This window comes from Streptomyces sp. NBC_00154 (assembly GCF_026342835.1).
Classification (GTDB): domain Bacteria; phylum Actinomycetota; class Actinomycetes; order Streptomycetales; family Streptomycetaceae; genus Streptomyces.
In genome coordinates, this window is record NZ_JAPEMI010000001.1 from 5,534,865 (window position 1) to 5,650,207 (window position 115,343).

Annotated in this window: 90 protein-coding genes, 1 tRNA gene and 6 pseudogenes (1 of these 97 only partly in view); 56 read left to right on the forward strand and 41 right to left on the reverse strand. The window is 70.3% G+C overall.

The window, feature by feature from the left end:
• A protein-coding gene (locus tag OHA03_RS24810; protein WP_267004641.1) for an IS1182 family transposase crosses the window boundary here: on the reverse strand, positions 1-1,487 show its 5' portion. Its footprint begins 82 nt before the window's first position; 1,487 of the gene's 1,569 nt are visible here — the first part of the coding sequence; it begins with the start codon at positions 1,485-1,487; the stop codon falls past the left edge of the window.
• A gap of 7 nt (positions 1,488-1,494) precedes the next feature.
• Here OHA03_RS24810 and OHA03_RS24815 point away from each other — a divergent pair, with 7 nt between their 5' ends.
• Positions 1,495-1,683 (forward strand): hypothetical protein, encoded by a 189-nt coding sequence (locus tag OHA03_RS24815; protein ID WP_267004640.1) that lies wholly within the window; start codon positions 1,495-1,497, stop codon positions 1,681-1,683.
• Positions 1,684-1,700: 17 nt separating this feature from the next.
• Here OHA03_RS24815 and OHA03_RS24820 read toward each other — a convergent pair whose 3' ends face one another.
• Together OHA03_RS24820 and OHA03_RS24825 are read right to left on the reverse strand one after the other, a co-directional pair.
• Complete coding sequence (locus OHA03_RS24820) at positions 1,701-3,053, reverse strand: IS4 family transposase (RefSeq protein WP_267005989.1); 1,353 nt, start codon at positions 3,051-3,053, stop codon at positions 1,701-1,703.
• Between the two features lie 97 nt (positions 3,054-3,150).
• Positions 3,151-3,339 (reverse strand): hypothetical protein, encoded by a 189-nt coding sequence (locus OHA03_RS24825; protein WP_267004640.1) that lies wholly within the window; start codon positions 3,337-3,339, stop codon positions 3,151-3,153.
• A 7-nt stretch (positions 3,340-3,346) separates the two neighbouring features.
• On the opposite strand from OHA03_RS24825, the gene OHA03_RS24830 reads away from it, so the two are divergent.
• Together OHA03_RS24830 and OHA03_RS24835 are read left to right on the forward strand one after the other, a co-directional pair.
• A complete protein-coding gene (locus OHA03_RS24830; RefSeq protein WP_267004641.1) occupies positions 3,347-4,915 on the forward strand; it encodes an IS1182 family transposase in 1,569 nt (522 codons plus the stop codon).
• A gap of 192 nt (positions 4,916-5,107) precedes the next feature.
• The gene (locus OHA03_RS24835; protein WP_267005990.1) at positions 5,108-6,994 is read left to right on the forward strand and encodes an ABC transporter ATP-binding protein; all 1,887 of its coding nucleotides are present in this window, start codon (positions 5,108-5,110) and stop codon (positions 6,992-6,994) included.
• Between the two features lie 32 nt (positions 6,995-7,026).
• On the opposite strand, the gene OHA03_RS24840 is transcribed toward OHA03_RS24835, so the two are convergent.
• The 3 genes from OHA03_RS24840 to OHA03_RS24850 form a co-directional block, all read right to left on the reverse strand.
• A complete protein-coding gene (locus tag OHA03_RS24840) occupies positions 7,027-10,389 on the reverse strand; it encodes an AAA family ATPase (protein WP_267005991.1) in 3,363 nt (1,120 codons plus the stop codon).
• Positions 10,390-10,473: 84 nt separating this feature from the next.
• Positions 10,474-13,419, reverse strand: a complete 2,946-nt coding sequence (locus tag OHA03_RS24845; RefSeq protein WP_267005992.1) for a VCBS repeat-containing protein — start codon at positions 13,417-13,419, stop codon at positions 10,474-10,476.
• Positions 13,419-15,968, reverse strand: a complete 2,550-nt coding sequence (locus OHA03_RS24850) for a S8 family serine peptidase (RefSeq protein ID WP_267005993.1) — start codon at positions 15,966-15,968, stop codon at positions 13,419-13,421. The genes OHA03_RS24845 and OHA03_RS24850 overlap by 1 nt, the downstream gene beginning before the upstream one ends.
• 250 nt (positions 15,969-16,218) lie before the next feature.
• Here OHA03_RS24850 and OHA03_RS24855 point away from each other — a divergent pair, with 250 nt between their 5' ends.
• The 3 genes from OHA03_RS24855 (at position 16,219) to OHA03_RS24865 (ending at position 20,288) form a co-directional block, all read left to right on the forward strand.
• Positions 16,219-17,613 carry an aldehyde dehydrogenase family protein gene (locus tag OHA03_RS24855; RefSeq protein WP_267005994.1) on the forward strand — a complete coding sequence of 465 codons (1,395 nt, stop codon included), beginning with the start codon at positions 16,219-16,221 and terminating at the stop codon, positions 17,611-17,613.
• A gap of 40 nt (positions 17,614-17,653) precedes the next feature.
• Positions 17,654-18,733: a Zn-dependent alcohol dehydrogenase gene (locus tag OHA03_RS24860; RefSeq protein ID WP_267005995.1), complete on the forward strand. Its 1,080-nt coding sequence runs from the start codon at positions 17,654-17,656 to the stop codon at positions 18,731-18,733.
• A gap of 217 nt (positions 18,734-18,950) precedes the next feature.
• Positions 18,951-20,288, forward strand: coding sequence for an MFS transporter (locus OHA03_RS24865; RefSeq protein ID WP_267005996.1), 1,338 nt, complete (start codon positions 18,951-18,953; stop codon positions 20,286-20,288).
• A 123-nt stretch (positions 20,289-20,411) separates the two neighbouring features.
• On the opposite strand, the pseudogene ppk2 reads toward OHA03_RS24865, so the two are convergent.
• From ppk2 to OHA03_RS24885, 4 genes and pseudogenes are all read right to left on the reverse strand, one after another.
• Positions 20,412-21,441 (reverse strand): annotated as a pseudogene (gene ppk2 / locus OHA03_RS24870) (polyphosphate kinase 2).
• On the reverse strand, positions 21,368-22,399 hold the full coding sequence (locus OHA03_RS24875; RefSeq protein ID WP_267005997.1) for a DMT family transporter: 1,032 nt from the start codon (positions 22,397-22,399) through the stop codon (positions 21,368-21,370). The pseudogene ppk2 and the gene OHA03_RS24875 overlap by 74 nt, the downstream one beginning before the upstream one ends.
• A gap of 33 nt (positions 22,400-22,432) precedes the next feature.
• Positions 22,433-23,152: a helix-turn-helix transcriptional regulator gene (locus OHA03_RS24880; RefSeq protein ID WP_267005998.1), complete on the reverse strand. Its 720-nt coding sequence runs from the start codon at positions 23,150-23,152 to the stop codon at positions 22,433-22,435.
• 14 nt (positions 23,153-23,166) lie between these two features.
• On the reverse strand, positions 23,167-23,841 hold the full coding sequence (locus tag OHA03_RS24885) for a TetR/AcrR family transcriptional regulator (protein WP_267005999.1): 675 nt from the start codon (positions 23,839-23,841) through the stop codon (positions 23,167-23,169).
• Between the two features lie 66 nt (positions 23,842-23,907).
• On the opposite strand from OHA03_RS24885, the gene OHA03_RS24890 reads away from it, so the two are divergent.
• The 3 genes from OHA03_RS24890 (at position 23,908) to OHA03_RS24900 (ending at position 26,144) form a co-directional block, all read left to right on the forward strand.
• On the forward strand, positions 23,908-25,059 hold the full coding sequence (locus OHA03_RS24890; protein WP_267006000.1) for an acyl-CoA dehydrogenase family protein: 1,152 nt from the start codon (positions 23,908-23,910) through the stop codon (positions 25,057-25,059).
• Between the two features lie 86 nt (positions 25,060-25,145).
• Entirely contained in the window at positions 25,146-25,436 is a 291-nt protein-coding gene (locus OHA03_RS24895) for a YiaA/YiaB family inner membrane protein (protein ID WP_267006001.1), read from the forward strand.
• Positions 25,437-25,520: 84 nt separating this feature from the next.
• Complete coding sequence (locus OHA03_RS24900; protein ID WP_267006002.1) at positions 25,521-26,144, forward strand: TetR/AcrR family transcriptional regulator; 624 nt, start codon at positions 25,521-25,523, stop codon at positions 26,142-26,144.
• Between the two features lie 25 nt (positions 26,145-26,169).
• Here the strand turns inward: OHA03_RS24900 and OHA03_RS24905 are convergent, their stop codons facing one another.
• Complete coding sequence (locus OHA03_RS24905; RefSeq protein WP_267006003.1) at positions 26,170-26,631, reverse strand: MaoC family dehydratase; 462 nt, start codon at positions 26,629-26,631, stop codon at positions 26,170-26,172.
• A 149-nt stretch (positions 26,632-26,780) separates the two neighbouring features.
• Between OHA03_RS24905 and soxR the strand changes: the two genes are divergently transcribed.
• Entirely contained in the window at positions 26,781-27,254 is a 474-nt protein-coding gene (gene soxR, locus OHA03_RS24910; RefSeq protein ID WP_267006004.1) for a redox-sensitive transcriptional activator SoxR, read from the forward strand.
• Positions 27,255-27,287: 33 nt separating this feature from the next.
• On the opposite strand, the gene OHA03_RS24915 is transcribed toward soxR, so the two are convergent.
• Entirely contained in the window at positions 27,288-27,899 is a 612-nt protein-coding gene (locus tag OHA03_RS24915; protein ID WP_267006005.1) for a hypothetical protein, read from the reverse strand.
• A gap of 260 nt (positions 27,900-28,159) precedes the next feature.
• Between OHA03_RS24915 and OHA03_RS24920 the strand changes: the two genes are divergently transcribed.
• Positions 28,160-30,988, forward strand: a complete 2,829-nt coding sequence (locus OHA03_RS24920) for a penicillin acylase family protein (RefSeq protein WP_267006006.1) — start codon at positions 28,160-28,162, stop codon at positions 30,986-30,988.
• An 82-nt stretch (positions 30,989-31,070) separates the two neighbouring features.
• Here OHA03_RS24920 and OHA03_RS24925 read toward each other — a convergent pair whose 3' ends face one another.
• Positions 31,071-32,348 (reverse strand): DUF1343 domain-containing protein, encoded by a 1,278-nt coding sequence (locus OHA03_RS24925; RefSeq protein ID WP_267006007.1) that lies wholly within the window; start codon positions 32,346-32,348, stop codon positions 31,071-31,073.
• A gap of 185 nt (positions 32,349-32,533) precedes the next feature.
• Here OHA03_RS24925 and OHA03_RS24930 point away from each other — a divergent pair, with 185 nt between their 5' ends.
• The 4 genes from OHA03_RS24930 to OHA03_RS24945 all read left to right on the forward strand — a co-directional run bounded on the left by OHA03_RS24930 (position 32,534) and on the right by OHA03_RS24945 (position 36,932).
• Complete coding sequence (locus tag OHA03_RS24930) at positions 32,534-33,298, forward strand: SDR family oxidoreductase (RefSeq protein WP_267006008.1); 765 nt, start codon at positions 32,534-32,536, stop codon at positions 33,296-33,298.
• The gene (locus tag OHA03_RS24935; protein WP_267006009.1) at positions 33,295-34,977 is read left to right on the forward strand and encodes an AMP-binding protein; all 1,683 of its coding nucleotides are present in this window, start codon (positions 33,295-33,297) and stop codon (positions 34,975-34,977) included. Before OHA03_RS24930 ends, OHA03_RS24935 begins: the two co-directional genes overlap by 4 nt.
• 37 nt (positions 34,978-35,014) lie before the next feature.
• Entirely contained in the window at positions 35,015-35,608 is a 594-nt protein-coding gene (locus OHA03_RS24940; RefSeq protein WP_267006010.1) for a TetR/AcrR family transcriptional regulator, read from the forward strand.
• A 196-nt stretch (positions 35,609-35,804) separates the two neighbouring features.
• Positions 35,805-36,932 (forward strand): hypothetical protein, encoded by a 1,128-nt coding sequence (locus OHA03_RS24945; protein WP_267006011.1) that lies wholly within the window; start codon positions 35,805-35,807, stop codon positions 36,930-36,932.
• Between the two features lie 85 nt (positions 36,933-37,017).
• Here OHA03_RS24945 and OHA03_RS24950 read toward each other — a convergent pair whose 3' ends face one another.
• Positions 37,018-38,232, reverse strand: coding sequence for an acyl-CoA dehydrogenase family protein (locus OHA03_RS24950; RefSeq protein ID WP_267006012.1), 1,215 nt, complete (start codon positions 38,230-38,232; stop codon positions 37,018-37,020).
• A gap of 7 nt (positions 38,233-38,239) precedes the next feature.
• Entirely contained in the window at positions 38,240-39,262 is a 1,023-nt protein-coding gene (locus OHA03_RS24955) for a phosphotransferase family protein (RefSeq protein WP_267006013.1), read from the reverse strand.
• A gap of 152 nt (positions 39,263-39,414) precedes the next feature.
• Between OHA03_RS24955 and OHA03_RS24960 the strand changes: the two genes are divergently transcribed.
• Both OHA03_RS24960 and OHA03_RS24965 read left to right on the forward strand, forming a co-directional pair.
• A complete protein-coding gene (locus OHA03_RS24960) occupies positions 39,415-40,704 on the forward strand; it encodes a glucarate dehydratase family protein (protein ID WP_267006014.1) in 1,290 nt (429 codons plus the stop codon).
• A 159-nt stretch (positions 40,705-40,863) separates the two neighbouring features.
• Positions 40,864-41,799, forward strand: coding sequence for an NADP-dependent oxidoreductase (locus OHA03_RS24965; RefSeq protein ID WP_267006015.1), 936 nt, complete (start codon positions 40,864-40,866; stop codon positions 41,797-41,799).
• Positions 41,800-41,817: 18 nt separating this feature from the next.
• Here OHA03_RS24965 and OHA03_RS24970 read toward each other — a convergent pair whose 3' ends face one another.
• The 4 genes from OHA03_RS24970 to OHA03_RS24985 all read right to left on the reverse strand — a co-directional run bounded on the left by OHA03_RS24970 (position 41,818) and on the right by OHA03_RS24985 (position 44,063).
• Positions 41,818-42,129: a DUF202 domain-containing protein gene (locus OHA03_RS24970; RefSeq protein ID WP_267006016.1), complete on the reverse strand. Its 312-nt coding sequence runs from the start codon at positions 42,127-42,129 to the stop codon at positions 41,818-41,820.
• On the reverse strand, positions 42,126-42,521 hold the full coding sequence (locus OHA03_RS24975; protein WP_267006017.1) for a YidH family protein: 396 nt from the start codon (positions 42,519-42,521) through the stop codon (positions 42,126-42,128). Before OHA03_RS24975 ends, OHA03_RS24970 begins: the two co-directional genes overlap by 4 nt.
• Before the next feature lie 9 nt (positions 42,522-42,530).
• A complete protein-coding gene (locus OHA03_RS24980; protein ID WP_267006018.1) occupies positions 42,531-43,073 on the reverse strand; it encodes an NUDIX domain-containing protein in 543 nt (180 codons plus the stop codon).
• Positions 43,074-43,169: 96 nt separating this feature from the next.
• Positions 43,170-44,063 carry a DMT family transporter gene (locus OHA03_RS24985; protein ID WP_267006019.1) on the reverse strand — a complete coding sequence of 298 codons (894 nt, stop codon included), beginning with the start codon at positions 44,061-44,063 and terminating at the stop codon, positions 43,170-43,172.
• A gap of 210 nt (positions 44,064-44,273) precedes the next feature.
• Here OHA03_RS24985 and OHA03_RS24990 point away from each other — a divergent pair, with 210 nt between their 5' ends.
• Together OHA03_RS24990 and OHA03_RS24995 are read left to right on the forward strand one after the other, a co-directional pair.
• Positions 44,274-45,929 carry an FAD-binding dehydrogenase gene (locus tag OHA03_RS24990; RefSeq protein WP_267006020.1) on the forward strand — a complete coding sequence of 552 codons (1,656 nt, stop codon included), beginning with the start codon at positions 44,274-44,276 and terminating at the stop codon, positions 45,927-45,929.
• Between the two features lie 269 nt (positions 45,930-46,198).
• The gene (locus tag OHA03_RS24995; protein WP_267006021.1) at positions 46,199-46,339 is read left to right on the forward strand and encodes a hypothetical protein; all 141 of its coding nucleotides are present in this window, start codon (positions 46,199-46,201) and stop codon (positions 46,337-46,339) included.
• A 159-nt stretch (positions 46,340-46,498) separates the two neighbouring features.
• Here the strand turns inward: OHA03_RS24995 and OHA03_RS25000 are convergent, their stop codons facing one another.
• On the reverse strand, positions 46,499-46,966 hold the full coding sequence (locus OHA03_RS25000) for an ASCH domain-containing protein (protein ID WP_267006022.1): 468 nt from the start codon (positions 46,964-46,966) through the stop codon (positions 46,499-46,501).
• Positions 46,967-47,193: 227 nt separating this feature from the next.
• Here OHA03_RS25000 and OHA03_RS25005 point away from each other — a divergent pair, with 227 nt between their 5' ends.
• The 4 genes from OHA03_RS25005 (at position 47,194) to OHA03_RS25020 (ending at position 51,270) form a co-directional block, all read left to right on the forward strand.
• Positions 47,194-48,153, forward strand: coding sequence for a hypothetical protein (locus tag OHA03_RS25005; RefSeq protein WP_267006023.1), 960 nt, complete (start codon positions 47,194-47,196; stop codon positions 48,151-48,153).
• Between the two features lie 102 nt (positions 48,154-48,255).
• Entirely contained in the window at positions 48,256-49,818 is a 1,563-nt protein-coding gene (locus OHA03_RS25010) for an APC family permease (RefSeq protein WP_267006024.1), read from the forward strand.
• Positions 49,819-49,955: 137 nt separating this feature from the next.
• Positions 49,956-50,621, forward strand: coding sequence for a molybdopterin-dependent oxidoreductase (locus tag OHA03_RS25015; RefSeq protein ID WP_267008148.1), 666 nt, complete (start codon positions 49,956-49,958; stop codon positions 50,619-50,621).
• 13 nt (positions 50,622-50,634) lie between these two features.
• Positions 50,635-51,270 carry a cytochrome b/b6 domain-containing protein gene (locus OHA03_RS25020; RefSeq protein WP_267006025.1) on the forward strand — a complete coding sequence of 212 codons (636 nt, stop codon included), beginning with the start codon at positions 50,635-50,637 and terminating at the stop codon, positions 51,268-51,270.
• Here OHA03_RS25020 and OHA03_RS25025 read toward each other — a convergent pair.
• Both OHA03_RS25025 and OHA03_RS25030 read right to left on the reverse strand, forming a co-directional pair.
• Positions 51,267-52,664 carry a gluconate:H+ symporter gene (locus OHA03_RS25025; RefSeq protein ID WP_267006026.1) on the reverse strand — a complete coding sequence of 466 codons (1,398 nt, stop codon included), beginning with the start codon at positions 52,662-52,664 and terminating at the stop codon, positions 51,267-51,269. The two genes, OHA03_RS25020 and OHA03_RS25025, sit on opposite strands and share 4 nt — an antisense overlap.
• Positions 52,665-52,675: 11 nt before the next feature.
• Complete coding sequence (locus OHA03_RS25030) at positions 52,676-53,185, reverse strand: gluconokinase (protein WP_267006027.1); 510 nt, start codon at positions 53,183-53,185, stop codon at positions 52,676-52,678.
• 144 nt (positions 53,186-53,329) lie between these two features.
• Here OHA03_RS25030 and OHA03_RS25035 point away from each other — a divergent pair, with 144 nt between their 5' ends.
• On the forward strand, positions 53,330-54,031 hold the full coding sequence (locus OHA03_RS25035) for a FadR/GntR family transcriptional regulator (RefSeq protein WP_267006028.1): 702 nt from the start codon (positions 53,330-53,332) through the stop codon (positions 54,029-54,031).
• 59 nt (positions 54,032-54,090) lie between these two features.
• Here OHA03_RS25035 and OHA03_RS25040 read toward each other — a convergent pair whose 3' ends face one another.
• Positions 54,091-54,819, reverse strand: coding sequence for a TetR/AcrR family transcriptional regulator (locus tag OHA03_RS25040; protein ID WP_267006029.1), 729 nt, complete (start codon positions 54,817-54,819; stop codon positions 54,091-54,093).
• A gap of 100 nt (positions 54,820-54,919) precedes the next feature.
• Between OHA03_RS25040 and OHA03_RS25045 the strand changes: the two genes are divergently transcribed.
• The 4 genes from OHA03_RS25045 to OHA03_RS25060 all read left to right on the forward strand — a co-directional run bounded on the left by OHA03_RS25045 (position 54,920) and on the right by OHA03_RS25060 (position 60,012).
• Positions 54,920-56,425 carry an APC family permease gene (locus tag OHA03_RS25045; protein WP_267006030.1) on the forward strand — a complete coding sequence of 502 codons (1,506 nt, stop codon included), beginning with the start codon at positions 54,920-54,922 and terminating at the stop codon, positions 56,423-56,425.
• A gap of 57 nt (positions 56,426-56,482) precedes the next feature.
• On the forward strand, positions 56,483-58,126 hold the full coding sequence (locus OHA03_RS25050; protein WP_267006031.1) for an amidohydrolase: 1,644 nt from the start codon (positions 56,483-56,485) through the stop codon (positions 58,124-58,126).
• Between the two features lie 171 nt (positions 58,127-58,297).
• Entirely contained in the window at positions 58,298-59,383 is a 1,086-nt protein-coding gene (locus OHA03_RS25055; RefSeq protein ID WP_267006032.1) for an S-(hydroxymethyl)mycothiol dehydrogenase, read from the forward strand.
• Entirely contained in the window at positions 59,383-60,012 is a 630-nt protein-coding gene (locus OHA03_RS25060) for an MBL fold metallo-hydrolase (RefSeq protein ID WP_267006033.1), read from the forward strand. Before OHA03_RS25055 ends, OHA03_RS25060 begins: the two co-directional genes overlap by 1 nt.
• A gap of 12 nt (positions 60,013-60,024) precedes the next feature.
• Here the strand turns inward: OHA03_RS25060 and OHA03_RS25065 are convergent, their stop codons facing one another.
• Both OHA03_RS25065 and OHA03_RS25070 read right to left on the reverse strand, forming a co-directional pair.
• A complete protein-coding gene (locus OHA03_RS25065; RefSeq protein WP_267006034.1) occupies positions 60,025-60,960 on the reverse strand; it encodes a pseudouridine synthase in 936 nt (311 codons plus the stop codon).
• 222 nt (positions 60,961-61,182) lie between these two features.
• Positions 61,183-64,068 carry a glycoside hydrolase family 2 TIM barrel-domain containing protein gene (locus tag OHA03_RS25070; RefSeq protein ID WP_267006035.1) on the reverse strand — a complete coding sequence of 962 codons (2,886 nt, stop codon included), beginning with the start codon at positions 64,066-64,068 and terminating at the stop codon, positions 61,183-61,185.
• Positions 64,069-64,532: 464 nt separating this feature from the next.
• Between OHA03_RS25070 and OHA03_RS25075 the strand changes: the two genes are divergently transcribed.
• Complete coding sequence (locus OHA03_RS25075) at positions 64,533-65,339, forward strand: SDR family oxidoreductase (protein WP_267008149.1); 807 nt, start codon at positions 64,533-64,535, stop codon at positions 65,337-65,339.
• 153 nt (positions 65,340-65,492) lie between these two features.
• A pseudogene (locus tag OHA03_RS25080) lies at positions 65,493-65,885 on the forward strand (cytochrome d ubiquinol oxidase subunit II); the annotation flags it as partial.
• A gap of 146 nt (positions 65,886-66,031) precedes the next feature.
• Here OHA03_RS25080 and OHA03_RS25085 read toward each other — a convergent pair.
• Positions 66,032-66,235: pseudogene (locus tag OHA03_RS25085) on the reverse strand (trehalase-like domain-containing protein); the annotation flags it as partial.
• Between the two features lie 342 nt (positions 66,236-66,577).
• Between OHA03_RS25085 and OHA03_RS25090 the strand changes: the two are divergent.
• Positions 66,578-67,498, forward strand: coding sequence for an aldose 1-epimerase family protein (locus OHA03_RS25090; RefSeq protein WP_267006036.1), 921 nt, complete (start codon positions 66,578-66,580; stop codon positions 67,496-67,498).
• Positions 67,499-67,597: 99 nt separating this feature from the next.
• Positions 67,598-68,443: pseudogene (locus OHA03_RS25095) on the forward strand (cation:proton antiporter); the annotation flags it as partial.
• 18 nt (positions 68,444-68,461) lie between these two features.
• On the opposite strand, the gene OHA03_RS25100 reads toward OHA03_RS25095, so the two are convergent.
• Positions 68,462-69,736, reverse strand: coding sequence for an ISL3 family transposase (locus tag OHA03_RS25100; protein WP_267005943.1), 1,275 nt, complete (start codon positions 69,734-69,736; stop codon positions 68,462-68,464).
• 112 nt (positions 69,737-69,848) lie between these two features.
• On the opposite strand from OHA03_RS25100, the pseudogene OHA03_RS25105 reads away from it, so the two are divergent.
• A pseudogene (locus OHA03_RS25105) lies at positions 69,849-70,808 on the forward strand (sodium:proton exchanger); the annotation flags it as partial.
• A gap of 93 nt (positions 70,809-70,901) precedes the next feature.
• On the opposite strand, the gene OHA03_RS25110 reads toward OHA03_RS25105, so the two are convergent.
• Positions 70,902-70,989: transfer RNA gene (locus OHA03_RS25110), tRNA-Leu, on the reverse strand.
• 183 nt (positions 70,990-71,172) lie between these two features.
• Here OHA03_RS25110 and OHA03_RS25115 point away from each other — a divergent pair.
• From OHA03_RS25115 to OHA03_RS47845, 3 genes are all read left to right on the forward strand, one after another.
• Positions 71,173-72,498, forward strand: a complete 1,326-nt coding sequence (locus OHA03_RS25115) for a M20/M25/M40 family metallo-hydrolase (RefSeq protein ID WP_267006037.1) — start codon at positions 71,173-71,175, stop codon at positions 72,496-72,498.
• 142 nt (positions 72,499-72,640) lie between these two features.
• On the forward strand, positions 72,641-72,874 hold the full coding sequence (gene chpH / locus OHA03_RS25120) for a chaplin ChpH (RefSeq protein WP_030918339.1): 234 nt from the start codon (positions 72,641-72,643) through the stop codon (positions 72,872-72,874).
• A 140-nt stretch (positions 72,875-73,014) separates the two neighbouring features.
• Positions 73,015-73,779 (forward strand): chaplin, encoded by a 765-nt coding sequence (locus OHA03_RS47845; RefSeq protein ID WP_323181247.1) that lies wholly within the window; start codon positions 73,015-73,017, stop codon positions 73,777-73,779.
• Positions 73,780-73,853: 74 nt separating this feature from the next.
• Here OHA03_RS47845 and OHA03_RS25135 read toward each other — a convergent pair whose 3' ends face one another.
• Complete coding sequence (locus OHA03_RS25135; protein WP_030918345.1) at positions 73,854-74,042, reverse strand: DUF5703 family protein; 189 nt, start codon at positions 74,040-74,042, stop codon at positions 73,854-73,856.
• Between the two features lie 47 nt (positions 74,043-74,089).
• Here OHA03_RS25135 and OHA03_RS25140 point away from each other — a divergent pair, with 47 nt between their 5' ends.
• A complete protein-coding gene (locus OHA03_RS25140; RefSeq protein WP_267006038.1) occupies positions 74,090-74,749 on the forward strand; it encodes a hypothetical protein in 660 nt (219 codons plus the stop codon).
• 57 nt (positions 74,750-74,806) lie between these two features.
• Here the strand turns inward: OHA03_RS25140 and OHA03_RS25145 are convergent, their stop codons facing one another.
• Positions 74,807-77,044, reverse strand: coding sequence for an ATP-dependent RecD-like DNA helicase (locus OHA03_RS25145; RefSeq protein WP_267006039.1), 2,238 nt, complete (start codon positions 77,042-77,044; stop codon positions 74,807-74,809).
• The gene (locus OHA03_RS25150; RefSeq protein WP_267006040.1) at positions 77,041-78,024 is read right to left on the reverse strand and encodes an aldo/keto reductase; all 984 of its coding nucleotides are present in this window, start codon (positions 78,022-78,024) and stop codon (positions 77,041-77,043) included. Before OHA03_RS25150 ends, OHA03_RS25145 begins: the two co-directional genes overlap by 4 nt.
• A 139-nt stretch (positions 78,025-78,163) precedes the next feature.
• Between OHA03_RS25150 and OHA03_RS25155 the strand changes: the two genes are divergently transcribed.
• Both OHA03_RS25155 and OHA03_RS25160 read left to right on the forward strand, forming a co-directional pair.
• Positions 78,164-79,213: an LLM class F420-dependent oxidoreductase gene (locus OHA03_RS25155; RefSeq protein ID WP_267006041.1), complete on the forward strand. Its 1,050-nt coding sequence runs from the start codon at positions 78,164-78,166 to the stop codon at positions 79,211-79,213.
• A 196-nt stretch (positions 79,214-79,409) separates the two neighbouring features.
• Positions 79,410-80,198 (forward strand): ferritin-like domain-containing protein, encoded by a 789-nt coding sequence (locus OHA03_RS25160; protein ID WP_267006042.1) that lies wholly within the window; start codon positions 79,410-79,412, stop codon positions 80,196-80,198.
• 49 nt (positions 80,199-80,247) lie between these two features.
• Here the strand turns inward: OHA03_RS25160 and corA are convergent, their stop codons facing one another.
• A complete protein-coding gene (gene corA, locus OHA03_RS25165; RefSeq protein WP_267006043.1) occupies positions 80,248-81,243 on the reverse strand; it encodes a magnesium/cobalt transporter CorA in 996 nt (331 codons plus the stop codon).
• 59 nt (positions 81,244-81,302) lie between these two features.
• On the opposite strand from corA, the gene OHA03_RS25170 reads away from it, so the two are divergent.
• From OHA03_RS25170 to OHA03_RS25190, 5 genes are all read left to right on the forward strand, one after another.
• A complete protein-coding gene (locus OHA03_RS25170) occupies positions 81,303-82,001 on the forward strand; it encodes a histidine phosphatase family protein (RefSeq protein ID WP_267006044.1) in 699 nt (232 codons plus the stop codon).
• Between the two features lie 103 nt (positions 82,002-82,104).
• Complete coding sequence (locus OHA03_RS25175) at positions 82,105-82,695, forward strand: DUF3090 domain-containing protein (RefSeq protein WP_267006045.1); 591 nt, start codon at positions 82,105-82,107, stop codon at positions 82,693-82,695.
• Positions 82,659-83,504 carry an SCO1664 family protein gene (locus OHA03_RS25180; RefSeq protein ID WP_267006046.1) on the forward strand — a complete coding sequence of 282 codons (846 nt, stop codon included), beginning with the start codon at positions 82,659-82,661 and terminating at the stop codon, positions 83,502-83,504. The genes OHA03_RS25175 and OHA03_RS25180 overlap by 37 nt, the downstream gene beginning before the upstream one ends.
• Before the next feature lie 388 nt (positions 83,505-83,892).
• Positions 83,893-85,122: a cysteine--1-D-myo-inosityl 2-amino-2-deoxy-alpha-D-glucopyranoside ligase gene (gene mshC, locus OHA03_RS25185; RefSeq protein WP_267006047.1), complete on the forward strand. Its 1,230-nt coding sequence runs from the start codon at positions 83,893-83,895 to the stop codon at positions 85,120-85,122.
• A 119-nt stretch (positions 85,123-85,241) separates the two neighbouring features.
• On the forward strand, positions 85,242-88,289 hold the full coding sequence (locus OHA03_RS25190; RefSeq protein ID WP_267006048.1) for an NPCBM/NEW2 domain-containing protein: 3,048 nt from the start codon (positions 85,242-85,244) through the stop codon (positions 88,287-88,289).
• Between the two features lie 69 nt (positions 88,290-88,358).
• Here OHA03_RS25190 and OHA03_RS25195 read toward each other — a convergent pair whose 3' ends face one another.
• Positions 88,359-89,420 (reverse strand): PAC2 family protein, encoded by a 1,062-nt coding sequence (locus OHA03_RS25195; protein WP_267006049.1) that lies wholly within the window; start codon positions 89,418-89,420, stop codon positions 88,359-88,361.
• Between the two features lie 256 nt (positions 89,421-89,676).
• Between OHA03_RS25195 and OHA03_RS25200 the strand changes: the two genes are divergently transcribed.
• From OHA03_RS25200 to OHA03_RS25220, 5 genes are all read left to right on the forward strand, one after another.
• Positions 89,677-91,023: an L-fuconate dehydratase gene (locus OHA03_RS25200; RefSeq protein WP_267006050.1), complete on the forward strand. Its 1,347-nt coding sequence runs from the start codon at positions 89,677-89,679 to the stop codon at positions 91,021-91,023.
• On the forward strand, positions 91,020-91,799 hold the full coding sequence (locus OHA03_RS25205; RefSeq protein WP_267006051.1) for an SDR family NAD(P)-dependent oxidoreductase: 780 nt from the start codon (positions 91,020-91,022) through the stop codon (positions 91,797-91,799). Before OHA03_RS25200 ends, OHA03_RS25205 begins: the two co-directional genes overlap by 4 nt.
• Before the next feature lie 88 nt (positions 91,800-91,887).
• A complete protein-coding gene (locus OHA03_RS25210) occupies positions 91,888-92,928 on the forward strand; it encodes a sugar ABC transporter substrate-binding protein (RefSeq protein WP_267006052.1) in 1,041 nt (346 codons plus the stop codon).
• A 2-nt stretch (positions 92,929-92,930) separates the two neighbouring features.
• The gene (locus tag OHA03_RS25215) at positions 92,931-94,451 is read left to right on the forward strand and encodes a sugar ABC transporter ATP-binding protein (protein WP_267006053.1); all 1,521 of its coding nucleotides are present in this window, start codon (positions 92,931-92,933) and stop codon (positions 94,449-94,451) included.
• The gene (locus OHA03_RS25220; RefSeq protein WP_093775138.1) at positions 94,448-95,500 is read left to right on the forward strand and encodes an ABC transporter permease; all 1,053 of its coding nucleotides are present in this window, start codon (positions 94,448-94,450) and stop codon (positions 95,498-95,500) included. The genes OHA03_RS25215 and OHA03_RS25220 overlap by 4 nt, the downstream gene beginning before the upstream one ends.
• Positions 95,501-95,641: 141 nt before the next feature.
• Here the strand turns inward: OHA03_RS25220 and OHA03_RS25225 are convergent, their stop codons facing one another.
• Positions 95,642-96,313: a FadR/GntR family transcriptional regulator gene (locus tag OHA03_RS25225; protein ID WP_267006054.1), complete on the reverse strand. Its 672-nt coding sequence runs from the start codon at positions 96,311-96,313 to the stop codon at positions 95,642-95,644.
• A gap of 244 nt (positions 96,314-96,557) precedes the next feature.
• On the opposite strand from OHA03_RS25225, the pseudogene OHA03_RS25230 reads away from it, so the two are divergent.
• Positions 96,558-98,185 (forward strand): annotated as a pseudogene (locus OHA03_RS25230) (IS200/IS605 family accessory protein TnpB-related protein).
• Between the two features lie 302 nt (positions 98,186-98,487).
• On the opposite strand, the gene OHA03_RS25235 reads toward OHA03_RS25230, so the two are convergent.
• The 4 genes from OHA03_RS25235 to OHA03_RS25250 all read right to left on the reverse strand — a co-directional run bounded on the left by OHA03_RS25235 (position 98,488) and on the right by OHA03_RS25250 (position 103,473).
• On the reverse strand, positions 98,488-100,098 hold the full coding sequence (locus tag OHA03_RS25235; RefSeq protein WP_267006055.1) for a glycerol-3-phosphate dehydrogenase/oxidase: 1,611 nt from the start codon (positions 100,096-100,098) through the stop codon (positions 98,488-98,490).
• A gap of 5 nt (positions 100,099-100,103) precedes the next feature.
• Positions 100,104-101,630, reverse strand: a complete 1,527-nt coding sequence (gene glpK, locus OHA03_RS25240; protein WP_267006056.1) for a glycerol kinase GlpK — start codon at positions 101,628-101,630, stop codon at positions 100,104-100,106.
• 55 nt (positions 101,631-101,685) lie between these two features.
• Positions 101,686-102,477 (reverse strand): MIP/aquaporin family protein, encoded by a 792-nt coding sequence (locus tag OHA03_RS25245; protein ID WP_267006057.1) that lies wholly within the window; start codon positions 102,475-102,477, stop codon positions 101,686-101,688.
• A gap of 231 nt (positions 102,478-102,708) precedes the next feature.
• Entirely contained in the window at positions 102,709-103,473 is a 765-nt protein-coding gene (locus tag OHA03_RS25250) for an IclR family transcriptional regulator (protein WP_267006058.1), read from the reverse strand.
• 239 nt (positions 103,474-103,712) lie between these two features.
• Between OHA03_RS25250 and metH the strand changes: the two genes are divergently transcribed.
• From metH to OHA03_RS25265, 3 genes are all read left to right on the forward strand, one after another.
• Positions 103,713-107,225, forward strand: coding sequence for a methionine synthase (gene metH, locus OHA03_RS25255; protein WP_267006059.1), 3,513 nt, complete (start codon positions 103,713-103,715; stop codon positions 107,223-107,225).
• A 119-nt stretch (positions 107,226-107,344) separates the two neighbouring features.
• Entirely contained in the window at positions 107,345-108,046 is a 702-nt protein-coding gene (locus tag OHA03_RS25260) for an HAD family phosphatase (protein WP_267006060.1), read from the forward strand.
• A 363-nt stretch (positions 108,047-108,409) separates the two neighbouring features.
• Positions 108,410-110,011: an ABC transporter substrate-binding protein gene (locus OHA03_RS25265; protein WP_267006061.1), complete on the forward strand. Its 1,602-nt coding sequence runs from the start codon at positions 108,410-108,412 to the stop codon at positions 110,009-110,011.
• Positions 110,012-110,056: 45 nt separating this feature from the next.
• On the opposite strand, the gene OHA03_RS25270 is transcribed toward OHA03_RS25265, so the two are convergent.
• Positions 110,057-110,728 carry a response regulator transcription factor gene (locus OHA03_RS25270; protein WP_030918413.1) on the reverse strand — a complete coding sequence of 224 codons (672 nt, stop codon included), beginning with the start codon at positions 110,726-110,728 and terminating at the stop codon, positions 110,057-110,059.
• 9 nt (positions 110,729-110,737) lie between these two features.
• On the reverse strand, positions 110,738-111,583 hold the full coding sequence (locus OHA03_RS25275) for a PD-(D/E)XK nuclease family protein (protein WP_267008150.1): 846 nt from the start codon (positions 111,581-111,583) through the stop codon (positions 110,738-110,740).
• Positions 111,584-111,754: 171 nt separating this feature from the next.
• On the opposite strand from OHA03_RS25275, the gene OHA03_RS25280 reads away from it, so the two are divergent.
• The 3 genes from OHA03_RS25280 to OHA03_RS25290 all read left to right on the forward strand — a co-directional run bounded on the left by OHA03_RS25280 (position 111,755) and on the right by OHA03_RS25290 (position 114,798).
• Positions 111,755-113,002, forward strand: coding sequence for a site-2 protease family protein (locus tag OHA03_RS25280; protein ID WP_267008151.1), 1,248 nt, complete (start codon positions 111,755-111,757; stop codon positions 113,000-113,002).
• Between the two features lie 52 nt (positions 113,003-113,054).
• On the forward strand, positions 113,055-113,960 hold the full coding sequence (locus OHA03_RS25285; protein WP_030918422.1) for a tRNA (adenine-N1)-methyltransferase: 906 nt from the start codon (positions 113,055-113,057) through the stop codon (positions 113,958-113,960).
• 256 nt (positions 113,961-114,216) lie between these two features.
• A complete protein-coding gene (locus tag OHA03_RS25290; protein ID WP_267008152.1) occupies positions 114,217-114,798 on the forward strand; it encodes a hypothetical protein in 582 nt (193 codons plus the stop codon).
• 39 nt (positions 114,799-114,837) lie between these two features.
• Here the strand turns inward: OHA03_RS25290 and OHA03_RS25295 are convergent, their stop codons facing one another.
• Positions 114,838-115,149 (reverse strand): ferredoxin, encoded by a 312-nt coding sequence (locus OHA03_RS25295; protein WP_267006062.1) that lies wholly within the window; start codon positions 115,147-115,149, stop codon positions 114,838-114,840.
• Between the last annotated feature and the right edge of the window lie 194 nt (positions 115,150-115,343).

Sequence of the window (115,343 nt, forward strand, 5' to 3'; positions counted from 1 at the left end):
CGGGTGACGTTGCAGGCCAGGCCGGTCAGTACGTGCTGGACGTGCGTCTTGGGCAGGCCTCGGTAGCGTGTCCGGCGCAGGCCGCAGGTGCGGACGTTCTGGGAGAGGGTGGCTTCGATGCCGGCGCGGATCGCGTAGCGGCGCTGCCAGTCTTCGGTGCGCTGGTCGAGGCGGTTGCGCTGCTGGATCTCGTGCAGTTCGCGGGTGGGCAGCAGTGCGAGCGAGCGCGGACCACTGACCGCCTTGGTGCACTGGGGTCGGACGGGGCAGGCCAGGCAGGTGGCCTTGTCGAACTTGACCTGGATGTAGTTGTGGCCGCTGATGTGCAGGGGACGCCACTCGCGGCTGACGGTGCCCTGGGGGCAGGTGGCCTGGCAGCGGTCCCAGTCGATGGCGAAGGCGGCCTTGTCGAAGCCGGCCCCGCTTTTGGCCTGGTGGCTGTGGTCGGGCACGACCGGGCCGAGCAGGGTGATGCTGTGTACCCGGTGAGCGCGTTCAATCTGCGCGGGGCTGATGTAGGCGGCGTCGACGGCGTGCTCGGCCGGGATGAGGCCGACCTGGGCCAGATCGTCGTGGATCTGGGCGGTGAGTTCGCCGTCCTGGACCGGGGCGATCGTGGTGGCCACATGCACGACCACCTCCGGCAGGTCTGACGTGCACGTCTCGGTGAAGTGAGTGCGGTAGCCGGACCAGGCGGTGTCACGTTTGACGCAGTAGTGCGCGTCGGTGTCGTACGGGGAGTCGAACCGCAGCGATGCCGGAGGCAGCGCGTGTCCGTCGCGCCAGCGCAGCCGCCCGCGGGTATCCCAGACGTAGTGGTGCACCCAGACCTGGCGCAGGATTTCCACCTGCGCCAACGCCCGGAGCTGGGGAGGGGCGTCGGCCGCCCACGCGGCGGCCAGGACCTTGTGTCCGTCCCGGCCGAAGGTCTCGGCCAGCGCGGTGACCCCGGCCTTCCCGCCGGGCACCTTGCCGATCTCGATCTTGCGCCCGTAGCGCTTGTCCCACTCCGGCTCGACCAGCGGCAGCAGCCAGTCCGGGTCCGCCTGGGCGAGCTGCTCGAGGGCGGCCCGCAGGCTCTCGCCGACCAGCTCCAGCCGGCTGAGCGTGCGCACCGCCGCAAGCACATGGGTCGCATCCGTGCGTTGCCGACCGCCGGATTTAAGCAGCCCGGCCTCGGTCAGCCGATGCAGCATCACTCGCAGCAGCCGGTCGGCCGCGTCGTCCTGGGCCAGCCTGGCCCGGAACTCGCACAGCACCGAGTGGTCGAAGCCGGGATCGTTCAACTCCAGGCCCAGGGCGTACTTCCAGTCGATCCTGGTGCGGACCGCGTTCGCGGCCGCGCGGTCCGAGAGGTTCTCCGCGAACTGCAGCACCGACACCAGCGCCAACTGCCCAGGTGACAGTCCCGGACGACCGTCCTTCGGATACAGGTCAGCGAACTCGCCGTCCTCGAACACCACATCCAGCCGGTCCCGTATCAGCATCGCCGGCGTGCCCTTCGGACACGCCGCCCACGCCGTCACCATTGTCCGCGTCGGTATGCGCTGGAAACTCCTGGCCCGCAAGGACATCTCCGCCCCTCTCCCCGAAACCACCCCGCTCCACTCCAGCGAACCGCCGAACGGACGACCTGTCAGCACCCCACACAAGATCGCCAACAGAGTCACGCCGTTCAGTTAGGGCGGGGGTGGGTGGCGTCAAGGGTCCGTGGTGAGCATGTTGATGCTGATGGTGGCCTTGTAGGTGGTCCGGTCGATGGCGGGTCCGCGGGCGTTGTACTTGGAGATCGCTCGTTTGACGATGCGGTCTTTCGTGCGGACCCGCCGCTGGGGCAGGAGTTGGGCCAGCACGTGGCGGCCGATGACTCCGACCAGGTCGATGATGGTGTCCGCGATGATGCCCGCGGCCAGGATGAGCTGGTCGCGGGCGGCGGACAGCGCGACGGTGAAGCCGGCCCGGTCCGGGTCGGTGCCCGGGACGCTGTCGGTGGCATCCGTCATCGCTGTCCGCAGCGCCTGGTAGGCGACCAGTAGCGCCCAGACCTCCTGCTCGACCCCGGCCGGGGTGCGGGCGCGCAGGACCCGCCCGCCCAGGATCGTGGATTTCAGCTCCGCGTAGGCCGTCTCGATCTCCCAGCGTTCGTGGTAGAGCCGGATGAGTTCGCAGGCTGGGTGCGCCGACGGGTCGGTGAGAGTGGTCAGCAGCCGGTAGTGGCCGATACGGACGCCTTGGGAGGTGGCGATGCTGATCTCGGCGTCGATCACCCGGACGGTCAGCGCGCCGAGCCGGGCAAGGAAGGTTCCGTCGCCGCAGCGGGCCACCGGCGGCAGTTTCCGACCGGACTTGCACCGAACCAGTAGATGCGCGCCTGTGGCGGCGAAGCGGTTCAGCAGGTCTGCGGCGGCAAAGTTCCGGTCGCCCAGGAGCAGCATCCCGGGGCGCAGATCGCCGGTCAGACGGCTGGCGTATTCCAGCTCGCCGGTGGTGGCCGGGCCGAACGCCGCCCCGATCACCGCCCGGGTCCCGCAGGCCACCAGTGCAGTCAGCCGGATCTGCGGATAGCCCCCAGCCCCGCTGTTGCACCGCTGTTTGGAGAACACGGCGAGATTCGCCGGGGCGTCCGGCACCGACAGCAGCGTGCCGTCGACCGCCACCACCAGCAGCCCGCGCCACCTCGTCGCCGCCGCCGTCGTGGCCACCGGGCCGCGGACCAGATTGAACAGTGCCTTCAACGGCGCGGCCCCCAGACGCTGGCGGGCCTGTCGTAACGCGCTGCCGCTCGGTCTGGCGGGCGCCAGGCCCGCCAGACCGGCGCACAACCGGTCGAAAACCTGCCGATAGCCCAGCTCAGCGAACAACGCCCCGGCCAGCAGCAGATACACCGTGACTCGCGCCGGTACCAGCCGGACCCGCCGCTGAAAGGTCCCGGTCGCCGCCAGCACGTCATCGACCATCTCGAACGGCACGATCCGGGTCAGCTCGCCGATATGGCCAGGCGCGAACACCCCGGCCGCTACCTTGACCGTCCTTGTTATGGCAGCCTGTTCCAACAGCGGAGCTCCTGTGGTGAGGATGTCTTGGAGGACAAACCTCTTCTACAGCAGCTCCGCTGCCTCGTTCACCGGCCTTGACACACAGCCCCCACGCCTAACTGAACGGCGTGACTCTGTTGGCGATCTTGTGTGGGGTGCTGACAGGTCGTCCGTTCGGCGGTTCGCTGGAGTGGAGCGGGGTGGTTTCGGGGAGAGGGGCGGAGATGTCCTTGCGGGCCAGGAGTTTCCAGCGCATACCGACGCGGACAATGGTGACGGCGTGGGCGGCGTGTCCGAAGGGCACGCCGGCGATGCTGATACGGGACCGGCTGGATGTGGTGTTCGAGGACGGCGAGTTCGCTGACCTGTATCCGAAGGACGGTCGTCCGGGACTGTCACCTGGGCAGTTGGCGCTGGTGTCGGTGCTGCAGTTCGCGGAGAACCTCTCGGACCGCGCGGCCGCGAACGCGGTCCGCACCAGGATCGACTGGAAGTACGCCCTGGGCCTGGAGTTGAACGATCCCGGCTTCGACCACTCGGTGCTGTGCGAGTTCCGGGCCAGGCTGGCCCAGGACGACGCGGCCGACCGGCTGCTGCGAGTGATGCTGCATCGGCTGACCGAGGCCGGGCTGCTTAAATCCGGCGGTCGGCAACGCACGGATGCGACCCATGTGCTTGCGGCGGTGCGCACGCTCAGCCGGCTGGAGCTGGTCGGCGAGAGCCTGCGGGCCGCCCTCGAGCAGCTCGCCCAGGCGGACCCGGACTGGCTGCTGCCGCTGGTCGAGCCGGAGTGGGACAAGCGCTACGGGCGCAAGATCGAGATCGGCAAGGTGCCCGGCGGGAAGGCCGGGGTCACCGCGCTGGCCGAGACCTTCGGCCGGGACGGACACAAGGTCCTGGCCGCCGCGTGGGCGGCCGACGCCCCTCCCCAGCTCCGGGCGTTGGCGCAGGTGGAAATCCTGCGCCAGGTCTGGGTGCACCACTACGTCTGGGATACCCGCGGGCGGCTGCGCTGGCGCGACGGACACGCGCTGCCTCCGGCATCGCTGCGGTTCGACTCCCCGTACGACACCGACGCGCACTACTGCGTCAAACGTGACACCGCCTGGTCCGGCTACCGCACTCACTTCACCGAGACGTGCACGTCAGACCTGCCGGAGGTGGTCGTGCATGTGGCCACCACGATCGCCCCGGTCCAGGACGGCGAACTCACCGCCCAGATCCACGACGATCTGGCCCAGGTCGGCCTCATCCCGGCCGAGCACGCCGTCGACGCCGCCTACATCAGCCCCGCGCAGATTGAACGCGCTCACCGGGTACACAGCATCACCCTGCTCGGCCCGGTCGTGCCCGACCACAGCCACCAGGCCAAAAGCGGGGCCGGCTTCGACAAGGCCGCCTTCGCCATCGACTGGGACCGCTGCCAGGCCACCTGCCCCCAGGGCACCGTCAGCCGCGAGTGGCGTCCCCTGCACATCAGCGGCCACAACTACATCCAGGTCAAGTTCGACAAGGCCACCTGCCTGGCCTGCCCCGTCCGACCCCAGTGCACCAAGGCGGTCAGTGGTCCGCGCTCGCTCGCACTGCTGCCCACCCGCGAACTGCACGAGATCCAGCAGCGCAACCGCCTCGACCAGCGCACCGAAGACTGGCAGCGCCGCTACGCGATCCGCGCCGGCATCGAAGCCACCCTCTCCCAGAACGTCCGCACCTGCGGCCTGCGCCGGACACGCTACCGAGGCCTGCCCAAGACGCACGTCCAGCACGTACTGACCGGCCTGGCCTGCAACGTCACCCGCATCACCGACTGGATCGCCGACCCTACGCGCCCCCGGCGAGCACCCAGCCACTTCCACGCCCTCTGCACCGCCGTCACCTGACCCCCACAAGATCACCAACAGAGTCACGGCGTTGCGTCTAGAAGATGCCGGCGGAGTCCCGCCGTAGGCCCGGGAGTGTGTCGCGGGCCGGGCGGGACTGTGCGGGCAGTGCGGGCACCCTCCAGGGGTGCCGGGGCAGCGGTCGAACCCGGGCGTTGACCTCAAGTCCGGTGGAGGTCGTACGGTCTTCCCATGAGCATGGAAGCCACCGCGTGGACGCAGCTCCACAACGTCATGAACGCGCAGCAGGACCGACGCCCCTTCGACCGGAACACCCTGCGGCGCATCGCCGCGTTCGCCCGTCCGCACCGGCGCCGGGTCGCCCTGTTCCTGGTACTGAGCGTGGCGACGGCGCTGCTCGCCGTCGCCACCCCCGTGCTCGCCGGAGGCGTCGTGAACGCGATCGTGACCGGCAAGGAGGCGGGCACCGTCACGCGGCTGGCCGTGCTGATCGCCGTGATCGCCGTCGCGGAGGCCGGACTCGGGCTGGTCGGCCGCTGGCTCTCGGCCAACCTCGGTGAGGGACTCATCCTCGATCTGCGCACCGCGGTCTTCGACCATGTGCAGCGCATGCCGATCGCGTTCTTCACCCGCACCCGCACCGGCGCGCTCGTCAGCCGCCTCAACAACGACGTGATCGGCGCCCAGCGCGCCTTCAGCAACACCCTGTCGGGCGTCGTCAGCAACGTCGTCACCCTCCTTCTCACCCTCGGCGTGATGCTCAGCATCTCCTGGCAGATCACCGCACTGGCGCTGGTCCTGCTGCCGGTGTTCGTGCTGCCCGCACGCCGGATGGGCGTGCGGATGGCGAGACTCCAGCGGGAGGCCGCCGCCCACAACGCGGCGATGGGAACCCGGATGACCGAGCGCTTCTCCGCGCCCGGCGCCACCTTGATCAAGCTCTTCGGCAGGCCCGCCGACGAATCCGCGGAATTCGCCGCCAGGGCGGGCAGAGTGCGTGACATCGGCGTCCGTACGGCCATGGCCCAGTCCGCGTTCATCACGGCGCTCACCCTCGTATCGGCGCTGGCGCTGGCCCTCGTCTACGGGCTCGGCGGGTACTACACCCTGCGCGGCCAACTGGATGCCGGAGCGGTGGTCGCTCTCGCCCTGCTGCTGACCCGGCTGTACGCGCCGCTGACCGCCCTCGCCGGGGCACGCGTCGAGGTGATGAGCGCGCTCGTCAGTTTCGAGCGGGTCTTCGAGGTCCTCGACCTCAAGCCGCTCATCGAGGAGAAGCCGGACGCACGGGCGGTCCCGGAGGGGCCGGTGTCCGTGGAATTCGACGACGTACGCTTCGGCTACCCGTCCGCCGACAAGGTCTCCCTCGCCTCGCTCGAAGACGTCGCCACTCTGGACACCCGCGGCGGCACCGAAGTGCTGCGCGGCGTCTCCTTCCGCGCCGAACCCGGCCAGACGGTGGCTCTCGTCGGATCGTCCGGCGCGGGCAAATCGACGATCGCGCAGCTGCTGCCCCGGCTGTACGACACGGACGAGGGTGCCGTACGCATCGGCGGCATCGACGTACGCGACCTGTCCGCCGACACGCTGCGCGACACGCTCGGCATGGTCACCCAGGACGGTCACCTCTTCCACGAGTCGGTCCGCGCCAACCTCCTCCTCGCCCGCCCCGAAGCCACCGAGGAGGACCTCTGGGACGCTCTGCGCCGCTCACGCCTGGACGGCCTGGTCGCCTCACTCCCCGACGGGCTCGACACCGTCGTCGGTGAACGCGGATACCGACTCTCCGGTGGCGAACGCCAGCGGCTGACCATCGCCCGGCTGCTGCTGGCCCGCCAGCGCGTCGTCATCCTCGACGAGGCCACCGCCCATCTGGACAACACCTCCGAAGCGGCCGTCCAGGAGGCACTGGCCGAAGCCCTCCAGGGACGCACCGCGGTGGTGATCGCCCACCGGCTCTCCACCGTGCGGACGGCGGATCTCATCCTTGTCGTGGAGAACGGGCAGGTCTTGGAGCGGGGCACCCACGAGGAACTTCTCGCGTCCGGCGGCCGGTACGAGGAGCTGTACCGCACCCAGTTCGAGCGTCCGGGCGCGGAGCCCGCGGAGCTCGCCTGACGGCAGTCGTCACCGCGGCAGCGGACCGCTGGTCAGCCGGGGGGTGCGGAGCGGGCGGTCCAGTCCGTCCCGGCGGCCTCGTCCACCGTGAACGCACCCGCCGGATAGGGGAGTCCCCTGGCCAGGGTCGCCGCCCGCTCGAACTCCTCGTGAGCCGCCCGCTCGCGGCCCAGCGCCGCGAGCGCGGCGGCATGCACCGTGCGGGACCCGGTCTCCGACAGCCGCTCGCCGACCCGCGCCGCCCGCAGCGTCTCCGCCGCCGCCCGCCGCGCCGCCCGCTCCGGGTGACCCGACAGCAGTTCCGCCCAGGCGAGCAGAGGCGCCGCCGACGGGTCGCTGTCGTCGGCCAGCAGAGCGAGGGCTTCCTGCGGGCGGCCCTCGCGCACCAGGCGTTCGGCGTCCGCCGTCCGCACCTCGTGCACGGCCTGCCGGTCGCGCTGCGCCTCGGCGGTCCGCCCCGCCTGCGCCAGCAGTTCCGCCGCACCGGGCTCACCGGTTCTGATCCGGACGCGGGCCAGAGCGGCCAGAGCGTACGGGGTGCACCAGGCGGGACTCGGTTCGCCATCCCGGACGGCTGCCTCGGCCTGTTCCCGTGCCTCGGCGAACTCACGGAGCAGCAGATGCAGTTCGGCCAGATTGGCGCGCTCGAAGGCCACCGTTGTCGGATCGCCGGTGTGCTCGGCCAGGCTCAGTGCCTGCCGGCCGATGGAGACCGCTTCGCCGAGCCGGCCGGACCGGCGCGCGTGTTCCCGCAGCACCGAGAGGATGGTGACCAGCAGTTCCTGGTCCCCGTACGCCTCGGCATGCGGCAGCGCCAGATCGGCCGCGGCGCGGGCTTGCGCGAACCGGCCCGCGAGGCCGAGCGCGGTCGCCTGGCTCCCCAGGGACCTGGCCAGCAGCCCCCGGCGTTCGCCGCCCCGCACCGCCTCGGCGGCCTCCTGCGCCCTCTGGGCAGAGGCGTGCGCGGCCTCGTACCGGCCGCCCACGAACCGCACGACCGCCGCTGCCAGATGGTGCGTCGCGGTGGTGGGCGCAGGGGTGTGCGGGCCCGGGGGGTACGTACGCAGCAGCTCCTCGCCCTCGTCGGTGCCGCGATGCTTCGCCAGCACCTCGGTCAGCCGGGCCGCGGCCAGCACCTGGCCGTCCTCGTCGCCGCGCCGGACCATGTCCGCCAGCGCCTCGCGCAGTACGGTGGCCGCCTCCTGGTACCGGGCCATCCGGCGCAGGACGGCCCCCCGGTCGATCCGGGCCTGCGCCGCATCGGCGGCCATCGCGTCGAGCCGGGCGGTCAGTTGGGCGTAGTAGCGGTCGGCGGTGTCATTGGCGCAGAGGGCCGCGGCGCGTTCGGCGGCCTGCCGCAGGTACTGGGTGGCACGTGGGTCGTCGGCCCGGGTCAGATGCGAGGCCAGCGTGTCGACGGCGTCGGGGCGCCGCCTCAGCACTGCCTCCGCGTACGCCGAGTGCAGCTGTCGGCGGCGCGCGGCGGACAGCCCGTCGTAACAGGTCAGTCGCACCAGCGGGTGGCGGAAGGCGAGGCCGGGCAGCGGCCGGCCACCGACCACCACCGGCCGTTCCGCCACCACCGAGGCGGCGACCGCCGCATCCACGGCGTCGGTCGCCTCGGCGGACGAGAGCGGCGGATGCAGGCCGTGCTCCGCCACATCCAGGATCTCGCCCAGCGCGGCACCGCCGCCGGCCACGGAGATGGCCTCGACGACCCGGCGTGCCGCGGGCCCGAGCCGCGCAAGGCGAGCGGTCACCAGCTGACGGACGCCCTCCGGGGCGCTCAGCCCCGCGGTGTCCGCGCCGTCCTGAGCGGAGCGGGCGAGTTCCAGGGCGAACAGCGGATTGCCGAGCGAGAGCTCCCAGACCCGGTCGAGACCGGTCCTGGCACCCGCGTCCTCCGCGACGGCCAGACACTCCTCGCGTCCCAGTCGTCCCAACTCCATTGAGTGGGCGAGCCCTTGTCGGGACAGAGCTTCCAGTGAGGCACGGCGCGGGTCCGTCCCGTCGAACTCCTCCGCGCGGTACGTGACGACGAAACGCCACGCGGCTCCTGTGGCCGACGCCCGCCGGGCCAGATGGCTCAGCAGCTGGTACGACCCCGTGTCGGCGGCATGCAGATCGTCCAGCACCAGCAGGACGGGTCCGGCCGCCGCCAGATCGCCGAGCAGCCCGGCCGTGGCCCGGAACAACCGGTCGCGCTGCTCTTCGGGACTGCGCTCCGCACCCGCCCCGATCTGCCCCAACGTGGGCAGGAGCGAGGCGAGTTCGGGGTATTCGCCGCCGATCCTGGCCCGTTCGGCGGACGGCCGGTCGGCCAGCCAGGCATCCAGCGCCTCGACGAAGACGCCGTACGGGGTGTGCCCCTCCGCGTCGTGGCCCGCGCCCCACAGCACGGCCGTCCCGGCCTCGGCAGCCCGGCGGGCCGCCTCTGCCGTCAGCCGCGTCTTGCCCACCCCGGCCTCGCCGCCGACGAGCCGCACCGGAGGACCGTCGGCGGCCAGCAGCACGCCGAGTTCGTCGGACCGGCCCCGCAGCGGCGGGCCGGGCGAGGTGCGTATCGCAGCCGGAAGAACGGGCACGGAGGCGGCGGGAATCACGGCCGTGGACGCGTCCAGCGCCAGCAGATACAGCTGCTCGGTCGCCGGGCCGGGCCGTACGCCGAGTTCGGCGTCGAGCGCCTCCCGGCACAGGTGGTACTGGCGCACGGCCTGCCGGCGAAGGCCCTGGCGCAAGTAGGCGTCGATCAGCACCCGGTGGGCACGCTCCTCGGCCGGCGCGGCGGCCACGGCACGCAGCGCCACCTCGGTGGCCAGTTCGGTCTCGCCGTCCGCGAGATGGGCCTCGGCGAGCGCCAGCCGTACCCGGTCGCACATCGCGGAGAGCTCCTCGCGCCGGGCCTCGGCCCAGGGCGCGTACCGGTCCTCGGGCAGCAGCTCGCCGGTGAACGCGGCGAGTGCGGCGGTCAGCGCCTCCGTCGAACCCCCGGTCAGGGCTTGTTCGGCGAGGTTCGCGGCCTGATCGGCGTCGATCACCACGGTGTGCGGATCGAGCCGCAGCAGGGTGCCTTCGCCGGTCAGATAGGACGAGGAGGCGCGGGGGGCCAGCTCCGGCTCGATGGCGCGGCGGGCCGCGTGCAGCGCGACCCGCAGACTGCCGAGCGCGGCCTGGGCGTCGGAGTCCGGCCAGCAGATCTCCATGGCCTGCTCACGGTGGAGGCTGTGGCCGGGGGAGACGGCGAGGAGTTTCACGAGGGCGCGGGCGCTGGGGCGGGGCCATTTGTCGGCGAGCGGGGGCCCGCCGTCGCGAGTCACCCGGAACCCGCCGAAAAGGTGCAGTCGCAGGAGCGGAGGAGTGGGCTCCGTGCTGTGGTTCGTGTCTTCCGCACCCATAGGGGCGCACTTTAACTCCCCTCTTCGGACACACCACAGGCCCCCCGAACGGACGTCCGGGAGGCCTGCGGGGCGAGGTGTCCGTCAGGAGAGCGTGGACACCGTCAGCCGGGAGATGGCGGTGAACTGCTGCAGATACCGGCCGCCCAGCAGTTCGGTCATGCGGTCGAAGCCCGTTTCGTCGAAGCCGAGATTGACGACCTCGTCGACGCCGTCACCGTCCAGGTCGCCGGAGAAGTACTCTCTGGCGCCGAGGTAGGTGTTGTGACCCACGTCGTCCGGGTAGTCGTCCTCCGCGGTCAGAACGGACGGGTCGTACAGGTAAGCGCCGGACTGGGCGCCGCCGACGAGCAGGCGGCGTCCGCCCGGCCCGGTGAGGAACCCGCCGGTCTCCACCGAAGGCAGAGTGAATAGCCGGTAGTCCCGGCCGCCCGCCGCGTACGTGCGGAACGACGCGGTCCCCGTGAGGACCAGCCCCTCGGGCCCGGTGAAGTAGCTGCCTACGTTCCAGGGGCCTCCGGCGACGCCGTGGTGGAGGACCTCACCGGTGCGGCTGTCGCGGATCTCGACCACGGCGCGCAGGCTTGAGCCGTCCGGCGCGCCCTCGGCCGTCGTCGAGGTGGCGGAGAACCAGGTGTAGACGACCGCGTGCCCGTCGGCGTACGGGATCTCCGGCGAGGTGAAGACGCCGTGGTTCAGGCCGGCGCCGTACAGCTTGCCGTCCACGCTCTCGGCCGGGGCCTTGGGTGCGGCGGTCCAGCGTACGGTGCCCTTCTTGGCGTCGAGCGCGACACCGTCGACCGCGGGCGAGTCCTTCTGGAAGGAGTCGGTGCTCGAGTACTGCGCGTACACCCGGCCCTCGCCCACGGCGGGGTCGCCGAACACGACGCCGCCCGCGCTCGCGGGCGCCGCGTACGTCCACAGTGCCGAGCCGCTGCCGCGGTAGGCGCGCAGCTTGTCGGTCGGCACGACGATGTCGGCGCGCTGGTCGCCGTCGAGGTCGGCGACCGTCACGGAGCGGACGAACTGCCCGTTCCCGTCGATGCGTTCGATGACTTTGCCGTTGCGTCCGTCGATGACCGCGACGGCCGTGTCCGCGGCCACCACGAAGTCGTCGTGGCCGTCGCCGTTGACATCGCCCTTCTCGATCCGGTGCACCTGCCCCGGGACGGTGGCCTTCCACAGCAGCTCGGGCTTGCCTGCTGTCAGCGACGGACCCGAGTACGCCCACACGCCGTCGGACTTGCCACCGACGACCAGGTCGTTCTTCTTGTCGCCGTCGATGTCGGCCGACTGCGCGGACCACAGGTCGCCCTGGAGCGGCAGGAGGCTCTGCTGCTTGCCGTTGCCGAAGCCGTAGGTGCGGATGTTCTGGTTCTGGTCGACGGTGCGGACGTGCCGGCCGGCCCCGTCGCGGTAGACCTGGCTGAACATCGGCGAGGCGCCGATGCCCTTCTCCTGCCAGCGCATGTCGCCGCTGCCGGAGAACACGGTGAGCGAGGCGTACTGTCCGCCCCCGGGGTTCTCGGCGGTGTTCATTCCGGTGTCGTCCTGGGCGGCTGTCACGAGGTTGCCGTCGACGACGTCGAGGCTCCAGGTGCTCGGCCCGTCATGGCTGTTGTCGGCGTCGCGTTTGACGGTGGAGGACCACAGCAGGGTGCCGGGGTCCGTGCCGTCCACGACCCGGACCGTGTTGGCGTTGATGTACAACGTCGGGCTGAGCGTGGACTCGCTGACCACGTACTCGGGCTTCCGGTCGTCCCGCAGGTCACCGATCGCCATGTCGGTGGGCACCGCGTTGATCCGGGTGTCGAGCGTGGTGCGCTTGCCGTCGGCCAGGGAGTACGAGTCCAGCTCGTACTTCACGCCGTCGGTGGGGTCGGACTGCTCCAGGGCCACGAGCCGTCCGCGCGTGGTGTCCAGGTGCAGCTGACGCGAGTAGAGGGCGCTGTCCGTCTGCCACTTGACGGCGCCGTCCTCGGTGTCGAGCACCAGGGTGCGGCCGCGCCCTGCGGCGGTCGCGGTTCTGCGCTGGTTGTACGACGCGGCGACCAGTCCGCCGCCGAGGTCCTCCAGGGCTCCCCACGCCGTCCCGGAGCGCACGCCCGTGTCGTACGTCCAGGTGCCGGACGGGGTCAGGGCCCCGTCGGCGTACGAGAAGCGGATGCCCGACACCGTGGCGGTGGCGGCGGCAGGGGAGTTGAGGTTGTAGTACGGCGCGTCCGTGACGACGAGCGTCCTGCCGACGAGCTTCACGTTGTAGGCGTACGCGTACAGCTTCGACCACAGAGTCCTGCCGGTCCTGCCGTCGAGGACCGTGACGAAGGTGCCGTTGGCCAGCGAGGAGCCGGGAGAGGTGAACGGGCGGTACGGGGACACACCCACGCTCGCCGAGAACACCACGTCGTCCACGCCGTCACCGGTCAGGTCGCCGGTCACGTACCCCTGGTCGGACGCGGGCGTGAACGGGCTCACCGCGTTGTAGCCCATGACGATGCGTGCGGGGTAGGGCTCGGTCTGCCAGGGCCGGGAGTTCTTGACCCCCCAGTCCGCGTACAGCGAGGCGTTGTCGCGCCGCCACAGGGGCGTGCCGTCGGCCTTGCTGCGCTGGACGCTGCCGAGACTGTGGAGGGTGAAGTAGTCGCCGTTCCCGCCACCGGCGGGGACGGTGGCGGCCAGACCGCGCACGCCTTCCACCGTCGACTTCGGGGAGACGGTCACGGCACCGTCGCCACCGGCGTCCGTGCCGGTGCCTTCGTCGAGGTGGGAGCCCGCGCCCTGGTCCGTGTCCTGGCCGGCTCCGGAGGTGCCGGAACCTTCGGTCGCGCCCTGCGGGTCGACGCTCTCGCGGTCGGCGTCCGCGTAGGCGTTCAGCCGGGCGTGGTCCGCCAGCCGCTCGGCCTGGCTGTCCGTGAGGGTGAGCAGGCTGCTGCCGTCGTCGGCCAGTGCGGGCGGCGCGGCGCTCAGCGCCAGACCGGCCGCGACCAGCGCGGAGGCGAGCCGCAGCGCTCGTCGGGAGTTGGTTCTCATCACTTGGTCCCCTGCGCGATGCGGATGGCGGACCGGTCCTTGAGGACCGGCTGGTCGAAGGAGTACTGCAGGGCGTCGGTGCCGGCCTGGTTCTCGATGCCGACGGTCGCGCTCGCGCCGTTCTCGGGCGAGGCGGTGGACAGGCCCTGGTACTGGAGGGTGACGGCGCCGGTGACCTCGTCGAAGACGGCCTCGAAGGAGACACGGGCCGAGGTGTTGCCGGCGAAGGCGGCGTTGTTCCAGACGACCGCGAACCTGCGGCTGCCCGCGCTGCCCGTGGTCGCCGTCTGCACGCTGGACTTCTTGTCCAGGGTCAGGTCGTCCCAGAAGGCGGCCACAGTGCCGTTGGGCTTGTCGGCCGACGGCAGCGCGACGTTGTCGTAGTCACCGAGCCGCGGTTCCAGGAAGTTGATCAGACCGTTGGTGGTGACGCTTGCGCTGGAGTAGGAGACGCCGTACAGCTTCACCGGGAAGGGCAGCGAGACGGTCTTCGCGTCCTCGTCACCGCTCAGCGCGACCTTGCTGCTGCCGCTGATCCAGGAGTACGTCGCCGGGGTGCAGCTGTTGCCTGCGGTGTCGCTGCGGGCGGGCGCCCGGGCGGTCAGTGACTCGTCACCGTCCACGGTCAGCTTGCCGCTGTAGATGCCGTTGCACAGCACGGGCGCTGCGGGCGCGGCGGTCAGGGTGTAGGAACCCTCGGCCACCTTCGGCAGGTCGAAGTGTCCGCCGGCGTCCGTGGTGACCGAGGCGACCGGAGTGCCGGCGACCTGGACGGTTGCCTTGGCGAGGGGTTTTCCGGTGACGTCGAGGACGGTGCCGGACACGGCGTGCGAGGCGACCGCGTCCAACGTGAAGTCCTTGGTGACCTGTTCGCCGGTGACGACCGTGACACCGGACTCGGTGCCGTTCGCGTAGCCGTACCCGCTGAGGGCGAAGTCGTACGAGCCCGCCGGCAGGGTAAGCCGGTAGGAGCCGTCCGCCGACGTCGTCACGGAGCGGGTCGAGGTGGATCCGGAGGCCTTCACGGTGACGCCGTAGAGCGCGGAGCCGTTCGCTCTGTCCGTGATCCTGCCGGTGACGACGGCCGCCGTGTGCGGGGCGGCGTCGACGGAGGCGTAGATGTCGAGCTTGCCCTCGCCCCAGACGTTGTTCATGCCGGCGGTGCCGCCGCAGTGCGTGTCGTCGACATCGCGCGCAGCCTCGTCGAGCAGGGCGCGGGTCGCGTCGATGTCGCCGATGAGGGAGGGGGCGGACGACCACAGCAGAGCGACGGCGCCCGCGACGTGCGGCGTGGCCATCGACGTACCGGATATCGACCTGTACGTGTTGCCGGGCCACGTGGAGCGGACGTCGACACCCGGCGCCGAGATGTTCGGCTTGGCCGATCCGTCGAGCCTGGACGGGCCGAAGCCGGAGAAACTTGCTATCTTCCCGGCCGAGTCATAGGCGCCGACGCCGTACGCGGGCGCCTGCGAGCCCGGCGCGTGGCCGGTCGAGCAGGTCACGCCGTCGCCGTCGTTGCCGGAGGCGAACGCCTCGAAGATCCCGGCCGCGTTCCACGCCTCGACGATGTCCTGGTAGAAGGTCGTGTCACCGCCGCCCCAGGAGTTGTTGACGATGTCGGGGGCGAGGTCGGGACGCGGGTTCTGACCGGTGTGGTCGGTCGGCGCGAGGATCCACTGGCCTGCCGCGAGCAGTGAGGAGTCCGAACAGGAGCTGGACTCACACCCCTTGGCGGCGATCCACTTGGCGCCGGGCGCGACACCGACACCGCCGGCGCCCACCATGGTGCCCATGGTGTGCGTGCCGTGGCCGTTGTTGTCGCAGGGCGCCGACGTCGTGCACTGGCCCGTCGGGTCGTACCAGTTGTAGTCGTGCGTGAAGGAGCCGTCGCCGTTGTTGCCACGGTAGTTGCCGACGAGCGCCGGGTGGTCGTACTGGACCCCCGAGTCGACGTTGGCGATGACGATGCCCTCACCACGGTCGTCGTACTGGTCCCAGACCTGGTCGGCCTTGATGTCCTGGACGCCCCACTCGGCGGCGGTGGTGTCGGCGTCGGTGGCGGCGTCGGTCGACTTCGACTCGGTCCGGTCGAGCTTGTAGGTGTGCTCCTTGACGATGCTCGCCACATCAGGGCGCTTCGCCAGGGCGTCGACGAGGTTCTCACCGCCGGTCACCTTGAGCGCATTGGCGATCCAGTACGACCGGTAACCGATCTTCTCCTTGTCGAGGAAGGACTGCAGCGGCTTCTGGCTGTTCTTCGCCTCACTGCGCAGCGAGGCGAACGCCGACTTCGCCTTTGCCGCGTGGGACTTCTTGCCCTTGGCCGCGGACAGGTCCGCCTGGCTCTTGAGGACGACGAAAAAGGTCGACTCCTTGCCCTTCGCGACAGTGTCGAGAACGGCGGAGTCGACCTTGGCGGTGACGGGGCTCGGGTCCGCCGCAGACTGTGCGAACGCGGGTGCGGGGCCGGACAGTGCGGCTGTGGCCGTGATCGCGGCCGCAGCCCACGCGGCGGTTCTGCGCCGCGGGGATCGGGGCAGATGCATCGGAGTGCTCCTCCATGGCTGGTACGGGGGAGCCCGCCGCGGTTCCGGGACCAGTGGGTGAGTACGGGAGGAGGCGGGCTGATCCGGGACGCTAGGAGGAGGCCGTTACTGGTGAATTACTGAACTGCGCGGCGAAGCCCGGGTGAACGGCCCGGGCGCACGTGACCGGCGTCTCTGGCGCCCAAAAACTAACGCCGCTAGTTTGGGGTGCTGACGACATCGGCCGTATCCATGTCCGGGAGGAAATGCCATGAAGGCCCACGACGGTATGTACATCGGCGGGAAGTGGCGCCCCGCATCGGGCGCGGACACGATCGCGGTCGTGAACCCGGCGGACGAGCAGGTCATCGCCCATGTACCGGCCGGAACCGCCGAGGACGTCGACGCCGCGGTACGGGCCGCCCGAGCCGCGTTCCCCGGCTGGTCCGCCACACCGCCCGCCGAGCGGGCCGCGCGGATCGCCGCCCTGCGCGATGTCCTGGTGGCCCGCCAGGACGAGATCGCCGCCACCGTCACAGCCGAGCTCGGCGCACCGCTCCCGCTGTCGCAGGCGGTGCACGCGGGTGTGCCGATCCTGGTCGCCGGTTCGTACGCCGAACTTGCCGCGTCGTACCCGTTCGAGGAGAAGCACGGCAACTCCACCGTCCTGCTGGAGCCCGTCGGTGTCGTCGGGGCGATCACCCCGTGGAACTACCCGCTGCACCAGATCGTGGCCAAGGTGGCTCCCGCACTCGCGGCAGGCTGCACGATCGTCCTCAAGCCCGCCGAGGACACCCCGCTGACCGCGCAGCTCTTCGCCGAGGCGACCGCGGAGGCGGGCCTGCCCGCCGGTGTCTTCAACCTGGTCACCGGCCTCGGCCCGGTCGCCGGACAGGCTCTGGCCGCGCACGAGGACGTCGACCTGGTCTCGTTCACCGGATCCACCGCCGTCGGGAAGCAGATCGGCGCCACCGCGGGCGGCGCGGTCAAGCGCGTCGCGCTGGAGCTCGGCGGCAAGTCCGCCAACGTCATCCTGCCCTCGGCCGATCTGGCCAAGGCCGTCAACGTCGGCGTCGCCAACGTGATGTCCAACTCCGGCCAGACGTGCAGCGCCTGGACCCGGATGCTCGTCGACGCCGAGCGGTACGAGGAAGCCGTCGCCCTCGCCGCCGCGGCCGTCGCCAAGTACGTACCGGGGGAGCGGGTCGGCCCCGTCGTCAACGCCAAGCAGCAGGCCCGGGTGCGCGGTTACATCGAGAAGGGCATCGAGGAGGGCGCCCGGCTCGTCGCCGGTGGCCCCGAGGCCCCGCACCCGACCGGTTACTACGTCAGCCCCACCGTGTTCGCCGATGTCACCCCGGAGATGACGATCGCCCAGGAGGAGATCTTCGGCCCGGTCATCTCGATCCTGAAGTACGAGGACGAGGCCGACGCGCTCCGTATCGCCAACGGCACGGTGTACGGGCTCGCGGGCGCCGTCTGGGCCGCCGACGATGCGGAAGCCGTCGCCTTCGCCCGTCGGATGAACACCGGACAGGTCGACATCAACGGCGGCCGGTTCAACCCGATCGCCCCGTTCGGTGGCTACAAGCAGTCCGGCGTCGGCCGTGAGCTCGGTCCGCACGGCCTCGGCGAATACCTCCAGACCAAGTCCCTCCAGTTCTGAACCACCCCCGATGCACCCCCGATCAGCAAGGAGCCGGTCCGTGGTCCGCGCCGCCGTACTGCCCGCCGTCGGAGCTCCCCTGGAGGTCACCGACATCGAACTCCCGGAGCCCGGACCCGGCCAGGTGAGGATCCGTCTCGCCGCCGCCGGGGTCTGCCACTCCGACCTGTCCCTGTCCGACGGCACCATGCGGGTGCCCGTCCCCGCCGTCCTCGGCCATGAGGGAGCGGGCACCGTCCTCTCCGTCGGCGAGGGCGTCACCCATGTGGCGCCGGGCGACGGCGTCGTGCTCAACTGGGCGCCTTCCTGCGGCAGCTGTCACCACTGCGGGATCGGTGAGGTCTGGCTGTGCGCCGACGCACTGACGGGTGCGGGCAACATCCACGCCCGTACCGCCGACGGCACCGAACTCCACCCCGGCCTGAACGTCGCGGCGTTCGCCCAGGAGACGGTCGTCGCCGCGAACTGTGCACTGCCCGCCCCGGCCGGCATCCCGCTGACCGACGCCGCCCTGCTCGGCTGCGCGGTTCTCACCGGATACGGCGCCGTCCACCACAGTGCGCGGGTCCGGACCGGCGAGACGGTCGTCGTCTTCGGTATCGGCGGCGTCGGGCTGGCCGTGCTCCAGTCCGCCCGCATCGCCGGAGCCTCGAAGATCATCGCCGTCGATGTCTCCCCGGAGAAGGAGGAGCTCGCCCGCCGGGCCGGTGCCACCGAGTACGTCATCGCCTCCGACACCACGCCGCGCGCGATCCGCAGGCTCACCGGCGGACAGGGCGCGGACGTCGCCGTGGAGTGCGTCGGCCGGCCCGCAACCATCCGCGGCGCCTGGGACTCCACCCGGCGCGGCGGCCGCACCACCGTCGTCGGCATCGGCGGCAAGGACCAGCAGGTGACCTTCAATGCCCTGGAGATCTTCCACTGGGGCCGCTCGCTGACCGGCTGCGTCTACGGGAACAGCGACCCCGCCCGCGATCTGCCCGTGCTCGCCGAGCACATCCGGGCCGGCAGGTTCGACCTCTCCATGATGGTCACCGAACGGATCGCGCTGGACGGCATCCCGGCGGCCTTCGACAACATGATCGCGGGCAAGGGCGGTCGCGCCCTGGTGATCTTCTAGCCGACGCCCGGAAGAGACCCCGGCCGCCCTCGGTGGCGGCCGGGGACTTCGGCATGCCCAACCCCTCCTCGTCGCGGCCGTCCGAGTGTCATATGCAGGTAAAAACTGCTGCTGCGCGACCCGTTGACCCGCATACCGTCCGGTCAGTACGTTCCCCGGACCGGCGGATCAGCCCCGCCGGGCACCCCGTCCCCCGCACCCACCGGAGTGTGCACGCATGGACACGTCACCATCCGCCACCCCACGCACCACCGATACCGTCCCGACCCCCACCGAGACGCGGGCCCGCCGCAAGGTGGCCACCGCCGCAGCGCTCGCATCCGCGGTGGAGTGGTACGACTACTTCGTTTTCGGCATCGCCGCAGCCCTGGTCCTGGGAGACCTCTACTTCCCCGCAGGCAGCGGCTCCGCCGGTGTCCTCGCCGCGTTCGCGACCTTCGCCGTGGGCTTCCTGGCCCGTCCGCTCGGCGGCATCATCGCGGGCCAGCTCGGCGACAGGCGTGGTCGCAAACCCATGCTGGTCCTCGCGCTCACCCTGATGGGCGTGGCCACCACGGGCATCGGCCTGCTTCCCACGTACGAGACGATCGGCATCGCCGCTCCGGTGCTGCTCGTCACCCTGCGCGTCGCCCAGGGCATCGCGGTCGGCGCCCAGTGGGGCGGAGCCATGCTGATGGCCACCGAATACGCCCCCGAGGGCAAGCGCGGCGTCTACGGAAGCCTCGTCCAACTCGGCGTTCCCATCGGTGTGGTGACCGCCAACACCGTCTTCCTCGCCGCAGGAGCCTTCACCAGCGACAGCGAGTTCGCCGCCTGGGGCTGGCGGCTGCCGTTCCTGGTCGGCCTGCTGGTGCTGGTCCTCGCCTGGTACATCCACACGCGCGTCGAGGAGACCCCCGAGTTCCGCGAGGCCGAGAAGGAACTGGCCGAGCAGGAGGCGAGCCGCTCCGCGCGCTCCCCGCTGCGCACCATCGTGCGGGAGCACCTCGGCACGGTCTTCCTCGCGGGCGGCTCGTTCGCCGTGAACACCGCGACCTTCTACATCATCATCACCGGCGTCCTGGACTACACGACCCGTGAGCTCGGCATGAAGCGCGAGGCCGTCCTCATGGTCTCGCTCTGCATCAGCCTCACCCAGCTCGTCCTGATACCGGCGTCGGCGGCGCTGTCCGACCGCATAGGGCGGCTGCGGATCTACGCGCTCGGGGCGGCCGGCCTCGCCGTGTGGGCGGTGCCGATGTTCCTGCTCATCGACACCAAGTCGCTGCTCTGGATGGCCGTCGGCACTTTCGTCACCAGCTGTTTCCTCAGCATCATGTACGGGCCGCAGGCGGCGTTGTTCGCCGAGCTGTTCACGGCCGAGATGCGCTACACCGGCGCCTCGCTCGGCTACCAGATCGCGGCCGTGTTCGGTGGCGGCCTCGCCCCGTTCGTGATGGTGCTGCTGCTGGAGGCGACGGGCACGTCGATGGCGGTGGCGGCCTACATCATCGGCCTGGCTGTCATCGCCCTGGTCTCCATCAAGGTCCTTGCAGGACGGGCGAGTTCGCGCTGATCACGGTTCCCGGACCAGCTCCGGCTCCGGCACCGGTGCCTCCCCGACCGGTGCCGGAGCCGGAGCGCGCCGGACGGGAGAGTGATAGGGGCGGCCGCGCACTCGTGGTGCTCCGACCCGGGCTCACGCCGTCGGCCCGGCCTCCGACCGGTGCGTGGTGAGCAGCCGGGCATCCATCTCGCCCTGCTCGAAGAGCCGGGAGGCCCGACCCACGATCAGCGGGTCCGGCTCGCGGACCATCGTCGTGTCCTTGTCCGGGTAGTCGAAGCGGTGCAGCACATGCCGGATCGCCTCCAGCCTGGCCCGCTTCTTGTCGTTGCTCTTCACCACGGTCCAGGGCGCGTCCGCCGTGTCTGTGTGGAACAGCATCACCTCCTTGGCCTCCGTGTATGCGTCCCACTTGTCCAGCGAGGCGAGGTCGACCGGGCTCAGCTTCCACTGCCGTACCGGGTCGATCTGGCGGATCATGAACCGGTTGCGCTGCTCGTTGCGGGAGACGGAGAACCAGAACTTCACCAGGTGGATGCCGTCCCGGGCGAGCATCCGCTCGAAGCCCGGTGCCTGGTGCATGAATTCGAGGTACTCACGGGTCGTGCAGAACCCCATCACCCGCTCCACACCTGCCCGGTTGTACCAGGAACGATCGAAGAGCACGATCTCCCCGGCGCTCGGCAGATGTGCCGTGTACCGCTGGAAGTACCACTGGGTGCGTTCGCGTTCGGTGGGCTTCTCCAGCGCCACGACCCGTGCGCCACGGGGGTTGAGGTACTCGGTGAAGCGGTTGATCGTGCCGCCCTTGCCGGCCGCGTCGCGCCCTTCGAAGAGAATGACGAGCCGTTCGTTGCGCTCCTTCACCCAGTGCTGGAACTTGAGCAGCTCGATCTGCAGCGCGCTTGTCCTTCTCGTATGCCTTCCGGCCGAGCTTGTAGGTGTACGGATAGTCCTCGCGCCAGGCGTCGCGCGCCCGCCCGTCGGGCATCACCAGGACCAGATCGTCGTCCCCGCTGTCGGTCACGCCGAAGGCTTCGAGCTCGGCGCCGCCGTGCCGTGCCGCCCAGGCGAGGGCGGCTTCCCTGCGGTCAGCGTCGTCGGCAGCCTTGCTCCTCTTCTTCCGTTTCCTGCGGCTGCTCGGATCCTTGGCGCTCCGGGTCATGACGGCGTCCCTCCACCGGCTGTACCCGACTCTTTCGGGTGCGTCCAGTCTGCGGACGCTTCCGGGAGACCGCCACCCCGGCCAGACAGAGCAGGCCGCCGCCGACCGTGAGCAGTGCGGGCACCTCGCCGAGCAGCAGCCACGACATCAGTACCACCAGCGCGGGGACGGCATATGTGGTGGCGCCCATCCGTCCCGCAGTGGTGCGGGCGAGCGCATAGGCCCAGGTGGTGAAGGCCAGGGCGGTCGGGAAGACGCCCAGATAGACCATGTTCAGCGTCGCGGACACCGGGGCTTCGGCCGCCTCGGAGACCAGCACACCGGAGAACGGCAGACAGGCGACCGTACCGACCATGCAGCCGAACGCGGTGATCTGCAGCGCCGAGCCGTGCCGCAGCGCCGGCTTCTGGGCGACCACCCCGCCCGCGTACGCCATCGCCGCCAGCAGGCAGAGGACCACCCCGAGCACCGACGAACTCCCGTGTCCCGACATGGAGAGACCGACCACCGCGGCGCCCGCGAACGACACGGCCATCCCTGTCAGCAGTCTGCGCGGCAGCCCCTCGCCCAGCAGCCGGGCGCCGAGCAGTGCGATCAGGATCGGGCCGATGTTCACGACCATGGCGGCCGTGCCCGCGTCGACCTCCTGCTCGCCCCAGTTGAGCACCACCATGTAGAGCCCGAACCAGAGCACCCCGGACGTGATGATGCCCGGCCACGCCGCCCTGGACGGCAGCCCCTCGCGGCGTACGAGAAGGATCGCTCCGAGCGTCAGCGAACCCGCGAGCAGCCGGCCGAGCGCGAGCGCACCGGGCGAGTAGGACTCACCGGCACTGCGGATGGAGACAAAGGCGGAGGCCCACAGCACCACGGTGGTGCCGGCCGCAGCGATCGCCCGCCGGTCGCGGCCCGCGGGTGCGGTGGCGGGCGCGGCGGAGGCGGGTATGGGTGTCGTCATGAGCCCGACTCTAAACGGGGAACGGTTCGGCCCTCACCGAATTGTTTCCGGCTCGATTCCGAGCAGTTCGCGCAGCGCCCGCTCCCCGTCCCCGGTCGCCTTCACCGCTCGCCCGGACCCGATCCTCACGCACCAGCCGGCGTCCAGGGCGTGCCTGCACAGTGCGGCGCCCGCGACCCCTGCCAGATGCGGCCTGCGCTCCGTCCAGTCCAGACAGCTGCGCACGAGGGGACGCCGCGTCCCGGTGTCCAGCCCGATGCCCAGCTCCGCGAACCAGCCGAGACCCGTGTCGGTGAGCGCGAAGCCGGTGTCCTGCCGCAGCAGCCCTCGCACGGTCATCGCGTCCGCGATCGCGATGCCGATCCGGCCCGCGAGATGGTCGTAACAGGTGCGCCCGCGGGCCAGTGCACTGCTCGTGCTTGCCGCCCGCAGGGTCTGTGGCCGCTCCCCGTCACCGGGTGCGGCCCGGGCGGCGAGATCCTCGACGAGATGGGCGGTCCGTTCGTCGGCGAGCCGCACATAGCGGTGGCGGCCCTGCCGCTCCTCGGTCAGCAGGCCCCCGGCGATCAGCTTCCCCAGATGTTCGCTGGCGGTCGACGGAGCCACCGACGCGTACCGCGCCAGCTCCCCTGCCGTCCAGGCGCGGCCGTCGAGCAGGGCCAGACAGAAGGAGGCGCGGGTCTCGTCGGCGAGGAGGACGGCCAGGGCGGCGAGGCGGGGTGCGGCCGGGTCGTGGGGTGCCATGCGTGCCATGTACCCAGGATGCGTCAGGAATGCTTCGGCGCCGGCCGAACCGTGTCCGCGGCAGGCCCCTGCTCGTACTGCAGGGCGAGGCCGTCGAGCAACGCCCGCAGCCCGGTCTCGAACGCGCCCTCGTCGACCTGCTGACGACGGTCGGCCAGCAGATGGGCCTGGCCGAGGTGCGGATAGTCGGCGGGGTCGTACGCCGTCTCGTCGTCGACGAAGCCGCGCGCGAACGAGCCCAGTGCCGAGCCGGTGATGAAGTAACGCATCAGTGCGCCGATGTACGTGGCCTGGGCGGGCGGCCAGCCGGCGCGGACCATCGCACCGAACGCCGCGTCGGCGACCCGCAGCCCGGCCGGACGGCGGCCGGGGCCCTGGGCCAGCACCGGGACGATGTGCGGGTGCTCGGTGAGCGCCGCACGATAGGAGACCGCCCAGTCGTGCAGGGCGGCTCGCCAGTCGCGGTCGTCGGACTCGTCGAACATCGACAGATCGACCTGAGCGGACACGGCGTCCGCGACCGCGTCCAGGATCTCGTCCTTGTTGCGGAAGTGGTTGTAGAGCGAGGGTCCGCTCACCCCGAGTTCGGCCGCGAGCCGGCGGGTGGAGACGGCGTCGAGCCCCTCGGCGTCCACGAGCGCGCTCGCCGCCTCGACGATGCGGTCTCTGCTGAGGAGGGGCTTGCGCGGTCGGGCCATGCGGCACATAGTAGGGCCTGCGAACGAAAAACTAGCAGTGCTAATTAAAAGTGGGAGAACCGAAGGATGAACCTGGAGCTCAGCAAGGAGCAGGAAGCCGTCCGGCAGCTCGCCAAGGACTTCGTCGCCCGCGAGATCACCCCGCATGTCGTCGCGTGGGACCGCGCCGAGAATGTCGATAAGTCGATTGTCAAGAAGCTGGGCTCCCTCGGCTTCCTCGGGCTGACCGTCCCCGAGGAGTACGGCGGCTCGGGCGGCGACCACCTGGCGTACTGCCTGGTCACCGAGGAACTCGGCCGTGGCGACTCCTCGGTCCGCGGCATCGTCTCGGTCTCCCTGGGCCTGGTCGCCAAGACCATCGCCACCTGGGGCGACGAGGAGCAGAAGCGGCAGTGGCTGCCCCGGCTCACCGCGGGCGAGGCGATCGGCTGCTTCGGCCTCACCGAGCCCGGCACCGGCTCGGACGCCGGGAACCTGACGACGAAGGCCGTCCGCGACGGCGACTCGTACGTCATCAACGGCACCAAGATGTTCATCACCAACGGCACCTGGGCCGACGTCGTACTGCTCTTCGCCCGCACCGACGACACCCCCGGCCACAAGGGCATATCCGCCTTCCTGGTGCCCACCGACACCCCAGGCCTCACCCGCCGCACCATCCACGGCAAGCTCGGTCTGCGCGGCCAGGCCACTGCCGAAGTGGTCCTGGAGGACGTCCGCGTCCCCGCCGCCACGCTCCTGGGCCCCGAGGGCAAGGGCTTCTCCGTCGCCATGTCCGCGCTCGCCAAGGGCCGGATGTCGGTCGCGGCCGGCTGCGTCGGCATCGCGCAGGCCGCCCTCGACGCCGCCGTGGGCTACGCGGGCGAACGCGAGCAGTTCGGCAAGTCCATCGCGAGCTACCAGCTCGTCCAGGAACTCATCAGCGACATCGCCGTGGACGTGGACGCCGCCCGGCTGCTGACCTGGCGGGTCGCCGACCTGATCGACCGCGGCGAGGACTTCGCCACCGCGGCGTCCAAGGCGAAGCTCTTCGCCTCCGAGGCCGCCGTCCGCGCAGCCAACAACGCCCTCCAGGTCTTCGGCGGCTACGGCTACATCGACGAGTACCCGGTCGGCAAGCTGCTGCGCGACGCCCGTGTGATGACGCTCTACGAAGGCACCAGCCAGATCCAGAAGCTGATCATCGGTCGTGCGCTGACGGGTGTCTCCGCCTTCTGAGCCGTTCGACCCGAACGGGCGTCTGAGTACGGGACTGAGTACGGGGCCGGATGTGCCGGGCGCCGCAGCGGTCGATGCTGTCCGTCATGAGTGAGACGACATCGGTCAAGCAGCAGAGCACCGCGGCCTTCTACGGACAGGCCGTCGCATCCTTCGGGGTGGCGATGGGCGCGGTGACCCTCGGCATCTACTTCCTCGACGCGAACGCCTGGGTGCGGGGCTTCCTCGCCGTCGGCGTCCTCTATCTCGTCACGTCCTGCTTCACCCTCGCCAAGGTCATCCGGGACCGTCAGGAGGCCGGGCAGCTCATCAGCCGGGTCGACCAGGCTCGGCTGGAGAAGATCCTCGCCGAGCACGACCCCTTCCAGAAGCTCTGACGCCCTCGGCCGCCGGGACCCCTAAGCGCTTGCTCAGGTTCGGGGTATGGTGTGCGTCCTGGTGAACGGAAGGGGTCGGTGACGATGAGCACGGCGGAGGATACCGGCGGCGACAGTACGCCGTGGGGTGAGGTGACGCCCGAGGCGGCCAGACGGCTCCTCGTCGCGGCCGTCGACGCCTTCGCCGAGCGTGGGTACCACGCGACCACCACCCGTGACATCGCGGGCCGCGCCGGCATGAGCCCTGCCGCGCTCTACATCCACTACAAGACGAAGGAAGAGCTGCTCCACCGGATCAGCAGGATCGGTCACGACCGGGCCCTGCTGCTCCTGGAGACGGCCGCGGACAGCGAAGGCACGGCGTCCGAGCGGCTCGCCCACGCTGTGCGGTCCTTCGTCCGCTGGCACGCGGAAGGGCACACCACCGCCCGCGTGGTCCAGTACGAACTCGACGCCCTCGGCCCGGAGCACCGCACCGAGATCGTCGCGCTGCGGCGCAAGAGCGACGCGGTGATCCGCCGGATCATCAGTGAAGGCGTGGAGGCGGGGGAGTTCGACGTCCCCGACATCCCGGGCACCACGCTGGCCGTGCTCTCGCTCTGCATCGATGTGGCGCGCTGGTTCAGCGCGCAGGGGAGCCGGACGCCCGACGAGGTCGGCGCGCTCTACGCCGACCTCGTCCTGCGGATGGTCGCGGCCCAGCGGTAGCGCGACCGGGCACGGTTCCGCGGGCTCAGAAGTAGTAGCGCGACACCGACTCGGCGACGCAGACCGGCTTGTCGCCACCCTCGCGCTCGACCGTGACGACGGCGGTGACCTGGACGCCGCCGCCCGCCTCCTCGACGCTCTTGAGGGCGGCCGTCGCCCGCAGCCGCGAGCCCACCGGAACGGTGGCCGGGAAACGGACCTTGTTGGTGCCGTAGTTGATGCCCATCTTCATGCCTTCGACCCGCATGATCTGCGGGACCAGCGCCGGAAGCAGCGAGAGCGTGAGATAGCCGTGCGCGATCGTCGTGCCGAACGGGCCGGCCGCGGCCCGCTCCGGGTCCACATGGATCCACTGGTGGTCCCCGGTGGCATCGGCGAAGAGATCGACCCGCTTCTGGTCGATCCCCAGCCAGTCGCTGTGCCCCAGCTGCTCGCCCACCCCGTCGCGCAGCTCCTGCGCGGACGTGAAGATCCTCGGCTCTGCCATGTCCCTGGTCCTGCCTTCCCGCTCTCGACCGTGCATCGTCATGCATCCGTCATTCATCGCTACTGTCTAAGCGCTTGCTCAGCATGGTTGGGCGTGGCGTTCCTGTCAACGACGGACCGGCTCGGAGGAGTGCACGTAGGGTTCGAGGGGTGCCCCAGATCCCACAGACACTCCATGAACTCACGGTCGGCCAGCTCTCCACGCGCAGCGGCGCCGCCGTTTCGGCCCTGCACTTCTACGAGGCCAAGGGCCTGATCAGCAGCCGCCGCACCAGTGGCAACCAGCGCCGCTACAGCAGGGATGCGTTGCGCCGGGTCGCTTTCGTCCGTGCGGCGCAACGGGTCGGCATACCGCTGGCCACGATCCGCGACGCGCTGGCCGAGCTCCCCGAGGAGCGCACCCCGAACCGCGACGACTGGGCGCGCCTGTCCGAGGCGTGGCGCTCCGAACTCGACGAGCGGATCAAGCAGCTGGGCCGGCTGCGCGACCATCTCACCGACTGCATCGGCTGCGGCTGTCTGTCGTTGGAGACATGTGTGCTCTCCAACCCGAACGACATCTCCGGGGACACGATCAGCGGGTCCCGGCTGATGCCGGAGCGCCGCTCGGCGGACTGCCAGTAGGCGAGTCGCGGGCCGGGGCGGAGCGGGCGCTCCTCATGCCGCGGACGTCAGGTTCCTGGTCCGTATGCGCCGCGCCCTCGCCAGCGCCCCCGGCGTGAGCACAGGCTGCGGCACGACGATCCCGCAGCCCGTGCAGACCGGCCCCGACCACGGCTCGTGGCTGAGCTCTTGGCGCCAGACGATCCCGGTCCCCGCGCACACCGGGCAGGTCGTGCCCGGCTCGGACTCCAGCGCGGCGATCAGCCGGCCCAGCACCTCGCCCAGCGGTGCGGACGGATGGACCGCCGGATCGTCGCAGCGCGCCACCCCGTTCCCGCCCCAGGTGCGCCGGTGCCAGTCGTCGAACGCGCCCGGCCGGCGCAGCCCATCGTGCTTCTCCCGCCTGCGGCGCTCGGCGAACCCCGCCTCGTACCCGAGCCAGACGGCCCGGGCCTCCTCCAACTCCTCCAGTGCGTGCACCAGTCGCACCGGGTCGGGGGCCCGGTCCTCGGGCTCGATCCAGTGCCGGGCGCACAGATGGTGCCAGGTCGCCCGGTGACCGTAGGGGGCGAACCTCTCCAGGCACTTGCGCAGCGAGTACCGACGCAGCGCCAGGTCACTCCGCGGATCGCGGACCTGTCTCGCAAGACTGCGGAAACCGGCCATCGCACTGCCACCTCCGTCGCTCGTACTTCGGCGTCAAGGGATGGACGTACGACTGCCCGATTCGGCTCCATCGAAAGGCGATTCGCGTCCATTGGCCGAGACGGCCTCGTCGGATGCACCTCGAACGGGCCCGGACGCGGCGCGAATCCGGCTCGGGCGCGGCGTCATGTGGCGATTCGGAAAAGGTGACCGATGCTCACCTTACCGACGGGTCATACCGCCAGTAACCTCCGGCGCATCGGCCTCCCGGAGGAGCACGCATGCCCCCACGCACCGTCAAGTTCAGAGCCGCCACCGTTGCGGCGGTTCTCACCCTCGGCACCACCCTCCTTGCAGCCTCGCCGCAGTCCGGCACCGTGGCGGCGGAACCCGTCCCCGTCGCCGACCACTGCCAGGGGCAGTGCGACGACATCCTGCCGCCCGGCGAGAACGGCAACGCCACGCTCGTCGAGATTCTCGGCAACCAGGCGTTCGGTACGCACCCCGCGCACAGCGACGACCAACTCGACCGCTACAACAGCCTGGTGGCCGGGTACACCGGACTCACCGACCAGAAGCTGACCGACTTCTTCAACGACGCCTCGTTCGGCGTGCCGAAGGACCAGGTCGAGTCCGTCACCTCGCCGCGCGACGACGTCACCATCACCCGCGACAGGAAGTCAGGCGTCCCGCACATCAAGGGCACCACCCGCTACGGCACCGAGTTCGGCGCCGGCTATGCGGCCGGGCAGGACCGGCTCTGGCTGATGGACCTTTTCCGGCACATCGGGCGCGGCGAACTGACCTCGTTCGCCGGTGGCGCACTCGCCAACCAGGGGCTTGAGCAGCAGTTCTGGCCGCAGGCCCCGTACACCGAGGCAGATCTCGAAGCCCAGGTCGCGTACATCAGGACCCATGAGGGCGCCCGCGGTGAGCAGGCCATGGCCGACGCGCAGGCATACGTCGACGGCATCAACGCGTACCGCGACAAGTCCAAGAAGGGCCGCTACTTCCCCGGCGAGTACGTCCTCACCGGAAAGATCGACGCGATCACCAACATCGGTGAGATCCAGCCGTTCAAGCTGACCGACCTGATCTCGATCGCCTCGGTCGTCGGCGGTCAGTTCGGTGGCGGCGGTGGCGGCGAGGTGCAGGCGGCGCTCTCGCTGCTGTCCGCCCAGCAGAAGTACGGGGTCGCCGAAGGCACCGAGGTCTGGGAGTCGTTCCGGCAACGGAACGACCCCGAGGCCGTGCTGACCATCCACGACGGCACCTCCTTCCCCTACGCCGGCAAGCCCGCCCAGGCGCGCGGCACCGCCCTTCCCGATCCGGGCTCGGTCAGCCCCGAGCCGCTCGTCCACGACCGCACCGGCTCCGCGGGCACCGACAGGAAGGCCCCGGTCAAGGCCCCGGCCGCGCTGAGGAAGGCCCAGGGCATCTACGACGACGGCGTGATCCCGGAGGGCTCGCTGCCCGGCTCCGGTTCCGGCGCCCAGAAGCGCGGAATGTCCAACGCCCTGCTGGTCTCCGGCAAGCACACCGCGAGCGGAAACCCGATCGCCGTCTTCGGCCCGCAGACAGGCTACTTCGCACCGCAGCTGATGATGCTCCAGGAGCTCCAGGGCCCAGGCATCAGCGCCCGCGGGGTCGCCTTCGCCGGTGTCGGCATGTACGTCCAGATGGGCCGCGGCCAGGACTACGCGTGGAGCGCCACCTCGGCCGGCCAGGACATCACCGACACGTACGCCATCGAGCTGTGCGAGCCGGACGGTTCCGCGCCCACCAAGAACTCGACGCATTACCTCCACCACGGCACCTGCACCGCGATGGAGAAGCTGGAGCGCACCAACTCCTGGGCGCCGACCGTCGCCGACTCCACGGCGAAGGGCTCCTACCGGATGCAGGTGTGGCGGACCGCGTACGGCATCGTCACCCATTGCGCCACAGTGGGCGGCAAGCCCGTCGCGTACACCTCGCTGCGCACCACCTACCGCCACGAGGCCGACTCGATCATCGGCTTCCAGATGCTCAACGACCCTGAGTACGTGAAGGACGCCGCCTCCTTCCAGCAGGCGGCGAGCAACATCGACTATGCCTTCAACTGGTTCTACGCCGACTCCCGCACCGCCGCCTACTACAACAGCGGCATGAACCCGGTGCGCGCGGCGGGCGTGGACCCGGCCCTGCCCGTCATGGCCGAGAAAGCGTACGAATGGCAGGGCTACGACCCGGTCGCCAATACCGCCGCCTACACCCCGTTCGCCGCGCACCCGCACTCCAGTGGCCAGGACTACTACGTCTCCTGGAACAACAAGCAGGCCGAGGGGTACGCCTCCGCGGGCTTCGGCCTCGGCGCGGTGCACCGGGCGGATCTGCTCGACGACCGGGTGGCGAAGCTGGTGGAGCAGGGCGGCGTCACCCGCGCCTCGCTCACCCGGGCCATGGCGGAAGCCGCGCTCACCGACCTGCGCGGCGAGCAGGTGCTGCCCGAACTGCTGCAGGTGCTCCGTTCCGGGCCGGTCACCGACCCGGAACTGAACGCGGTCATCCAGCAGTTGGAGTCCTGGCGGGCTTCGGGGGCGCAGCGCAGGGAAAGCAGCCCCGGCTCGCACACGTACACCGACGCGGACGCGGTACGGATCATGGACGCGTGGTGGCCGAAGCTGGTCGAGGCCGAGTTCGAGCCGGGTCTGGGCGACAGCCTGTACGGGACGCTGACCGCCGCTCTCGCCACCGACGAGTCACCGGCGGCCAGCCACGGCCCGAGCGGGGCGCACAGCGGATCGGCGTTCCAGTACGGCTGGTGGGGCTTTGTGGACAAGGATCTGCGCCAGGTCCTCGGCCGGCCGGTCAAGGGGCCGCTCGCCAGGACGTACTGCGGAAACGGAGACCTGGGCAGCTGCCGGGACACCCTGCTCGCCTCCCTGAAGCAGGCGGCGTCCGAACCGGCCACCGAGGTCTACCCCGGTGACGACAGCTGCGGGGCCGGCGAGCAGTGGTGCACGGACTCGATCATCCACCGTGCGCTGGGCGGAATCAGCCAGAAGGCGATCCACTGGCAGAACCGCCCGACGTACCAGCAGGTGGTGGAGTTCCCCAGCCACCGGTAGGCATTGATTCCACTCCGTCCGGTGCTCGGGGACGGAACGGTTCGCCGGGCGGGTCCGAACCCTCGGACCCGCCCGGTCCGCCTCACCGGTACTGCAAGTACTTCTTGCGTACCGCCCGGAAGGCGGCGAGATCCGCCGCCCAGGCGTCCACCACCTCATCCGTGTCCGCACCCGCATCGATCATCGTGCGGACCCGCGTGTTGCCGGTGAGCTTGTCGATCCAGTTGTCCGAGCGCCACGCGAACCCGCTCCACGTCTGCTTCGCCGTCACCAGGAGAGCGATCCCCGTGCGTACCGGGTCGAAGACCTCCCGGTCCTGCACATGCAGCTGCACGCCGCCGACCGTCTTCCCCTGGAACTTGGAGAACGTCGGCGCGAAGTACGCCTCGCGGAAAGCGACTCCGGGCAGGTCGAGCGCGTTCGCGGCAGCCGCCCACCGGTGGTCGATGCCCTCCGCGCCGAGCAGTTCGAACGGTCGCGTGGTGCCGCGTCCCTCGGAGAGGTTCGTGCCCTCGAAGAGGCAGGTCCCGGAGTACACCAGAGCGGTGTCCGGCGTCGGCATGTTGGGGCTCGGCGGCACCCACGGCAGTCCGGTCTCGTCGAAGAAGTCCGAGCGCCGCCATCCCGACATCTTCACGATGTCCAGCTCGACCGGCCGATCGGCCAGGAACTCCGCGTTGAAGAGCAGCGCAAGCTCCGTGACCGTCATGCCGTGCGCCTGCGCGATCTCCCGGCGCCCCACGAAGGTCGAGAACGCCGGGTCGAGGACCGGCCCGAGCGCCGCCCGCCCGGTCACCGGGTTCGGCCGGTCCAGCACGACGAACCGCTTGCCCGCGAGCGCCGCCGCCTGCATGCAGTCGTAGAGCGTCCAGATGTACGTGTAGAAGCGTGCGCCCGCGTCCTGGATGTCGAAGACGATCGTGTCCACGCCGGACGCGGTGAAGACATCGGCGAGCGGCTGCCCGCTCTTCAAGTACGTGTCGTAGACAGGGAGTCCGGTCGCCGGATCGTCGTAGCGCCCCTCGGAGCCGCCCGCCTGCGCGGTGCCGCGGAAGCCGTGCTCGGGTCCGAAGACCGCGACCAGGTTCACCCGCTCGTCCGGGTGCATCACATCGACGATGTGGCGCACATCGGAGGTGATCCCGGTCGGGTTGGTGACGACCCCGACCTTCTGCCCCTTCAGCAGTGCGTAGCCGTCCGCGGCCAGCCGGTCGAAGCCGGTGAGGAGCCGGTTGCGCCCGGCGCCCTGCCCCTTCCCGGGCACGGGTCCCGCTGCCGCGGTCCCGGTTCCTGCAGTGGTCGCCGCGAGGGCTCCCACCGCACTGCCGGCGGCCAGCAAACCACGTCTGGACAGGCTCATTCGGCTACCTCCATGATCGCTCCGACTGTCATGGTCACGCACGCTAGCGCGCGCAAGCGCTCCGCGGAACGAGCCGGACGCGACTGCTGTGACAGGAGTGGCGACAACCCGGGCCAGCCCCCTTCCCCGACGACATACCGACTGGTTAGTCTGCTGTGGAAGTCGGCTGAGAGAGGCGGGACCCGATGAGTACGGTGCAGGGCGCGGGCGTAGTGGTCACCGGAGCCGGAGGCGGCATCGGCGCCGCTCTGGCCCGCAGATTCGCCGCGGAAGGCGCCAGGGTCGTCGTCAACGACCTCGACGAGGCCCGGATCAAGACGCTTGCCGAGGAGATCGGCGGCACTGCCGTCGCCGGTGACGCCTCACGGATCGTGGACGCCGCCCGGGAAGCCCTGGACGGCACCGTCGACATCTACTGCGCCAACGCGGGCCTTGCCTCGCCCGGCGACGTCTTCGCCGACGAGGAGGTCTGGGCGGCGGCCTGGGACGTCAATGTGATGGCCCACGTCCGCGCGGCCAGGGCGCTGCTGCCGGACTGGCTGGAGCGCGGCAGCGGCCGGTTCGTCTCCACCGCGTCCGCCGCCGGGCTGCTGACGATGATCGGCGCGGCGCCGTACAGCGTCACCAAGCACGGGGTCGTCGCCTTCGCCGAATGGCTCTCGCTCACCTACCGCCACCGCGGCGTCAAGGTCCACGCGATCTGCCCCCAGGGCGTACGTACGGACATGCTCACCGCCGCGGGTTCGGCCGGTGAGCTCGTGCTCGCCCCCAGCGCCATCGAGCCGGAGGCCGTCGCCGACGCGCTCTTCGACGCCATGGCCGAGGACCGTTTCCTCGTCCTGCCGCACCCCGAGGTCGCCGGCTACTACCGGGCGCGCACCAAGGACACCGACCACTGGCTCGCCAATATGAACCACCTTCAGCAGAAGTGGGAGGAGACCGGCGCATGACCGAGTCCAACACCGACGCCGACACCGGGTCCGGCTACGCGGCAAAACCCTGGATCTCCCTGCTCAGCGAGGCCCAGCGGGCCCCCGTCAGCCCCGCCGAGACTTTGGTGCACGCCTTTCGCGCCTCCGTCGCCCGCACCCCCGAGCACCCGGCGCTCGCCTACTTCGACGGGCGCCTCAGCTACCGCGAGACCGATGCGCTCTCCGACTCGGTGGCCGGTCATCTCGCCGCGAAGGGCCTGGAGCGCGGCGACCGGGTCGCGATCATGCTGCAGAACTCCCCGCAGTTCGTACTCGCACTGCTCGGCGCCTGGAAGGCGGGGGCGACCGTCGTCCCGCTCAACCCGATGTACAAGTCCGACGAGGTCGGCCACGTACTGAAGGACGCCGAGGTCACCGCGCTGATCTGCGCGGACCGGGCGTGGGAGTCGTATCTGCGGGACACCGCGGCCGCCGCCCCGACCGTACGGATCGCCGTCACCGCCTGCGAGCTCGACCTCCAGAGCCAGAACGACGAACGGGTCCTGAACTTCGAGCGGCTGCCGGCCCCCGAGGACGCCGACGACCTGGTGGCCGTCGCCCGCCGCGGGCTCGCCGCCCCCGAAGGCCGCGAACTCACCGCCGCCGACGTGGCGCTGATCAGCTACACCTCCGGGACCAGCGGTGCCCCCAAGGGCGCCATGAACTCCCACGGCAACATCATGGTCAACGCCGAGCGCCAGCGGACCGGACACCCGGTCGCCGAGGGCTCCTCGTACTTCGCGCTCGCCCCGCTCTTCCACATCACCGGCATGGTGTGCCAGCTGGCCGCCTGTCTCACCAACGCGGGCACCCTCGTCCTCGCGTACCGCTTCCATCCCGGTGTCGTCCTCGACGCGTTCGCCGAGCACCGCCCCGCGTACACCGTCGGCCCGTCGACCGCCTTCATGGCGCTCGCCGCCCATCCCGACGTGACCCGTGAGCACTTCGCCTCGTTCCAGGTGATCTCCTCCGGCGGTGCACCGTTGCCGCCCGCGCTCGTGGAGAAGTTCCGTGCGGGCTTCGGCCCGTACATCCGCAACGGCTACGGTCTCACCGAGTGCACGGCGCCCTGCGCCTCCGTACCGCCCGAGCGGGAAGCCCCCGTCGACCCGGTCTCCGGGACGCTCTCCGTCGGCGTTCCCGGCCCGGACACGATCGTCCGGATCCTCGACGAGAACGGCGAGGAGGTGCCGTTCGGCGAACAGGGTGAGATCGCCGTCCGCGGTCCCCAGGTCGTCTCCGGCTACTGGCGGCTGCCCGACGCCTCCGCCGCCGCCTTCCCGGACGGTGAGCTGCGGACGGGCGACATCGGCTTCATGGACCGCGACGGCTGGCTGTACGTCGTCGACCGCAAGAAGGACATGATCAACGCTTCCGGCTTCAAGGTCTGGCCGCGCGAGGTCGAAGATGTCCTGTACACCCACCCGGCGGTACGGGAGGCGGCGGTCGTCGGCGTCCCCGACGCCTACCGCGGCGAGACCGTCCGGGCGTACGTCAGCCTGCGGCCCGGTGCGGTGGTCGAGCCCGGAGAGCTGGGCGCGTACTGCAAGGAGCGGCTCGCCGCCTACAAGTACCCGCGCGAGGTCGAGATCCTGGCTGAACTCCCGAAGACGGCAAGTGGGAAGATCCTCAGGCGGGAACTGCGTTCAGCGCAGTAGAGCAGCGGACACATCGTACGGAAGGCAGGTGGCGGCAATGGCCAGAACGACGGACGGGAACGATGCCCCGGTCCCGCAGCGGCTGCTGGCCGCCGCCACCCGGCTCTTCGCCGAGCAGGGTTACGACCGCACGTCGGTCCAGGAGATCGTCGAGGCGGCAGGCGTCACCAAGGGGGCGCTGTACCACTACTTCGGGTCCAAGGAGGATCTCCTCCAGGAGGTCTACGCCCGGGTGCTGCGGCTCCAGCAGGAGCGGCTCGACGCCTTCGCCGATGCCGAGGCGCCGGTCGAGCAGCGGCTGCGGGACGCGGCGGCGGATGTCGTCGTCACGACGATCGAGAACCTCGACGACGCGTCGATCTTCTTCCGGTCCATGCACCATCTGAGCCCGGAGAAGAACAAGCAGGTGCGGGTGGAGCGGCGCCGCTATCACGAGCGGTTCCGGGCGCTGGTCGAAGAGGGGCAGCGGAGCGGGGTGTTCTCGACGGCGACGCCGGCGGATCTGGTGGTGGACTACCACTTCGGCTCGGTGCACCACCTGTCGACGTGGTACCGCCCGGACGGCCCGCTCAGCCAGCAGGAGGTCGCCGACCATCTGGCCGACCTGCTGCTGCGCGCGCTGCGCCCCTGACGTCGGATCAGAGGCACGGGAGCGGCGTCCGTCCGGCCGGCTCCGGGTTCTCGGGCGGACGACGTGATCTTGACGGGGCCGGGCGCTGCCCTGCACGCGCGCCGGCGGTACGCCCTCTTGCTGGATTGGTCTGTACCTGCCACGCTGCCAGCGCCGCCCCCGCGTCCCGTCGGCCGCTCCCTCCCCGGAGGTCCGTATGCGCCCCAACGTGCCCCGCTTCAGCAGACTCCGCCGCAGGCCGCTCAGCCGGCCCCTGCTCGCCGTCCTCGGCCTGCTCCTCGCCCTACTGGTTCCACAAGCCCCCACGGCCTCGGCCGCCGCCGTTACACCGCCGCAGATCTACGGCGCCTGGCACTGCAGCGACGACGCCTGTACCTGGGGCACTGTGCGCAGCGTCGCGGACTTCGACTCCAAGAACCACTGGCTGATCGACCGCGGCGACGGGCGTCCGTCCGTCAACCTGGTGGTGCTCAGCTTTGTGGAGCCGCAGCGACTGCTCCACCGTACGGACGACGCGACCACCGTGGGCGGCGTGCCCAAGGGCATGACCCGCGAGATCGTGCAGTACTTCACCTCGCACGGTATCCGCGTGATGCTCTCCATCGGCGGCATCACCTACACCGACGCATGGGACGCGGCGCTCGCCGAGAACGCCACCCAACTCGGCCTGAACGCCGCCGCCGTCGCGAGCGACCTCGGTGTCGGCATCGAGATCGACTACGAGCAGAACACCGACCCGGATCTCACCGGACTCCAGTCCTTCATCGACGCCTACCGCTCCGTCCATCCCTACGACGCATCGGGCGGCGACCCGGCCGCCCGGCTCACCATTGACACAGCCGCCGGCGACCGCTGGCTGATCGGCATCAACCGGAAGGCGACCGCCGACTGGCTGCGCACCGACACCCCGGTCCTCGACTACGCCAACGCGATGGTGCCCGCGCGCCAGCCCTCGGCGAGCACGGCGATCGCGAACTGGCAGGAGCACGTGGACGGCAAGCCCACCTATGCGCCGCCCGTGCCGCCGCTCGCTCCCGCAAAGTTCACCGGCGCCTTCTACATCAGCGACCAGACCAAGTCGCTGCCGGAGTGCACTGACTTCGCGAACTCGTTGCAGAAGTCGACGGGAACGTTCGAGCAGAGCGTCGCGCCGAACGGGGCCGGGGCCACCTCCGGGATGCTCGGCTACATGTTCTGGGCCGCCGAGCGGCCCTCCACGCGCGGCACCGGCACCCAGCCGCCCAACACCTGCGAGGGCGGCGTGGGCGTCGGCGCCACCACATACGGCATTGCGCTGCCGATGCCCGCGCTGCGCCAGAACTGAACGACTCCATCCACGGGCCGGACGGGCAGAAGCTAAGCCCGTCCGGCTTCGAGGACACGGCGTGGCTGCAGCCCGCGCCGCGCTGCTACAGGTACCGCTTGATCTCGCGTCGCGCCAGCGACCTCTGGTGCACCTCGTCGGGCCCGTCGGCCAGCCGCAGCGTCCGCGCCGCCGCCCACAGTTCCGCCAGCGGGAAGTCCTGGCTGACGCCGCCCGCGCCGTGCAGTTGCACCGCCTGGTCGAGGATGTCGACCACCGCGCGCGGGGTGGCGATCTTGATGGCCTGGATCTCCGTGTGCGCACCCCGGTTGCCGACGGTGTCCATCAGCCACGTCGTCTTCAGCACCAGCAGCCGCAGCTGCTCCACCGTGACCCGCGCGTCCGCGATCCAGTTCTGCACGACGCCCTGCTGGGCGAGCGGCTTGCCGAATGCCGTACGGGACACCGCCCGCCTGCACATCAGCTCGATGGCCCGCTCGGCCATCCCGATCAGCCGCATGCAGTGGTGGATCCGGCCCGGGCCGAGACGCGCCTGGGCGATGGCGAAGCCGCCGCCCTCCTCGCCGATCAGGTTCGTGGCGGGCACCCGCACATCGGTGAACACGACTTCCGCGTGACCGCCGTGGTAGTGGTCCTCGTACCCGTACACCTGCATCGCGCGACGCACTTCGAGGCCGGGCGTGTCACGCGGGACCAGGATCATCGACTGCTGGCGGCGGATGTCGGGGCCGTCCGGGTCGGTCTTGCCCATCACGATGAAGATCCGGCAGTCCGGGTTCATCGCCCCGGAGATGTACCACTTGCGGCCGTTGATGACGTAGTCGTCGCCGTCCCGCACGATCCGGGTCTCGATGTTCGTCGCGTCCGACGAGGCCACCTCGGGCTCCGTCATGGCGAACGCCGACCGGATCTCACCGGCGAGCAGCGGCTCCAGCCACTGCTTCTTCTGCTCGTCCGTGCCGAACTGGAAGAGCACCTCCATGTTCCCGGTGTCCGGCGCCGCGCAGTTCAGCGCGGTCGGTGCCAACTGCGGGGACCGGCCGGTGATTTCGGCGAGCGGAGCGTACTGGAGGTTGGTCAGCCCGGCGCCGTACTCCGCGTCGGGCAGGAAGAGGTTCCACAGGCCCTGCTTGCGCGCCTCCGCCTTCAGGTCCTCGACGACCTGCGGGGTGTCCCACGGGGAGGCGAGCAGTGCGCGCTGCTCGTCCGCGATCTTCTCGGCCGGGAGGACATGCTCGTCCATGAAGGTGAGCAGCTTGGTGCGCAGCTCTTCCGTGCGGGCGTCGAATGCGAAATCCATGGGCTGATCAGCCTTCCTGAAGAGTGGTGAGGCCGTGCTCGATGAAGACAGGGACGAGATCGCCGATCCGGTCGAAGCCGGCGCCGACCGTCTGGCCGAGGGTGTAGCGGTAGTGGATGCCCTCCAGGATCACGGCGAGCTTGAACCACGCGAACGCCGTGTACCAGGAGATGGCGGAGGTGTCCCGGCCGGAGCGGGCGGCGTAGCGCTCGATCAGTTCGGCGGGGGTGGGGTGGCCGGCCGCGCCGCTGGTGGTGGAGACCGGGGACCTGGGCAGACCGAGATCGGAGCTGTACATCACCAGGAGGCCGAGGTCGGTCAGCGGGTCGCCGAGTGTCGACATCTCCCAGTCGAGGACGGCCTTGATCTCGTCGTCCGAGCCGATCAGGACGTTGTCCAGGCGGTAGTCGCCGTGGATGACGGTGGGCGCGGGGGAGACGGGCAGTTCGCGCCCGAGCGCGGCGTGCAGCTCGTCGATGCCGGGCAGTTCGCGGTTGCGGGAGGCGTCCAGCTGCTTGCCCCAGCGGCGCAGCTGCCGGTCGAGGAAACCCTCGGGGCGTCCGAAGTCGCCGAGCCCCACGGACTCGGCGTCCACCGCGTGCAGTTCCACCAGTGTGTCGACCAGTCCGAGGACGGCCGCCCGGGTGCGCTCGGGGCCGAGCGGGGCGAGCTGCTCGGCGGTGCGGTACGGGGTCCCCTCGACGTACTCCATGAGGTAGAACGGCGACCCGATGACGGAATCGTCCTCGCAGAGCAGCACCGGCTCGGGCACCGGCACGGCTGTCGGATGCAGTGCGCTGATCACCCGGTGCTCGCGCTTCATGTCGTGCGCGGTGGCGAGGACATGACCGAGCGGCGGCCGGCGGACGACCCAGTGGCCGGTGCCGTCCGTGACGATGTACGTCAGGTTGGAGCGACCGCCCTCGATGAGGCGGGCTTCGAGCGGTCCGTTCACCAGACCCGGCCGCTCGCGGTCGAGATATCCGCGGAGCCGGTCCAGGTCGAGACCTGGCGGGTGGACTGAGCTCATCGTGCGCACCTCCGGGGTGAAAAGACGTCGAAGCTCATGATGCCGACCAGTCGGTATGTCGTCCAGTGAACTCCCGGATTCCCCGGTGCGGACTCCGGTTCCAGTGGTCCCGGAGTCTGGCGTCCGGTCTTGTCTCTGAATATGGTTCACGTATGGATACTGCGTTGCTGATCGACGAAGTCCGGCTGACCCCGATCCTCATAGCCGACCCGCCGCTGCTCAACACCCAGGGCGTCCACCAGCCGTACACCCCACGGCTCATCGTGGAGGTGATCACGCGCGGTGGGACGACCGGCATCGGGGAGACCTACGGGGACGGCAAGTACCTCGAACTCGCCGAGCCGCTCGCCCGGGCCCTGGTCGGCCGCTCGGTCAGCGATCTGAACGGCCTCTTCGCCCTCGCCGAGGAGGTGTGCGGTGATTCACGCGCCGCCGACGAGCGCGTGGAAGCCGGCGGCCTGCGCGGCGTCCAGACCTCAGACAAGCTCCGGCTCTCCGTCATCTCCGGCTTCGAGGTCGCTTGCCTGGACGCCCTGGGCAAGTCCCTCGGCCTGCCCGTGCACGCGCTGCTCGGCGGCAGGGTCCGCGACAGCGTCGAGTACAGCGCGTACCTCTTCTACCGCTGGGCCGCCCATCCCGAGGGCGGCGAACAGGACGACTGGGGTGCGGCCGTCGACCCGGCCGGAGTCGTCGCCCAGGCGCGTCGGTTCGCCCGCGAGTACGGCTTCTCCTCCTTCAAGCTCAAGGGCGGCGTCTTCGAACCCGACCAGGAGATCGCCGCGATCCGCGCCCTCGCCGAGGCGTTTCCCGGGCAGCCGCTGCGGCTGGACCCGAACGGCGCCTGGTCCGTCAAGACCTCGCTGCACGTCGCCGAGCAGCTGAAGGACGTACTCGAATATCTGGAGGATCCGGCGACCGGCACGGACCTGATGGCCGCCGTCGCCGCGGGCACCGACGTACCGCTCGCCACGAACATGTGCGTCACGACCCTCGCCGAGGTCCCGGAGGCCTTCGCCCGCGGCGCCGTCCAGGTCGTGCTCTCCGACCACCACTACTGGGGCGGCCTGCACCGCACCCGTGAGCTGGCCGGGATCTGCCGCACCTTCGGAGTCGGACTCTCCATGCACTCCAACACCCATCTGGGGATCAGCCTCGCCGCGATGACCCACGTGGCGGCCACCGTCCCCAACCTCGACTACGCCTGCGACAGCCACTACCCCTGGCAGACCGAGGACGTCATCACCACCCGTCATGTGTTCAAGGACGGTCGGCTGACCGTCTCCGACGCCCCGGGGCTCGGCGTCGAACTCGACCGGGAACGGCTGGCCGTACTGCACCGGCGGTGGCTCGCCGACGACGGCACGATGCGCGAGCGCGACGACGCGGCGGCCATGCGCAAGGCCGAGCCGGAGTGGGTGACGCCGGCCATCCCACGCTGGTGAGCCCGGGGCGGCCCGGGGGCGGACCGCGTGTCGGGAGGCCGCCGACGCGGTCCTGATCCGGGGCGGGCGTCCGGCCACGGACCGCCCACGCCGAGGCCACCGTCCGAGGCCGTCACCGTCTGAGTTGCGTCCGGCCTGAGCAGCCCGGATGGTCGGAAGATGAAGGCGATCAGCTACAGCAGGTACGGCGGGGCCGAGGTCCTGGAGTACGGCGAGCGACCCGACCCCAAGGTCGGCCCGGACAGTGTGCTGGTGAAAGTGCGGGCAGCGGCCGTCAACCCGGTCGACTGGAAGGCCAGGGAGGGCCATCTCCAGTCAGGACTGGAGGCCGTCTTTCCGGTGATCCCCGGCTGGGACGTCTCCGGAGTCGTCGTACAGCCCGGTATCGCCGTCGACGAATTCGCTGTCGGCGACGAGGTCATCGGCTATGTGCGGGAGGACTTCCTGTCCCGCGGCACCTTTGCCGAGTACGTCGCCGCCCCCGTGCGCACCCTCGCCCGCAAGCCGCTCAGCCTGAGCTTCGAGGCGGCGGCGGGCCTGCCGCTGGCCGGTCTCACCGCGTACCAGGTGCTGCACCGCTCACTGCGGATCCAGGACGGCGACACCGTGCTGGTCCACGCGGCCGCGGGCGGGGTGGGCTCACTGGCCGTCCAGCTCGCCCGGCACGCGGGCGCCCGCGTCATCGGCACCGCCAGCGACCACAACCACGACCATGTGCGAAAGCTCGGCGGCGAGCCGGTGGCGTACGGCGAAGGGCTCGCCGACCGGATCAGGGCCCTGGCCCCCGACGGGGTCGACGCCGCCTTCGACACCGTCGGCGGCGAGGCGCTGCGTGCCTCCGCGGAAGTGCTGAAGCCCGGGGGCCGGCTGGTGTCCATCGCGGACGGCGAGGTCTTCTCGTACGGCGGCCGCTATGCCTTCGTACGGCCCGACGCCGACGACCTCGCCCAGCTGAGCGCCCTGGCCGAGCAGGGCGTCATCTCGGTCCATGTCGACCGCACCTTCCCGCTGGAACAGGCCGCGGACGCCTACCGGCTGAACGAGGAGGGGCGCACCCGCGGGAAGATCGTCGTCACCGTCCCCTGGGACAGCTGACGGCCCCGACACGTCCCCTCAGAAGATCATCGCCGCCGCGAACACCGCGAGCGCCACCGTGCACACCGCCGCTGTCAGCGCGCCGCGCGGCGACAGGGGGCGCGGCCGCGCGGTCCCCATCCCGCGCACCCGCCGGTGCGCCACCTGCAGAAAGCCCAGCCAGGCCAGCACGCTCAGCGACAGGGCGACGAATCCGGCCGGGGTCGCACCGTTGTGCAGGGCCTGCTTGCCGGCCAGCAGAGCCACCACCGTGCAGGACAGGGTGGTACGCCGCCACGCCAGCCTGGTCCGCTCGGGCTGCAGCCCGGGGTCCCGGACGGCGGCCGTCAACGGCTCTCCCAGCCGAAGACGACCACCACCACCATGGAGACGGCGACGACGGCGACCGCAAGTCCGAGCAGCGCCGGGAAGCGGGAGACCGGCAGGTCCTCGCCGCGCCGCATCGCCCGCTCGCACCGCACCCAGTGGTTGACCGCCCGCAGCGCACACAGCACACCGGCCGCCAGCAGCGCGAGCGCCAGCCCCGTCCGGACCCCCCAGGCCAGCTCCGGCAGGAACTGGTCGACGGCGAAGCCGCCGCCGATGAGCGCCAGAGCCGTCCGGATCCAGGCGAGGAAGGTGCGCTCGTTGGCGAGCGAGAAGCGGTAGTCGGGGGTGTCGCCCTCGTCACGGATCCGCTCCGGCGCGAACCACAGCCTCAGACCTTGTACGAAGTCGTTCACGTCCGAACCCTAACCAGCGCTCTGCCGGTCTCCTGCCGGGGCCCGGCCTGCCCGGTACTCCCGCAGCCGGCGATACGTCTCCAGGCCGTCCGGCACCCACTGCCAGTCGCCGAGCCGCTCCGTCAGCTCGTCATCGGTGAGGAAGGTGTGCCAGGCGACCTCCTCCACCTGCGGGTTCACCGGCAGCTCGCACCGTACCTGGTACACGTGCGACCACCAGGTGTGCTCCGCGCTCTCGTAGAGGAACTTGAAGAGCGGCTCAGGGCGGGGGAGTCCCGTGACACCGAGTTCCTCCTCGGCCTCGCGCAGCGCCGCCTCGGCGTACGACTCGCCCGCGCCGACCACCCCGCCGACGAACATGTCGTAGTGCGAGGGAAAGACCAGCTTGGTCGGGGTCCTGCGGTGCACGAAGAGCCGGCCCTCGGCGTCCCTGGCCTCGATGAAGACACAGCGATGGCGCAGGCCCCGCACGGTCGCCTCACCGCGCGGGGCCTGACCGACGACCTCGTCGTTCTCGTCGACGATGTCCAGAATTTCGTCAGCAGCAGTCATGCAGCCCATCCAACCTCAGCTCCGGAACCGGGGATCACCGACCGGCACCGGGCGGGTTGGACGCATGAACCGCCCGCGCGCCCGGCGAGGCGCCCGTCAGTGCGGCTGCAGGCTGCGCTTCCGGCGGTGGTGGTCGTGACCCGTCGGCATCGCCGGATGCAGCCCCAGCAGCACGATCCCGACGACGATCGCCACCAGCCCGGCCGCCTGCCAGGCCAGCGCACCCGCATCGGTGCGCACCTGGTCGCCCAGGAAACCGATCCCGCAGGCGATCCCGGCCAGCGGCTGGGCGGCGGTCAGCGCGGGCAGCGACATCCGCAGCGGCGCCGTCTCGAACGCGCTCTGCACCAGGATCAGCCCCGTCACGCCCAGCACCACCACCGCGTACGGCTGCCAGCTCGTCACCAGTGCCGTCCACCCCGCGTCCGACAGCACCTCCCCGCTCATCCGGGTGAGTGCGTCCTGGAGGCCGTACAGCAGCCCGGCCGCCACCGCGAGCAGCGCCGGGGCCGCTCCGTGCTGCGAGCGTTTGGCGAAGGTGGTGAGCAGCAGGGCTATGCCCACGACCACGCCGACCACCAGCCAGTGCCGCAGTGCGTTCGTGATCGTCTCGCCGCCCTGCGGCCGGCCCCCCAGCAGGAAGGCGGTGACACCGCCTGCCAGCAGCCAGAGTCCGGCCCAGCCCTGCCGGCCGAGCCGCTGGCCGGTGCGATGGCGCGACAGGGCCATGGCGAAGAGCAGATTGGTCGCCAGGAGAGGCTCGACCACGGATACCTCGCCCTTGCCCAGGGCCAGCGCCCCCAGCGCCATGCCGCTGACCATCAGGCCGACCCCGGCCAGCCAGCTCCGCACCTGCATCAGGTCGAGCAGCAGCCGGGGGGAGAGATAATCCCTCCTCGGGGCGTGCCGGGCGGCGGCCTGCTGCAGGACAAAGCCGAATCCCAGACAGCAGGCGGCGCTCACGGCGAGTACGAGCACCAGCACCGACACGCTTCTCTACCTCAAGTCCGGCCAGGAGAGGGTGATTTGTTTCGACGATAGCGCCTCCGGGGGGAGGATGCGGCCGGAGCGCGTCCGACCGGGCGGTTGACGCCGCAGCGGCCGGTGCCGAAGATCTGACGCACGAGTAACTTCCGGCGCTCCCTCGCGGACCCCGACTCGCCCCGCTCGCCCCGACTCGCCCCGACAAGGATGGAACCCATGGCGTACGACGCTGATGTGATCGTGATCGGGGCAGGACTCGCGGGTCTTGTGGCCACCGCCGAGCTCGTCGACGCGGGCCGCACGGTGATCCTGCTCGACCAGGAGCCCGAGCAGTCGATCGGCGGCCAGGCGCACTGGTCCTTCGGCGGCCTCTTCCTCGTCGACTCGCCCGAGCAGCGCCGCATGCGGATCAAGGACAGCCGCGAACTGGCCCTCCAGGACTGGCTCGGTACGGCCGGCTTCGACCGCAAGGAGGACCACTGGCCACGGAAGTGGGCCGAGGCGTACGTCGACTTCGCGGCCGGTGAGAAGCGGTCCTGGCTGCACGCCCAGGGACTGCGGATCTTCCCCGTGGTCGGCTGGGCCGAACGTGGCGGCTACGACGCGAACGGCCACGGCAACTCCGTACCCCGCTTCCACATCACCTGGGGCACCGGCCCCGGTGTCGTGGCCCCCTTCGAGCGCCGGGTCCGCGAGGGTGTCGCCAAGGGGCTCGTCCAGCTGAGGTTCCGCCACCGGGTCACCGGCCTCGGCCGCAGCGCGGGCGCGATCGACACCGTGACCGGTGAACTCCTCGAACCGAGCGGCGCCCAGCGCGGCACCGCGAGCAGCCGCGAGGCGACCGGCGCCTTCGAGCTGAAGGCCCAGGCGGTGATCGTCACCTCCGGCGGCATCGGCGGCAACCACGACCTCGTGCGCAAGCAGTGGCCCGAACGGCTCGGCACCCCGCCCGCGAAGATGCTCTCCGGGGTTCCCGCCCACGTCGACGGGCTGATGCTCGGCATCACCGAGGAGGCGGGCGCCCACCACATCAACCGCGACCGGATGTGGCACTACACCGAGGGCATCGAGAACTGGAACCCGATCTGGGCCAAGCACGGCATCCGGATCCTGCCGGGACCGTCCTCGCTCTGGCTGGACGCCCGCGGCAAGCGGCTGCCGGTGCCGCTCTTCCCCGGCTTCGACACGCTCGGCACCCTCGAGCACATCATGAAGTCGGGCTACGACTACACCTGGTTCGTTCTCGACCAGAAGATCATCGGCAAGGAGTTCGCGCTCTCCGGCTCGGAGCAGAATCCCGACCTGACCGGCAAGTCGATCCGCGGTGTGATCGGCCGGGCGCGCGCGGACGTGCCGGGACCGGTGAAGGCGTTCATGGACAACGGCGTGGACTTCGTCGTCGAGAAGGACCTCGAATCACTGGTCCGCGGCATGAACGCGCTCACCGACGAACCGCTGATCGACGCGGCGGAGCTGCGCCGCGAGATCACCGCGCGGGACCGCGAGACAGCCAACCCGTTCACCAAGGACCTCCAGATCACGGCGATCCGGGGCGCCCGCACGTACCTCGGCGACAAGCTGATCCGTACGGCGGCCCCGCACCGCATCCTGGACCCCGGGGCCGGTCCGCTGATCGCCGTACGACTCAACATCCTTACCCGGAAGTCGCTCGGCGGCCTGGAGACGGACCTGTCGTCACGGGTGCTCGGGGAGGACGGCACGCCCCTGCCCGGTGTGTACGCGGCGGGGGAGGCGGCAGGCTTCGGCGGCGGCGGGATGCACGGCTACCGCTCACTCGAAGGAACGTTCCTCGGTGGCTGCATCTTCTCCGGGCGGGCGGCGGGCCGGGCCGCGGCGGAGGCGGTCGGCTGAGGACTCCGATCCGTGGGCCGTCCGGAGAGGTTCCGGCCGGCCCACGGGGTCGCCGTTCTCGACGCCGGCGCGGCGATGGCTGAAATGTCATGTGCATGTAAATTTCTCCGTCCTGGGGTCTACCCGCATAGACCACGGGCGCCATCCTGGTCGCGTACCTCGACCGGCGCCCCCTCGTATGAGGGTCGCGCGCCACGCGCCACCTTCCACGCACGGAACGAAGCCCCGCTCGCAGACCGGATCTCCCGCGTGACCGGAGAGGATGAGCAATGAGGATCGTGACCAAGGCGCTGGTCGCCATGGCTTCCGCCGCCGTGCTGGCCATGGGGGCGCCCGCGCAGGCGGTGGTGCCGCCCGAGCACGCGGTGATCGTGTGTCAGAGCGCGAGCTTCTACGCCAACTACGACTAGACCTTCACGGTGGAGAGCGAACAGAGTGGCTGGGTGTACGGGTTCGCCTACGGCGACATCAACCGTCACGGCTGGGTGCAGGACGGCTGGTTCTGCTGACCCACGGCACAGCGGCGCGCCAGGGCGCTGCGGAGTGTCTCGACGGCGGCTGGGCGGAGGTCAGTCCTGCGTACCGCGGGTCGGCCGGTCCTCCGCCCCGACCGGAACGAGCAGCTCGACGACCCGGAACCGTTCGGCGACGACCAGTGTCTCGTCGTCGACCGTGAACTCCGGGTCGCCGAGCGCCTCCCGCATCTCCTCGCCCTGCCAGAACCGCTCATGGCTCGCGCGCCATGCGGCCACCGAGGTGTCGCCCTCGCCCTCGTCGATCGCGTGCTGGAGATCGATGTCGCCGAGCCGCAGGATCCGTACCTCGGTCACCTCCACCACCGCGACCTCCCGGCCGGCCGAGTCGATCACCGCCGACCGCTCGCCCACCGGAGGCAGCTCCTCCTTCTCCGCCTCGTACTCCGCCAGCAGCCCCGTCGTCGACACCTTCGCGCCCGAGAGGACCGCCCTCACCAGCTGATCGCGCAGCGGCCCGGGAAAGGCGAGAAGGAAGGGCTTGAGAGGCTCACGGTTCGACATGGCGCAAGTCTGGCATGCCCCGTCACGTAGGTGATGAGGGCTCATGAATGCCGGGTTCCGGCCAACTCTTCTGTAAATGAATGCAGTTGATCAAGGTCAACTCTTGACGCGGAGCCTTGCCTACCGCTTGGCTGTGCGCGATCAGTAATGCCCACGCACCACCGCTCCCACCGCCGTCCTCTTCCAGCCCGTACCTGCGCGTACCCGTTTCGCAAAGGAAGCCAGCGGTGTCCCCGCCCCCGCCTCCCCTGGGCCGCTCCCGAAGACGGGGCGGACGCTCCGGCCACCCGTTCGACCCGGCGCTCGACGACACCGAACTCAGCGAGGTTCGAGGGCAGTTCACCCAAGGACGGTGGACCAGAGCCCGCTCGCTCCTGGTCGAGACCGGCAGCGACTGGGACCGCCGCAGCCATCGCGTCCTCGCCCTCGCCGAGACTCCGTCCGCCGCCGGCTGGGCCCGCGACTGGCTGCTCGCCGAACCCGACAGCGCCGACGCCGCCACCCTGCTGGCCTGCGCCACCGTGGTCCGCGCCCTGCACGGCAAGGACACGCCCGAGGCGGCCCGCGAGGCCTGTCTGCGCGCCGCGCGACTGGCCCCCGACGACCCCACGCCCTGGCTGGGACAGCTGATGCTGGCCCGTGTGCACGGCACGCAGGAGGAGGCCGGGAAGCTCTTCGACGCGGTACGCATCCGCCACCCCGACCACCACCACGCGCATCATCTGATGACGGCCCGGCTCGCCGAGAACCACCCCGACAGCGGCCAGGACCCGCTGCACGAGGTCTACGACTTCGCCGCCTGGGCCGCCGAACAGGCCCCCGCCGATTCGCCGCTCGCCGTCCTCCCCGTCGTCGCGCACGCCGAGCGCTACCGCGTCCTGGTCGCCGCGGGCAGCGAGTCCGACGACCCGGTGCGCTCCGGGCACTGGTCGGGGCGGCGGGCCCGGCAGGTGATGAAGGCCGCGTTCGACTGGTGGCTGGAATGGGAGCGCGAGGACCACCCGCGCAACCGCGCCGACCTCAACTTCCTGGCCCACGCCAAGGTCTGCGAGGGCAGGCCGGCCGAGGCAGCCGCCCTCTTCCTCCGTATCGGGCCCCATGTGACGGCCGCCCCCTGGTCGTACTCGGGCCGGGACCCGTACCAGGCCTTCCTCACGGCGCGCGGTACCGCGCTCGGTACGCCTTGAGGAGCCACCCGCCGCAGGTCCACCTGCCGCAGATCCACCCGCTGCTGTGCAACTCCCAGTGTTTCTCCCCTGATTCTCCTCAACGAAGGGACCACCCCCGCCATGTCGACGGGCAGTTCGAGAACGAGTGAGACCGGCGTGACCGGCGATACGGGCGGCATCAGCACCTACAAGGGTGAGGAGCGGGCCCTGCGTGCGGACCGGCTCGGCACCGCGGGGCTGCTGCTCTCGGTGCTCGCCGCAAGCGCTCCCCTGATGGTCGTCGCCGGGGTGATGCCCACCGTCTTCGGCGTGATGGGCATCGTGGGCCAGCCCCTGCTGTACGTCATCCTCGGCATCGTCCTGATGCTGTTCAGCGTCGGCTACGCGGAGATGAGCCGGCACGTCCACAACGCCGGTGCCTTCTACGCGTACATCGCCCGTGGGCTCGGCCCGACCGCGGGCGCCGGGGCCTCGCTCGTCGCCCTCGTCGCGTACAGCGCCATGCAGGTCGGCATCTACGGCATCCTCGGCTTCGAGGTCTCCGGGCTCTTCTCCACGTACCTGGAGATGGACGTTGCCTGGTGGATACCGGCTGTCGTCGCCGTACTGGTCGTCGGTGTCCTCGGCTGGCTGAAGATCGACCTCAACGCCAAGGTCCTCGGCGTGCTGCTGGTCGTCGAATGCGCCCTCGTCGTGATCTTCGACATCGCAGCCGTCTCCAAGCCGGGACCTGAGGGCCTTTCCATGCACGCCTTCAACCCCGACACCCTCACCGGCGCCGGACTCGGCACCGCGCTCTGCTTCTGCATCGCCGCGTTCGTCGGCTTCGAGCAGGCCCCGGTGTACGCGGAGGAGACCAGCCGCCCGCAGATCGTCGTCTCCCGGGTGATGTTCCTCGCCGTCGGCTACGCCGCGCTGTTCCTCGCGCTCAGCTCCTGGGCGCTGACCGTCGCCGCGGGCCCCGGGTTCATCGCGGACAGCTCCCTCAAGGAGGGTCCCGCGCTGCTGTTCGGTCTCACCGACGACCGGCTCGGCACGACCTTCACCGATGTACTGCACGTGCTCTTCGTCACCGGCATGTTCGCCGCGCTGCTCAGCTTCCACAACGTCGTCGCCCGCTACGCGTTCGCGATGGGACGCGAGAGCCTGCTGCCCGCCGCCTTCGGCCGTACCAACAAGTCCAGCGGCGCACCCGCCACCGGCTCGCTTCTCCAGACCGTCGTATCCCTGGTCATCGTGCTGGCCTTCGCGTTCACCGACGACAACCCGGTCGGTGACCCGACCGCCCCCGTGCTGCACCTGTTCACCTGGATGGGCAACGTCGGCGCGCTCGGCGTCATCCTGCTGATGGCCGCGGCGTCCTTCGCCGTGATCGCGTTCTTCGTGAAGCGCGGCGCGGGCCGGGCGCAGCTGCCGCGGCTGATCGCCTCCGGCCTGGCCGGGGTGGCGATGCTGGCGATCGCCGTCTTCACGGTCCGGGACTTCGACGTGCTGGTCGGCTCGGGCCCGGGCTCGGTGCTCAACTGGGTGCTGCCCGGCGTTGTCGTCGCCGCGCTCGTCATCGGCCTGGTGTACGGCGCGGTCCTGCGATCCGCGAAGCCGGAGGTGCACGCCAGGATCGGCCTGGGCAACGAGGCGTTCCAGTTGGAGAAGGCGGCCGAGAGCGGTTCGGTCCACCACTGAGCCCGGTCGTCTTACCGAAGTGTGACGGACACCCGCAGCCCCTGGTGACGGGCGGCTGCGGGTGCTCGAATGGTCGGGTGAACAGTCGCCCTCCCGATGCCGAAGGCACACCCGTCGGCCGCCGCCTGGTCCTGACCATGCTCGGGGCCGGCGCCGCCGCAGTCGTGGCGGCGCCCGTCCTCCAGCGGGTGATGGAATCCGGGCTCGGCGCGGTCGCCGACAAGGACCCCACCGGCCTGACCGGGCTGCTGCCCAACGGCGGCGGCTTCCGCTACTACTCCGTCGCCTCGTCCGTACCGAGGAAGAGCGCCGCCGACTACCGGCTGACGGTCGACGGCCTCGTCGACCGGCCCGCCACGTACACCCTGGACCGGCTCCGCGCCCTGCCACAGACCAGGCTGGTCCGCGACGTCCAGTGCGTCACCGGCTGGCGGGTCCCCGAGACCCCGTTCGAGGGCGTCCGGCTCTCCGCGCTGCTGGACGCGGCCGGGGTGCGGCCCGGAGCGAAGGCGATCCGTTTCACCTGCTTCGACGGTACGTACAGCGAGAGCCTCACCCTCGACCAGGCACGGCGCCCCGATGTGCTGGTCGCCCTGCGCATGCAGGACAAGCCGGTGGCCCACTCGCACGGCGGTCCGGTCCGCCTCTATGTCGCCCCGATGTACTTCTACAAGTCGGCGAAATGGCTCTCCGGGATCACCGTCACCGACTCCGTGAAGCCCGGCTACTGGGAGGAACTCGGATATGACGTCGATGCCTGGGTCGGGCGGTCCAACGGCCGCGACGACGACCCCACCGGCTGAGCCCGCCGGGCGGATGCACCGCTTCAGCAGTGCGGAGCGCTGGGTGCACCGCACCACGGCCTGGCTGATGCTGGTGTGCGTGGCGACCGCGGCCTGCCTGTACGTACCCCAGCTCGCCGAACTGGTCGGCCGCCGCCATCTCGTGGTGACCGTGCACCAATGGTCCGGGCTGCTGATCCCCGTACCGCTGCTGGCCGGTCTCATCTCCCGGGCGCTGCGCGCCGACCTGTCCCGGCTCAACCGGTTCGGGCCGCACGACCGGCTGTGGCTACGGGCGGTACGCCGCCGTGACCACCGGCCCGGGTCCCGCCCGGCCGGGAAGTTCAACGCGGGTCAGAAGCTGTACGCGGCCTGGATCGCCGGCGCCGTGCTGGTCATGATCGGCACCGGGGTGCTGATGTGGTTCACCGGTCTCGCCCCGCTGATGTGGCGTACCGGCGCCACCTTCGTGCACGACTGGCTGGCGCTCGCGATCGGGATCGTGCTGGCCGGGCACATGGCAATGGCGCTCGCCGACCCGGAGGCACGCCGTGGCATGCGCACCGGGTCGGTCGAGCGCCATTGGGCGCGGACCGAACACCCGCTGTGGGGGGAATCCGACGACGGGCCGGACGATGATCCGGCGCGTCGCCAGGGGCTGTCCGGCTAGAGGATCAGCGACAGCAGCAGGATGAAGGCCAGCGAGACCACGGAGATGATGGTCTCCATCACCGACCAGGTCTTCACCGTCTGGCCGACGCTCATCCCGAAGTACTCCTTCACCAGCCAGAAACCGGCGTCGTTGACGTGGCTGAAGAAGAGCGAGCCCGCACCGACGGCGAGGACCAGCAGCGCCGCGTGCGACGTCGACATGTCCGCGGCGAGCGGGGCGACCAGACCGGCCGCAGAGATCGTGGCCACGGTCGCCGAGCCGGTCGCGAGCCGGATCGTGACGGCGATCAGCCAGCCCAGCAGGAGCGCCGGGATCGACCAGTCCTTGGAGAAGTCCAGGATCATCTGGCCCACACCGGCGTCGATGAGGGTCTGCTTGAAGCCACCGCCCGCACCGACGATCAGCAGCACACCCGCGATCGGGGCGAGGGACTTCTCGACGGTGGTGGAGAGCCGCGCCTTGGTGAAACCGGCGGCCCGGCCCAGCGTGAACATGCCGACTATGACGGCCGCAAGAAGAGCGATCAGCGGCGAGCCGATCACATCGGTGACCCGCTGGACGTGGTTCTCCGGGTTGTCCACGACGATGTCGACGAGGGCCTTGGCCAGCATCAACACGACGGGCAGCAGGATGGTCGCCAGCGTGGCGCCGAAGCTGGGACGGTGCTCCAGTTCCTCGGACGGGCGCTGCGGGATCATCTTCTCCGGGGCCTTGATGTCCACCCAGCGGGCGGCGTACCGGGAGAAGACCGGACCCGCGATGATCACCGTCGGGATGGCGACCAGCACACCGAGCGCCAGCGTCACACCGAGGTTGGCGCCGAGGGCGTCGATCGCGACCAGCGGGCCGGGGTGCGGCGGGATCAGCCCGTGCATCACGGAGAGACCGGCGAGCGCCGGGATACCGATGCGCATCAGGGAGTAGTTGCCGCGCTTGGCGACGAGCAGCACCACCGGGATCAGAAGCACGATGCCGACTTCGAAGAAGAGCGGCAGACCGATGATCGAGGCGATCAGCACCATGGCCCACGGCATGGCCCGCGCGCTCGCCTTCGCGAGGATCGTGTCGACGATCTGGTCCGCGCCGCCGGAGTCGGCGAGCAGCTTGCCCAGAATGGCGCCGAGCGCGATCAGGACGCCGACACCCGCGACCGTGGAGCCGAGGCCGGCGGTGAAGCTGGCGATCGTCTTGGCGGGGGCGGCGCCGGCGAAGGAGCCGAGCGCGAGTGATCCGATGGTCAGCGCCAGGAAGGCATGCAACTTGAACTTGGTGATGAGCAGAACGATGACGGCGATGCCCGCCAGAACGGCGATGCCCAGCTGCGCGTTACCGGCCGAAGTTATGGGTTCGACGGCGTCCGCTGCCAGCATCTCGACGCTGAGACTGGTCACGGTGATGATCCTTAGACTTCGAGCCGGCGCAACGCGGCGACGGCTCGCTGGGTGATTTCTTCAGGGGTGCCGGACACATCGACGGCGACGCCGGCCTCGTCGTCCTGCAGCGGCTGCAGGGTGGCGAACTGCGAATCGAGCAGTGCGGTCGGCATGAAGTGGCCCTTGCGCTCAGCCATCCGCTCCTCGATGAGGGCGCGGTCGCCGGTCAGATGGAGGAAGACGGCCCCGGGGGCCTCGGCCCGCAGCCGGTCGCGGTAGACCCGCTTCAGCGCCGAACTGCTGACGACGCCGCCGAGTCCGGCCCGGCCGTGCGCCCACTGCCCGATCGCATCGAGCCAGGGCCACCGGTCGGAGTCGTCCAGCGGGGTGCCGGCCGACATCTTGGCGATGTTCGCCGCGGGATGGAAGTCGTCGCCCTCGGCGTACGGAACGCCGAGTTCGGCTGCGAGCAGGGGGCCGATCGTGGTCTTGCCGGTCCCTGCAACGCCCATCACCACGACGACGTGGGGGGTGCTCATTGGTGGTGCCTCGCTGTCTCCGTCGACGTCTTCCTCGACATCGGTCCGTCGCGCTACTGAAACCTATACGTACGACTTATTCAAGATGCTGTGACGTAAACGTCGTACTTTTTGTTCCTCAAGGGCGCCCCGTAGGCTTTGTCCATGACCACACAGGGCCCCGGGCTGCATACACACGTGCTGGACACCCTGGGCCTGGAGATCGCCGCGGGGGACTGCCCGCCGGGCCAGGTGCTGCGCACCGACGAGCTCGCCCAGCGCTTCGACGTCTCCCGCACGGTCGTGCGCGAAGTGGTCCGTGTCCTGGAGTCCATGCGCCTGGTCGAGTCCCGGCGCCGGGTCGGTGTGACCGTGCAGCCGACCGAGGCCTGGAACGTCTACGATCCGCAGGTCATCCGGTGGCGACTGGCGGGCGCCGACCGGCCGCGCCAACTGCGCTCCCTGACCGTGCTGCGCTCGGCGATCGAACCGGTCGCGGCGGGGCTCGCGGCCCGGCACGCCACGCCGGACCAGTGCGCGGCCCTCACCGAATGCGCGCTCGGGATGGTCGCGACCTCACGCGGTCAGCAGCTGGAGCGCTATCTGGAACACGACATCGCGTTCCACCGGATCGTGCTCAACGCCTCCGGGAACGAGATGTTCGCGCGGCTCGGTGACGTCGTCGCCGAGGTCCTGGCGGGGCGCACCCACCATCAGGTGATGTTCGAGGACCCCGACCCGGCGGCGGTCACACTCCACGTACGGCTCGCGGAGGCGGTGCGGGAGGGCGACGCGGTCGAGTCGGAGCGGCTGACGAAGGAGATCGCCGTGGGCGCCCTGCACGAGCTGGACGTCCTCGCGCCCTGAGGCCGTTCACCGAGGTGCTGTGCACGAGCCGGCCGTCCACCGCGCCCTGAGGCCCGGCCTCAGGCGCCGGACGGGCTCGCTGTCACATGCTGCAGCCGCGCCGCGGCCGCCGCGAGCATCATCTCCAGCGCCGCCGGATAGCCGCTGCGGCCCATCTCCGCCACCAGTACCGACGCGGTCGCCGCGATGTGCGGATGCGTGGTCCGCTCCAGTCGTGCGTACGTCTGCGGCCACGTCTGCACCTCCAGCGCGCGGGCCCGCTCCGACAGCACCAGCGTCGACGCGTCCAGCGCTGCGAACGACAGCGTCTGGTCGACGAACACGTGGTAGATCCGCACCGCTTCGCCGTCCGGGAAGCCCGCCCCGCGCAGAATCCCGAGGATGGTCTCCACCGCCTGGATCTCGTGGGTACGGCCCGTGACCCGGGCACACGTCAGCAGGGCCGCCTGCGGATGCGCCAGATAGTCGGCATGCATGCGCAACCCCAGGTCACGCAGGTCGGCCCGCCAGTCACCGGTCGCCCGCCAGCCGGACAGCGTACGGCCGATCAGCTCGTCGGCCACCGCGAGCAGCAGCTCGTCCGTGTCCCGGAAGTACCGGTAGATCGCGCTCGGATCGCACCCCAGGGCGGCGCCGAGCCGGCGCACGGTGAGTGCCGCCGCCCCGTGCTCGCCGATCAGCCGCAGCGCCGTCTCCACGATCAGCTGTTCCGACAGCACCGTGCCCTGCTTGGTGGGACGCCTGCGGCGCCGCGCCCCCTCCGCCACCACCCGCTCGCTCGCACTCATGCGGCGCACCTTATGACAACAGCGTTGACGTGCAGAACCCCCGAGGAGTTCGATGTGCCGCCATCGGGGCCGAAGAGCGCCCCTCGGCGAAGGAGCCACCGTGACGGACTCACCCACCCCCTACGGCAGCGACCCACCAGGAGCCGCGTCCCTCAGGAAGAGCCTCGGCGTCGTCGACGGATTCGCCATCGCCGCGTCCTCCACCGCCGCAACCACGAGCATCGGCATCGGTCTCGGCGTCACCGCGGGCGCCGTCGGCCTCCATCTGCCGATCATCATGCTGCTCGGATTCCTGCCCATCCTGGGCATCGCGAGCGCCTACTCCCGGCTCAACAGGGTCGAGCCGAACATGGGCAGCGGCTACGTCTGGGTCGGCCGCTCCCTCAGCCCCTGGCTCGGCTTCCTCGTCGGCTGGATCGGCATCGTCTCCACCGTCGTCTTTCTCTCGTACACCACGACGGTCACCGGATCCGCCCTGCTCCAACTCGCGGGCGAGGGCGGGCTGCACACCCTCGCCGGGCTCCACCTCGACCCGGACTCCACCGCCCAGTCGACCGCCCTCGGCATCGCCGTCCTGATCGCCGTCACCTTCACCGCGATCACCGGCATCCGGTCCGCCGCCAATCTGCAGAAGTACCTGCTCGTCTTCGAGTACGTCGTACTGCTCGGGTTCTGCGGGTACGGACTGGTCGTCGGCCCACACCCGTTCAGCCTGGACTGGATCAACCCGTTCACCATCCCCTCCGGGCAGCAGCTCGCCCAGGGGCTTCTCCTCTCGGTCTTCTGCTACTGGGGATTCGAGTCCTCGTTCAGCGTCAATGAGGAGGTCCGCGACCCGCAGGACGCCTCCAGGGCCGGGCTGATCACCCTCTTCACCATGCTCGGTCTCTTCCTCCTCGGCTCCTTCGCCTTCCAACGCGTCCTCTCGCTGGACGAGTTGACCGGTCACGGCGCGCAGGGGCTCACCTACTTCGGCGACCGGCTCGCCGACCAGCCGCTCGCCGCGCTCCCGCTGATCGCCCTCACCTTCTCCGCCGTGGCCTCCCTCCAGTCCGGTGTGATCCCGACCGTGCGCGGCATGTTCGCGATGAGCCGGGACCGTACGCTCGGTCCGCTCTGGACCAAGGTCAGCCCGCGGTTCGGCACACCGGCGGCCGGAACGGTCGCGATCGGCTGTGTCGCCGCCGCCGTCGCGGTCCTGTCCCTGGTGATCCCGAAGGTCGGCGACCTGATCCTGGCCTCCGTCAACGCGATCGGCGTCGTCGTCTCGGTCTACTACGCGCTCACCGCGCTGGCCGCCGCCGCCCGCTTCCGCGGCCTGCTGCGCGAAAGCCCGTCCGAGGCGCTGCGTGCCGTCGTACTCCCGGTGCTCAGCGCCGTCGCGCTGCTCGGCCTCGGCGGCTATCTCTGCTGGTCCTTCTACACCTCCGCCGACCACTTCGAGATCAGCCCGGACAACGGCTGGTTCATGCTCTTCTGCCCGGCGGCCATGCTGTTGACCGGCGTAGGTGCGGCGGCCTGGGCCAAGTGGGTAAGGAAGTCCCCGTATTTCGTCACGGGCCGCTCCCTCGCCCCTGCCGAACCCGCGGTCACCGAAGCGGCCTGATCCGAACGAAAGACCCTACCGCGCCACCCCATGACTCCCACGGAAACGGAACCACCCATGCACCACACCCCCGCCGATCTCGTCCTCACCGGCGGCCCCGTCCTCACCATGGACCCGGCCCGCAGCCGCGCCACCACGGTGGCCGTCACCGGCGACCGCATCACCGCCGTCGGCCACGACGAGGTGCGTGAACTGATCGGCCCGAGGACCGAAGTCGTCGATCTCTCCGGCCGGCTGCTCGTTCCCGGCTTCCAGGACGCGCACATCCACCCGGTCACCGCCGGCCTCGAACTCGCGCAGTGCAACCTGACGGAGTCCCGTACGGCGGCGGACACCCTCGCCGCGGTACGGGCCTACGCCGACAGCCATCCGGACCAGGAGTGGATCACCGGCGGCGGCTGGTCCATGGAGGCCTTCGACGGCGGCAGCCCGACCCGGGACCGGCTCGACACCGTCGTACCCGACCGCCCCGTCTTCCTGGTCAACCGCGACCACCACGGTGCCTGGGTCAACACCCGCGCCCTGACGCTCGCCGGCATCACCCGCGACACCCCCGACCCGGCCGACGGCCGCATCGAGCGCGACGACCGGGGCGAGCCCACCGGACTCCTCCAGGAGGGCGCCATGGATCTGGTCGCCCAGCACACCCCGCGCTCCACCCCCACCGACCGGCTCACCGCCCTGCTCCGAGCCCAGCGCCTCCTCCACTCGTACGGGATCACCGCCTGGCAGGACGCCATCGTCGGCGTCTACGGCTCGATGGACGATGCCTCCGACGCCTATCTGACCGCAGCCCGCGACGGATCGCTCACCGCCCGTGTCGTCGGCGCCCTCTGGTGGGACCGCGAGCGCGGCGCCGAGCAGATACCCGAACTCGTCGCCAGGCGGAAGGAGCTGACAGGCGGACGGTTCCGGGCCGGCTCGGTGAAGATCATGCAGGACGGGGTCGCCGAGACGGGCACCGCCGCCCTGCTCACCCCGTACCTCGACGCCTGCGGCTGCGCCACCGCCAACAGCGGCACCAGCTTCGTCGACCCCGTCGAGCTGCGCCGGTACGTCACCGAACTGGACGCCCTCGGCTTCCAGACCCACTTCCACGCCCTCGGCGACCGCGCCGTGCGCGAGGCACTCGACGCCGTCGAGGCCGCCCGCACCGCCAACGGCCGCACCGACACCCGGCCCCACCTCGCCCACCTCCAGATCGTCCACCCCGACGACATCCCCCGGTTCCGCGAGCTCGGTGCCACAGCCAACATCCAGCCGCTGTGGGCCGCCCATGAACCGCAGATGGACGAGCTGACCATCCCCTTTCTCGGCGACGAACGCGCCGCGTTGCAGTACCCCTTCGGCGCGCTGCTGCGATCCGGCGCAACCGTTGCTGCGGGCAGCGACTGGCCGGTCAGCAGCGCCGAACCGCTGCACGGCATCCACACCGCGGTCAACCGGATCGCCCCGGACGGCGAGGGTCCGGTCTTCCTGCCCGGGGAGCGCATCGGGCTCACGGCCGCCATCGCGGCGTACACGGCAGGCTCGGCCCATGTGAACCACCTGGACGACACTGGTTCCATCCGTGCCGGAGCCCTCGCCGACCTGGTGGTCCTGGACCGTGACGTGTACGCGGGCCCGCCCGAGGAGATCGGCGCCACCCGGGTCCTGCAGACATACGTCGGCGGACGCCGGGTCCACGACACGGAGGCCTGACACACCGGCAGGGCGGCCCCGAGGAGCCTCCGGTGAGGCCGCCCTGCCGCGCGCCACCGCGCCACCGCTGCCGTGACACCCACCCACCGCGTACGGTTGTTCGCGTTCGATCACCGGGCATCGGTCGCACGTCACAGAAGCCCGGACCGTCACGAAAAGGGAGACCGCGGTATGGCGCAGCAGGTACAAGGGGTCATCGCACCGGGGAAGAACGAGCCGGTACGGGTCGAGACGATCGTGATCCCGGATCCCGGCCCCGGCGAGGCCGTCGTGAAGATCCAGGCGTGCGGCGTCTGCCACACCGACCTGCACTACAAGCAGGGCGGCATCAACGACGAATTCCCGTTCCTGCTCGGCCATGAGGCCGCGGGCGTCGTGGAGTCCGTCGGCGACGGCGTCACGGATGTCGCTCCCGGCGACTTCGTCATTCTCAACTGGCGTGCGGTCTGCGGGCAGTGCCGGGCGTGTCTGCGAGGCCGCCCCTGGTACTGCTTCAACACCCACAACGCCGGCCAGAAGATGACGCTGCTGGACGGCACCGAGCTGTCGCCCGCACTCGGCATCGGTGCGTTCGCGGAGAAGACCCTGGTCGCCGCCGGTCAGTGCACCAAGGTCGACCCCGAGGTCTCCCCGGCCGTCGCCGGGCTGCTCGGCTGCGGCGTCATGGCGGGCATCGGCGCCGCCATCAACACCGGCGAGGTCGGCCGCGGCGACTCGGTCGCCGTCATCGGCTGCGGTGGCGTCGGCGACGCGGCCGTCGTCGGCGCGCGGCTGGCCGGCGCGGCGAAGATCATCGCGGTGGACATCGACGACCGCAAGCTGGACATGGCGAAGAAGATGGGTGCCACGCACACCGTCAACTCCCGCTCCACCGACCCGGTCGAGGCGATCCGCTCCCTCACCGGCGGCAACGGCGCCGACGTCGTCATCGAGGCGGTCGGCCGCCCGGAGACGTACAAGCAGGCGTTCTACGCCCGCGACCTCGCCGGCACCGTCGTCCTGGTCGGCGTCCCCACACCGGAGTTGCAGCTCGAACTTCCGATGATCGACGTGTTCGGCCGCGGCGGCTCGCTCAAGTCCTCCTGGTACGGCGACTGCCTGCCCTCGCGCGACTTCCCGATGCTCATCGACCTGCACCAGCAGGGCCGGATCGATCTCGGCGCGTTCGTCACCGAGACCATCGGACTCGGCGACATCGAGCAGGCCTTCACCCGGATGCACGGCGGCGACGTGCTGCGCTCGGTGGTGGTCTTCTGATGACCGTCCGCATCGACCACCTCGTCACGTCCGGCACGTTCGCCCTCGACGGCGGCGAGTGGGAAGTCGACAACAACGTCTGGATCGTCGGCGACGACACCGAGGCGATCGTCATCGACGCCGCCCATGACGCCGCTGCCATCGAGGCCGCGCTGGCCGGCCGTACGCTGCGCGCCATCGTCTGCACGCACGCGCACAACGACCACATCGACGCGGCACCGGACCTCGCCGACGCCACCGGTGCACCGATCCTGCTGCACCCCGACGATCTGCCGCTGTGGAAGCAGACCCATCCGCACCGCACCCCCGATGCCGAACTGGCCGAAGGCCAGGAGCTGGAGATCGCCGGGACCGCCCTCCAGGTCCTGCACACGCCCGGTCATGCCCCGGGTGCGGTCTGTCTGTACGCCCCCGAGCTGGCCACCGTCTTCACCGGGGACACGCTCTTCCAGGGCGGCCCCGGCGCCACCGGACGGTCCTTCTCGCACTTCCCGACGATCGTCGAGTCGATCAGGGACCGGCTGCTCGCGCTGCCGGCGGAGACCACCGTCCGTACCGGACACGGCGACTCGACCACGATCGGCGCGGAGGCACCCCACCTGGACGAGTGGATCGCCCGGGGACACTGACCGCGCCGGGTCTCACCGGTCCGGCCACGCCGACAGCCGCAGCCCGCTCTCGAAGCGGCGCGGCTCGCCCGTGACCGGATCGGTGAACTCCAGCACTCGGGCCAGGAGTTGCAGCGGACGCGTCCAGTCGTCCGCCGCACCCTCCGGTTCGATCACCGGATAGACCGGATCGTGGACGAGCGGCAGCCCCAGACCGTTCATGTGCACCCGCAGCTGGTGGGTCCGCCCGGTGGCGGGCAGCAACCGGTATCGGCCGAGCCCTTCCCGGTGCTCCAGCAGTTCGATCCGGCTCTCGCTGTTCGCCTCGCCCGGCTCCTCCCGGGCGGCGATCACCCCGCGCTCCTTGACGATCCGGCTCCGTACCGTACGGGGGAAGGCGATCGAGGGGTGGTACGGTGCCACCGCCTCGTACTCCTTGCGCACCAGCTTGTCCCGGAACAGCGTCTGGTACGCACCCCGGTCCTCGGTCCGTACGACGAAGAGCACCAGGCCCGCGGTCAGCCGGTCCAGCCGGTGCGCGGGCTGCAGCGACGGCAGCCCCAGCTCCCGGCGGAGCCGCGCCACGGCCGTCTCGCTGATGTGCCGGCCGCGCGGTGTCGTGGCAAGGAAGTGCGGCTTGTCGGCGATGACGAGCCGGGCGTCGCGGTACACCACACCGACCGGGAACGGCACCGGCTCCTCGGGCGCGAAGTCCCGGTGGAACCAGAGGAAACGGCCTGCCGTGTACGGCTCGTCGGGGGCCACGGGCCCCTGCACCGAGACGAACCGGCCCTCGGCGAACATGGCGTCCACCCGGTCCGCCCCGATCGCACCGGCGAACCGCGCCAGCAGATGATCGCGGACCGTCGCCCACTCCTCGCCCGGATCCTCGGGGAGCCGCACCCTGACCGGATCGATCCCGTCCCGCTGCGGCAGCGGCGCCGACGGAGGCTTCGCGCGGCCTCTCATCGCGCAGGCCCTGCCTGTTCATCGGCGTCCGGGTTGCGGCGGCTCGAGGTGCTGGTGGTCATGGTGCGGCAATCCTGTCACAGCGTCGGCGCAGGTCACCGACGGCTGCGCGGGCACTCCACCGGCATCGGACGGGCGGTAGCGCCCTCTGCTCGGTGGCCGCAGCCGGTGCGTTCGGTCTCCGCGGCCACCGAGAAGGAACGGGCCGTGCTCACCTCCTGCTCACTCCACGGTCGAGAACACGAACGAGAACTCCGCCGCGGCAGCGTCGAGCCGGTACTGCGGCAGCACGCCCGGTCCGCACGACTGCGAACCGATGCCCTGTACCGCGTGATCCAGATTGACCCAGACGGTCTCCCCGGCCACCAGATCCGGCAGATGCTCCGCCGCATCCAGCTGCTCGCTCGTCCACCGCCGGGCGGTGAACCAGAACGGCGCACCCCCTTCGGCCCGCAGCCCCGCACCGCCGCCGTCCGTCAGCTCGGCCCACCGGACGCCTGCCCGCGCACCGTTCTCCTGCGGCCGGACGTACGGGGTCTGCATCGCGTCCACGGGCATCTCCCACCGCCCGAGCACCGACGCGGCCCGGGTGTCCGGGTACGCCTCGCCGGGCCCGCCGCCGAACCACCGTGCCCCGCCGTACGCGGCAGGCAGCCCGAACCGGACCCCGAGCCGGGGCAGCGGCAGCCGCCAGTCGCCCTCGGGTGCCACGGACACGGTGAGCCCGAGCCGTTCCCCGTCGGCGGTCCACCGGTACTCCGTACGCAGCCCCAGGTCCACCCCTGCGGGCGCCACCCACGTCCGTACGGTCAACGAGTCCTCGCCCACCTCCACGGCGTCTGTCCGATGGCGCATCCGATGCAGCCCCAACTCCCGCCAGCGCAGCCCGTACCGTTCGTCCGGCTGCCAGGCCGCACCGTTGTCGTTGTCGGTCGGCGCCCGCCACACATCGAGCCGCAGCCCCTGAACCGGCACGCCCCCGAGCCGCACCAGCGCCCCGCTCCGCGCGTCGAAGACAGCGCCCCCGAGCGTGATCGCCCCCTCACCCGCCTCCGGACGCGAGCCCATCGCGGCCGCGGCCGGGACCGCCGCACCGACCGCCACCTGCCCCCACGCCACCTCATGCCCGCGCTCCGCCCACGCGGTGTCCTCGGCGAGCAGCGCCCGCACGGTCCATACGCCCGCGCCGTCCCCGGGGAGCCGCACCTCGGTGTGGGCTCCGGATGCCAGGTCGGGCACGGTGAGCGGGCCCGAGCGGCGGACCTCGCCGTCCACCTCGTGCGACCAGACGAACTCCACGTGGTCCAGCCCTGCGAAGTCGTACCCGTTACCGATCCTGACCGTCCCGGCCGACGTCCCGGCCTCGATCCGTACCGGTTCGATGACCTTCTTGTACTCGATCAGCCCGGGGGAGGGAGTGCGGTCGGGGAAGAGCAGCCCGTCGCAGACGAAGTTGCCGTCGTGGAGTTCCTCGCCGAAGTCCCCGCCGTAGGCGAAGCCGTGCTCCGGGTGGGTGAGACCGTGGTCGATCCACTCCCAGACGAACCCGCCCTGGCAGCGCTCGTACCGCTCGAAGAGCCGCTGGTATTCGCTCAGCCCGCCGGGGCCGTTGCCCATCGCGTGCCCGTACTCGCACATGATGAACGGCATGGCGCGCCGCCGGGCGTCCAGCTCCGGATCGCCCCACGGGTCCTCGGCCCGCTTCCCGATCAGCTCGACCTCGGCGTGCGTCGGATACATCCGCGAATACAGATCGACGTCCTTGCAGGACAGATCACCCTCGTAGTGCACCAGCCGGTCCGGATCCCGGCCCTTGATCCACTCGGCCATCGCGGTCAGTCCGCGCCCCGACCCGCATTCGTTGCCCAGCGACCAGATGATCACCGACGCGTGGTTCTTGTCGCGCTCGACCATCCGCGCGGCCCGGTCGAGGAGCGCCGGGGTCCACCGTTCGTCGTCGACCGGGTTGTTACGCCACTCGAGGTCGACAAAGCCATGAGTCTCCAGATCGCACTCGTCGATCACCCAGAGCCCGAGCTCGTCGCAGAGATCCAGAAACGCCGGATGCGGCGGATAGTGGCTGGTCCGTACGGCATTGATGTGGTGCCGCTTCATCAGCACCAGATCCCGCCGCATGGTCTCCGCGTCCACGGCGCGCCCGGTCTCCGGGTGGAACTCGTGCCGGTTCACCCCACGGAACAGCACGCGCCGGCCATTGACCTGGACGACCCCGTCCTGGACGACGACGGTACGGAAGCCGATCCGCAACGGGATCCGCTCACCCGGTGTCACCAGCTCGCCGTCGTACAGCCGGGGCGTCTCGGCGGTCCACGGCTCGACCGGTACGGTCACCGCCTCACCCGTCGCGACGTCGACCCCCAGCTCGGGTACGACCACCCGGCCCCCGGCCCCGTCGCACTCCACCCGAAGGGTCCCGGCCCCGGCGCGGTGGTCGTAGCCGGCGTGCACGAAGAAGTCCCGGGGCGCCCCCTGTGGCCGGTGCAGCAGCGTGACGTCCCGGAAGATCCCGGGCAGCCACCACTGGTCCTGGTCCTCCAGGTAGCTCCCGGACGACCACTGGTGCACGCGGACGGCCAGGACGTTGCCCTCGGCCCGCACGATGCCGCCGACCGCGAACTCGTGCGGCAGCCGCGAACCCTTGAAGTCCCCCAGCTCCTCGCCGTTGAGCCAGACCCGGGCGGCGGACTCCACCCCGTCGAACCGCAGCACGACGTCGCCGCCCTCCGGCCATCCGTCGGGCAGATCGAAGGTCCGCAGGTGGTCACCGGTCGGGTTCTCGGTCGGCACGTGCGGCGGGTCGACCGGGAACGGGTAGACGACATTGGTGTACGCGGGCGCTCCGCCGACCCCTTGCAGTACCCAGTGCCCGGGCACCGCGACCGTTTCCCAGCCGGACGCGTCGAACCCGGACCGTGCGAACGAAGCGTCCTCGGCGGTCGCGGTCGGCGAGAGCCGGAACCGCCACTCCCCGTTCAACGACATCCGCAGCGCGTCCGACCCCGCGTACCAGGACCGGGGCGGCAGTCCGCCCGATCCGGGGGACACGTCCATGTGCCAGGGGAGAGAGTGGCTGTCCGTACGGCTCATGATTCTCCTTGCTCGGCAACGCCCGCTTCGCTGCTGGACGTTAGCCAGGGGTGAACCGTTTCAACAAGGGGGCGGAGAGCGGCGCCGGACGGAGAAGCGGCCAGGCGTCGGCGCCCGGAAGCAGGGCCCCGGGCGGGACCGTCCGCGAGGCCGGCAGCGTCGGGCGTCCCGGGCGCGTTCGTTGGCCCGGTTGCGTGACATTCCCGCCCCGCCCGGACCGCTCTGCGCGCCGGGTCCGGGCCGCTCGCCGCGCTCGGTGTTCCCTTCCTGGGGAAGGTGGTGCGGTGCGCAAGGGCTCGCTTCTGCTCCCGGCAGGACGGTGCGGTGACGCCGCAGCGCCCTTCCCGCAAGCGACTGCCGGTTCAGCGGCCCGCCCGGCGGCGATGTCTGCCGCTGGACGGGCCGCCCTGAGTGCCGAAGGAGAAGTCGTCGTGGCTGGAAGTACCGGTGAGATCCGGAGCGCGATGTCCGCGCGGCTCGTGGCAGGGCAGAAAGCGCTGGTGACGGGGTCCAATTCGGGTATCGGCAGGGCGACCGCGATCGCACTCGGACGGGCCGGTGCGGACGTCGTGGTCAACTACGTCGTCGGCGAGGACGAGGCCGAGAAGGTCGTCGCGGAGATCAAGGGTTTCGGAGTCCGCGCCTACGCCCACCAGGCCGATGTCTCCGACGAGGACCAGGTCGTCGGGATGGTCGCCCGCATGGTCGAGGAGTTCGGCACCATCGACATCATGGTGGCCAACGCGGGCCTCCAGCGGGATGCGCCGAGTGTGGAGATGACGCTCGCCCAGTGGCAGAAGGTCATCGACGTCAACCTCACAGGCCAGTTCCTCTGCGCGCGGGAGGCCGCCAAGGAGTTCGTGCGGCGCGGCGTCGTGCCGGAGGTCTCCCGGTCTGCCGGGAAAATCGTCTGCATGAGCTCGGTCCACCAGATCGTCCCCTGGGCGGGCCATGTGAACTACGCCTCCTCCAAAGGCGGCGTGGGCATGATGATGGAGACCCTCGCACAGGAGCTGGCCCCCCGGGGAATCCGGGTGAACGCCGTCGCACCCGGCGCCATCCGCACCCCCATCAACAGGAGTGCCTGGGACACCCCCGAGGCCGAGGCCGACCTCCTGCGGCTGATCCCCTACCGCCGGGTCGGGGAGCCGGAGGACATCGCCAACGCCGTCGTCGCGGTGGCATCCGATCTGCTCGACTATGTCGTGGGCGCCACGCTGTACGTGGACGGCGGAATGACACTCTTCCCCGGCTTCGCCACCGGAGGCTGACCCCTCGCCGGCGGCCCGGGACACGTCCCGCCGAGAGGTGGACCCGGCGGGATCCCAGCCGGTCCGCCGCCCGCCCGGGCGCTGCGGCGGCCTCACCGCAGGAGCGTCGGCCGGCCGCTTCCCGCGGCCGCGGGCCGATACTCGGGCTTCGCCCTGCGCAAACCGGCCCGACGGCTCACTCAGAGGCGCTTCTACGGCGCGGTGTTCGCCATCTCCTCGCTCGTCACCCCGTTCTTCCTCGGCGCGGTGCTCGGCGGCATCGCGTCCGGCCGGGTCGCGGTCGGGACCGCGGCCTCCGCCGATACCTGGGCCAATCCCACCTCCGTCATCGCCGGTCTGCTCGCGGTCGCCGCCGCAGCGTTCCTCGGGGCCGTGTTCCTCTGTTCCGACGCCCGCCGGTTCGGCGCCGAGGACCTTGTGGGGTACTTCCGCCGTCGCGCGCTGACCGCCCTCGGGGCCATCGTGGTGCTCGCCCTGATCGGTCTGCCGGTCACCCACAGCGATGCCCGTTACGTCTGGGAGGGCCTCACCGGAGGGCTCGGACTGCTGCTGATCCTCCTGGCCGCGGTGTGCGGCCTCGCCACCGCTGTTCTCCGCCTTCGAGAAGATGCAGACCTACGCCAACCACGTCGGGCTCTTCGCCGAGGAGATCGGCCCGAGCGGGGAACAACTGGGCAACTTCCCGCAGGCGTCTGCTTGCAGCTGATGTCGGGCTGCTCCGGAGCCAGCTGGAAATACCCCCCGCGCTCGACGTCGAGCAGCGCCGCGAAGATGCTGGGTGAGTCGAACCGGGGAGCGGCGAACCAGTCGATGACACCCCGGGACGAGACGAGCGCGGCAGTCTGCAGATCGCCGGCCAGCCCGTGCTCGGCGATCGGCGGATAGCGTTCGTCCATAGTGGCTCCGGTGGTAGGCGGCCCCGAGCCCCACCACTATCCGACAGAACGGATCCCCGCGCCTGGGCTGCCCGGGGCACGGACGTCGGCCGTCGGACGGCGTCACGGCGTAACCGCTCGACCACACCGCGGCCCTGGCGCAGTGGGCGGGCGGCCGGGCCGTGTCACCGCCACGATGCCCCCCGTGGGCGAACTTGCCCGGCCATTGGGGCAGCGTGCTCGTGTCCCGCTTGACTCGCCAGGTCGTTGTCCGCACGCTCCCGAGTGGCGGCCGTCGGCCCGGCCGCCACCCAGCCCGGGCTTGCGGGCCGTCCGCCTTCGAGCAGACCGAGGAGGCCACGCGTGCACGAGAGCCGGACCGGACGACAGCTGACTCTCCGTCATGGGGACCGGAGCGCGGTCGTCGTCGAACTCGGAGCGGCCCTACGCCATTACGCCGTCGGCGACCGGCTCGTACTCGACGGATTCGCCCGGGACGACCGGATCACCGGCGGGCGCGGTCAGATCCTCGTGCCGTGGCCCAACCGGATCCAGGACGGCCGCTACCACTGGGACGGGCAGGACCAGCAACTGCCGCTGACCGAACCGGAGAACGGCAACGCAATCCACGGCCTGCTCCGCTGGACATCGTGGCGGATCGTCGAGGCGCAGGACGACCGGGCGGTGCTCGATGTCTCCCTGTGGCCCCAGCCCGGCTACCCCTTCCACCTCCGGGTCCGCGCCGAGTACACCCTGGATGACGACGGCCTCGGTGTGGCCGTCGTCGCACGCAACCTCGGTGAGAACGCCGCACCCTACGGGGTCGGCCAGCACCCCTACCTCACGGTCGGCACCGGGACCGTGGACGACGCGCTGCTGACCGTACCGGCGCGGACGCGGCTGCGCACCGGCGAGCGGGGGCTGCCGGTCGCTGCCGAACCGGTCCAGGGCACTCCCTACGACTTCCGTACGCCTCGAACCATCGGGACCCAGCGGCTGGACACCCCGTTCGGCGACCTCGACCGGGATGCGCGCGGGCGGGCCGTGGTGAGCCTCGCCCATTCCTCCGGCGCATGGGGTACCGACGTATGGCTCGGCGAGGGCGCCGATCACGTCCAGCTGTACACCGGTGACACCCTGCCCGAAGGGGAGCGGCGCCGTTCCGTCGCCATCGAGCCGATGTCGTGCCCGCCGGACGCGTTCCGCAGTGGCACGGGACTTGTCACTCTGGGGCCCGGTGAGGAGCACACGGTCCGCTGGGGGATCACCCCGTGGCAGGAATGACGGTCGCGCCGCGGTGCTCGATGCTGCCCGGTCCCCGGTTCGCCGGCGGCAGGAGCATCCACCGGCTCGTCGGATGACCCGGCACCACGGAGGCGCTGCATGACGACGGATCAGGTCCTCATGGGCGTGGGGCTGACCCTGGTCCTCGCCGTCGGATCGCAGATCCTGGCAGGACGGCTGCGTATCCCGGCGCTCATCGTGCTGCTGCCGGTCGGGTTCGCCGCCGGCGCGGTGGTGGACGAGCTCGACCCGCAGCGGCTGCTGGGGCCGGCGTTCTCCCCTCTCGTGTCGCTCGCCGTCGCGGTGATCCTCTACGACGCGGGCCTCGGGCTCGATCTCAGGAAGCTGAAGGGGCATACCCGCCGTGTCGTCATCAGGCTGATCTGGATCGGGGTCCTGATCACCTGGGTGCTCGGCACGCTCCTCGCCATGCCGCTGCTGGGCATGGACCGGCGGGCGGCCGTCATGCTGGGCGCGATCCTGGTGGTCTCCGGACCGACCGTGGTCGGGCCGCTGCTCAGCTTCGTCCGGCCGAAGGAACGGCCGCAGCACATCCTGGTCTGGGAGGGCTCCCTCATCGACCCGGTCGGCGGCATCCTGGGAGCGCTCGTCTTCCATCTCGTCGAGGCGAGCACCGGTCGTCACGTCGGCAGCGGAGCGCTGAACTTCCTCGGCAGCGTCGGTGTCGGGACGGCGGGCGGCATCGTCGGAACCGCGCTGCTGTGGGTGCTGTTCCGCCGGCTCCTGCCCGGCGAGATCCTCGGGACCACGGCCCAGCTCGCCGCGGTGATCGCGGTGGCGGCCTTCTGCGACGTCGTCCGCGAGGACTCCGGACTCATCGCCGCCGTGATGATGGGCCTGGCAGTCGCCAACCTTCCGCGTTTCGACGTCCCGGCACGCCGGCCCTTCTTCGAGACATTGGTCAGTCTGATTCTGGCTCTCCTGTCGCTTCCGTGGGTAGGTTCATGCAGCTTGACGCCCTGGTAGGTGGGGTCGGTGGCCGCCGAGGCTGAGCATGGTCAGTGCGATGAGCGCTGCGGGGTCCTTGAAGCCGAAGGCCATGCGGGTGATCAGGCGGATCTTGGTGTTCATGCTCTCCACGATCCCGTTGCTCATGGAGTGCTCGGCTGCCGCCGTGATGGCGTCCCAGTGCTTGACGATGGCCCGTTGCAGCTTGACGAAGGGCTCCAGTCGGGAGCGGCGGGCCCAAGACACCCAGTCGAGGAGGGCCTCGGGGGTGTCGGGGCCGGATTTCAACGCCAGGCGAAGGCCCTCCTTGAGCAGGTATGCGCGGTGCAGGACGGGGTGGGCTTTCGCGATGAACTCCAGTTGCGCGCGCTGGTGTTCGGTGAGGTCCTCAGGGCGTTTCCACAGGGCCCAGCGGGCCTTCTTCAGTGACTTCGAGCCCGGGGTGGCGCGGCCCTTGCCGCCGCGCTCGGCGTTCCAGACCTCGCGGCGCACGGTGTCCAGGGCGTCGGTGGCCCACTGCACGACGTGGAACGGGTCCATCACCCGCACCGCCTGCGGGCAGCGCTCGGCGACTACCTTCGCGATCCAGTCGGCGGCATCCGCGGACACGTGGGTGATCTTCGCGGAGCGTTCAGGTCCGAGCAGGTCGAAGAAGGACCGCAGTGTCTCCTTGTCCCGGCCGGCCGCCGCCCACACGAGCCGGCCGCTGTCGTGGTCGACCACCACGGTCAGGTACTTGTGGTGCCGCTTGTAGGAGATCTCGTCGATGCCGATCCGGGTAAGGCCCGCGAGCAGGTCCACGCGCTGTTCGACGTCCGACCACACGCGGGCGCAGATGCCGCCGACCGTGCGCCAGCCGATCCTCAGCAGTTGGACCACCGTGGTCTTCGAGCAGTGCGTGGCCAGCCAGGCCACCGTGTCGTCGAAGGCCAGGGTGTGCCCGGCACCGTGGCGGGCCCAGGGCACGTGGGCGACGACCACACCGTGCTCGGGACAGGACACCCGCGGCGCGTCGGCCTCGATGAACGCCCGGACCACCCCCAGGTCCAGGGCACGCCAGCGCCGGCGGCCCTCGCCGTTGTCGAACCGGGCGCACCGGCGACCGCAGACCCCGCACCGCTGCCGCCGCCTCTTCGCCGGGCGGGCATGGGCCACGATCACCACATCCCAGGGGCCCGCCTCCGCGCCGTTGCCCTCCTCGGCCTCGACCGACGCGACCACCGTGTGTTCGACTCCGAGCAGCCGAGTCCATATGCTTGCAGATCGCACGCCGTATCCAGGTTCTTCCGTTTCGTACTGTCGCAAGTCGAAACGTAGCCGGGCTACGGCGTGTTCTGCGTATCAGCCCTGGTCAGCGACCCACGGAAGCGACAGGAGAGCCCTGATTCTCGGCCTGCTCTTCATCTCCATCTCGGCGACCGTCACCCCGCAGTCGCTGCGGCACGTGGTGCTTCCCGCGCTGGGCCTCACCGTTGTCCTCGTACTCGTGGTCAGGCCCCTGGTGGCGATCGTGTCGACGCTCGGCACGGACCTGACCGGGGGCGAGCGGGGCTTCATCGGCTGGATGGCACCGCGCGGCATCGTCGCGGCGGCGACCGCCTCGACGTTCTCCGCCACCCTGGTCGCGAAGGGGATCGGCGGCGCTTCGAAGATTCTGCCCACCACCTTCGTCGTCATCGTGGCCACGGTGACGCTGTACGGGCTGACGGCATCGGCGGTCGCCAGGCGCCTGGGCGTCGTCAGGCCGTCCCGCTCACGTCCGCTGCTGGTCGGCGGCGAGCCCTGGGTGGTGGACCTCGGGCGGGCTTTGAGAGCGGCGGGGCTGCAGGTACTGATGTGGGCCGGCCTGGAGCAGCAGCGTGAGCGCATCGGACAGGCGGGACTCGAACTGGCTCCGGGGGAGCTGCTGGCTGCCGCCACCGGGGAGGGCGCCGAGCTGGAGGGCATCACGGCGGTGTTCCTCCTGACCGCCGAGGACGATTTCAACGCGCTGGCGGCCACCGTCCTGCGCGGCAGCGTCGAGGGATCTGTCCATCGCGTCGGTTCTCCGCGCGAGAGCGTCGGTGTGGTGGCCCCGTTCATCGGTGGCGAGGTGCTGTTCGGTACGGAGCTGACCGGGGTGGCACTGACCCGGAGGTACGAGGACGGGGCGTCCATCGTGACAAGGCCCGCAGATCAGGCCGCACCGGCCGGCTGGGACATGCTGTTCCTGGTCCGGGGCGACGGCCGACTCGATCCGGTCACCGAGGCCGACCGTCCGCTGCCCGGACCGGGTGACCTGGCCGTCCTCCTGGCTCCCGCCGATCACCCCGCCGTGCTCCCCGCTTCAGGACAGTCGTGACACCGGCGCAGGACGCACAAAAAAGCAGATGCGGATCGAGGTGATACTCGATCCGCATCTGCTCCGTCTTCCTGCACAAAGGGGGAAGACCGCTGGTGTCCGAGGGGGGACTTGAACCCCCACGCCCGATAAAGGGCACTAGCACCTCAAGCTAGCGCGTCTGCCATTCCGCCACCCGGACAAGGTGTCTGTCTCGCGGGCCGCGCCCGTTCCGACGTGGAAAACAATAGCAAACATTCGGAGGTGCTCGATCACGCCACTGGCCGTGTGAACGGCGCATGACGGGGAACGGGCGGCCTTGGGCGAGCGGGCCCGGCGCGGGAGGATGGGCGGGAGCACCAGGGTGACAGTGGAAGGAAGCAGTGTGAGCGAGACGAACACGGTCGGCGGCCCGTCCGGCGAGGACGAGGTCGTGGATCTCTGCCGCGAGCTGATCCGGATCGACACCAGCAACTACGGAGACCACTCGGGCCCGGGTGAACGCGCGGCCGCCGAGTACATCGCCGAGCAGCTCGCGGAGGTCGGGCTCGAACCGAAGATCTTCGAATCCCACAAGGGCCGTGCCTCGACCGTCGCGCGGATCGAGGGCGAGGACCCGTCGAGGCCCGCGCTGCTCATCCACGGGCACACCGACGTCGTGCCGGCCAATGCCCAGGACTGGACGCACGACCCGTTCTCGGGCGAGATCGCGGACGGCTGCGTGTGGGGGCGCGGCGCGGTCGACATGAAGGACATGGACGCGATGACCCTCGCGGTCGTCCGCGACCGGATGCGCAGCGGACGCAAGCCCCCGCGCGACATCGTGCTGGCATTCCTGGCCGACGAGGAGGCCGGTGGTACGTACGGTGCGCGGTATCTCGTCGACAAGCACCCGGACCTCTTCGACGGCGTCAGCGAGGCGATCGGTGAGGTCGGTGGCTTCTCCTTCACGGTCAACGAGAAGCTGCGGCTCTATCTCGTCGAGACGGCCCAGAAGGGCATGCACTGGATGAAGCTCACCGTGGACGGCACCGCCGGGCACGGCTCGATGACCAACAACGACAACGCGATCACCGAGCTCTGCGAGGCCGTCGGGCGGCTCGGACGGCACAAGTGGCCGGTCAGGGTGACCAAGACCGTACGGTCCTTCCTCGACGAGCTGTCCGACGCCCTCGGCACCCCGCTCGACCCGGAGGACATGGACGCCACGCTCGCCAAGCTCGGCGGCATCGCCAAGATGATCGGCGCCACCCTGCGCAACTCGGCCGCCCCGACCATGCTGGGCGCCGGGTACAAGGTGAACGTGATCCCCGGCCAGGCCGTCGCCCATGTCGACGGCCGTTTCCTGCCCGGCTTCGAGGACGAGTTCCTGGCCGACCTGGACCGGGTCCTCGGCCCGCGGGTGAGGCGTGAGGACGTGCACGGCGACAAGGCGCTGGAGACCAGCTTCGACGGCTCCCTGGTCGACGCGATGCAGATCGCGCTGAAGGCGGAGGACCCGATCGCCCGCGCCGTCCCGTACATGCTCTCCGGCGGCACCGACGCCAAGTCCTTCGACGACCTCGGCATCCGCTGCTTCGGATTCGCGCCGCTGAAGCTGCCGCCGGAGCTCGACTTCGCGGGCATGTTCCACGGTGTGGACGAGCGAGTACCGGTCGACGGCCTGAAATTCGGCGTGCGGGTGCTCGACCGTTTCATCGACAACTGCTAAATCATCACGCCGGTAATCGCCAGCGTGTGCGTACGTGACCGGAACGAGTGAAAGGAACCATACGCTCGTAGCCCCATTACTTATTCCTCGTTACAGGTGATGCGGTCCGCGGCTGGGGCCGCATTGCCAACTAGGAGGAATAATGATCAAGAAGGTCGTCGCTGCTGCGGCAGTCACTGGCGGTCTGGTGCTCGCGGGTGCGGGCATGGCCGTCGCCGACTCGGGCGCGCAGGGTGCCGCTGTCGGGAGCCCCGGTGTGATCTCGGGCAACACGATCCAGGTTCCCGTGCACGTGCCGGTGAACGTGTGCGGCAACACGATCTCCGTGATCGGGCTGCTCAACCCCGCCTTCGGCAACGGCTGCGTCAACGGCTGATGTTGTGCATCAACCCGTAAGGGTTTGAGCCCGGTCGGCCCCGGGGTGCACACCATGCACTCCGGGGCCGACCGGGCACTCCGCCCCCCGCACGGTCGAGTCCGGGGGTTTTCCGGAAGGTCAGAAGGCAGGAACAACCTATGCGACAGGTCACGCGTAAAGGCCTGATCACCATGGCGGCAGCGGGCGGAGTGCTCGCGCTGAGTGGTGGCTATGCGCACGCCGACGCAGGAGCGACCGGCGACGCATCGAATTCCCCGGGGGTGCTGTCAGGGAATTCGGTCGAGATCCCGGTCCACGTACCGGTCAACGCATGCGGTAACTCCGTGAGTGTCGTCGGACTGCTCAACCCCGCGGCCGGAAACGCTTGCGGAAGCGGTTCGGGAAGCGAGACTTCGAGCCGACACGGCTCGGCCGCCCCCGCATCGGACAGCCGGGCATCGAACCACAGGGCCCAGGACACGTCGGCAGTCGACCTCGGGCCGGGAACCGGCAAGCACCGGGCCGTCGGCAGCGGCAGCAGGGACGGGGCGACCGCTGAGGGGTACACGCAGGGCTCGCCCGGCATCCTCTCGGGCAACACCGTCCAGGCGCCCATCGACATCCCCGTGAACGCCTGCGGGAACAGCATCACCATCGGCGGACTCCTCAGCCCGTCCTCCGGCAACAGTTGCGAGAACGACCCGGACGTCGCACCACCGCCGGTCACGCGCGTCACCCCGGGCAAGCCCACCCCCATGGGGCTCACGGGGTTCGGGCTGCACCCGAACGCACCCGCGCCCCAGGCGGTCGAGCTCGCACACACCGGAGCGGGCGGGCTCGACCTGCTCGTCCCGGCGAGTGCGGGCCTGCTGCTGGCGGGCGCGGGTACGGTGCTGTACCGCCGCTCCCGCATGTCCGCGTAGCGGCAGGACGGACACCGGCGCAGCAGGAACGGAACGAAACGAGCGGGCCCCGCGGATGCGGGGCCCGCTTCGTCTCACCAGGTGGCCCGTAGCTGGCGGATGATCCGTCGGCGCAGCCGCACCCTGCGGCTGCCGTCGCGGCGCAGCGTCAATCGGTCCAACTCCCAGTGCCCGTACTCGGCATGGTCGGTCAGCAGGCGGGCCGTCTCCTTCCGGGACACCCCGCGCGGCACGTACACGTCGACAAATTCGTATTCCGGCATCGCATCTATTGTGCGGGCAGAGGCTGAGTACGGATAGCGTCTGCACTATGTCTGATGCTGCGCAGCCCACCGCTGCCGAGGTACGCGCCGCCGCCGATGCCGTCAAAGCCGCGCTCGACCACCACCTCGAGGCGGTCGAGCGCCGGTCCGGGGACGACGACCCGGCCGTCTACGACGCGTTCAACGCACTGGCCGCTGCGGCCGAGGTCTACGACGAACTCCTCTACGACCGCTACGACGAGGTCACCCCCTTCGAGATCCCCGGTGTCGACGACTCCATGCCGCCGTACTCCGGCCCCGAGGAGCCGAACGCGCTCAGCGTGCTGATCCGCCGCGACTACGCGGTGGTGGAGCCGCCCCGGCTGCTCGCACAGGCGCAGCGGATCGTCGACGCGGATCCGGGCGACCGTGGCAGTGGGACGGGCGCCGCGGCCGGAGCCAGTGTCCACGCGGCGCTCGGTGTGCTCTTCGGCGAGTACGAACCGGACGAGATCGCCTCCCGGCACCAGGAGTTCGGCCTGGAGGAGGGCGACTCCACGCTCTGGGTCTCGGCGGCCGAGGAGCTGCCCGAGGCAGGGGAGTGGCTCAGCGCCCCCTTCGACGAGGCCGACCCACAGCTGGTGGTCTGCCGCTTCGACGTCAGCTCCGTCTTCGACGAGGACGACCTCGACGAGGAGCTGGACGACCTGGCGACCGACAGCTCCTGATCTTGTCGCGGACGGAGCCGGAGGACCGCGTGTGCGGTCCTCCGGCCCTCCGGTCCTCTAGACGGTGGCCGTCGGCAGTGCCTCCAGCAGAGCGCGCAGCCGGGTCGTGCGGTCCTGGGACGGGGACTGGGCCACCGCGCGCGGCAGCGCCTGGTCCACCCCGTGCACCACGGACAGATGCCGCTCCCCACGGCTGAAAGCGGTGTAGACCCACGCCCGGCTCAGCCCCTGTGCGGCGTCACCGGGCAGCACGACGACCACCGCCGGCCACCGCATCCCGGCCGCCTGGTGGGCGCTGAGGGCCCAGCCGTGGCGTACCGACGACTCCACCCGCTCCTGCGGTACGACGACCGGCGTGCCCGCGCAGTCCAGATGCAGGCCCTCGGCATCGGCCGAGACGACCACACCGGGGACCGTCCTGCCGGGCGTCGGGATGTGCACGACCCGGTCGCCCGGGTCGAAGCCGCCGAACCGTCCGGGACCGGCGTTCAGCCGCTGCTTGAGTGCTGCGTTGAGTGCCCGGGTGCCCGCCGGGCCGCCGTGCCCGACGGTGATCACCTGCGTGTCCGCCGACGGTACGCCGATGGCGCGCGGCACCGAGTCGGCGACCAGCTGCACGGTGCGGTGCACCGCCTCGCCCGCGTCGTGCACGGGGACGATCACCACTTCCTTGCCGGGCGCTTCCACCTGGTTCAGCTCGCCGATGCCGATCCCGGAGACCAGCTCGCCGATCGGACCGGGATCCGGCGTACGGGAGACCACCTGCGGGCACGCGCGGGCGGCCAGCACATCCGCGAACACCCGGCCCGCACCCGCCGAGCCCAGCACCCCCGGATCGCCGCTCAGCACCAGCCGGGTGCCGTCGGCGAGAGACTCCACCAGGATCGCGGCCGTCTCGACATCCAGCTGCGGGGCGTCCAGCACGACCAGCAGGTCGACGGCGATCGCCCCCTCCTCGTCCCGGCCGGGGCCCTCCGCACCGGACAGCAGCCCGGCGAGGGTGACGGCCGCCGACGGGTCGTCGAGCGCCTCGGCCAGCCGCCGCCTGCCGTCCACGCTGTGGGTGGCGCCGACGGCCCGCAGCCCGAGGGAGCGGGCGGTGGTGATCAGCGCGGCGGGTTCGGCCCTGGCCGCCTCACCGCCGGTGTGCGCGACGAGACCACCGGCCGCGACGGTGCGGATCAGCTCGGCCGCCGAGGGGGAACCGGCGGCCGCGGCCGCCTCCGACCAGTCGGCATCCTTCTCACAGGCGTTGACCAGCCGCGCCAGACCGTCGGCGAGACTCTCCTCGGCGAGCGCGTACCGGTCGAGGCCGAGCAGCACCTGCGGCGGCTCCTGCCCGGCGCTGTCCTCGGCCGGCTCGCCGGCGAGCTCCTCCGCCCCCTCGTCGTCCAGCTCGTCCGGACCCTCCTGGAAGACCAGCACGACGCCCTCGGCGACAGCGTGCTGCACGGCTGCCTCGGGGTCGGTCACCGCACGCTCGGCGAGCGCGGCCCGCACCGCAGAGGCGTCCAGCGCGGTATGCCCCTGCAGCGCGGCGCGCTCCAGCAGCCAGCCGACCAGCGCCGCCGTCCGCCGCTCGTCGTCCGGACCGCAACCGGCGCCCAGCAGGGCCCGCGCGAAGCCGTCGGCCTGCTCGGGCCGGACGCCGGCGACGGCCAGCAGCTGCCACGGGTCCTCACGCAGCACGTCGGCCGCCTGAGCGCCGAGCGTCTGTGCCGCCGGGCCCGCCAGAGCCTCCGGCGCCCCGCCCTCGGCCAGCACGGCCGACACCGCGGCCACGGCCTCCGCGGAGGCGCCCTGCGGCGCCCGGACCGGCTCGGGTGCACGGGGGCGTACCGGTGCGGGTGCGGGAGCGACCCGGCGGGGGGTGGGCGCGGGTGCGTCGAAGAACACCGCACCGGGCTTCTCGCCGCTCTCCACGGCGCGCACCGCCGCCAGGAGATCGGCGGCCGGTCCGCTCAGCTTGGCGCCGGCCGCGATGGGACCGCCCTTCTCGGCCTTGCGCTTCTCGATCCGCTCCCGCAACTCACGCTGGGCAGCGAGCTCGGCCTCGGCCTCGGAGAGCGCGGCGGCGGCCGCCTCGCCGTCGGCCGCGTCGGTGGAGTCCGCTGCGCCGGCCGCGTCCGTCCCGTCCTTCTTCTCCGCCTCGGGTTCCGTGGCCGCCCCGCCCGCGTCGCCTCCCACGTCCTCGGCGGACGGGTCGGGTGCGGCGGCAGCGGTGTCCGCGACAACGGTGTCGTCGTCGGCGGCGGCCGAGGGGCCAGGGGTTTCCCCCCGGGGAAGCGCAGTCACAGCGTGCTCCAGTCCTGGTCGGGATAGCGGTGCACGGGCGCCGACACATCGTCGAGCGCCTGGCAGATCTCGTCAGGAAGACTAAGCGCCTCCACTGACAATGCCTCCGTGAGCTGCTGCGCGTTGCGCGCGCCGACGATCGGGGCCACCACTCCCGGCCGGTCCCGGACCCAGGCGAGCGCCACCTGCAGGGTCGTCGTGGCCAGTCCGTCGGCCGCCGTGGCCACCGCGTCCACGATGCGGCTCGCCGGGTCGTCGAGATATGGCTCGACGAACGGGGCCAGCACCTCCGAGGCGCCGCGCGAGTCCGCCGGAGTGCCCGTCCGGTACTTGCCGGTCAGCACCCCGCGGCCCAGCGGGGACGACGGCAGCAGCCCCACGCCCAGATCGAGCGCGGCCGGCAGCACCTCGCGCTCCACGCCCCGCTGCAGCAGTGAGTATTCCATCTGCGTACTGGCCAGCCGGGTGCGCACTCCGGGCGAGGCGAGTTGCCAGGTCGCCGCCTTGGCCAGCTGCCAGCCACAGAAGTTGGACACCCCCGCGTACCGGGCGCGGCCGGTGGACACCGCCAGGTCCACCGCCTGAAGGGTCTCCTCCAGCGGAGTCACCGGGTCGAAGGCGTGTACCTGCCACAAGTCCACGTAATCCGTACCGAGCCGCTCCAGCGAGGCGTCCAGCGCGGCCAGCAGATGCCCGCGCGAGCCGTTGAAACGGCGGTACGGATCGGCCACGCTGCCCGCTTTGGTGGCGATCACCAGATCGTGCCGCGGCACCAGCCCCTCGACGAGCCGCCCCAGCAGATACTCGGCCTCGCCACCGCCGTACACATCGGCTGTGTCGACCAGCGTGCCGCCCGCCTCCCAGAAGGCCTTCAGCTGTTCGGCGGCGTCGTGCTCGTCGGTGTCCCGGCCCCAGGTGAGGGTGCCGAGCCCGATCCGGGACACTCGAAGGCCGGTGCGGCCGAGATGCCTCTGCTCCATGGGCGCTGAGATTACTGGCCAGAGCCCCACTCGGCGGAAGCCTGTGGACAACCAGGGCCAAGTCGCCCCTGCCGGATCCCGTTGCCGCGCGCTAGAGTCCCCGGCACAGGGACGTTACTGATCAGTAAGGGGAGCGGCTATGCGGCTCGGCATCAATCTCGGTTACTGGGGCGCGGGAATGGACGGCGACAACCTTGCTGTCGCCCAGGAGGCCGACCTGCTCGGCTACGACGTCTGCTGGGCGGCCGAGGCGTACGGCTCCGACGCCCCGACCGTACTGGCCTGGGTCGCAGCCCAGACCGAGTCCATCGACGTCGGCTCCGCCATCATGCAGATCCCGGCCCGTCAGCCGGCCATGACGGCGATGACCGCCGCCACCCTGGACTCGCTCTCCGGCGGCAGGTTCCGCCTCGGCCTCGGTGTGTCGGGACCGCAGGTCTCCGAGGGCTGGTACGGCGTCAAGTTCGACAAGCCGCTGGCCCGCACCCGTGAGTACGTGGAGATCGTCCGCCGGGCGATGTCCCGCGAGCGGCTCTCGTACGAGGGCGAGCACTGGACGCTCCCGCTCCCGGACGGCCCGGGCAAGCCCATCAAGCTGACCGTCCACCCGCAGCGCGAGCACATTCCGCTGTACATCGCCGCGATCGGCCCGAAGAACCTGGAGCAGACCGGCGAGATCGCCGACGGTGCGCTGCTGATCTTCCCGTCCGCCGAACACCTCGAGGACACCGCCGTGAAGCACCTGCGGGCGGGCCGCGAGAAGGCCGGGAAGACCATGGAGGGCTTCGACGTCTGCCCGACGCTGCCGCTGGCCGTCGGTGACGACATCAACGGGCTCGCCGACATGTTCCGTCCGTACACCGCGCTGTATGTCGGCGGCATGGGCAGCCGCAAGCAGAACTTCTACAACCAGCTCGCCCAGCGCATGGGGTACGAGAAGGAAGCCGCCGAGATCCAGGACAAGTATCTGTCCGGCGACAAGAACGGCGCCGCGGCCGCCGTACCGCACCAGCTGATCGACCAGACCACACTGCTCGGTTCGGTCGAGCGGATCGCCGAGCGGATGCAGGCCTACGCCGCCGCCGGTGTCACCACGCTGACCCTCGCCCCGGCCGGCTTCACGCTCGACGAGCGGCTCGCCGCCCTGCGCGCCGGTACGGACGCCCTGGAGCTGTCCGGCCTCGCGTAACCGCCTGCGCGCAGCACTACGGCCGTGGTGGGGGCTCGGGGGTCTTCCCCGCCACGGCCGTTACGCAACACAACGCGCCACGCCGTCATCGGTTACGCTCCGCCCGTTCGGCCCTGTCGAACCGCACTCCGGTTGCCTACTTCTCCGTACCGCATTTGACTTTCCTTCTGCGGTCACCGGCACGGAGGCGCCAGCGATGCTCTCGGCAAAGAACCTGTTCCAGGAGATCCTCGACAACGACGAATCGTTCCGGCTCTTCTGCTCGATCGCCGCCGGCGGCGAGTCGCAGGGCGGCTGGGAGAACGGCCGCATCGCGGCCCTCGCCCCCGAGAGCCAGCGCGCCCTCGTCCCCAAGATCGCCAGACATGGTGCGGACGAGGACAAGCACGGCCGGATCTTCAACGCCCTGCTGAAGAGGCGCGGGCTGCAGCCGGTCGAGGTGCCGCACGAGACCGACTACACGATGCTCCTGGAACAGCACGGCATAGGCCTCGCTCACGAGCAGCTGAAGCGCGACGAATCCCTCACCGAGCAGGACATCATCACGTATCTCGCGCACAGCAGAGTCACCGAGCAGCGCGCCTCCGAACAGATGGCACTGCTCCTCAGGCACTTCGCCGACCACCCCGAGCTGGGCCGCGCGGTGAAGATGATCTCGAACGACGAGGACAACCATCTGTCCTACTGCCACGAGGAGTTGCTCCGCCTCGCCCGATCCGGACACGGCCGTACGATCCAGCGCATCCTGCGGGAGTGTGCGCTCACCGAGATCCGGGTGTACCGCGACGTGAGCCTCGCCGTGATGGACCACATGGGCCGCATCCTGGGCTGGCCCAGGACCAAGGCGGCGGTGCTGGCCGCCGGGATCCGCGGCATCTACGCGTACGAACGCCTCGTCGGCTGGCGGCGCATGGTCAGCCTGGCACCGCCCGAGCGGCCCGACGCGCTGGGCGGCCCGCCGGTCCCGGCGCCCGAGTACGCCTGAGCCGCGCAGTCCGTGCAGTCCGTCCGCGTCGTGCGGTTCCGTCGCCGCCTCAGAGCCAGCCGCGGCGCTTGAACATGCGGTGCAGGCCGAAGACCGCACAGCCCATCAGCACGATCACCGTCGGATAGGTCCACACCCAGTGCAGCTCGGGCATGTGGTCGAAGTTCATGCCGTAGATCCCCGCCACCATGGTCGGAACGGCAGCCATGGCCGCCCAGGCCGAGATCTTCCGCATATCGTCGTTCTGCCGCAGCCCCGTCTGCGCCAGATGTGCGGACAGGATGTCGGAGAGGAGCCGGTCCAGCCCCTCCACATGCTCGTTGGCGCGCGTCAGATGGTCGCTCACGTCCCGGAAGAACGGCTGCGAGTGCTCGTGGACGAACGGCACACTGGCGCTCGCCAGCCGGCCCATGGGTGCGCTCAGCGGGCCGGTGGCCCGGCGGAACTCCAGCACCTGCCGCTTAAAGGTGTAGATGCGCGATGCGGTGTTCTTGGTGTCCACGCTGCCGCTCGGTGCGAACACCTCGGTCTCCAGCCCCTCCAGGTCGACCTGGAGCTCGGCCGCCACATCGATGTAGTGGTCGACGACGGCGTCGCTGACCGCGTACAGCACCGAGGTCGGCCCGTGCCTGAGCACCTCCGGTTCGGCCTCCAGCCGGCGCCGTACCTCGGCGAGCGGTGCACTCTCCCCGTGCCGGACCGTCACGACGAACGAATCGCCTATGAAGAGCATCAGCTCGTCGGTGCTGACCGTGTCGCTCTCCGGCTCGTACACCACCGGCTTGATGACCACGAAGAGGGAGTCGTCGTACACCTCCAGCTTGGGCCGCTGGTGCGCGCTCAGCGCGTCCTCCACGGCCAGCGGGTGCAGCCCGAACTCGCTGCTGACGAGGTCGAACTCCTTCTCCGTGGGCTCGTGCAGTCCGATCCAGAGAAAAGCGTCCCCGGTGGCCCGTGCCTCGTCGAGGGCATCGGAGAAATCGGCGGGTCCGTCGGTACGACGCCCGTCCCGGTAGATGGCACAGTCCACAATCACGGCGCGCATTCTTCCCTGCTCCGGGCCCTGGCGCACCTTCCGGGGAACGTCGGCCTACGCTGGCCCGTATGCCCACCCTGATCCTTGTACGCCACGGACGCTCCACCGCCAACACGGCCGGGGTGCTCGCGGGCCGGACCCCAGGTGTCGCGCTCGACGAGCGCGGCGCCGCGCAGGCCGCCGCGCTGCCCGGGCGACTCGCCTCACTGACCCTCGCTGCTGTCGTCAGCAGCCCCCTGCAGCGGTGCCGGGAGACGATGCAGCCGCTGCTCGACGCCCGGCCCGGGCTGCCGCTGCAGACCGAGGAGCGGATCAGCGAGTGCGACTACGGAGACTGGGCGGGGCGCAAACTCGCGGAACTCACCGACGAGCCGCTGATGGCCGTCGTGCAGCAGCACCCCTCGGCCGCGGCGTTCCCCGGCGGCGAGTCGATGCGCGCCATGCAGGCGCGTGCCGTCGACGCCGTACGGGACTGGAACGCCCGGATCGAGGCCGAGCACGGCGACGGAGCCGTGTACGTCATGTGCTCGCACGGCGACATCATCAAGTCCCTCGTCGCCGACGCACTCGGGATGCACCTCGACCTCTTCCAGCGGATCCAGGCCGAACCCTGCTCGGTCACCGCGATCCGGTACACCCGGCTGCGGCCCTTCCTGCTGCGGCTCGGCGACACCGGGGACTTCGCCTCGCTGGAGCCGCACGAACAGAGTGCAGGCCCCGATGCGGATACGGATGCGACGGTCGGGGGCGGCGCTGGGGCGCCGTGATCGCTTCGCGCAGTAGGGTGGACGCTCCGTAGGCGCCCGTCCGGGGGACTTCCCGGACCCCGGCCGCCCCTCATTTGCCGTCAATACTCAAGGGAGACAGGACGTGTCCCGTCAGGTGTTCCTCTACGACCCCCCGGACCGCTTCGTGGCCGGTACGGTCGGGCTGCCTGGACGTCGTACGTTCTTCCTGCAGGCCTCCTCAGGCGGACGTGTCACCAGCGTGGCCCTGGAGAAGACCCAGGTCGCCGCGCTCGCCGAACGGATCGACGAGCTCCTCGACGAGGTGGTGCGGCGGACCGGCGGGAACTCACCGGTGCCCGCCGTGGCACCGCTGGATGTGACCGACACCGCGCCGCTGGACGTGCCCGTCGAGGAGGAGTTCCGGGTCGGCACCATGGCACTCGCCTGGGACGGCGAGGAGCAGCGCATGATCGTCGAGGCGCAGGCCCTGGTCGAGCTGGACGCGGACTCCGACGACGATCTCGCGGAGGCCGAGGAGCGGATGCTGCAGGACGAGGAGAACGGTCCGCCGATGCTCCGGGTCCGGCTCAGCGGCGCGCAGGCCCGCGCGTTCGCCAAGCGCGCCCTGGACGTCGTCAACGCCGGCCGTCCGCCGTGCCCGCTGTGCAGCCTGCCGCTCGACCCGGAAGGACATGTATGCCCGCGCCAGAACGGATACCGCCGGGGAGCCTGACGGACGCCGAGCTGGTCGACCTGCTCACCAAGGGACAGCTCACCGTCCTCGGTCAGGTCCGAGGGGCGTCCAACGCGGTGCTCTACTGCACCGTCGCGTACGAGGGCGAGGAACGGACCTGCGTCTACAAGCCCGTCGCCGGGGAACAGCCGCTGTGGGACTTCCCCGACGGCACACTCGCCCAGCGGGAGGTCGCCGCGTACGAGATCTCCGAGGCGATGGGGTGGGGGCTGGTGCCGCCGACCGTGCTGAGGGACGGACCGTACGGGGAGGGCATGTGCCAGCTGTGGATCGAGGCGCCTGCCGGGGAATCGGCGGACGGCGACTCCCCGCTGCTGGCGCTCGTCGAGGACGAGGAGCCGGCGGACGGGTGGAAGGCCATCGCCCTCGCCGAGGTGGGCGAGGGGAAGACGGCCCTGCTGGTGCACGCGGACGACCCCAGGCTGCGGAGGCTCGCGGTGCTCGACGCGGTGATCAACAACGGTGACCGCAAGGGCGGTCACCTGCTGCCCGCGCCCGGCGGCCGGCTGTACGGCATCGACCACGGTGTGACATTCAACGCGGACGACAAGCTGCGGACGCTGCTTTGGGGGTGGGCGGGCGAGCCGTTGACGGCCGAGGCCGTCGAGGTGCTGGGGCGGTTGGCGGAGGAACTCGTGCCGGGGACGGCGCTGGTCACCCGACTGGCGGAGCTGATCACTGCGGTGGAGATCGATGCATTGCGGGGGAGGGTGGAGGCGCTGCGGGTGGCGGGGCGGCATCCGGAGCCGAGTGGGGGGTGGCCGTCCATACCGTGGCCGCCGGTGTGACGGGGGCGTTGCGCTTCCCCTGCCCGTCCCTTCCCTGAACCGGGACTCCGCCCCTGACCCCGGTGTCCTCAGGCGCCGGGCGGGCTGGATTCCTCGGGGCCGGCCCGGACCCCGCTCCTCGAGTCGAGCGCCGGAGGGGCTGGACGGCCGGACCGGCTGGAATCCGCGGTCGGGCCGGGACGGCCACATCGAGCCCGTCCGGCGATCCAGGACATCTTTTTCGGCCCGCCCGGCGTCCGAGGACGTCTTTCAGGAGGCCCGGGGCCGTGCCCCGGCTGGGGAAGGGGCGGGGCGGGGAGCGAACACCCGGCACGCGCAAGACCGCCTCTCCGGCCAGGATCCCGTATCCGGTTCGTATCCGGAAGCAACGTCCGGTTACGCTCATGGCATGCATGCCTGGCCCGCTTCTGAGGTCCCCGCCCTGCCTGGCAAGGGCCGCGACCTTCGGATCCACGACACCGCGACCGGCGGACGGATCACTCTTGACCCCGGTCCCGTCGCCCGCATCTACGTGTGCGGCATCACGCCGTACGACGCGACCCACATGGGTCATGCGGCGACCTACAACGCGTTCGACCTCGTTCAGCGCGTGTGGCTCGACACCAAGCGGCAGGTTCACTATGTCCAGAATGTGACCGACGTGGACGATCCGCTGCTGGAGCGGGCCGTGCGCGACGGTCAGGACTGGACCGAGCTCGCAGAACGCGAGACGGCCCTCTTCCGCGAGGACATGACCGCCCTGCGCATGCTTCCGCCGGAGCACTACATCGGCGCGGTGGAGGCGATACCCGGCATCGTCCCGCTCGTCGAACGCCTCCGGGACGCCGGCGCCGCCTACGAGCTCGACGGCGATGTGTACTTCTCCGTCGAGGCCGACCCGCACTTCGGCGAGGTGTCCAACCTGGACGCCGAGGCGATGCGGCTGCTCTCCGCAGAGCGCGGTGGCGACCCGGAGCGCCCGGGCAAGAAGAACCCGCTCGACCCGATGCTGTGGATGGCCGCCCGCGAGGGCGAGCCGAGCTGGGACGGGGCCTCGCTCGGCCCGGGCCGGCCCGGCTGGCACATCGAGTGCGTGGCCATCGCCCTGGACCACCTCGGCATGGGCTTCGACGTCCAGGGAGGCGGGTCCGACCTCGCCTTCCCGCACCACGAGATGGGCGCCTCGCACGCCCAGGTGCTGACCGGCGAGCACCCGTTCGCAAAGGCGTACGTGCACGCCGGGATGGTGGCCCTGGACGGCGAGAAGATGTCGAAGTCCCGGGGCAACCTGGTCTTCGTATCGGCGCTGCGCCGGGACGGTGTGGACCCGGCCGCGATCCGGCTGGCCCTGCTCTCGCACCACTACCGGTCGGACTGGGAGTGGACCGATCAGGTGCTCGCCGACGCCGTCGAGCGGCTCGGACGGTGGCGTTCCGCCGTCTCCCGGCCCGACGGGCTGTCCGCCGACGTCCTGGTCGAGGAGGTCCGTGAGGCCCTCGCCGACGACCTGGACGCCCCGGCCGCCCTGGCCGCCGTGGACCGCTGGGCCGAGCGCCAGATCGCCGAGGGCGGTATGGACGAGGGCGCACCCGGTCTTGTGTCGCGCACCGTCGACGCGCTGCTGGGTGTCGCGCTCTAGCCCGTTGTAACAACTCGTCTGTTTCCGTCCGGTGACCGGCCTTGGACTTCTCCACGAAGTTCGGGGCCGGTTCTGTTTTGTCCATGGTCAAATGCTCGCGGCTGCGCTAAAAGCGCTCTATGCAATCATCAACGCGCATCAGAGTGGCGGCAGTTGCAGCTCTGCTGGGACTGGTCGCCGTCTTCGCGGGACCTGGCAGCGCACAGGCCGAGTCGGCCGAGCCCGACGCCACGACGGTCGGTGATCTCACCGGCTTCCTTGCCGACGGGCCCGTCTACCACCTCGAAGCCGGCGCCGCCGAGGCCCGCGTCAGCTTCGTCTCCGCCGAGACCTTCCGCATCGAACTGGCTCCGGACGGTACGTTCGCCGACCCGACCGGCGACGACATGGTCCTGCCGCAGGGCGCCCCGCCGCACACCCGGTGGAAGGAGAGGAGCGACCGCTACGAACTCTCCACCGGCAGCATCACCCTACGTGCCTACAAGTCGCCGCTGCGCTTCGAACTCCGGCGGGCCGACGGCAGCCTCGTCTGGTCCGAGGCCAAGGGGCTGAGCTGGGACGGGAAGCGGACCACCCAGACCCTGGCCCGCGGCGCCGACGAGCAGTTCTACGGCGCCGGGATGCAGAACGGCCGCGGCAACACCTCGCACCGAGGCCAGACCGTCGAGGTCGGCGTCGACTACAACTGGGACGACGGGGGCCACCCCAACTCAGTGCCGTTCTACCTCTCCTCGGCCGGATACGGCGTCTTCCGCAACACCTACGCACCCAACACCTACGCGTTCACCGACCCGGTGACCACCAGCGCACAGGAACAGCGCTTCGACGCCTACTACTTCGCCGGCGACGACGCCAAGGACGTCATCGGCCAGTACACGAAGCTCACCGGCAAGCCCTTCCTGCCGCCCGTGTACGGAATGGAGATCGGCGACGCCGACTGCTATCTGCACAACGCCAACCGTGGCGAGCGCCGCACCCTGGACGCCCTGAAGGTCGCCGACGGTTACGTCGAGCACGACATGCCGAACGGCTGGATGCTCGTCAACGACGGCTACGGCTGCGGCTACGAGGACCTCGCCGAGACCTCCAAGGGCCTCCAGGACCGCGGCATGCAGCTCGGGCTGTGGACCGAGGACGGCATCGACAAGATCGCCGACCAGGTCAAGGCCGGTCAGCGGGTGGCCAAGCTCGACGTCGCGTGGGTCGGCTCGGGCTACAAGTTCGCTCTCGACGGCTGCAAGGACGCGTACAAGGGCATCGAGGACAACAGCGACGCCCGCGGCTTCACATACGCCCCCGAGAGCTGGTCGGGGGCGCAGCGTTGCGGCGTCCAGTGGTCCGGTGACCAGTACGGCACCTGGGACTACATCCGCTGGCAGATCCCGACCTATGCGGGCGCCACGATGTCCGGCCTCGCCTACACCACCGGCGACGTGGACGGCATCTTCGGCGGCAGCGCCAAGACGTACACCCGTGACCTGCAGTGGAAGATGTTCCTCGGCACCACGATGACCATGGACGGCTGGGCGGCCAGCGACAAGCAGCCCTACCGGTACGGCGAGCCGTACACCTCCATCAACCGCGACTACCTCAAGCTCAAGGAGTCGCTGCTGCCGTACCAGTACTCGTACGCACACGAGGCGACCAAGACCGGCGTCGGCATGGTGCGCCCGCTCGTCCTCGAGTACCCGGACGACCCCAAGGCGGCGACGGACGCGGCGAAGTACGAGTTCATGTCCGGCGAGGACTTCCTCGTCGCACCCGTCTACCAGGACAGCACCCGCCGCGACGGGATCTATCTGCCGAAGGGCACCTGGATCGACTACTGGAGCGGCCGGACGTACGAGGGGCCGACCACCGTCGACCACTACAGTGCCCCGCTCGACACCCTCCCGCTCTTCGTGAAGGCCGGTGCCGCCGTGCCGATGTGGCCGGGCATCCGCTCGTACCAGGACCGCACGAGCGACTCCTCGCTGGCCTGGGACATCTACCCGCAGGGCAGGTCCTCCTTCACGCTGTACGAGGACGACGGCGTCACCCGCCAACACCGCGACGGCAAGTACGCCACCCAGCGGGCCGACGTCGACGCACCCGTCCGGGGCGCGGGCGACATCACCGTGAACATCGGCGAGAGCAAGGGGGACTTCACCGGCAAGCAGAGCAGGCGACCGTACGAGTTCAGCGTGCACACCGGGTCGGCACCGAGGGCCGTCAAACTGAACGGCACACTGCCCCGGCTGGGCTCCGCGGCCGCGTACCGGACCGCGAAGCAGGGCTGGTGGTACGACCAGGACGACCGCGGTGGCGTGGTGAAGATCAAGACCGCGCCGCTGAGCACAGAACGGAAGTTCAGCCTGAAGCTGGAGGGCACCAGCGCCGTCGGTGGCAGGAAGGCGTCCGCCACGGCCGTCGTCTCCGCACCGGACGCGCAGGAGGTCGGAGCGGGAGTCGAGGGCACCGTGGCCGTCGATGTCACCGCGGGCAGCGCCGATGTGACGGACGCCGCGGTCACCCTGGACGTCCCCGAGGGCTGGCAGGTCACCCCGGCGAAGACCGTGGACCGGATCCCGGCGGGCACCACCCGGCGGGTCGAGCTGGCAGTCACTCCGGCGAAGGACGCCGTGGCCGGGGAGGCCCGGATCAGCGCGGTCGCCCGCTACCGGGCGGCGGGTGAAGCCCGCACCACCGTCCAGCGGTTCGCGGCCGCGGTGATGCCCCAGCCCCCGACCGCCGACACCTGGGCGAGCGATCTGGTCTGGCTGAAGTCGACCAACGGCTACGGGCCGGCCGAACGCGACCGCAGCAACGGCGAGTCGGGTGCGACCGACGGGCACACCCTCACCCTCGCCGGGAAGACGTACGAGAAGGGGATCGGTTCTCACGCCGACTCCGACATCGAGGTCTATCTCGGCGGGCGCTGCACCACGTTCACCGCCGACGCGGGGATCGACGACGAGATCAACGGCTACGGCGAAGTGGCCTTCTCCGTCGAGGCGGACGGCAAGGTGCTGTGGACGTCGCCGAAGGTGACCGGGGCGTCGGCGACCGTGCCGGTCGAGGTGGACGTCGCCGGTGCGCGCCATGTGCACCTGAAGGTCACCGACACCAACGGTTCCAAGACCGGCGACCACGGGGACTGGGCGGCGGCGCGGTTCAGCTGTTCCTGACAGCGCAGCGCCGGGCGGGTCCCACCCGCCCGGCGCTGGACCGGTCACGACGGACTGCCGTGCCGTTCCTCAGTCCTCCGATGAATCCGGCGTATCCGATGAATCCCCGGGACCGGTGTCGGTGTCGTCGTCGGAGGGCCCGTCCGGAGCGGACTCGCCCGCGGCTCCCTGCGGCGGTCCCGGCTCCGGCTTCGGCGGCTTCGGCGGCCTGGTCCGGCCGCTCGACGTGTCACGCAGATACGAGGCGTCGCCGCTCTCGGTGGCGTGCCCGCCGGGCGCCTGGCCGGGCGCGACGTCCCGGCGCCGCAGATACCGCTCGAATTCCCGAGCGATGGCCTCGCCGGACGCCTCGGGAAGCTCCGCGGTGTCCCTGGCCTCCTCCAGCGTCTGCACATACTCGGCCACTTCGCTGTCCTCAGCGGCCAGTTGGTCGACCCCGAGCTGCCAGGCCCGTGCGTCCTCGGGCAGTTCGCCCAGGGGGATGCGCAGCCCGATCAGGTCCTCCAGGCGGTTCAGCAGCGCCATGGTCGCCTTGGGGTTCGGCGGTTGCGACACATAGTGCGGCACCGCCGCCCACAGGCTCACCGCGGGCACACCGGCATGCGTGCAGGCCTCCTGGAGGATGCCGACGATGCCCGTCGGGCCCTCGTACCGGGTCTCCTCCAGGTCCATGGTCCGCGCCAGATCCGGGTCGGAGGTGACTCCGCTGACCGGCACGGGGCGAGTGTGCGGGGTGTCGCCGAGCAGTGCGCCCAGGACCACCACCATCTCCACGCCCAGCTCGTGGGCGAAGCCCAGGAGTTCGTTGCAGAACGAGCGCCAGCGCATCGACGGCTCGATACCGCGGACCAGGACGAGATCGCGGGGTTTGTCCCCGCCGACGCGGACCACGGAGAGCCGGGTGGTGGGCCAGGTGATCTTTCGCACCCCGCCGTCCAGCCACACCGTCGGCCGGTTGACCTGGAAGTCGTAGTAGTCCTCGGCGTCGAGCGCCGCGAACACCTCGCCCTTCCACTCCCGGTCCAGGTGCGCGACCGCTGTGGAAGCGGCGTCACCTGCGTCGTTCCATCCCTCGAACGCGGCCACCATGACCGGGTCGATCAGCTCGGGAACCCCCTCGAGCTCGATCACCCAGGCCTCCTTCCGAAGTTCCCTTGCGTACGCACCAACCTTACGGCTTCCGGCCTCTCCCGCCGCAGCCCCTGTGCACGGCCGGGTGAACACGGCCTCACGGGGCGCATCACCGGTCCAGCCAGGGCATCAGTCTCCGAATTCATCCGAGCTGTGTCCCGGGGATTTCGTCTCAACTCTGGACGTTGGGGCTGTCGCACCGCTATACATCGGATGACCAGAACAGAGGTCCGATGTTATTCCCCTGGGGGCGCACATGAGTCAGACCGTCACGGACTTCGAGGTCCACGACATCCGCTTTCCGACCTCGGAGCAACTGGACGGCTCGGACGCCATGAACCCCGATCCCGACTACTCCGCCGCCTATGTCGTCCTGCGTACCGATACCCCGCTCGGCTTGGAAGCAGACGGGACCGTCATCGAGGGCCATGGCTTCTGCTTCACCATCGGACGCGGCAACGAGGTCATGGCAGCCGCCATCGAAGCGTTGCGACCGTACGTGATCGGGCGCCCGGCTCCCCGTACCGCGGCCGATCTCGGCGCGCTGTACCGCGAGCTCACCCATGACTCGCAACTGCGCTGGCTCGGCCCCGAGAAGGGCGTGATGCACATGGCGGCCGGCGCGGTCATCAACGCCGCCTGGGACCTGGCCGCCAAGCAGGCGGGCCGACCCGTCTGGCAGTTCCTCTCCGAAATGACGCCGCAGGAGCTCGTCTCCCTCGTCGACTTCCGTTACCTCACCGACGTCCTCACCCCCGGCGAGGCACTCGAAATCCTGCAAGCCGCCGAACCGGGCCGCACCGAGCGCGCCGAACGGCTGCGCGCCGAGGGCTACCCCGCGTACACCACCTCGCCCGGCTGGCTCGGCTACTCCGACGACAAACTGGTCCGGCTTGCGAAGGAGGCCGTCGCCGACGGCTTCACCCAGATCAAGCTGAAGGTCGGCGGAGACCTCGGCGACGACGTCCGCAGACTCGCCCTGGCCCGGGAGGCCGTCGGACCGGACATCAGGATCGCCGTCGACGCCAACCAGCGGTGGGACGTCGCCGACGCGGTGGAGTGGATGACCGCGCTCGCGCCGTACGACCCGCACTGGATCGAGGAACCGACCAGCCCCGACGACATCCTCGGCCACGCCGCCGTACGGGCCGGCCAGCCGGTCAAGGTCGCCACCGGTGAACACGTCGCCAACCGAGTCGTGTTCAAGCAGCTGCTCCAGGCCGACGCGGTCGACTTCGTCCAGATCGACGCCGCGCGCGTGGCGGGCGTCAACGAGAACCTGGCGATCCTGCTGCTCGCCGCCAAGTTCGGCGTGCCGGTCTGCCCGCACGCGGGCGGCGTCGGACTGTGCGAGCTGGTGCAGCACCTGTCGATGTTCGACTATGTGGCCGTCTCCGGCAGCTGGGAGAACCGCGTGATCGAGTACGTCGACCATCTCCACGAACACTTCGCCGACCCCACCGTGATCGAAGCGGGGCGCTACGTCGCCCCGCGCTCCCCGGGCTTCTCCGCCCGGATGCTCCCCGCCTCGATCACCGCACACCGCTACCCGGAGGGCCCCGTATGGCAGGCCCGCCGCACGCCTGAGGAGGCCGACCGATGACCGGTACAAGGGACTTCGACGGGATGTCCGCCCTGGTGACAGGCGGCGCCTCCGGTATCGGGGCCGCCGTCGCGACCCTGCTGCTGGAGCGCGGCGCGGACGTCGCCGTACTCGACCGGGAGACCGCAGGCGCCCCCACGGGCACGCTCGCCCTCAAGGCGGACGTCACCGACGACGACGCCGTACGCGACGCGGTCGACCGGGCCGCCGCCGAACTGGGAGGTCTGCACACCCTGGTCTCCAACGCGGGCATCGGCTCCATCGGCACCGTCGAGGACAACGACGACGACGAGTGGACCCGCGTCCTCGACATCAACGTCCTCGGCATGGTCCGCACCGCCCGGCACGCCCTGCCCCATCTGCGGCGCGCGGCCGCCGACCGCCCCGGTGCCGTCTCCATCACCCAGACCTGCTCCATCGCGGCGACCGCCGGGCTGCCGCAACGCGCCCTTTACAGCGCCAGCAAGGGGGCGGTCCTGTCACTGACTCTCGCCATGGCCGCCGACCACGTCCGCGAAGGAGTACGTGTCAACTGTGTCAACCCCGGTACCGCGGACACCCCGTGGATCGGCCGGCTCCTCGGTCAGGCCGACGACCCGGCAGCCGAGCGCGCCGCCCTCAACGCCCGCCAGCCGCTGGGACGGCTGGTCTCGGCCGACGAGGTGGCCGCCGCGATCGTCTACCTGGCGAGCCCCGCCGCCGCATCGATCACCGGGACGGCACTCGCCGTCGACGGCGGCATGCAGGGCCTGCGGCTTCGGCCCGCCGCCGACTGACCCCGCTCCACCAGCCCTTGAGCCGCCCCATGCACCAGTCTTTGCCAACCCAGCACCGAGCCGGTACTCCACAAAGGACGGGACACCAATGAGAGTGCGTACGACAAGTGCGGCAGCCTGCGCCGTACTGCTGGCCGTCACTGCCCTCGCGGGCTGCAACCGCGAGTCCACCGACGACGGCGCCGGCGCCGGGAAGGTCGGTATCGACCTGCCGCGCAGCGACAGCGACTTCTGGAACTCGTACCAGAGCTACATCGAGAAGGGCGTGAAGGCCGGCGACGTCAAGGCACTGCCGCTGACCAACTCCCAGAACGACATAGGCAAGCTCGTCGCCAACGTCCAGACCTTCACCGACCAGGGCGCCAAGGCCGTGGTGATGGCCCCGCAGGACACCGGCGCCATCGCCGAGTCGCTGAACACCCTGAACGACAAGAAGATCCCGGTCGTCAGCGTCGACACCCGCCCCGACAAGGGCAACGTCTACATGGTGGTGCGCGCCGACAACAAGGCGTACGGCACCAACGCCTGCAAGTACCTCGGCGAGCAGCTGAAGGGCAAGGGCAAGGTCGTCGAGTTCCAGGGCGACCTGTCCTCGATCAACGGCCGTGACCGGTCCCAGGCGTTCAAGGCCTGCATGGACAAGGACTACCCGGGCATCAAGGTCTTCGAGCTGGCCACCGACTGGAAGGGCGACGTGGCGTCCGCCAAACTCCAGTCGACGCTCGCCGCGCACCCCGACATCAACGGCATCTACATGCAGGCCGGCGGTGTCTTCCTGCAGCCCACGCTCGCGCTCCTGGAGCAGAAGAAGCTGCTGAAGCCGGCCGGTGCGGCGGGTCACATCACGATCATCTCGAACGACGGCATCCCGGAGGAGTTCGACGCCATCAGGGCGGGCAAGATCGACGCGACGATCTCCCAGCCCGCCGACCTGTACGCGAAGTACGCCCTGTACTACGCCAAGGCGGCCCTGGACGGCAAGACCTTCAAGGAAGGCCCGACCGACCACGACTCGAACATCATCAAGATTCCCAATGGTTTCGAGGACCAGCTTCCCGCGCCCCTGGTGACCAAGGACAACGTGGATGACCCGAAACTGTGGGCCAATCAGCTGGAGAAGAAGAGCTAGTCATGGACCTGGCACCACCACCTGCCGTACAGGCAGAAGGCGTCGTCAAACGCTTCGGGCCGACCGTTGCGCTCGACGGGGTGAAGCTCACCGTGCAGCCCGGTGAGTCGCACGCCCTCGTCGGCCGCAACGGTGCGGGCAAGTCGACGCTGGTCAGCGTCCTGACCGGACTCCACAAGGCGGACGCCGGCACGGTCACGTTCGGCGGGGAGCCCGCGCCCGCCTTCGGGGACACCACGGCCTGGCAGTCGAAGGTCGCATGCGTCTACCAGAAGTCCATGGTCGTCCCCGACCTGACCGTCGCCGAGAACCTCTTCCTCAACCGGTTCGACGACAACGCCCGCTGGATCAGCTGGGGGCGGCTGCGCAAGCGCGCGGAGCAACTCCTCGCCGACTACGGCGTCCAGGTCGACCCCAACACCCGGGCGCGCGATCTCGCCGTCGAGCAGCGGCAGTTCGTCGAGATCGCCCGGGCGTTGTCCTTCGGCGCGCGGCTGATCATCCTCGACGAGCCGACCGCCCAGCTCGACGCCCGGGGCATCGGGCGGCTCTTCGACAAGCTTCGGGAACTGCAGAGCCAGGGAGTGGCGTTCCTCTTCATCTCCCACCATCTGCAGGAGGTGTACGAACTGTGCACGACGGTCACCGTCTACCGCGACGCTCGCCACGTCCTGACCGCCCCGGTCGCCGACGTCGCGAAGGACGAACTGGTGTCGGCGATGACGGGTGAGAAGTCCGGCGGCGCTGTCGCCTGGCACGCGACCGGCACCGCCACGCCGCCCGCCACGTCGGTCCAACCCGTTCTGAGCACCCAAGGGCTCACCCTGGAGGGCTGGTTCGAACCAGTGGACCTCCAGGTGCGCCCCGGTGAGGTGCTCGGCCTGGCCGGTTCCGCCGCCAGCGGCAACACCGCACTGGGCGAGGTGCTGTCGGGCATGCGCAAGGCGGGCGGCGGCACGGTCCGGGTGCACGGTGCGGCCGTGCGCTCGGGAAGTGTGCCGCACGCGCTGGATGCCGGGATCGGCTACATCCCCGAGGACCGGCACGACCAGGGCCTCGTCCTCGGACGCAGCGTCGCCGAGAACGCCACCCTCACGGTCACCGACCAGCTCGGCCCGTGGGGGACCGTACTGCCCTCCCGTACCAGGGAGTTCGCCCGAGCCATGATCGACTCGCTGGACATCAAGACCCAGGGGCCGGAGCAGCCCGTCTCCGGGCTCTCCGGCGGCAACCAGCAGAAGGTGGTGGTCGCCCGCGCGCTGGCCCGCAAGCCCAGTGTGCTGGTGGCGGTCCGGCCCACCGCGGGCGTGGACGTCAAGTCCAAGGACTCGCTCCTCGGGGTCGTACGGCAGGTCGCCGACCAGGGGAACGCCGCAGTGATCATCTCCGACGAGCTGGACGATCTACGGGTCTGCGACCGCGTACTCGCCCTGTTCCACGGACGTGTGGTCGCTACATTCGCAAGCGGGTGGACCGACGCAGAACTCGTCGCCGCCATGGAAGGTGTGGGGGAAAGGGAATGACCGGCACGGTACGGCCCCCGGCGGCCGAAGACATCGAGAGCGCGCTGAAGGGTCCGCTCGCGGGCGACAGCCCGCTGAACCGGCTGAAGCTGATCCGGTGGAGCGATTTCTCCTTGGTGCCGGTGATCCTGGTGCTGATGGTGATCGGGTTCATCGTCTCGCCGGTGTTCCTGTCCTCCGAGAACCTGATCAACGTCATCCAGCAGTCCTCCGAGCTCAGCCTGCTGGTGCTCGCCCAGGCCTTCATCCTGATCTGCGGGCGGATGGACCTGTCGCTGGAGTCGACGATCGGTATCGCGCCGGTCATCGCGCTGTGGCTGGTTCTGCCGGCGGAGGGCGATCGATTCGCAGGCCTGGGAGTGATGCCCGCCTGGACGGCGATCCCGCTCTGTCTGCTGGCCGGAGTCGCGATCGGTGCCTTCAACGGCTTTCTGATGCTGAAGCTGCGCGTCAACGGCTTCATCGCGACGCTGGGCATGCTGATGATGCTGCGCGGTCTCCACATCGGCATCACCGAGGGCAAGTCGATCATCGACGTCCCGGCTTCCTTCAGCTACCTGGGCAAGGCCGCCTGGCTCGGTGCCCCGGCAGCCGTCTGGATCTGCCTGGCGCTGTTCGCCGTCGGAGGCGCGGCGCTGGCCTGGACGCGGCACGGGCGTTCGCTCTACGCGATCGGCGGCAACCCGGAGGCGGCGCGGGCAGCCGGCATCCGAGTCGACCGGATCACCTGGATCGTCCTGGCCATCGGCGGGCTGCTCGCGGCCTTCGCCGGCATTCTCTACACCGGCCACTACGGATCGGTGGGGGCCTCACAGGGTAAAGACATGATCTTCGACGTCATGGCGGCCGCCGTGATCGGCGGAATCGGCCTGAAGGGAGGTCGAGGCACGATATTCGGCGCGCTCACCGGCGTGCTCACCCTTCGGCTGGTCGTCAATGTGATGACGCTGGCCGGTGTTCCGGGCCAGTGGGAGAAGTTCCTCAACGGCGCCATCATCATCATCGCCCTGGCCGCCTCGCGCTACGCGAGCCGCGAGGAACAGGACTGAGGGCCGATCCGCAAACGCCGGACGGGGCACATCCGGCCCCGCCGGCGTTTGAGGCGCGAGGCCCGGGGCGGGGCTCCGGATATGGGAAGGGGCGGGTAGGGGAAGAACACCCCTACCCGCCCCTTCCCGCTGCACGCGCCGCTAAAGCGTCGAACGCAGCCACTGCTCCACGCTCGCGACATGCACCGTCGCCCACGACCGCGCAGCCTCCGTGTCCCGGTCCCGCAGCGCCGACAGGATCGCCCGGTGCTCGTGCAGCGTGCGGCTGACCGCGTCCTCCTGGGTCAGGCCGCGCCAGACGCGGGCCCGGGTCGTCGGCCCGGAGAGACCGTCGAGCAGGGAGCAGAGCACCGAGTTCCCGGACGACTGCACGATGCCGCGGTGGAACTCCAGATCGCAGGCGACCAGCTCCTCCACCGAGGGCTGCGCGCCGAGCGCGTCCAACTGGGAGCTCAGTAGGTCGAGTTGGGCCTCGGTGATCCGGGTCGCGGCCATGGCCGTGGCGGCCGGCTCCAGGATCCGGCGGACTGCCAGGAACTCCAGCACCGTGTCGTCGCGGTGGAAGTCCACGACGAAGCTCAGCGCCTCCAGCAGCAACTGCGGGTCGAGGCTGGTGACGTACGTACCATCGCCCTGCCGGACATCGAGGATACGGATCAGGGAAAGGGCGCGGACCGCCTCGCGCAGCGAGTTGCGGGACAGCCCGAGCTCCGCCGCGAGTTCGCTCTCCTTGGGCAGACGGTCGCCGGGCCGTAGCGCACCCGAGACGATCATTCCCTTGATCTTCTCGATCGCCTCGTCGGTGACAGCCATGACGGTCCTCCTGGATTCGGGCGGGATCAGACCTCAGAAGAAGACATCCGATGTCTCCCTTCATTATGGGGGTTGCGAGCCGCGGTCGGTCTACTGCATTGAAGTGAGTGGTGGTGGGCGGGAGTGAGTCGTGTGGGTGGGTTGGTGGGGGTGGGAACGGGGGTTCTGGGGTCGAATGGGTGACCTTGGTGGCTGTTGCTCGTTGGGCTGGGTGGCAGGGGTGCGGCCTTGAGGGGGTGATGTGGTGGGTGGTGTACGGGAGGTGGCCGTGTCCTTCGTGGTGCCCGGGCCGTGCGGGGTGGCGGTCCGGGACCGCCTCAAGCACCTCACCCCCGAGGACGAGAGGGTGCTGCGTGCGGTCGGTGCGCATCAGGGTGCGCTGGCGTCCGGTGATCTCAAGGTCCGCTGTGCGGATGGTCTGGAGCACGGCGCGCAGACGTGGGCAGCACGTAAGCGGGAGCTGACGGCACTGTCGTCGTCGCGGATCGCGGGTGCGATCACCAAGGCCACACACGATCAGTGGGCGCTGGCGCGCCGCTGCCAGGCGGCGTACATCCAGAACCTGGCGGCCGGGATCAAGACGCTGCGGCACCGTTCGTCCCTCCCGATCGGGGAGAAGGGCACCAAGCGGGCGGCGGGTGGCTACCGGTCGAAGAGCGAGTGGTTCCGCAAGTCCCGCCGCCTCGCGATGCTGGAGGCGCGGCACACGGCGGCTGTTGCCGACTGGCAGGCTGGACGGGTCCGGGTAGTCCGGGGCGGCAAACGTCTCCTCAACACCCGCCACCACCTCACCCAGGCCGAGCTCACCGAAGACGAGTGGCGACAACGGTGGGAGGCGGAACGCTGGTTCCTCGCTGCCGACGGTGAGTCGGGGAAGCGGTTCGGGAACGAGACGATCCGCGTCACCCCCGACGGCGAGGTCAGCATCAAACTGCCTGCTCCGCTCGCGCACCTGGCCAATGCCAAGCGCGGCCGGTACATCCTCACCGCCCGTATCGGGTTCGCGCACCGGGGTGCGGAGTGGGCCGACCGCATCGAAGCGAACCGGGCCGTCGCCTAACGCATCCACCGGGATATGGATCGTGGCCGCTGGTACCTCACCGCATCCTGGCGGCGCCCCGTCGTGCAGACCATCCCGTTGGAGACCGCTCGCGCCGGGGCATGATCGGCGTCGACACCAACGCAGACCACTTCGCCGCCTACCTACTCGACCGGCACGGCAACCCCATCGGCGAGCCGCACCGTTTCCCCTACGACCTGTCCGGGACCGCCGGTCACCGCGACGCACAGATCCGCCACGCCCTGACCCGGTTGATCAACTGGGCGGTGCGTGCCGGTGTCGCCGCGATCGGCATCGAAGACCTCGACTTCACGCCTGAGAAGACCCGCGAGAAGCACGGGGGCCGCAAGCGGTTCAGGCAGCTCATCTCCGGTATGCCGACCGGCAAGCTCAAGGCCAGGCTGGTGTCCATGGCCGCCGAACAGGGCCTGAGCGTTGTCGCGGTCGACCCCGCCTACACCAGCATGTGGGGTGCCCAGCACTGGCAGAAACCGCTGACCACCCCCCACCGCACCATGTCCCGTCACGATGCCGCCGGTATCGCGATCGGGAGACGCGCCCTTGGACACCCGGTCCGGCGACGGACGGCACCGCCCCCACACGACCGGAGCGATCGTGCGGGCCATCGGACCGCCCAGGCCGAACCAGGCAACCGGGGGCGTGAGGGAACCCGCCCACCCATAACGGACCGCCCCCCCGGAGGGCCGTCGCCGAGCGGGAAGCGAAAGCGGGAACCCAGCGCATCCAACACCGTTCGGGATGCGCCCAGCACGCAGCAGTGGGTCCAGGACTCACTTATGTGCACTGGCTAGGAACGGTCGAAACAGGTGGATGAACCGGGTCTGCCGCAGCTGGTGACCGATCGCTCGGTCCCGGAGCGTCGACGGCGCCTCGCGCCGTACCACCGGGGCGATCTCCTCCGCGAACCGTGACAGGGTCAGTGCACCGGGAACTTCACGACCTCCACTGTCCCCGCATTACATTGCGCGCGTATGGCGGCTGTGTGGCACGTACACCGGCCGCTCCAGGTCAGCGCGCACAGGCGCATGGCGGTACGCGGACGGGGGCGGCTCCCCCCGTGGAAGCCACCCCCGTCCGCGTACGTCGGCCGGTCTCAGCCCTTGTCGGCCAGCAGGCCCTCGACCTTGGTCCGGATCTCGTCCGTGGCCAGGCCGCGGATCGTCAGCGTCGTCCGGCGGCGCAGCACGTCGTCGGCCGTCTCGGCCCACTCGTGGTCGCGCGCGTACGCGACCTGCGCCCAGATCTCCGGCGCGTCCGGGTGGATGCGCTCGGCCAGCGCCGGATTGTCGTTCGCCAGCCGCGCGATGTCGAAGGAGAGCGAGCCGTAGTGGGTGGCGAGGTGCCGCGCCGTGTCGGCGGCCATCCGCGGTCCGGGCGTTCCGCCGTCGATCAGCAGCCGGTGCGCGACCGCGTTCGGGTTGGCGATACCGGGCAGCGGGAGCTTCTTCGGCAGACGGGCCATCGGCTCCATGTCCTCGGCCAGCGGGTGCCCGGGGAGCGCGGCCAGCTTGTTCATCACCGTACGGCCGATGTGGCGGAACGTCGTCCACTTGCCGCCCGCGACCGACAGCATCCCGCCGCGGCCCTCCGTCACGACCGTCTCGCGCTTGGCTTTGGAGGTGTCGCCGGGACCGCCCGGCAGCACCCGCAGGCCTGCGAAGGAGTACGTGATCAGATCGCGCGACAGCTGCTGGTCCTTGATCGAGAACGCCGCCTCGTCCAGGATCTGCGCGGTGTCCTTCTCGTTGACCGCGACGTCCGCCGGATCGCCCTCGTACTCCTCGTCCGTCGTACCCAGCAGCAGCATGTCCTCCCAGGGCAGGGCGAACGTGATGCGGTACTTGTCGATCGGGGTGGCGAGCGCGGCCTTCCAGGGGCGGGTGCGCTTCAGGACGAGGTGCGCGCCCTTGGACAGACGTATCGAAGGCGCCGCGTTCGGGTCCTCCATCTTCCGCAGGTGGTCGACCCACGGTCCGGTGGCGTTCAGCACGAGCCGGGCGGTGACGCCGAACTCCGTGCCGTCCGTACGGTCCTCCAGGTCTGCGCCCGTCACCCGGCCCCTGGTGAACCGCAGCCCGGTCACCGCGGCGTGGTTGAGGACGACCGCGCCCGCGTCGACGGCCGCACGGACCGTCATCAGTGCCATCCGGGCGTCGTTCATCTGGTCGTCGCCGTAGACCGCGACGGCCTTCAGATTGTCCGTGCGCAGCTCCGGCACATCGCGCTGCGCCTTCGCAGGGCTGATCACATGGCCGACGCCGTCACCGAACGCGGACAGCGCCGAGTACGCGAACACACCCGCGCCCAGTTTGGCCGCGCCGTGCGGTCCGCCCTTGTAGACGGGCAGGTAGAAGGTGAGTGGGTTGGCCAGGTGCGGGGCCACCTGACGGGACACCGCACGTCGTTCGAAGTGGTTCTCCGCGACCAGCTTCACCGCACCGGTCTGCAGGTAGCGCAGGCCGCCGTGGAGCAGCTTGGAGGAGGCGGAGGAGGTGGCGCCGGCGAAGTCGCCGGCGTCCACCAGAGCCACCCGCAGCCCGGACTGCGCGGCGTGCCAGGCGGTGGAGATGCCCAGGATGCCGCCACCGATCACCAGGAGGTCGTACGTCGCCTTGGAGAGCTGCTCCCGAGTCTCGGCGCGGCTCGGAAGAGAGCCGGAGGCCGGGTGCGTCCCGAGGGCCGGGACGCTCTGCAGGGTGGTCATGTCGATTACTCCTCGTCTTCGATCCAGCCCATGGTCCGTTCCACGGCCTTGAGCCAGCTCTTGTACTCGCGGTCGCGGCTGTCCGCGTCCATGCGGGGGGTCCACTCGGCGGCCCGGCGCCAGTTGGCGCGCAGCGCGTCGGTGTCCGGCCAGAAGCCGACGGCGAGACCGGCGGCGTAGGCGGCGCCGAGGCAGGTGGTCTCGGCGACCATGGGCCGCACCACGGGTGCGTCCAGGAAGTCGGCGAGCGTCTGCATCAGCAAGTTGTTGGAGGTCATGCCGCCGTCGACCTTGAGGGCGGTCAGCTCGACGCCCGAGTCCTTGGTCATGGCGTCGGTGATCTCGCGGGTCTGCCAGGCGGTGGCCTCCAGTACGGCACGGGCGATGTGCGCCTTGGTGACGTACCTGGTCAGGCCGGCGATGACGCCGCGGGCGTCGGAACGCCAGTACGGGGCGAACAGGCCGGAGAAGGCGGGCACGAAGTACGCGCCGCCGTTGTCCTCGACCGACGAGGCCAGCGTCTCGATCTCGGCCGCGGACTTGATCAGGCCCATCTGGTCACGCATCCACTGCACCAGCGAGCCGGTGACGGCGATGGAGCCTTCCAGGGCGTAGACCGGCTTCTGGTCGCCGATCCGGTAGCCGACGGTCGTCAGCAGCCCGTTGTACGAGTTGACGGGCGTCTCACCGGTGTTCATCAGCATGAAGGTGCCGGTGCCGTACGTGGACTTGGCCTCGCCCTCGGAGAAACAGGTCTGGCCGAAGAGGGCGGCCTGCTGGTCGCCGAGCGCGGACGCGACCGGGACGCCGGCCAGGACGCCGTCCTTGGCGGTGCCGTACACCTCGGCGGAGGAGCGGATCTCGGGCAGCACGGCCGCCGGGATGTCCATGGACGCGAGGATCTTTTCGTCCCACGCCATGGTGTGCAGGTTCATCAGGAGGGTGCGCGAGGCGTTGGTGACGTCGGTGACATGGACGCCGCCCTCGGTGCCACCGGTCAGGTTCCAGATGACCCAGGAGTCCATGGTGCCGAAGAGGATGTCGCCGCGCTCGGCGCGCTCGCGCAGGCCCTCGACGTTGTCGAGCAGCCAGCGGACCTTGGGGCCGGCGAAGTACGAGGCGAGCGGCAGCCCGGTCTCGCGGCGGAAGCGGTCCTGGCCGACGTTGCGGCCGAGTTCCTTGCAGAGCGCGTCGGTGCGGGTGTCCTGCCAGACGATGGCGTTGTGGACGGGCTCACCGGTGTTCTTGTCCCAGAGCAGCGTGGTCTCGCGCTGGTTGGTGATGCCGATCGCCTTGACGTCGGCAGCGGTGATACCCGCCTTGGCGACGGAGCCGGCGACGACTTCCTGGACGTTCTCCCAGATCTCGGCCGCGTTGTGCTCGACCCAGCCCGGCTTCGGGAAGATCTGCTCGTGCTCCTTCTGATCGACGGAGACGATCCGGCCGTCCTTGTCGAAGATGATGCAGCGGCTCGACGTGGTGCCCTGGTCGATGGCCGCGATGAACGGTCCGGTGGTGTGTGCGTCGGTCACGGTGTGCTCCTGGAAGTCTGTGGGATCTGAGGGTTACGGCTCAGGGCTCTACGGTTCACGCGAAGGCGAGGTTGTAGAGACCGCCCGCGATCGCGCCGCCGATGAGGGGACCGACGACCGGGATCCAGGCGTAGCCCCAGTCGGAGCCACCCTTGTTCGGCAGCGGCAGCAGCGCGTGCACGATACGCGGACCGAGGTCGCGAACGGGGTTGATTGCGTAACCGGTCGGGCCGCCGAGCGAGAGGCCGATGCTGACGACGACCAGGGAGGTGATCAGCGCGCCGAGCGTGCCGAGCCCGTTGCCGTCGTTGTTCAGGCCCTGGGTGAGGATCGCCAGGACCAGCACGACGGTGGCGATGACCTCGGTGACCACGTTCTGCACGGCGTTCCGGATCTCCGGGCCGGTGGAGAAGATGCCCAGCACCGGGCCGGCCTTCGGGGCGGCGGCCTGGTCGACCAGGCCCTCTTCACTCGGCGGGCTGTGCAGAGTCTCCGGGTCGGTCAGATGGGCCCGGAACTGTCCGTAGTACGTCAGCCAGACCAGCACCGCGCCGATCATCGCGCCGAGCAGCTGGGAGCCGATGTACAGCGGTACGTCGCTCCATGCGGTGCCGCCCTTGATCGCGAGGCCGATCGTGACCGCGGGGTTGAGGTGGGCCCCGGACACGCCGCCGGCCAGATACGCGGCCGTCAGTACTGCGAAACCCCACCCGAAGGCGATCGAGAGCCAGCCGGCGTTCTGTGCCTTGGAGTGCTTGAGAGTGACGGCGGCACAGACACCGCCGCCGAGCAGGATGAGTACGGCGGTACCGATGGTCTCGCCGATGAAGATGTCGGAGCTGGACACCCGCGACTCCTTTGTCCTTCGTCCAGGGAAGCCGAACCCCGGGTCCCTCCGGTGGTCCGCGCCCTCAGGTGAGGGCTTCACCGGCCCTTGGCACTGTCACACCCTAGCGTGTATTGCCGTTAGGCGTTCGACAATGTCGACCGATGAACGGCAGTGTTTCCCCCCGGTGAATGGAGCGTCAAGGGTTCTGGGACGGATAACACGATCGTTACCGATGATCCGCCAAATCGGTCAGAAGCGCCTGGCGCCGAGATCCCGGGAGACCGCCCGTGCACAGTCCCGTACGGCGGCCACCAGCTCGGGGCGCAGCTCGCCGTCGGAGCAGACACGTTCCACTGCACCGGTCACGGCCACCGCGCCCACCGGCATCCGGCGGCGATCGTGGATCGGTGCGGCCACCGCGGCCACGCCTTCCCAGGTCTCCTCCACGTCCGCCGCCCAGCCGCGCGCCCGGGTCAGATCGAGCACCGTCTCGAACTCCTCCAGGTCGGTGACGGTGCGGGGCGTGAAGGGCTGCCGCTCGCCCTCGACGGCCTCGGTGTGCGCCACCGGGTCGTACGCCGCCAGCACCTTGCCCAGTGCGGTGGAGTGCAGCGGCTGCATCGCCCCGACCTCCAGGACCTGCCGGCTGTCGTCGGGCCGGAACACGTGGTGGACGATGAGCACGCCCTGCTGGTGCAGGACGCCCAGATGGGCGCTCTCGCCGCTGGAGCGGGCCAGGTCGTCCGTCCAGACCAGGGCGCGCGCCCGCAGCTCGTGGACGTCCAGATAGCTGTTGCCCAGGCGCAGCAGCTCGGCGCCCAGCTGGTAGCGCCCGGACGCCGCGTCCTGTTCGACGAAGCCCTCGTGCTGCAGCGTGCGCAGGATGCCGTGTGCGGTGCCCTTGGCCAGGCCCAGGGAGGAGGCGATGTCGGAGAGCCCCAGCCGACGTTCGCCACCTGCCAGCAGGCGCAGCATCGCCGCTGCCCGCTCGAGCGACTGGATGTTCTTGGCCATGACGCCGTACTCCTCCACTATGGTTCGACAATGCTGAACACTATCGGTCGATGTCGACCCATGTCCGGTCGTGCGGGGAAGCCGCTCGACCGCTCGGACCCGGACATCCCCCGCACAGCATGCCGTCCGTCACGTGGGACACAGTGACGCTCCGAGGCGCTGCCCGGCTACCCTGACGAGGTGCGGCCTCTTCCGGAAGCCGTAAAGCCGACAGCCGTCGCATCCCAGGGAGCACATCCATGGCCTCGTTGCCGACCCTTTCCGCCGACAGCCGGAACCGAGCCGAAGCCCTCCGCGAGGCGCTGGCCACCCGAGTGGTCGTAGCCGACGGTGCCATGGGCACCATGCTCCAGGCGCAGGATCCCACCCTTGAGGACTTCCAGAACCTCGAAGGCTGCAACGAGATCCTCAACGTCACCCGCCCCGACATCGTGCGCTCCGTGCACGAGGAGTACTTCGCGGTCGGCGTGGACTGTGTCGAGACGAACACCTTCGGCGCCAATGCCTCGGCCCTGGGCGAGTACGACATTCCCGAGCGGATCCACGAACTCTCGGAGTCCGGCGCGCGCATCGCCCGCGAAGTGGCCGACGAGTTCACTGCCTCCACCGGACAGCAGCGCTGGGTGCTCGGCTCGATCGGCCCCGGCACCAAGCTGCCGACGCTGGGCCACGCGCCGTACACCGTGCTCCGCGACGGTTTCCAGCAGAACGCCGAGGGCCTGATCGCCGGCGGCGCGGACGCGCTCATCATCGAGACGACGCAGGACCTCCTGCAGACCAAGGCCGCGGTACTGGGTGCGCGGCGGGCGCTCGAGGCGCTGGGCAGCGACCTTCCGCTGCTGTGCTCGCTGGCGTTCGAGACGACCGGCACCATGCTGCTCGGCTCGGAGATCGGTGCCGCGCTGACCGCACTCGAACCGCTCGGCGTCGACATGATCGGCCTGAACTGCTCGACCGGCCCGGCGGAGATGAGCGAGCATCTGCGCTACCTCACGCGCCACTCGCGTATCCCGTTGCTCTGCATGCCCAACGCCGGACTGCCGGTGCTCACCAAGGACGGCGCGCACTTCCCGCTCGGCCCCGAAGGACTGGCCGACGCACAGGAGACGTTCGTCCACGAGTACGGCCTCTCGCTGGTCGGCGGCTGCTGCGGTACGACTCCGGAGCACCTGCGGCAGGTCGTCGAGCGCGTGCGCGGCGCGGACCTCGTCCCCCGCGACCCGCGGCCCGAGCCCGGCGCCGCCTCGCTGTACCAGACCGTCCCGTTCCGTCAGGACACCTCGTACCTCGCCATCGGCGAGCGTACGAACGCCAACGGATCCAAGAAGTTCCGCGAGGCCATGCTGGAGGCGCGCTGGGACGACTGCGTGGAGATGGCACGCGACCAGATCCGGGAGGGCGCGCACATGCTCGACCTCTGCGTCGACTACGTCGGCCGCGACGGTGTCGCTGACATGGAGGAACTGGCCGGACGCTTCGCCACCGCCTCCACGCTCCCGATCGTGCTCGACTCCACCGAGCTGCCGGTCCTGCGGGCCGGACTGGAGAAGCTCGGCGGCCGGGCCGTTCTCAACTCCGTCAACTACGAGGACGGCGACGGGCCGGAGTCGCGCTTCGCCAAGGTCACCGCGCTGGCTGTCGAACACGGCGCCGCACTGATCGCCCTGACCATCGACGAGGAGGGCCAGGCCCGTACCGTCGAGCACAAGGTCGCCGTCGCCGAGCGGCTGATCGAGGATCTGACCGGCAACTGGGGCGTCCACGAGTCGGACATCCTCATCGACACGCTGACCTTCACCATCTGCACCGGTCAGGAGGAGTCCCGCAAGGACGGCATCGCCACCATCGGCGCCATCCGCGAGCTCAAGCGGCGTCATCCCGAGGTCCAGACCACGCTCGGCCTGTCGAACATCTCCTTCGGTCTCAACCCGGCCGCTCGAGTCGTCCTGAACTCCGTCTTCCTCGACGAGTGCGTCAAGGCCGGTCTCGACTCCGCCATCGTGCACGCGTCGAAGATCCTGCCGATCGCGCGCCTGGAGGAGGAGCAGGTGAAGGTCGCACTCGACCTCATCTACGACCGCCGCGCCGAAGGCTACGACCCGTTGCAGCGGCTCATGGAGCTCTTCGAGGGCATCAACATGAAGTCGATGAAGGCCGGCAAGGCCGAGGAGCTCCTCGCGCTGCCGCTCGACGAGCGCCTGCAGCGCCGCATCATCGACGGCGAGAAGAACGGCCTGGAGACCGACCTCGACGAGGCACTGCAGACCCGTCCGGCTCTCGACATCGTCAACGACACACTGCTCGAAGGCATGAAGGTCGTCGGCGAACTGTTCGGCTCCGGCCAGATGCAGCTGCCGTTCGTGCTCCAGTCCGCCGAGGTCATGAAGTCCGCCGTGGCCTACCTGGAACCGCACATGGAGAAGTCCGACGCGGAGGGCAAGGGCACGATCGTCCTGGCCACCGTCCGCGGCGACGTCCACGACATCGGCAAGAACCTCGTCGACATCATCCTGTCCAACAACGGCTTCAACGTCGTCAACATCGGCATCAAGCAGCCGGTCTCCGCGATCCTGGAGGCCGCGCAGGAGCACCGCGCCGATGTCATCGGCATGTCCGGCCTCCTGGTGAAGTCCACCGTGATCATGAAGGAGAACCTGGAGGAGCTGAACCAGCGCAAGCTGGCCGCCGAATATCCGGTGATCCTCGGCGGCGCGGCCCTCACCAGGGCCTATGTCGAGCAGGACCTCCATGAGATCTACGAGGGCGAGGTCCGCTACGCCCGCGACGCGTTCGAGGGCCTGCGCCTGATGGATGCCCTGATCGCGGTCAAGCGGGGTGTCCCCGGCGCCACTCTCCCGGAGCTCAAGCAGCGCCGGGTGCCCAAGCGGGAGACCGCCGTGCTGGAGGTCGACGAGCCGGAGGAGGGCGTCCGCTCCGACGTCGCCACGGACAACCCGGTCCCCGAGCCCCCGTTCTGGGGCACCCGCGTCGTCAAGGGCATCCAGCTCAAGGAGTACGCCTCCTGGCTCGACGAGGGTGCGCTCTTCAAGGGGCAGTGGGGCCTGAAGCAGGCCCGCGCCGGTGACGGGCCGACGTACGAGGAGCTCGTGGAGACCGAGGGCCGCCCGCACCTGCGCGGCTGGCTCGACAAGCTGCACACCGAGAACCTGCTGGAAGCCGCCGTCGTCTACGGCTACTTCCCCTGCGTCTCCAAGGGCGACGACCTGATCCTGCTCCACGAGGACGGCTCGGAGCGCACCCGCTTCACCTTCCCGCGCCAGCGCCGCGGCCGCCGCCTCTGCCTCGCGGACTTCTTCCGTCCCGAGGAGTCCGGCGAGACGGATGTGATCGGCCTCCAGGTCGTCACGGTCGGCTCGAAGATCGGCGGGGAGACCGCCAAGCTCTTCGAAGCCAACTCCTACCGCGACTACCTGGAGCTGCACGGCCTCTCCGTCCAGCTGGCCGAGGCCCTCGCCGAGTACTGGCACGCCCGGGTCCGCTCCGAGCTCGGTTTCGGCGGCGAGGACCCGGCCGACGTCGAGGACATGTTCGCGCTGAAGTACCGCGGTGCGCGCTTCTCCCTCGGCTACGGTGCCTGCCCCGATCTCGAGGACCGGGCGAAGATCGCCGACCTGCTCCAGCCCGAGCGGATCGGGGTGCACCTCTCCGAGGAGTTCCAGCTGCACCCGGAGCAGTCCACCGACGCGATCGTCATCCATCACCCGGAGGCGAAGTACTTCAACGCGCGGTAGAAAATGATCGACGCGCGGCAGCGGGTCGAGTCGTACACTGGTCGGTCCAGTGCAGGCCGGTCGCCTTTTCCTCCGGAAACGGTGACCGGCCTTCTCGTCCCTCGTGGAAGGTGTGCCGCATGACCAGTACGGTCTCCGCGTCCTTGACCCGTATGGCCGATGGCGCCGCCCTTCAGGCCGTCTTTCTCGACATGGACGGCACCCTGGTCGACACCGAGGGCTTCTGGTGGGACGCCGAAGTCGACGTCTTCGCCGATCTCGGTCACCGGCTGGACGAGGCGTGGAAGAACGTGGTCGTCGGCGGCCCGATGACCCGCAGCGCCGGCTACCTGATCGATGTCACCGGCGCGGACATCACGCTTCCCGAGCTGACCGTGCTGCTCAACGACCGCTTCGAGGCGCGTATCGGCCGCGGTGTACCGCTGATGCCGGGCGCCGCCCGGCTGCTCGCCGAGCTGGCGGCCCACGAGGTGCCGACCGCCCTCGTCTCCGCCTCGCACCGGCGCATCATCGACCGGGTGCTGGACTCGGTCGGGCACCACCATTTCTCGCTCACCGTCGCAGGCGACGAGGTCTCCCGGACGAAGCCGCACCCGGAGCCCTATCTCACCGCCGCCTCGGGCTTCGGGGTGGCCCCGGAGCGCTGCGCGGTCATCGAGGACACCGCGACCGGTGTCGCCGCGGCGGAGGCCGCCGGCTGCCGGGTCGTCGCCGTGCCGTCCGTGGCGCCGATCGCGCCCGCCGCCGGCCGGGTCGTCGTGGGCTCCCTCGAAGAAGTCGATCTCGCATTTCTCCGGGGACTGGTCACTGGAGTGCATTGATGCGTATACCGAGAGTATTTCTGTGAATAAACAGCAAAACTCTCGCCGCTACGATGTGCGCATTTCGTCGTACGTGCGTGTGGGCAAGTCGGGGCCATGCCAAAGGTGAGAAATGGCTCGGGCGTGAGTTTTATCACGCCCCAGGCATTCGAGGCGCTTCAAGATCGACCCAGCTGTCCGTTTTGATCCGCCGATCTGTCCCGATTCGTGGAGTCCTGTGCGGAACGTTCCTCGTTCAGGAAATCGGCTCGAAGACCATTCCCCTCGTCATTCGATTACGCATCGCAGAGCACCCGTCCGGCATTACCGGCGGCGCCTACTAATGTCGTTTTCTCAATGGCCGGATGAGGGAGAACGTCCAAGATGAACCGCAAGACTCTGGTGCTGCCGGCCGTCGTCGGCCTGCTCGCGCCCGTACTCGCCGCCTGCGGCGGGACGGACAGCGGGAGCGATGGCAAGGCCGCCATCGTTGTCGGCACCACGGACCAGTTCGTCGCCACCGAGGACAACCCCGCGCCGCTCGACCCCGCCATAGGCTACGAAGCAGGCGTCTGGAACGTCCTGCGGCAGACCGTGCAGACTCTGACCCACGTGCCGCGCGGCGGCGGCGAGCCCGTCCCCGAGGCCGCCAAGAGCTGCACCTTCACGGACCGGGAGGACGAGAGCTACCGCTGCAAGCTGCGCAGCGGTCTCACGTTCGCCGACGGCACGCCCGTCACCGCCGAGGACGTCAAGTACTCCATCAACCGCGTCATCGACATCAAGTCCGACAGCGGCCCCGTCGGTCTGCTCGCCAACATCGACACGATCGAGACGCGCGGTGACAACGAAGTCATCTTCCACCTGAACACGCCGGACGCGACCTTCCCCTACAAGCTCGCCACCCCGGCCGCCGGCATCGTGCAGAAGAGCAAGTACCCGGCGAGGTCCCCGCGCAGCGGCTTCCAGGTCGACGGCTCCGGTCCGTACACGATGAAGCCGGAGGTCAGGAACGATCAGGTCGTCAAGGTCGTCTTCACCAAGAACCCGCGCTACAAGGGCGATCTGAAGGTCCTCAACGACAAGGTCGAGCTGGACCTCTTCCCCGACGCCAAGGCGATGGGCAAGGCACTCGACACCCGGAAGATCGACATGATGACCCGCACCATGTCTCCCGGGCAGGCTCAGCAGATGCTGGAGCAGCCGAAGGGCGGCATCAAGCTCACCGAGATGCCCGGCCTCTCCATCAGCTACCTCGCCTTCGACACCACCGACCCCGCGGTGAAGAACAGGGCCGTCCGGCAGGCCATCGCCCAGGTCGTCGACCGAGGCCAGATCGCCGGTCAGGTCTACGGCGCCACCGCCGAGCCGCTCTACTCGCTCATCCCGTCCAGCATCACCGGACACACCAACTCGTTCTACAACAAGTACGGCGAGCCCAGCACCACCAAGGCCGCCGCCATCCTGCAGGCCGCCGGCATCCAGACACCGGTGAAATTCACCCTGCACTACACGACCGACCACTACGGGCCCGCCACCGCCACCGAGTTCAAGGCGCTGAAGAAACAGCTCAACGCCACCGGGCTGTTCGACGTCGACGTCAAGGGCACCCCCTGGGCGAAGTACCGCCCCGCCCAGAAGCGTGGCGACTACGCCGTCTACGGCATGGGCTGGTTCCCCGACTTCCCGGACCCGGACAACTACACGGCGCCGTTCCTCGACAAGAACAACTTCCTCAACTCGCCGTACAAGTCCGCACTGGCCCAGAACACGCTGATCCCGCAGTCCCGCCGGGAGGAAGACCGGGCCTCGGCCGGCAAGACCTTCCGGAAGCTCCAGGACATCGTCGCCACCGACGTTCCCGTACTTCCGATCTGGCAGGGCAAGCAGTACGTCGCCTCTCGCGACGGCCTCACCGGCGTCGAGTGGTCGGTCAATTCCTCGGCCGACCTGCAGCTCTGGGAGCTCGGCCGCAGCGCCGTCTGAACCACGTGGCCACCCCGGCGCCCCGTCCCGGCCGCACCGGCCGGGTCACTGGGCGCCGGGACGCACCAGCCCGCTCTCGTACGCGTACACCGCGGCCTGCACCCGGTCGCGCAGCCCCAGCTTCGTCAGCACATGGCCCACATGCGTCTTGACCGTCGTCTCGCTGACGAACAGGTCGGCGGCGATCTCCGCATTCGACAGGCCGCGCGCCACCAGCTTCAACACCTCCACCTCACGCTCCGTCAGCGTGTGCAGCGTGTCCGGCACGGCGTCCTCGCCCGACGGCAGATGGTCCGCGTACTTGTCCAGCAGCCTGCGCGTGATGCTCGGGGCGAGCATCGCCTCGCCCGCCGCGACCACCCGGATCGCCTGCACCAGCTCATTGGCCGGAGCATCCTTCAGCAGAAAGCCGCTGGCACCGGCGCGCAACGCCTCCACCACGTATTCGTCGAGATCGAACGTGGTCAGCACCAGCACCTTCGCCGGACCGTCCCGTCCCGGCCCGGTGATCTGACGCGTCGCCTCGACGCCGTCCATCCGCGGCATGCGGATGTCCATCAGCACCACATCGGGCTGCAGCGCCCGCACCTGATCGAGGGCCTGGAGGCCGTCACCGGCCTCACCCACCACCGCAAGATCTCCCTCGGCCTCCAGAATCATCCGGAAGCCGGTGCGCAGCAGCGGCTGGTCATCGACCAGTAGGACGCGGATTGCCACCAGATCTCCTCAAGGTCCTTCGACGGCCGCCGGCCGTCCGGTCTCGGCCCGGACCGGGCCCATTGTGCCCTGGACACCCTGCCCTGATTCCGCCGGTCGTACCGACAGCGGGTATACCGGGGGAGTCCCGCCGAATTCTGGACAGACCGCCTGGTGGTCGCACCAGCCGCAGAGCTTCGTCGGCCGCGGTCGCCACTCGCCCGTCTCCGTGGCCAGCCGGATCGCCTCCCACAGGGCCAGCAGCTTGCGCTCCACCCGCTCCAGATCGGCTACGACCGGGTCGTACGTCATGACGTCGCCGCTGCCCAGATAGACCAGCTGGAGCCGCCGCGGCACCACACCCTTCAGCCGCCAGATCACCAGGGCGTAGAACTTCATCTGGAACAGGGCGCCCTCCGCGTACTCCGGCCGCGGCGCCTTGCCCGTCTTGTAGTCCACGATCCGGACCTCGCCCGTCGGCGCCACATCGATCCGGTCGATCACCCCGCGCAGCCGCAGCCCCGACTCCAGCTCCGTCTCGACGAACAGCTCCCGCTCGGCCGGCTCCAGTCGCGTCGGATCCTCCAGCGAGAACCACCGCTCCACCAGCCGCTCCGCCTCCGTCAGCCAGCGCGAGAGCCGCTCGCCCTCCGCATCGTCGGCGAACAGCTCCGACAGCTCCGGCTTCGACTCCAGCAGCCGGTCCCATTGGCCGGGGATCAACGCCGTGGCCCGACCGGCCGTACGCTCCACCGCCGGATTGTCGAACAGCCGCTCCAGTACCGCATGGACCAGCGTGCCCCGGGTAGCCGCTTCGCTGGGCTTCTCCGGCAGCCTGTCGATGACCCGGAACCGGTACAGCAGAGGACACTGCATGAAGTCGCTCGCCCGCGACGGCGACAGGGACGAGGGCGGCTGCGGCGGCCGGGGCACGGAAGTCATGACGAAGACCCTACGACCCGCCACTGACACTCAGCGGCATACCATCGACCCCAGACCCTCGCACACCGCATGATCGTGCCGAACGGCACCGACCGAAGGGACCCCGTGGACGAGAGCGGCGACAGCGGCCGGCCGCAGCCCGGCGCAGGGGGAACCGACCCCGCCGCGCCCGAGAAGGGCAAACCGCAACGCCCCCGAGAGCCGGGCGGCGGCCTGCTGATGGGCCGCCCCTTCGGTGTGCCGGTATACGTCGCACCCAGCTGGTTCCTCGTCGCGGCGCTCATCACCTGGGTCTTCGGCGGCCAGCTCGACCGGGTGCTGCCCGAGCTGGGCACGGCCCGCTATCTCGTCTCCCTCTTCTTCGCGATCGCCTTCTACGCCTCCGTACTCGTGCACGAGCTCGCCCACACCGTGGTCGCACTCCGCTACAAGCTCCCCGTGCGCCGCATCCAGCTGCAGTTCTTCGGCGGTGTCTCCGAGATCGAGAAGGAGTCCGAGACCCCCGGCCGCGAATTCCTCCTCGCCTTCGTCGGCCCGCTCCTCTCGCTGGTCCTCGCCGGCGTCTTCTACCTCGGCATGAAGTTCGTCGAACCCGGCACCGTCCCCGGTGTCCTGCTCGCCGGGCTGATGATCTCCAACCTCATCGTCGCCGCCTTCAACCTGCTGCCGGGGCTGCCGCTCGACGGCGGCCGCATGCTCCGGGCCGTCGTCTGGAAGATCACCGGACGCCCCATGAGCGGCACCGTCGCCGCGGCCTGGGTCGGCCGCGCCCTCGCCGTCAGCGTCCTCATCGGACTCCCGCTCCTCACCCAGACCGGGGGGTTCGGGAACAACACCGACGACATCAGCGGCATGGACACCGTCACCGACGCCCTGCTCGCCGCGATCCTCTGCGCCATCATCTGGACCGGGGCGGGCAACAGCCTGCGGATGGCCCGCCTGCGCGAACACCTCCCCGAGCTGCGCGCCCGCACCCTGACCCGACGCGCCGTCCCCGTCGAGGCCGCCACCCCGCTCTCCGAGGCGCTGCGCCGGGCCAACGAGGCGGGCGCCCGTGCGCTCGTCGTCGTCGACGGGCACGGCGACCCCAAGGCCGTCGTCCGCGAGGCCGCCATCGGCTCGGTCCCCGAACACCGCCGCCCCTGGGTTGCGGTGAGCGCCCTCGCCCAGGACCTCACCGACGGCATGAAGATCTCCGTCGAGCTGTCCGGGGAGACGCTCCTGGACACGCTCAGGGCCAGCCCGGCCACCGAGTACCTCGTCCTGGAGGAGACCGGCGAGATCTACGGCGTCCTGTCCACCGCCGACGTCGAACGCGCGTTCGTCGCCGCCATGGCCCGCCCCGCAGCCTGAGCCGCTCCGGGCGGGCGGTCGGAGCCCCGGGAAACACCGGTACGCTGGTCACATGTCTGAACCGACCGGTGCCGCCCGCCGACGTGGGCCCTTCAAGGTCGGGGACCAGGTCCAGCTCACCGACCCCAAGGGACGCCACTACACCTTCACGCTCGAAGCCGGAAAGAACTTCCACACCCACAAGGGTTCTTTCCCGCACGACGAGCTGATCGGTGCGCCCGAGGGCAGTGTGGTCCGAACCACGGGAAACGTCGCCTATCTCGCGCTGCGCCCCCTGCTCCCCGACTACGTCCTGTCCATGCCCCGCGGCGCCGCCGTGGTCTACCCCAAGGACGCGGGGCAGATCCTGGCGTTCGCCGACATCTTCCCCGGCGCCCGCGTCGTGGAGGCCGGGGTCGGCTCCGGCTCGCTCTCCACCTTCCTGCTCCGCGCCATCGGCGACCAGGGCATGCTGCACTCGTACGAGCGCCGCGAGGACTTCGCCGAGATCGCCCAGCAGAACGTCGAGCGCTACTTCGGTGAGCCGCACCCCGCGTGGCAGCTCACCGTCGGCGACCTCCAGGACAACCTGTCGGACACGGACGTCGACCGGGTCATCCTCGACATGCTCGCCCCCTGGGAGTGCCTGGACGCCGTCGCCAAGGCGCTCGTGCCGGGCGGAATCCTCTGCGCGTACGTCGCCACCACGACCCAGCTCGCCCGGACCGTCGAGTCCATCCGTGAGATGGGCTGCTTCGCCGAGCCGCAGCCCTGGGAATCGATGATCCGCAACTGGCACGTCGAGGGCCTGGCCGTCCGCCCGGACCACCGCATGATCGGCCACACCGGCTTCCTCGTCACCGCCCGGCGCCTCGCCGACGGCGTGGAGGCCCCGCTGCGCCGCCGTCGGCCCGCCAAGGGCGCCTACGGTGAGGACTACGACGGCCCCGGCAGCCAGAGCGGCTCCTCCCGCGGCTGACCCCGCACAACGCACCGGCGCCGCCGCCGAGTTCCCGGACCGACCCGGGAACTCGGCGGCGGCGCCTTTTCGTTGCCCGCGCGGAGGCTGCCGGCACGGGACCACCCGCCGGGAATCGGGATCCGTACCGACCCCACCGTTCCGCTGCCCTGTGAGGTATGGCACGATGCTGGCCACCCCCACCTACGGCGTACGCCCCACCTGTCCGTCGTCCACGGGCATCGCCGAACCACAGGAACCACAGGAGACATCCCGCGTGCAGACCTCCGAGCTCCCGGACCTCGCGCACACCGACACGACGCCGATGCACTGGCTCGCCACCGCGACCGCCATGGCCGCCGTCATCGCCGGGGCAGGCATGCTCCAGCCCGACGACGCGACCGCCTCGGCCTCGACCTCCCACCGCACGACGGCGCAGCACGGCACCGCACCCGTCGCGGCCCCCGATCCGGCCCGTGCGACCTTCCCGCTGCGGTGCGGGACGGCGGACAGCACCGTTGCCGATCAGGTCCCCGGTGACCTCGACGGCGACGGCCGCCCGGAGACCGTAGCGGTGGTCCACTGCGCGGCCGGATCCGGTACACCGCCGAGCGGCGTCTACGTCCTCACACAGGGAAGCGGGGCCGCACCCAGGATCGTTGCGACCCTGGTGGACCCCGCGCAGAAGATGAGCGTCGACGACCTCACCGTGCGTGACGGCGTCATCTCCGCCACGCTTCTCGGCTACTCCTCGGTCGATGTCCCGCGTTGCTGCCCCGACCAGCAGGAAAAGGTGACCTGGCAGTGGCGGAACGGCGCCTTCGTCCGTGCCGCGCACCGCGGGACGGGCAGCGCCTGACCGGTCACTGCAGGTAGCGGGCCGGTCGGGCCGACCGGTTCAGGCAGCCTCGGGGCCGTAGATCTCGACCCTGTCCGAAACGCGCCGTACATGAATGCAGTCGCCGGGGCACTCCTTGGCCGAATCGACCACGTCCTGAAGCAGCGGCAGCGGAACGGGCGTCGTCGCCCCCTTGTCCTGCAGCAGCTCGTCCTCGCTGCTCTTCACATACGCCAGGCCATCGATGTCCAGCTCGAACACCTCGGGTGCGTACTGCACGCAGATGCCGTCCCCGGTGCAGAGGTCCTGGTCGATCCAGACCTCCAGATCCTGCGTGTCGCTGCCGGTCGGGGCGTCCTGCTGCACGGTCATTTCTCCTGCCGTTTCCTGCGTATCCGAACCAAAAATGGCCAGCCCTGACGGGTGTTGAACGGTTCGACGATACAACCGGCCGCTTTCCGATGTTGAAGGGTGGGTATTCCCCTGGCGTGAGGGAGAGCGCAAGGGTGAAGATCGGACACGTCCCGGAGTCTTTGTGATCTAGGGGTTTCAATCACCACCCACCC

What these genes read in the sequence shown, in the direction of transcription:
- OHA03_RS24830 (WP_267004641.1), top strand. Translation starts at nt 3,347, where the DNA reads ATGCTGATACGGGACCGGCTGGATGTGGTGTTCGAGGACGGCGAGTTC.
- OHA03_RS24835 (WP_267005990.1), top strand. Translation starts at nt 5,108, where the DNA reads ATGAGCATGGAAGCCACCGCGTGGACGCAGCTCCACAACGTCATGAAC.
- OHA03_RS24840 (WP_267005991.1), bottom strand. Translation starts at nt 10,389, where the DNA reads ATGGGTGCGGAAGACACGAACCACAGCACGGAGCCCACTCCTCCGCTC.
- OHA03_RS24845 (WP_267005992.1), bottom strand. Translation starts at nt 13,419, where the DNA reads ATGAGAACCAACTCCCGACGAGCGCTGCGGCTCGCCTCCGCGCTGGTC.
- OHA03_RS24850 (WP_267005993.1), bottom strand. Translation starts at nt 15,968, where the DNA reads ATGCATCTGCCCCGATCCCCGCGGCGCAGAACCGCCGCGTGGGCTGCG.
- OHA03_RS24855 (WP_267005994.1), top strand. Translation starts at nt 16,219, where the DNA reads ATGAAGGCCCACGACGGTATGTACATCGGCGGGAAGTGGCGCCCCGCA.
- OHA03_RS24865 (WP_267005996.1), top strand. Translation starts at nt 18,951, where the DNA reads ATGGACACGTCACCATCCGCCACCCCACGCACCACCGATACCGTCCCG.
- OHA03_RS24875 (WP_267005997.1), bottom strand. Translation starts at nt 22,399, where the DNA reads ATGACGACACCCATACCCGCCTCCGCCGCGCCCGCCACCGCACCCGCG.
- OHA03_RS24880 (WP_267005998.1), bottom strand. Translation starts at nt 23,152, where the DNA reads ATGGCACGCATGGCACCCCACGACCCGGCCGCACCCCGCCTCGCCGCC.
- OHA03_RS24885 (WP_267005999.1), bottom strand. Translation starts at nt 23,841, where the DNA reads ATGGCCCGACCGCGCAAGCCCCTCCTCAGCAGAGACCGCATCGTCGAG.
- OHA03_RS24890 (WP_267006000.1), top strand. Translation starts at nt 23,908, where the DNA reads ATGAACCTGGAGCTCAGCAAGGAGCAGGAAGCCGTCCGGCAGCTCGCC.
- OHA03_RS24895 (WP_267006001.1), top strand. Translation starts at nt 25,146, where the DNA reads ATGAGTGAGACGACATCGGTCAAGCAGCAGAGCACCGCGGCCTTCTAC.
- OHA03_RS24900 (WP_267006002.1), top strand. Translation starts at nt 25,521, where the DNA reads ATGAGCACGGCGGAGGATACCGGCGGCGACAGTACGCCGTGGGGTGAG.
- OHA03_RS24905 (WP_267006003.1), bottom strand. Translation starts at nt 26,631, where the DNA reads ATGGCAGAGCCGAGGATCTTCACGTCCGCGCAGGAGCTGCGCGACGGG.
- OHA03_RS24915 (WP_267006005.1), bottom strand. Translation starts at nt 27,899, where the DNA reads ATGGCCGGTTTCCGCAGTCTTGCGAGACAGGTCCGCGATCCGCGGAGT.
- OHA03_RS24920 (WP_267006006.1), top strand. Translation starts at nt 28,160, where the DNA reads ATGCCCCCACGCACCGTCAAGTTCAGAGCCGCCACCGTTGCGGCGGTT.
- OHA03_RS24925 (WP_267006007.1), bottom strand. Translation starts at nt 32,348, where the DNA reads ATGAGCCTGTCCAGACGTGGTTTGCTGGCCGCCGGCAGTGCGGTGGGA.
- OHA03_RS24930 (WP_267006008.1), top strand. Translation starts at nt 32,534, where the DNA reads ATGAGTACGGTGCAGGGCGCGGGCGTAGTGGTCACCGGAGCCGGAGGC.
- OHA03_RS24935 (WP_267006009.1), top strand. Translation starts at nt 33,295, where the DNA reads ATGACCGAGTCCAACACCGACGCCGACACCGGGTCCGGCTACGCGGCA.
- OHA03_RS24940 (WP_267006010.1), top strand. Translation starts at nt 35,015, where the DNA reads ATGGCCAGAACGACGGACGGGAACGATGCCCCGGTCCCGCAGCGGCTG.
- OHA03_RS24945 (WP_267006011.1), top strand. Translation starts at nt 35,805, where the DNA reads ATGCGCCCCAACGTGCCCCGCTTCAGCAGACTCCGCCGCAGGCCGCTC.
- OHA03_RS24950 (WP_267006012.1), bottom strand. Translation starts at nt 38,232, where the DNA reads ATGGATTTCGCATTCGACGCCCGCACGGAAGAGCTGCGCACCAAGCTG.
- OHA03_RS24955 (WP_267006013.1), bottom strand. Translation starts at nt 39,262, where the DNA reads ATGAGCTCAGTCCACCCGCCAGGTCTCGACCTGGACCGGCTCCGCGGA.
- OHA03_RS24960 (WP_267006014.1), top strand. Translation starts at nt 39,415, where the DNA reads ATGGATACTGCGTTGCTGATCGACGAAGTCCGGCTGACCCCGATCCTC.
- OHA03_RS24965 (WP_267006015.1), top strand. Translation starts at nt 40,864, where the DNA reads ATGAAGGCGATCAGCTACAGCAGGTACGGCGGGGCCGAGGTCCTGGAG.
- OHA03_RS24980 (WP_267006018.1), bottom strand. Translation starts at nt 43,073, where the DNA reads ATGACTGCTGCTGACGAAATTCTGGACATCGTCGACGAGAACGACGAG.
- OHA03_RS24990 (WP_267006020.1), top strand. Translation starts at nt 44,274, where the DNA reads ATGGCGTACGACGCTGATGTGATCGTGATCGGGGCAGGACTCGCGGGT.
- OHA03_RS24995 (WP_267006021.1), top strand. Translation starts at nt 46,199, where the DNA reads ATGAGGATCGTGACCAAGGCGCTGGTCGCCATGGCTTCCGCCGCCGTG.
- OHA03_RS25000 (WP_267006022.1), bottom strand. Translation starts at nt 46,966, where the DNA reads ATGTCGAACCGTGAGCCTCTCAAGCCCTTCCTTCTCGCCTTTCCCGGG.
- OHA03_RS25010 (WP_267006024.1), top strand. Translation starts at nt 48,256, where the DNA reads ATGTCGACGGGCAGTTCGAGAACGAGTGAGACCGGCGTGACCGGCGAT.
- OHA03_RS25015 (WP_267008148.1), top strand. Translation starts at nt 49,956, where the DNA reads ATGCTCGGGGCCGGCGCCGCCGCAGTCGTGGCGGCGCCCGTCCTCCAG.
- OHA03_RS25020 (WP_267006025.1), top strand. Translation starts at nt 50,635, where the DNA reads ATGCACCGCTTCAGCAGTGCGGAGCGCTGGGTGCACCGCACCACGGCC.
- OHA03_RS25030 (WP_267006027.1), bottom strand. Translation starts at nt 53,185, where the DNA reads ATGAGCACCCCCCACGTCGTCGTGGTGATGGGCGTTGCAGGGACCGGC.
- OHA03_RS25035 (WP_267006028.1), top strand. Translation starts at nt 53,330, where the DNA reads ATGACCACACAGGGCCCCGGGCTGCATACACACGTGCTGGACACCCTG.
- OHA03_RS25040 (WP_267006029.1), bottom strand. Translation starts at nt 54,819, where the DNA reads ATGAGTGCGAGCGAGCGGGTGGTGGCGGAGGGGGCGCGGCGCCGCAGG.
- OHA03_RS25050 (WP_267006031.1), top strand. Translation starts at nt 56,483, where the DNA reads ATGCACCACACCCCCGCCGATCTCGTCCTCACCGGCGGCCCCGTCCTC.
- OHA03_RS25055 (WP_267006032.1), top strand. Translation starts at nt 58,298, where the DNA reads ATGGCGCAGCAGGTACAAGGGGTCATCGCACCGGGGAAGAACGAGCCG.
- OHA03_RS25060 (WP_267006033.1), top strand. Translation starts at nt 59,383, where the DNA reads ATGACCGTCCGCATCGACCACCTCGTCACGTCCGGCACGTTCGCCCTC.
- OHA03_RS25065 (WP_267006034.1), bottom strand. Translation starts at nt 60,960, where the DNA reads ATGAGAGGCCGCGCGAAGCCTCCGTCGGCGCCGCTGCCGCAGCGGGAC.
- OHA03_RS25070 (WP_267006035.1), bottom strand. Translation starts at nt 64,068, where the DNA reads ATGAGCCGTACGGACAGCCACTCTCTCCCCTGGCACATGGACGTGTCC.
- OHA03_RS25075 (WP_267008149.1), top strand. Translation starts at nt 64,533, where the DNA reads ATGTCCGCGCGGCTCGTGGCAGGGCAGAAAGCGCTGGTGACGGGGTCC.
- chpH (WP_030918339.1), top strand. Translation starts at nt 72,641, where the DNA reads ATGATCAAGAAGGTCGTCGCTGCTGCGGCAGTCACTGGCGGTCTGGTG.
- OHA03_RS47845 (WP_323181247.1), top strand. Translation starts at nt 73,015, where the DNA reads ATGCGACAGGTCACGCGTAAAGGCCTGATCACCATGGCGGCAGCGGGC.
- OHA03_RS25135 (WP_030918345.1), bottom strand. Translation starts at nt 74,042, where the DNA reads ATGCCGGAATACGAATTTGTCGACGTGTACGTGCCGCGCGGGGTGTCC.
- OHA03_RS25140 (WP_267006038.1), top strand. Translation starts at nt 74,090, where the DNA reads ATGTCTGATGCTGCGCAGCCCACCGCTGCCGAGGTACGCGCCGCCGCC.
- OHA03_RS25150 (WP_267006040.1), bottom strand. Translation starts at nt 78,024, where the DNA reads ATGGAGCAGAGGCATCTCGGCCGCACCGGCCTTCGAGTGTCCCGGATC.
- OHA03_RS25155 (WP_267006041.1), top strand. Translation starts at nt 78,164, where the DNA reads ATGCGGCTCGGCATCAATCTCGGTTACTGGGGCGCGGGAATGGACGGC.
- OHA03_RS25160 (WP_267006042.1), top strand. Translation starts at nt 79,410, where the DNA reads ATGCTCTCGGCAAAGAACCTGTTCCAGGAGATCCTCGACAACGACGAA.
- corA (WP_267006043.1), bottom strand. Translation starts at nt 81,243, where the DNA reads ATGCGCGCCGTGATTGTGGACTGTGCCATCTACCGGGACGGGCGTCGT.
- OHA03_RS25170 (WP_267006044.1), top strand. Translation starts at nt 81,303, where the DNA reads ATGCCCACCCTGATCCTTGTACGCCACGGACGCTCCACCGCCAACACG.
- OHA03_RS25180 (WP_267006046.1), top strand. Translation starts at nt 82,659, where the DNA reads ATGCCCGCGCCAGAACGGATACCGCCGGGGAGCCTGACGGACGCCGAG.
- mshC (WP_267006047.1), top strand. Translation starts at nt 83,893, where the DNA reads ATGCATGCCTGGCCCGCTTCTGAGGTCCCCGCCCTGCCTGGCAAGGGC.
- OHA03_RS25190 (WP_267006048.1), top strand. Translation starts at nt 85,242, where the DNA reads ATGCAATCATCAACGCGCATCAGAGTGGCGGCAGTTGCAGCTCTGCTG.
- OHA03_RS25200 (WP_267006050.1), top strand. Translation starts at nt 89,677, where the DNA reads ATGAGTCAGACCGTCACGGACTTCGAGGTCCACGACATCCGCTTTCCG.
- OHA03_RS25205 (WP_267006051.1), top strand. Translation starts at nt 91,020, where the DNA reads ATGACCGGTACAAGGGACTTCGACGGGATGTCCGCCCTGGTGACAGGC.
- OHA03_RS25210 (WP_267006052.1), top strand. Translation starts at nt 91,888, where the DNA reads ATGAGAGTGCGTACGACAAGTGCGGCAGCCTGCGCCGTACTGCTGGCC.
- OHA03_RS25215 (WP_267006053.1), top strand. Translation starts at nt 92,931, where the DNA reads ATGGACCTGGCACCACCACCTGCCGTACAGGCAGAAGGCGTCGTCAAA.
- OHA03_RS25220 (WP_093775138.1), top strand. Translation starts at nt 94,448, where the DNA reads ATGACCGGCACGGTACGGCCCCCGGCGGCCGAAGACATCGAGAGCGCG.
- OHA03_RS25225 (WP_267006054.1), bottom strand. Translation starts at nt 96,313, where the DNA reads ATGGCTGTCACCGACGAGGCGATCGAGAAGATCAAGGGAATGATCGTC.
- OHA03_RS25235 (WP_267006055.1), bottom strand. Translation starts at nt 100,098, where the DNA reads ATGACCACCCTGCAGAGCGTCCCGGCCCTCGGGACGCACCCGGCCTCC.
- OHA03_RS25250 (WP_267006058.1), bottom strand. Translation starts at nt 103,473, where the DNA reads ATGGCCAAGAACATCCAGTCGCTCGAGCGGGCAGCGGCGATGCTGCGC.
- metH (WP_267006059.1), top strand. Translation starts at nt 103,713, where the DNA reads ATGGCCTCGTTGCCGACCCTTTCCGCCGACAGCCGGAACCGAGCCGAA.
- OHA03_RS25260 (WP_267006060.1), top strand. Translation starts at nt 107,345, where the DNA reads ATGACCAGTACGGTCTCCGCGTCCTTGACCCGTATGGCCGATGGCGCC.
- OHA03_RS25265 (WP_267006061.1), top strand. Translation starts at nt 108,410, where the DNA reads ATGAACCGCAAGACTCTGGTGCTGCCGGCCGTCGTCGGCCTGCTCGCG.
- OHA03_RS25275 (WP_267008150.1), bottom strand. Translation starts at nt 111,583, where the DNA reads ATGCAGTGTCCTCTGCTGTACCGGTTCCGGGTCATCGACAGGCTGCCG.
- OHA03_RS25285 (WP_030918422.1), top strand. Translation starts at nt 113,055, where the DNA reads ATGTCTGAACCGACCGGTGCCGCCCGCCGACGTGGGCCCTTCAAGGTC.
- OHA03_RS25295 (WP_267006062.1), bottom strand. Translation starts at nt 115,149, where the DNA reads ATGACCGTGCAGCAGGACGCCCCGACCGGCAGCGACACGCAGGATCTG.